The organism is Hoyosella levis (genome assembly GCF_026008515.1).
Classification (GTDB): domain Bacteria; phylum Actinomycetota; class Actinomycetes; order Mycobacteriales; family Mycobacteriaceae; genus Lolliginicoccus; species Lolliginicoccus levis.
In genome coordinates this window covers 56513-171855 of the sequence record NZ_BQYM01000010.1, presented here as the reverse complement: position 1 = coordinate 171855, position 115343 = coordinate 56513, and the positions used below count along the sequence as shown (strand labels likewise).

Genomic DNA, 115343 nt, shown 5'->3' with positions numbered 1-115343 from the left:
GCATGGCGAATACAATTGACCGATGGGAGTTGCACACGATCTTGTCCTGCTTACCACCGATCCGCAGTCGGGCAAGTCGTACATATCGAGCACCGTCTCGGATGCTGTGCTCGGTGGTGCCCTTCTGCTGGAACTGGTCACCGCCGAGCGGCTGGCAGTGAAAGGGGAGGGGCGCCGCGCACGCGTCCAGGTGCTCGACAAGCATCCTCTTGGCGACCCCTTGCTCGATGAAGCGCTCGGTCGATTGGTCGATCGCAAGCCGCAGAAGCCAGCCAATGCGGTCACCCGCCTCGGCAAGCGCGCCCAGAAGCAGGTCTGTGCCGAGCTGGCCGAGCAGCGTGTCGTGGCACCGCGCGTGGTCAAGATCCTTGGACTGTTCCCCACCACCCGCCACGACGTGCTCGACACCCGCAGGCGAAGTGAGCTGGCCTCGGGCGTCAAGGCATGCGTGCTGCGCGGAGCGCGGCCCGACGATGTGACTGGCCCGTTGATCGCCTTGCTCTCCGCGGCAGACATCCTCAAGCCGCTCGTGGGCAAGCGGGATGCCAAAGCCGCCAAGGCGCGGGCGAAGAAGATCGCGGCTGGCGATGGATCCACGGAATGGGCGAGCAAGGGAGTCCGCGAAGCGGTGCAGGCAGCCAACGCCGCTGTCGCGGCCGGGGTGGCTGCTTCCGTCGCCGCCACCAGCGCATCCGGAGGGGGCTAGAGCCTCCACCCAGATCTGCTAGCCAATGTCACGCCCGGCCGGGGTGTGTCGCGGCGTGTCGGGTGACAATAGCCAGCAGATCTCGCAGAGCTATCCGAGCCCGTTCCACCAGGCCACCCAAGCCCATCGCCGGGTTGTACGCTTCGCGAATGACGACCTCGAACGCGCTCGAACCGGCCCAGCTCGCGAAACTGAGCGAACTCGTGGACTCCGGTGTGCTGCGCGAGGACCAGCGCGAAGCCGTGATAGCGGCCCTGGAAGCAGGCCACCGGGAGGAGCGCGGGCAATCCGTGCGCCGTGTGCTCGCCGAGGTGGCGGGCTATATCGGTGGCGCTCTGGTCGTCGCGGGCGCGGTGCTGTTGCTCGGACTGGCGTGGGAGGACCTATCGAGAGACGCGCGGGCGCTTATCCTCGGTGTGACCTCACTGGTGCTGATCATCGCGGCGGTGGGTTTCGCCGGTGGGGTTCGGGCGTTGCCGACTGATGGCAATTCAGCACGTGAACGCCTCGGCGCAGCGCTGTTCGCGGGGGCCTCAGTGACGATCGCGTTCGCTCCGGGCACGTTCGTAACCAGCCAGGCGGGAATGTGGTCGGGGGTCGCGGGTCTCATCGTGGCGGTGTGCGCCTATATTGCGATGCCCGCGCTGGTGACGCTGGCAGCATGCGCGGTGATGAGCGTCGTCGCGGTCGTCGGGACGCTCGGGGACCTACATGTCGCCGAAGAGTTCATGGCGGTCGGGCTAGTGATGCTGGGGATCGGATGGCTGGTGGTCGCCGCCCGCTCGGTGGTGGCTCCCGCGTGGGCTGGCTTCCTGGTGGGCGTGGTGATCGCGGTCGCTGGGTCGCAGTTTGCACTAGGTGCGGACTACGAGGCGTGGGCGTACTCGCTGGCGGCGGTGGTGGCGGTGGCGTGCTTCGTTCTGTTCTCCGCGACGCGCTCGCCGCTCCTGGTGATCGGTGGGGTTGTCGCGACGGCGCTCGCGGTGTCCGAGGCGGTGTGGCATTGGACCGGCGGCGCGATCGGGGGAGCAGCGGCCGTGCTCATCGCGGGCGCGGTGCTGCTGGTGGGCAGCGCGATCGGGTTGTATAAGTCGCGCCTCGATGGTTCTGCGAGCCGGAGCTCCGCCTAGGCCAAGCGCGACGGTCCACGTCTCGGGACCGCTATCACGCTTCGGTCCGACGAATCGTCCCTTGGCGCATTGCACGCTCTGCAAGGACATTCTGGCGCCTGGCGGCCGCGCGCGCCCGCGCCTGGTCTACCGCGGACCTGCACCTGGGCCATGCACGCATCTCGAGAATGCCGGAAGGCTTGAGCCGCATGCAGCGGCTCACCGGACGGCGAATGGCTGGCCCCGGATCCCCGGCGCCGGGGTGCCTGTTCTCGCGGCCTACTCGTGGGCGCGGGGTGCGCGTGCAGGGGAAGGCGTGGCGCAGCTCATCCATCAGGATGGCGTGTCGACCCTGATTAACGAGGGATGGCTGGAGAACCCCTCGGTCAGCTCCATCACTGCGCGGCGCTACCTCCGCTACAACAGCTTGATCGTCCACTGGGCGCGCGAGATCAATGTGGCCCCCGAGCTCGTGGAGATGTGGCTCGTGCACCGCTGGAGGCACCGCTGCGACGAGATCGAACCGGCGGCCATCCTCTAGACCTCGCGCGCTTGTGATCCGCGCCACTCTGCGTACGGTGGAGGGGGACTGATGATCAACGGAAGGCGTGCGTCATGGGCAGGTTCTGGACACGTTCCCTCGCGGCAGGGGCCGCATCTCTCGCCATGCTCGCCGGTGGTGCGCCGGTGGCGACGGCGCAGCCCAGCACCGGGCCATCCTGCTCGGTCAACCCGGGTGATCCCGCCGCGACCGTGAACGACCTGCGATTCGGTTGCTCCGCCGCCGAGTATGACGCGCTGTACCGCGCGCTCGGTCCTGGCACGGTTCCGCAGAACGTCACAGCCCAAGGATTCGTGAAGGGCAATCCCGTAGCCGAGCTGGTGTGGCAGGGCAAGGCATTCGGAACGGGCACCGTCACCAATCGCATGGTCGGCCTGGAAGTGTTCCCTGCCTCGGTGCGGGTGGGTCCGTCCTACGCCGATGGGGCGCCCGCCATCCTCATCGACTACTCCGGCGGTCCACTGGGGTTCATCCGCGATGAGATCCGCCAGGTCCAGCCAGGGGTCTATATGGGATTCGCCTACGACCAGAGCGGAGCCCCGCGCGTGGCGGAGCGCTTCATCCTGGTGCTCTAGCTCAGCTCCGCGCTTCGCGGAAATTCGCCTATAGGACTCAACTGGCCGGAGCCGTTCACACGGCTGCTTGTTGCGTTTCATAGGCGAATCGCGCGCGGCCTGCGGTGACCGCGGCCCGCGATCACTCTCGGCGCTAGCTATCAAGGTATGCGCGCCACCCGCCGTGGGCGGAGATGTCCTCGCCGGTGGGGTCGCTGCACCCGAAGCCCGTCACCCAGGTGCCGTCGGCGAGCTCGATCTTGCCGAGCGTCATCGGCTGCGGCAGCGCGTCGAGGAAAGCGCCGAGCCCGGCAGGGGGTAGTTGCCACAGCTCGCCGACGAGGCTGGTGCTGCCGGTGCGGGTGACGGCGGGCTTGGGGATCTCGGTCGGCAGCGCCTGCATGGTGTAGCGAGGGCTGGTAGCGATCTCGCGGATGAATCGTCCACCGTGGGTGATCATCTGGTGGTTGAGTGCGAGCCCGCGCATGTGCGCGCCGAACAACGCCACGTCGAGCCCGGTGCTGGGGTACAGCGGCGCCTCGGTGCCGGTGAGCAGCGCGGCGATATCGATACCGACCTGGTCCTCGAAGGCCCGCGTGACGATGGTGACGCCGAAGCGGGCGCCGTCCGCCTCGCCGGCAGGCACGGCGATCCCTGCCATGTCGAGCAGGTTCATGAAGTTCGTGAATGTGCCCATGCGCGAGTTCACACCGATCGGGTCGGCCTGCGCGTCCTCGATCGTGGGGTGCTCGGGGGCGGTGGGCACGAGCATCGCGTCGAACCCTTCGAGCAAGGAGCGGGTGTGTACCCGGAGCGCGCGCAGGTGCTGCTGGTCGCGGACTAGGTCGCGGGCCGGGATGTCCCTCGCCTTCATCGTGATCGCGCGAACGGTCGGATCAACGCCGTTGGCCGGATCCCTGGAGAGCTCCTCGAGGGATTCACCGAACGAGGCGTAGCGCTCGGCGACGAGCGCTCCGTCGTACAGCAGCCGGGCCGCTTCGAGGAACGGGGTGATATCGAGCTCCTTGAGGCGCGCGCCCAGCTCCTCGAGCTGTCGCGCCGCCTTGTCGAACAGCTCCCGGGTGGAAGGGGAGAGGACCGTGAGGTTGCTTGCGGTGGGAACGGCGACAACCGGCTCTGGCGGCGCAGCGAGGGGGGCGGTGGCTGGCCACCCGCGGGATGCTGGGTCGCCATCGCTCGGGCCGGTGATCACGCGCATGACGCGCACCGCGTCGGGAAGGGTCGGGGCGAGGATTGTGGCGCAGTCATAGGAAGGGCAGGCGGGGACAACACCGTCCACAGGCACGAGTCCGAGGGTGCCTTTGATCCCGACGATCCCGTTGAGCGCGGCGGGCACCCGCCCGGAGCCAGCCGTGTCGGTGCCGAGCGCGAAGTCGGCTATGCCGAGAGCGACTACGACCGCGGAGCCGGAGCTCGAGCCGCCTGAGATCCGTTCGGCGTCATGCGCGTTTCGGCACGCGCCATAGGGACTGCGAGTGCCGACGAGGCCGGTGGCGAACTGGTCGAGATTTGTCTTGCCGAGGACAAGGGATCCCGCGTCGATGAGCCGCTGCGCCGCGGTCGCGGTGCGTTTGGCCTCGTAGGCGAATCCCGGGCAGGCAGCCGTGGTGGGGAGCCCGGCGATATCGACGTTGTCCTTAACCGCGAAGGCCGTCCCGGCGAGCGGCAGGTGCTCGCCTCCCGTGACGCGGGCATCGATGCGCCGCGCGTCGGCGAGGACGTCGTCGAGGGGGCGCAGGTGTATCCAGGCCTCGGGACGGTCGGTCTCGGTGATGCGCGCGTATGCCTGGCGCGCGCGTTCCTGCGCGGTGTTCATGTCGCCCTCGAATCCACTGTTTTCTGTCAGTTGACAGATAGTAGTATGCGAGGAGCGTGTGTCACCCGTGTGAACCCGGCATTACTGCTCATTGCGGTGCGCCGAGCTCCCGAGGACCGCCTAGCGCTTCCGGCCTCGCGTGAAATACGCGATCGGCCCGATGAAGTTGATCGCGATGATCGCGGCCCACCTGCCCTTGGATCCGTTGACCTCCTCGGCTGGCCTGCAGGCGAGGTCCGCCCACGCCGAGACTGCCAGGCTGAGCTGGACCGAGGCGGCGCCGAGCAGGACGCCGCGCTGGGTGGAGGTCAGTTCATTCCATGATGCCATCGGTGCATCCTCGTTCCCGGTCGGAGTGCTGTCAGATCAAACCTACCGAGCCATGGATCCCGCGGTAGGGCCGAATGACCCTCGCGCTGGGGCACCGGGCACCGATCACAGCATCGCGAGCAAGCGAGCCGACTCGCCGCGCAGTTCGTTCCAGTCACCGGTCCAGCCGAGCGCCCGGATGACGGCGTCGGCGGTGCGTCGTGGCTCGTCGACGACCCCGACGTTGTCCCAGCGGAGGTTGACCAGAGTCTCGACGAGCCGCAGCGGGATGTCCTCGCTCGCGTCGGGCAGCTCGCGGACACCGCGGCTCGCGAGGTCATCGAGCACAAGGGCGGCGAGCTGCCGGTACGTGGCGCGCAACGCCTCGCGGGCTTGCACGAACTGCTCGAACCGCTCGGTGCGCAGCTCGGGCAGCAGGTAGAGGGCGCCGATGTTCCAGCGGCTCTGCCAGAGCTGGGTGCCGTCAAGCAGCGCGGTGGCATGCAGCCGGGCGGCAGCGGAGGCAGTGTGGCCCGCGATCGTGGTCGCAGCCTCGAGCATGGGCGCGACGGTCGTGCTGAGCAGCGCTTCGAGGATGTCGTCCTTGGTGCGGAAGTAGTGGTAGAGGGTGGCCTGGCGCACGCCCACGGCCTCGGCGATGCGGCGGGTGGAGGTCGAGGCGTAGCCACGGTTGGTGAACAGTTCCGCTGCCGCGTCGAGGATCTCCTCGCGCGCGGTCTCGCCGGGGCGCTTGCGGTCGCTGAGGCGCGGGCGGCCAGCGCCTTGGGCAGGCGCAGGGGACTCGTCGCTGGAGGATGTCACGGCGTCCATCTTGGCAGGTAGCTAGACGGGTGTCGCCACTGGCTTCGCCCCCGAATCGTGAATGTCCAGCCACCTCCCACGTGGCTGGACTTTCACGATCGGAGCGCTGGCGAGGCCTAGGCCCGCGCACCCACCGGCTCGGGCTGGGCCACCACCACCGAGTCCGCTGGCAGGGCGCTGACCGGAGCCACAGGCTTGGTGAGCAGTGCCACCACGAGGTAGGCGGCCAGTGATGCCCCGGCGGCGAGGAAGGTGGACCAGCCGTCCATCGCGGCGGTGAGCAGCCCGTTGTCGAGATAGAGCAGGGTGTTGTCCACGCCGTAGATGGTGGGGGTGAGGACGAACAGCCCCACGCGGACGGTTACTCCGGCGATGATCGCGGCCATGGCGGCGGAGACGGTGCCGCGGGAGGTCCAGTACAGGCCGAGGATGAACGGCACGACGAGCCCGGCGAGCAGCAGGTCGAAGGTCAGCGTGAGCAGGATGCCGGTCTGGGGGATGCGCAGCGCGACGAACGCGCCGACCAGGGCCATGGGGATCATCGCGATGCGGGTGGCGGTCATGGCGTGCGCGGTGTCGAGGGAGGCGGTGCGCCCGAGCTGGAGGATGTTGCGGGTGATCACCGCGGAGCAGGAGAGCAGCACTCCGCTGGCGGTGGTCAGCGAAGCGGTGACGATGCCGGAGAGCACGATGATGGCGAGCACGGGCGGGGCGTAGTCGCTGAGCAGGGTGTAGAGGATGGGGCCGTTGGCGATCTCGTCGCCGAGGACGGTGACGGCGGTCAGCGCGACGAGGGAGAAGGGGATGCAGATAGCGAGGATCAGGGCGGCGCCGCCGAAGCAGGCCTTCTGGGCGGTGCGGGGGCACTTGGAGGCGAAGATGCGCTGCATGAGGTCGATGGCGACGAGGTTGCCGAGCGCGAGGGCGACGATGGTGGCCCAGTTGATGACGGCGCCCTCGTCCGCGCTGGTCAGTTGCGAGAGGTCCAGCGGGCCGAGGCCGGCAGGGGCGGAGAGCCCATAGGTGGCGACCATCCAGCCGAAGAGCGCGAGCATGCCGACGATGTTGACGATGATCATCCCGATGCCGATGTAGCTGGACGAGAACATGCCTCCGGCGATGGTGTAGCAGATGACGATGGGGATAGCGATGAGGATCGCGGCGGTGTAGGGGATCCCGGCGAAGCGGTCGAGGAGGAAGCCGAGGGCGACGAGGTTGCCAGCGACGAGGATGCCGAAGGCGAGGACGGTCAGTATTGCCGCGGGAACCTCGATGCTGCGTCCGAAGCGTCGCTCGAAGAAGTCCGGGAGGGTGACGATGCGGTACTCGCGCATGGGCTTGGCGAAGAACAGCCCGGCGATGATGAGGCAGAGCGCGAGGCCGATGGGCAGCGCTGCGCCGGCCCAGAAGCCGAACGCGGCGGAGAGGTCGGTGTTGCCGAGGATGCCGTTGGAGTCGATGGCCTGGGAGGCGAGCAGGATGGCAACGACGGGGACGGCGAGGGTGCGCCCGGCGAGGAGGTAGTTGTGGCTGCTGCCCTGGACCCTCCGGGCGGCGTAGACACCAGCCATCAGGAGCGCGAGGACGAAGAGTGCTACGCCGGCAATGATCATCGGATTCCTCATCGGTCGGGTCGGCCAAGGGTCTGGCAGCAAGGGGGCACCCGGAGGTACCTGTCGAATGACAGAAACCTACGACCGGGGGCGATTCGGGTGGTTTCGCGGCGGTAAACCTTCCGTTAATGCGGGTCCGTGATTGCTTTACAAAAGCACTGGCCCGCATCGGTTTTGCCGGTCCACCACGGCCGAAACATGGTGGAAACCAACGGTTACCCGGACGTCACCCAGCGGGTCCATGGATGAGAAAAACTGTCAACTGACAGATATTCGTCGTTGAAGGACGCGCCATGACCACGACCACCACCGCAGGCACCACCACCGCCACCACGCGCGGCGCTCGCGAGCACGCACGTGCCCAGGCCGGCACCACGAGCGACTCCATGCCCACCATCCCCGCCACTGCCTGGCCCACCCCGCCGCCAGGCATCGACGCGAACCGGCTCACCTGGGCCGAGCAGCTCGCCGGCGGCCGCTACACCACCAAGGTGCTCGCCCGCGGCACCCGGCTGCGCCTCACCGACACCACCGGCAACGCCTGCGCCCACCTGCTGCTGTTCCACGCCGACCAGCCCTGGGAGCGGCTCAACGTCGCCGATACCGTCAAGATCCCCTGGCAGGCCTACCTCGGCACCGGCCACCCGCTGCTCACCGACCAGGGCCGCATCATCGCCAGCGTCGTCGCCGACACCTCCGGCAAGCACGACCTGCTGTGCGGCACCACCACCCTCGCCGCCAACACCGCAAAGTACGGCGACGGCACCGTGCACTCCGCTTCCCCGGCCGGGCTCGAGCTCTTCACCCTCGCCGCGGCCAAGCACGGCCTCGACCGCCGTGGCCTGCCACCGTCGATGTCCCTGTTCCACGGCATCCGCGTCGCCGAGGACGGAACGCTCGTCAGCGAGGGCACCGCCGGTCCCGGCGCGCACGTCGAGATCCTGCTGCACCTGCCCGCGATCGTGCTGATCGCCAACACCGCCCACCGCCTCGACCCCGACCCGGAGTTCGCCACCACCGGGCTCGAGATCCTCGCCTGGAACGCTCCCGGCGATCTCGACGACCTGCCCAGTGCCGACCCCGAATACCTCCGCGCGGTGGCCAACACCGACGACTACCTCGCCGCGCGCGGCACCCTGTGAAGGAGACCAGCATGACCACCGTCCTTGACCAGACCGTTCCCGCGCGCGCCCCCTGGTCCGCGATCATCACCGCCGGCGACACGCTGACCATCATCGATCTCGAGGGCAACCAGGCTGTTGACTGCATCCTCTACGACGCCGCCGACACCGCCATCAGGTACAGCGCGCCCGAGACCATATCCGCGCAGGGCAATGCCTACCTTGGCAAGGGCAGCATCCTGCGGTCGAGCACCGGCGCCCCGCTGATGACCGTCACCCACGACGACTGCGGCCGCCACGACACCCTCGGCGGCGCCTGCTCCCAGGAATCGAACACCCTGCGCTACGGCCACCACACCAAGCACCAGCACGCCTGCGTGGAGAACTTCCTCATCGAGGGCAGCAAGTGGGGCCTCGGCAAGCGCGACCTCGTCTCCAACATCAACTGGTTCATGAATGTCCCCGTGGATCCCGATGGCACGCTCGGCATCGTCGATGGCATCTCCGCCCCCGGCAAGAAGGTGTCGCTGCGCGCGGAGACCGACACCCTCGTGCTCGTGTCGAACTGCCCGCAGATCAACAATCCCTGCAACGGGTTCAACCCCACCCCGGTCCGCATGGTGGTGACCCGCGCATGAGCACCTTCGACACCCTGCTGATCGCTAACCGCGGCGAGATCGCCTGCCGCATCATCCGCACCGCCCGCGAGATGGGGCTGCGCACCGTCGCGGTGTTCTCCGACGCTGACCGCGGTGCCGCCCACGTCCGCATGGCGGATGAGGCCGTGCACATCGGGCCGACCCCGCCGCGCGAGTCCTACCTCAATGCCGAGGCGATCCTCGCCGCCGCGCGCAAGACCGGGGCGGGAGCCATCCATCCCGGCTACGGGTTCCTCTCCGAGGACGCCGCGTTCGCCGAGCAGGTCGAGGCCGAGGGCATCGCATTCGTCGGCCCCACGCCCGAGCAGCTCCGCGTCTTCGGCACGAAACACACCGCCCGCGCCGCCGCGGCCGAGGCCGGGGTCCCCATGATTGCCGGCACCGACTTGCTCGCGAGCGCCGATGAGGCCGTGGTCGCTGCGGAGTTGATCGGCTACCCGATCATGCTCAAGGCCACTGGCGGCGGTGGCGGCATCGGCATGCAGGTGTGCCGGGACGACGACGAGCTGATCGCCGCCTATAGCAACGTCGCCCGCCTCGCCTCGCATAGCTTCTCCACCACCGGGGTCTTCGCCGAGCGCTACATCCAGGACGCCCGCCACATCGAGGTGCAGATCCTCGGTGACGGCACCGGCAACGTCCTCACCCTCGGCGACCGCGACTGCTCGCTGCAGCGCCGCAACCAGAAGGTCATCGAGGAAGCACCCGCGCCCGGCCTGCCCGAGCACCTGCGCCAGCAGCTGCACGACACCTCGCGCGCGCTCGCGGAATCCGTGCGCTATCGCAGCGCTGGCACTGTCGAGTTTGTCTACGACCCCCACCGCGGCGAGGCGTCGTTCCTTGAGGTCAATGCCCGCCTGCAGGTCGAGCATCCCGTCACCGAGGCCGTGACCGGGGTCGATCTCGTCCGCATGATGCTCGAGCTCGCCCAGGGCCAGCGCCTCGATGCGATCACCGGCCACGTGGCCCGCGTGCCAGTGCGCGGCCACGCCGTGGAGGCGCGGGTCTACGCCGAGGACCCCACCCGCGACTACCTGCCGTCGGCGGGCACGCTCACCAACGTCGAGCTGCCCACCGGTTCGCAGGTTCGCGTGGACGGGTGGGTGGAGACCGGCACCGTCGTCTCCACCGCCTACGACCCAATGCTCGCCAAGATCATCACCGCCGCCGATGACCGTGCCACCGCGTTCACCGGGCTCGGGGAGGCGCTGCGCCACACCCGCATCGACGGCATCGAGACCAACCTTGGGCTGCTGCGCGCCATCACCACCGTCCCCGACGTCCTCGCCGCCGAGCATCACACCGGAACTCTCGCGCACGTCACCGACACCGAGCCGCGCATCGTCATCGAGCGCCCCGGCATGCAGACCACCGTCCAGGACTACCCCGGCCGCACTGGGTTGTGGCAGATCGGCGTCCCGCCGAGCGGGCCCATGGATGACCTGTCGTTTCGCCTCGGCAACCGGGCGCTGGGCAACGACGAGGGCGTGCCCGGCCTCGAATGCACCGCGACCGGACCCGCGCTGCGATTCACCGACCCCACCACCGTGTGCATCACCGGCGCGGACGTCCCCGTGACGATCGACGGCAAGCCCGCGCCGATGTGGGAGCCGATCACCGTCCCCGCGGGGGCGACTCTCGACATCGGTGCCAGCGAGGCGGGCCTGCGCACGTACGTGCTCGTCGCCGGAGGGCTCGATGTGCCCGAGTACCTCGGCAGCGCGTCGACGTTCACCCTCGGGCAGTTCGGTGGCCACGGCGGACGCGCGCTCGCCAAGGGGGACGTGCTGCGCGCCCGCGGCACCACCGCCACCGGCACGCCGATCACCGAGCGCCCCGCGTTCGCCCACCACTGGGAGCTCGCCGTCACCGAGGGCCCCCACGCCGCGCCGGAGTTCTTCACCCGCGACGACATCGCTACCCTGCATGCCACCGACTACGAGGTGCATTTCAACTCCGCCCGCACCGGCGTCCGGCTGATCGGCCCCAAGCCGCGCTGGGCCCGCACCGACGGCGGCGAGGCAGGGCTCCACCCATCCAACATCCACGACAACGCCTATTCGGTCGGTGCGCTCGACTTCACCGGCGACACCCCCATCCTGCTCGGGCCTGACGGGCCCAGCCTCGGCGGATTCGTCTGCCCCGTCACCGTGGTGGCCTCCCAGCGATGGAAGCTGGGACAGCTGCGTCCCGGCGACACCGTCCGCTTCGTGCCCATCAAATCCACCGACGCGGCCTCCTCGCGTGCGCTCGACGCCACCCGCTGGACCACCAGCTCCACAGGCGGCGATGGCGATGACGGCGTGCTCCACCGCGAGGCCGACCGTGGCGACCTCCCATCGCTGGCCTACCGCCGCTCCGGCGACGACAACGTGCTCGTCGAGTACGGCGACATCACCCTCGACCTCGAGCTCCGCGCCCGCGTCCACGCCCTGCACACCCGGCTGGAGCAAGCCGCGCATCCCGGAATCCTCGACCTCACCCCCGGCATCCGGTCCCTCCAGGTGCACGTCGATCCGGACGTGCTGCCCGTGCCGACACTCGTCGGGCTGCTCCGCGAGCTCGAGAACGACATCCCCGCCGCCAGCGAGCTCGTCGTGCCCAGCCGCACCGTGCGGCTGCCGCTGTCGTGGGACGATCCCGCCACCCGCGAAGCGATCGAGCGCTACATGTCCGGGGTGCGCTCCGATGCACCCTGGTGCCCGTGGAACATCGAGTTCATCCGACGCGTCAACGGCCTCGCCACTGTCGAGGAGGTATTCGACACCGTCTTCGACGCTGAGTACCTCGTCCTCGGCCTCGGTGACGTCTACCTCGGCGCGCCCGTCGCCACCCCGCTCGACCCCCGCCACCGGCTCGTCACCACCAAGTACAACCCGGCCCGCACCTGGACGCCGGAGAACGCCGTCGGCATCGGCGGCGCCTACCTGTGCATCTATGGCATGGAGGGGCCCGGCGGCTACCAGTTCGTCGGCCGCACCACCCAGATCTGGCAGCGGCACGCAGAAACCCCGTGGCTGTTGCGCTTCTTCGATCGCATCCAGTGGTACCCCGTCTCGCCCGAGGACCTGCTCGACATGCGCGCCGACATGGCGGCGGGCAGGTTCGAGCCCGATATCACCGAGGGGGAGTTCTCCCTCGCCGAGCATCGCCGGTTCCTCGCCGACAACGCCGACGCGATCGCGAGCTTCCGCGCCAAGCAGGCCGCCGCGTTCTCCGCCGAGCGGGATGCATGGGAAGCCTCCGGCGAGTTCGACCGCCAGGACGCCGCCGTGGATGTGCCCGCGCCCACCGAGGATGTGGTGGTGCCCGAGGGCGGCGTGCTCATCGACTCCCCGTTCATCGCCAACGTGTGGAAGATCAACGTCGCTCCCGGTGACGAGGTGGCGGAGGGCCAGCCCTTGCTCGCGCTCGAGGCCATGAAGATGGAGACCGTCCTCATTGCTCCGCGCGCGGGGACCGTCGATCAGGTCCTGGTGGGCGCGGGCACCCAGGTCGCGGCGGGGGAGGGCGTCATCGTCCTGCGGTAGGGGGCTTGGGCGCCCTGCTACCGCTAGGCTCGCTCCATGGATTGCGAGCCCCTGCTCCAGCATCTGCTCACCGCGCCCGCGACGGCCCCCTCCCGGGAGACCACCGCCGAGTTCTGGGACCGGCACTGCCAGATCGCCCGCCTGTTCCCGGATTCAGTCGATGCCGCGGCCGCCGCGGGTTTCGGCGCGAGCTGCGTCGGGCTCGCGTTCGGCTCGGGCTACCAGGTCGCGCTGCGCGTCCTCGATCCGGGGCTCGGCGAGGGCATCGCGGCCATGTGCGTCACCGAGGCGGGTGGCGGCCATCCGCGTGCGATCAACACTTCCATTAGGCCCATTGGAAACGGTTGGGTCCTCAACGGAACAAAGACGTTCGTCACCTTCGGGCCCGAGGCGTCCGAGCTGCTCGTCGCCGCCAGCGCCGGAACCTCGGCCGAGGGACGCAACAGCCTCCGCGTGGTCCGGGTGCGCGCGGACCAACCAGGCGTGACTGTCACGGTGCGGCCACCGCTGCCGATGGTTCCCGAGCTGCCCCACGGCGAGGTCCAGCTCGATGAGGTCCAGCTGGGTGAAGGCCTCGGCGCCGATGTTCTTGATGGGGACGGCTACACCCGTTACATCAAGCCGTTCCGCACCATCGAGGACATCCACGTGACCGCGGCGGTGCTGGGGTGGCTGGTTCGCATCGCGCGGCAATCGGGGTGGCCGCGCGATGTCCAGCAGCAGATCATCAGCGCGATCCTGGCGCTGCGCCCGCTCGGGTGCGCCGATCCCGCCTCGCCGGCAGTGCACATCGCCCTCGCTGGGGCGCTCGCGTCCGCCGCTCATGCCGTCGAGCAGCTCGAGCCCCTGTGGGCGGATGCGGATCCAGCTGTCGCGGAGATGTGGCAGAGGGACAAGGCGCTGCTGGGCATTGCTGGCCGCGCGCGAGCGGCACGGCTGGATTCCGCGTGGGCGACGGTCAACCAGGCGGGATGCTAGCCCACCGTATGCTGGCGACGTGGACGAGGATGCGATGACCAGGTTCTTCACCGACCCCGAGGATGTCAGCGGGCAACTCGAGGCCGAGGGCTACCTGCCCGACGAGGACACATCACTGACAGTGTTCCTCGCGGACGCTCTCGGCAAGCCATTGCTGATCGAGGGCCCGGCGGGGGTGGGCAAGACCGAGCTCGCCAAGGCTGTCGCCAGCGCCGCCGGGGTGCCGCTGATCCGCTTGCAGTGCTACGAGGGCCTCGACGAATCCCGCGCGCTGTACGAGTGGAACTACTCGAAGCAACTGTTGAGCATCCAGGCCACCAAGGATGCCGATGGTCTTTCCGATGACGTGTTCAGCGAGCGATTTCTGCTGACCAGGCCACTGCTGACCGCGATCCGCAGCGAGACTCGCACCGTCCTGCTGATCGACGAGATCGACAAGACGGACCTCGAGTTCGAGGGCCTGCTGCTCGAGATCCTGTCGGACTTCCAGGTGACGATCCCCGAGCTCGGCACGATGCGGGCCACCGCCAAGCCTTTTGTCGTGCTGACCTCGAACGCCACCCGGGAGCTCTCCGAGGCCCTCAAGCGCCGGTGCCTCTACCTCAATTTGGAGTACCCGTCGATCGAGCGGGAGCGCGATATCGTGCTACGCCGCATCCCGGGCATCGACGAGACCCTCGCGCGGCAGCTTGCCGAGACGGTCGAGGCGTTGAGCGGCCTCGAGCTGAAGAAGGCACCCTCGATCGCGGAGACGCTCGACTGGGGACGCACGCTGCGGGCGCTGGGCACGACCCGGCTCGATGGGCGCACCATCACGCGGACGCTGGGCGTGGTGCTCAAGCATGCCTCTGATCATGCGAGGGCGATCACCGGCCTGAAGCTCGCGGAGTAGCCGCATGCTCGACCGTCACCTCGGTTTCCTGCAGGCGCTCCGGGATGCTGGCGTGCCCGCCTCGACGTCCGAGGGCCTCGACGCGCTCGATGGCATCGCGGCATTGCCCGCGCTCGACCGGCGCAAGCTCCACGCGCTGTATGGGGCCACGCTGGTGAAGCGGCAATCCCACCGGCAGCTCTTCGACACCCTGTTCGACCTGTGGTTCCCCGATAACGCGACAGCGCGGGAGACACGCTCGGAACCGCCCGCGGACCCCGCCGCCAAGGTACAGGCCCTGCGCGGCGAGCTCACCGAAGCCGTCCTCGACGGAGACGAGGGCGAGCTCTACGAGATCGCGCGCGAAGCGGTCGAGCAGCTCGGGCAGATCCCTAGCGCGCGTGGCACGGGGACATCATGGTCGCCCGCTACCGTGCTCACCACGATGTCGCCCCGAACCCTCATGGCAGGGCTGATGCGTGCCGCCGCTGAGGAATCCGCCATGCCCACTGCGATCGCCCGGGCCCGGTTCGATGCCCGGCTCAAGCGCTTCGAGGAGCTTGTCGAGGCCGAGGCACGGCGACGCATCCTCGAGGAGCAGGGCGCTGGCGCGGAAGCGGTGCGGGTGCAGCCGCTGGAGATGGTGAGCTTCGCCGCCGCGTCGCAGGCCGAGATCGCCGAGATGCGACGGCAGTTGCATCCGCTCGCCCGGCGGCTCGCGGCGCGAATGAGCATGAAGCGGCACCACGGACGCCGGGGCGCGCTCGACTTCCGGCGGACTATCCGCGCCTCGCTCGCCACCGGGGGCGTCCCGGTCAACCTGAAGCATCGCCCGAAGCGCCCGCACCGCCCCGAGCTGGTCGTGCTGTGCGACATCAGCGCATCGGGGGCAACGTTCGCGCGCTTCGCGCTGCTCCTGCTCGCGGCATTGCAGCAGGAGTTCGCCCGCGTGCGGTCGTTCGTGTTCATCAGCACGCCCGAGGAGGTCACGAAGCACTTCGTCCGCCACAGCGATGCGCTTGATGCGCTTACGGCCATGGAGGGCGCGACTACGCAGCAGGTAATGGGCAGCGGAACCGACTACGGGAAGGTCTTGCGCGGCTTCACCGACACCTACGCTGATGCCCTCACGCCAAGAACGACCCTCCTCATCATCGGTGACGCCCGCGCGAACAACCTCCCGCCCCGGGCGGACGCTGTCGCGGGCCTGGTGGAGCGCGCGCGCCGGGCCTACTGGCTCAACCCCGAGCCGCGCGCGAGCTGGGGGACCGGCGATTCCGCGGCGCTCGAGTACGCCGAGGTGATCGACATGCTCGAGTGCCGCAATCTCGGGCAACTGACCGAGGTGATCGAGGAGCTGGGCTAGCTGCCCGCTGCACCGGACGCCGATCAGCGCCGACGGCTTCGAGCGCGACTCCGGCTCGGAGCCACGCCAGTCCACCGGGTGAACGCGTGCGTGAAGCTCGCCGTTTCCGCATAGCCAAGACGGAGCGCAATCTCTTCGATCGGCATGTCTTGAGCGAGAAGTCTTTCGGCGAGGGTCCATCGAACGTCTTCGGCGAGCGCCCGGAACGACGTTCCTTCATCGGTCAGTCTGCGGCGGAGCGTCCGTGGGTCGAGATGGAGCTCGTCGGCGACGGTCTGCATCGATGGGAAATGCGCTGGATCGTTGAGCAGCCGGCTGCGGATCTGACCGGCCAGCCCAACACGCGCGAGCCGACGATCGAGGACCTCAGCGCACTGCCGCTCGAAGAGCCTGGCGGTGTTCGGATCAGCCTGCGGGAGCGGAGCATCGAGCATTCCCGGCGGCCCTGCAATGCGGTTGCGTGCCCGGTTGGGCCGGATCTCAGCCGTTGCCGACCACGTGCGCACGAGACGTTCAGCCCGCTCCTCGTCGAGAGTGGTCTCGATCCACTCCGGCGCGAGCTCGACGCCGGCTCCCCTGAGCACGGCGGCGAAGCCCGCGAGATCCCGCTCGACAATGAATGGCCGCACGTCGGCAGGAATCTCGGTGTCGTCAGCGACGATGTACAAGTGAGTGGAGTCGGAGTCGACCGACAGGCGAACGTGCGACGGCGCGAGCGCGAGGTAGGGAGCAATGCGTTCGAGGCCTTCTCGCACCGTGGCGCTGGCCAGGAACGTGAAACCGACGATCCCGGCCCGGCCAAAGGTGCTGAAGCCGCCGACCTCGATCCCCTGGCCGGTGTGGTCACCGAGCTTGCCGACGATGTTGCGGACAACGGCGAATTCCTGGTGCGCCCAGATCTCGGTCGTCTCGTCAACCAGATCTGCCTCGGTCAGTCCGGTTCCCGCCAGCACCTCGGCGATGGTCATGTGACCGGTGACGCCTTGTGCCATGATTCGCACGCCTTCAGTGCCGCGCGGCACTGACCATGCGGGCGCTGCAGCCATAGCCATTGTCCGAAGTTATCAAATAACCGCCCGAAGCGAACATTCTTCTGGAACCGTGATCGCCCTACCGTTGTTCTCATGACCACCCTAGATGTCGTCCGGCAAGCAGCCCTCTCCGAGGAGATCCAGGATCTCTACGCCCGCACGAAGGCGAAGGTCGGCGAGGAGGACCTCGCCCACATCCGGGCCGTCAGCGCCTACTCGAAGGCCATCGATGCCCGGCGCCGCGAACTGCTCCGCTCGGGCGGCCCGAGGGCGGTGAGCCGGGCGGTGGTTCTGGAGATGCTGTATCGGCTTCTGCAGTTCTCCGAGCTGGGCCACAACATCATTCACGGGTCCTATGACCACCTGTCGAACGCGGGTGAGTTTCATTCCGACCGTTACCAGTGGGACTTCAACGTCGACATCGCCGAGTGGAAGGTGATGCATCACGAGGGACATCACCCGAACACGAACATTCTCGGTCGCGACCACGATCTCGGGTACAGCGTCGTGCGCGCCCAGGCCGGACAGGACTGGTTCGGCCACCACGCGCTGCAACTCCTCCTGGTCGGCGCGGCAACGCCGTTCTTCGCCCAGGTGGCGCCGTTCGTCGTGACGAACGCGTCCCGGCAGATGAAGAGCGCGCCCTTCTTCAGTGTCGACACCTTGCGCGTCCCCGCCCGCGTCGCCTACCGCGACACGGTGCGCCGGCTCATCACCGAACCGCGCGCAGCAGGTACGCGGTTTCTTCCGACGCTGCTTGGCAACCACGTCGGTGGGGTCGCCGGCTACCTCGCCGTGCTGTTCCTGGTGATCATCGAGCACCATGCTGGTGACGTCGAAGTGTTTCCGGAGCCCGGTCCCGACGAGACGCGCGACGAGTACTACATCAGGCAGATCCGTGCGACGCGGAACTTCCTGCGCAACGACAAGCTTGATTCGATGCTCGCGCGCATCCTCGAGGAGGAGGTGCCGTTCGAGAACCGGCCGGACTTCCGTATTTTCTACGGCGGCTTGGACACTCACATCGAGCACCACCTGTTTCCCGACCTGCCGCCCAACCGGCAGCGCGAGATCGCGCCGCAGGTCAAGGAGATCGCGCGCCGCCATGGCCTGCCCTATCACGAGACACCGATCGGCGACACCGCGGCGTTGTTGGTGCAGGCTCTCGCCGGGCTGTCGGTTCCGGTAGGGGAGCGCGAGAGCTCGAGCCCGCGGCGATTGCTGAAGCAGCCGCTGTCCCTGGCTCGGCGCGTTGTCGCCGGCGCGAAGTACCGCTTGCTCCCGGATGCTCCCTACCTCGACAAGCCGCGCTGGTACAACGTTCCGGCACGCGTCGTCGCGACGCAGGAACTGGCCGGCGGTCGCGCCCGGCTGGTTCGGCTCGAGAAGCCGCACGGATGGGACGACGTGCGATGGGAAGCCGGCGCCTTCATCTCGGTGCGGGTCGAGCACCGTGGAGAATCGCTCGTGCGCCAGTACAGCCTGGTGCACGACAGCGACGGCTCCGACACGATGGATATCTGCATCAAGCGGGTCGACGGCGGACGAGTCTCGAACGCGTTGAACGACACGCTGGACTCAGGCGCCTACGTGACCGTTGTCGGTGCCCCCACCACGACCGGCGGCCTCATCATGACCGAGGTTCCCGCGAAATCACTGTTCGTGGCCGGTGGTGTCGGGATCACGCCGATCATCAGCCAGCTGCGCCGGATCGCCCGCGAACGCAACGCCAGCGACGCGGGAGCGGAGCCTGCGGAGCGACCATCGGACGCGGTGCTCCTGTACTTCAACCGCGACAAGCAGTCGACACTCTTCGAGCGCGAGATTCGCGAGCTCGGGCGCAAGTCCGGCATCCGCGTGCACCTGTTCACCGGCGAGCAACCGGCGGCGACCCTGATCGAGCAACTCGTTACCGACGCGCACGAGCGCGAGACGTTCGTCTGCGCCCCGGGCGGACTTGTCGAAGCGGTTCGGGGATGCCTTACTGGCCTCGGGCAACCGCCACAGTTGTTCCACACCGAATCGTTCACGCCACCAGAGCTGGTACGACCCGTCGACGACGGTCGCCGCTATACCGTGAACTTCCGGCGCAGCGATCGCAAGGTCGAGATCGACGGCGCAACGACCTTGCTCGAAGCGGCTTCCCGTGCCGGGATCTCGGTGCCGACCGGGTGCCGTCGCGGATTGTGCCGAGCGTGCGTGACCCCGAAGCTCAGTGGCACGACACAGAACGAGGACTCCGGCACCGGCGTCCAGCGGATCACAGTGTGCGACAGCCTGGCTTGCTCGGACATCGACCTGGATCTGTGAGGGAACACATCGATCGCGGGCAGTGGCTGCCCGGAAACACATCCGACAACAGGAGAGATTCAATGATTCCGTACTCGATCCAGGTACTTGCCTACAAGCAGCTTCAGTCCGCGCTGAAGGTCGGCGCGAAGATCATGAAATTCCGGCAGCCGGAACTGTTCAGCGGACCGGGGTCGTCGCTCGACCTGTGCGACCACATCGCGAAGTCCGGCGTCCGCAAGGTGCTGCTTGTCAGCGATGAGTTCCTGCTGCAGATCGGGTTGCTCCAACCCATGATCGACCGCCTCGAGTCGCACGGCGTAGACGTCGTCGCGTATACCGGCGTCCAGCCTGATCCCACGATCGAGCAGGTCGAGGCCGGTCTTGCGATGCTTCGCCAGCACGGCAGCGAAGCAGTACTGGCGGTCGGCGGCGGCTCATCGATCGACGCCGCCAAGATGGTCGCTGCGCGCGCCCGGAACCCGCTCAAGATCGTCCACATGGGCGGGCTCTTCCGGGTGATCGTTCCACCGTTGCCGCTCTACGCGATTCCGACGACTGCGGGTACCGGGTCGGAAGCGACGATCGGGGCGGTGATCTCGGACCCGGAAACAACCCGGAAATTCGTCGTCATGGACCCGAAGCTCGTGCCGCTCGCCGCCGCGCTGGACGCCACCCTAATGACAGGACTGCCAGCAGCGGGAACCACGGCGACCGGCATGGATGCGTTGACCCACGCGGTCGAGGCATACCTCTCCAGCAACGCGACTCCGGCCACCGACGCCGAGGCGCTCGAGGCGACGCGGCTGGTCACGGAGAACCTTCCCCAGGTGTTGCGGGACGGCACCGATCTCGAGGCGCGCCAGCGCATGGCGATCGCGTCCTACAAGGCCGGCGTCGCGATCACGACCGCGGGCATCGGCTGGGTGCACGCGATCTCGCACAATCTCGGCGCCCTGTATCACCTGCCGCACGGGTACCTGAACGCCATTATCCTGCCGCGTGTTCTCGATCTCTATCGACCGGTATGCCAGGCACGCCTAGCGGACCTGGCGCGGGCGAGCGGGCTCGAGGGCGCGGACGAGGCTGCTCTGGCGGATGCGTTCATCGCGCACATCCGCGCACTGAATGTCCAGTTCGGCATCCCCACACAGGTCGACAAGCTCCAGGACGCTGACATCGCGCAGATCGTCGAGCGCGCCATGAGCGAAACCCACTGGAACTACGCGGTTCCGGTCTACATGGACAAGACGCGGACCGAGCGGATGGTCCGCGACATGCTCCCGGCACCGGCCTGACGGAGCCTGGCGCGCTGGCTCGATACTGCACCGCACGACCCAGGGATTCAGTCCCAACAAGTACATCCAGTCATCAATGAGAAGGAATCAGACCACAATGAAATTTGATGGAAAACTCGCGCTCGTTACCGGAGCATCGTCGGGCATCGGGGAGGCGACAGCACTCGCCCTCGCGGAAAAGGGTGCGCACGTCATCCTCGTCGCCCGGACCCCAGAGCCACTGGACGCAGTCGCGGCGAGCATCAGGCGTGCCGGAGGCCGTGCCGATGCGATACCGGCAGATGTCGGCTCGATTCAGGGCGTTCGAGCCATGGCCACCGAGGTTCTCGAGCGCTGGGGCGTGCCTGATGTGATCGTCAACAACGCAGGTGCCGGAAGGTTCCTGTTCATCGATGAAACGGACCCCGAAGAGGCCGTCGCGATGATGACCGTGCCCTACTTCGCCGCGTTCTACGTCACCCGGGCCTTCGTCGAAGGGATGGTGGAACGCGGGTCTGGCGCCATCCTGCAGATCAACACCCCGGCTGCCACGATCCCCTGGCCGGGCGCGGTTGGCTACGCGTCCAGCCGCTACGCATTGCGCGGCTTCACTGACGCGTTGCGCCAGGACCTCCGCGGCACTGGAGTGAGCGTCAGCTCTGTCACTCCAGCCAAGGTGTCAAGCCCGTATTTCGATCGCCACCCCGGTGCCGAAGATCGTATTCCCGGGATCGAGAAGCTCATCGGCACGATGACTCCGGACCAGGTCGCCCACGTCATCATCCGGACTCTCGAAAAGGGCAGGCGTGACGTTCACACGCCGTGGCGCTGGGCCGCGATCGAGCCGTTCGCTAGGGCATTCCCGGTCCCGATGAGCTGGCTCATGTGGAGAACCGGCACCCGGCACCCGGCCGCGATGGCCTCGTCAACATCGCGCAACTGACCGAGCTCACCGAGGAGCTGGGCTAGCTGCCCGCGGATCCGGTAGACAGGCAGATCGAGCCGGTGCAGGGCTCCGGGCCGATGGTGATCACCGACACGGTGTCGTCGCCGGCGTTGGTGACGTAGACGCGGGTGCCATCGGGTGTGACCGCCACCCCTCCCGGGTTGGTGCCGACGGGGATGGTCTCGACAACCGTGTTGGTGGCCGTGGCGATGATCGACACGATGTCGCCGCCGTTGTTGGTGACGTAGACGCGGGTGCCATCGGGGGTGACCGCCAACCGTCGTGGCTCGGCGCCCACCGGGATCGTCTCGACAACGGTGTTGGTGGCGGTATCGAGCACCGACACAGTGCCGTTGCTGTTGCTGTTGACGATGTAGGCGCGGGTGCCGTCGGGGCTGATCGCCACCCCGCCGGGCGCGGTGCCCACTGCGACGGTGGCGGTGACAGTGTTTGTCGCGGTGTCGATCACCGACGCTGTGCCGTCACTGGCGTTGGTGACGTAGACGCGGGTGCCGTCAGGGGTGATGGCCATCCCGTCTGGGCTATTGCCGACAGGGATCGTCCCGGTGACAGTGTTTGTTTCGGTGTCGATCACCGACACTGTGTTGTCGACGGTATTGACGACGTAGGCGGTCGAGCCGTCGGGAGTGATCGCCACCACGCGAGGGGCCTGCCCCACCGGGATGGGTGCGCCGACAACCGTGTTGGTGCCGGTGTCGATGACCGACACTGTGTTGTCGAGTTGGTTGATGATGTAGGCGCGAGTGCCGTCGGGGGTGATGGCCACCCCGGCCAGCCCGAAGCTGACGGGGATGGTGGCAGTGACGGTGTTGGTGGCGGTCTCGATCACCGATACGGTGCCGCCGGCGAAGTTGATGACGTAGGCGCGGGCGCCGTCAGGGGTGATGGCCACCCGCCCCGGGATGCTACCGACGGGGACGATGTCGGTGACGGTGTCGGCGGTGGCTGTCGTGGTGGTCAGCACCGGGGCGAGCAGGCCAATGAGCGCGATGAGCACGGCGGCGAGCTGGGCGCGGCGACGCCTCGGGCGAGGGCTGGTGTGGGAGGGCGCTGTGGCGGGGAGTGCCGTGGTCATGGTGCTGGTTTCCTTGTCTGCCCGCGGGGCCGGGCTTGGGGTGTGCGGCGGCGAGGGCCAGGGCCTCGCCGCCGCGGCATGGCTCAGCTGCCCGACGATCCGGCGGACAGGCAGAGCGAGCCGGTGCATTCGGCCGGTGCGATCGCCAGCGTCACGTTGGCCGTGGCGTCGGGGGCGACGCCGTTGGAGGTGGTGACGGTGATCGGGAACGAACCGGATTCAGTGGGGGTGCCAGTGAGCGTGCCGTCGGGGGCCAAGGTGATTCCGGCGGGGAGCGGGTCGACGGTGGTGACGGTGGGCGCGGGCTGGCCGGTGACAGTGAAGCTGAAGACAAACGGCTCGCCGACGGCACCAGCCGGAGGAGTGCCGGTGATCGTGGGCGCGACCTCGACCGCGATCACCGAAACAGTGTCGTCGAACGCGTTGGTGACGTAGACGGTGCTGCCGTCGGGGGTGAGCGCCACACCGCGCGGACCGGCGCCAACGGTGATCGAGTCGATCACCATGTTCGTGGCGGTGTCAATCACCGAGACGTTGGCCGAGTCCTTGTTGGCGATGTAGGCGCGCGAGCCGTCGGGGGTGATGGCGACGCCTAGAGGTGCGCCGCCAACCGGGACCGGGGCGCCCGTGACGGTGTTGGTGGCGGTGTCGATCACCGATACGGTGTCGTCGTCCGCGTTGGTGACGTAGACAGCTGCCCCGTCCGGGGTGACCGCCACCTCAATGGGGGCGGTTACCGACGCCGATGGTAGTGGTGACCGTGTTGGAAGTGGTGTCGATCACCGACACCGAATCACCTACCCTGTTGGCGACGTAGACGGTGCTGCCGTCGGGGCTGACCGCGACTCCCTCTGGGGCGTCTCCGACGCCGATCGTGGCGATCACCGTACTGGTGGCGGTGTCGATCACCTGTACCTGGTCAGTGGTGGTGACAGTGACGTAGGCAGTGCTGCCGTCCGGGCTGAACGCCACCGCGAGTGGAATGCTCCCGACGTTGATGGTGCCGGTGACGATGTTGGTAGTGGTGTCGATCACCGAGACCACATCGGTGAAGGCGTTGGCCACATAGACGGTGCTGCCGTCGGGGCTCACTGCCAGCCCCTGCGGAACAGTCCCGACGGTGATGGGTGCGCCGACGACCGTATTGGTCGAGGTGTCGATGACCGACACTGATGCATCACCGCCGTTGGTGACGTAGGCACGGGTGCCGTCCGGGGTGACCGCGACTCCATGCGGGGTGGCGACCACTGGGATCGTGTCGGCAACAGTGTCCGCGGCCGCAGGAAGCGCAGCGGCGAGGGTGGCGCACAGCGCGAGGAGCATGATCCGCGGCAGCGAGTGTCTTGTGGTTTCGGGCTTGGCGGTGATCGTGCTCATCGGCGTTCCTCGTGTCGTGGCATGGCCCCCGCCGGAGGCATGTCGCGGCTTTGGGCAGCCAGCGGGAAGGGTGTGCTCGAACTCTGGCACAGTGGAACCACAGGCCCCGCGCGAACCAATAGATTCATTGAGTAACGATTCGGGAACCGCCCGGCTATCTGAGCGCCGCGGCGACCTCGGCTCCTAGGCCTGTCAGGTCCGCGTCATCGCTGATCAACAGCACCCCGATCTCGCCCACGATTACCGGCCCCCAGTTGACCAGCACCACTCCCGCCCGGTGGCGCGGGTCGTACCGCAGCTCGCCGAGGGAGCGGGCGAGCTGCCGGACTGTCCGGAACCGGGTGCGCATCTGCAGGGCAGTCCATTGTTGTGCACCGAGGACGCGAGCGATCCCGGCAGGGTAGCTGGCGCTGTTGTATCGCGCGTTCACCTCGAGCAGCCGCAGACCGTGCTCGGTCACGGCAACGTCGATGCCAAGCATCTCCTCGAGGCCTTCGCGGGCAAGCACGTCGGCGACCGGATCAGTGACTGGCCGCGGGTCGGTCCGGGCGGGGTACTGGTTTCCCGCGTGCTGGAACCCGCGCATGATCTGCGTCGTCGTTGCCACGTGCTCGGCGCCGCCCGGCCCCGCGCGGTACAGCACGTTCAGGAACGCCGACGCGGTGAGCGACTCCTGGATCTGGTACTCCGCGGGCGCCATGGCCGCGGCCTCCCGGACGTCGGCGAGGCTGGTGCACGCGCGGATGCTGGCGCCTCCGGCATCGGTGGCCTGCTTCACGAGCACCGGGAACGGCAGCCCGTCGAGCCGCGGAGGTTCCCCCGCGCCGAAGAACCGGGTCTCGGGCACCGGGAATCCGTGATAGCGGCAAAGCTCGAGGAACCGGTTCTTGTTCTCAAAGCGGTTCGTTGCCGCGAGCCGGCGCTCGTTCGGGCGCAGCCGGTGGTGAGCGGAGCGGAACCGGTACACGGAATAGCGCGCGCCGGGGAGCTCCGCCACCGCTGCGGGGTCCAGCGTCCACACGATGTTCCGGGCGCAGTCGAGTCCCACGGCGTTGTAGTGCTCCATGACGTGGGGGTAGTCGTCGGCAAGCTCTGCGGGGAGCTGGACGGTATCGCCTGGCGAGCTGAGCGCCAGCACGCGGGATGCGTAGTAGCCGAAGCCCGGCACCGTGTCCATGCCGCTGTAGCAGTGCTGCGCGTCATGGTTGAACAGGGTGTGGCCGTCGGGGTCAGTCATCGGCCGGCACGAACGACCGGAACTTGCCTCCTGGGCTCATTTGAGGTGGTTCGTCGGCTCGCGTGACCGTGAACCGGGCCAGGTCGTGCTCGGCGAGCAGGCTGTCGAACTCGTCGCGCACCCGCGGCCACAGCTCCTCGAGGCTCGTCCCCTCGGCCGGGAGCATCCGGAGCCGCAGCGTGCTCTCATCCACCTGCACTAGCTGGAGCTTCCGGATTCCCTCGACCCGTTTCGTGAGGGCGAGGAGCAGGGACTGCGCGATCGCGACCTGGCTCCCGTCGCCGTTGCGCAATACATCGGTCTTGCGCCCGCGCACCCTGAACGCCGGGTACGGGCTGCCGCAGGGGCACGGATCCGGTCGTTGCATCACCGAATCGCCGAGCTCGTACCGCAGCAGCGGCTGCGTCCTGCGATACAGCACGCTGATCAGCACCGAATGCGACTGGCTGCCGACGGCGGTGGGGGAGTAATCCTCCTCGACCGGCTCGAAGATCACCCAGTCGGTGAAGACGTGATGCCAGCCGTGCGCGCAGCTCGTGCTCAGTCTCAGCGCCTCGTTCGCCGCATACATGTCGATGAGGCGCGCGCCGAACTCCCTCGTGATTAGCGCGCGTTCCTCCTCGGACAGCGCTTCGCCGGAGATCGTCACGATCGCTGGCGAGATGCGCAGCCGACCCGCTGCCTTCTCCCCAGCGAGCAGCGCCACGATCCCTGATGTCCCCGTCAGTGTCGCCGGATCGAACGCATTGAGCTGCGCGACGAGCTCGGGCAGCGGCTGCAGCGAGGAATACCGCTGGTGCCTCTTGCTGCCCGTGCCGTGCGCTAGTGACCACATGGAGTTCATCGCGTAATGGCCGATCGACACCATGATCGTCGCGGAGCGGAGGCCCTTGGCGAGCAGCCGGGCCGTGCGGACCGGTGACATCAGCAGGCCCGCCGTGCTGATGCGATAGGCCGGCCCGGACACCGCGCGGAGCTCGTCCGGCGAGATGACGAACAACCCGCGCCTGCCGGTTGTCCCAGAGGTTGTCGTCACGAGGTACTTGTCGCGGAAACGGGTGCCGGCGAGATCGGGACGGGCCAGGAACTCCTCGAGCTGCTCGCGGGTGAGCTCGCGGTCGGTCGTCCACCGGTCGAAATCGGCCATCAGGCCCGGCTTGCCGGTCACTGGCAGCGATCCCGGCTCGGTGACGGCATCGGGCAGGTCCCGGTACAGCTCGGCGAACAGCGGCGAATGGGCGCGCGCGTGCGAGACCGCCTCGGCTAGCCGTGCGCGCTGCAAGGCCTGGATCTCGTCGGGGGAGGGTTTCTTGCTCGCCAGCAGGTTGCTGAGCACATGCACTCCGATCGCGCGTTGGGAGGATTACGGCCGCGCAGCGTTCGGCGGCAACCTCTTTCCAGGGTCCTGGGAATGATGCCATGGCTTGCTGGGCTCGCCCGGTAGTTTCGCCGACGACCGCTACCGCGAGAGCGGCCTGCCGTGCTCTCGCTCTCCGGCATGAGGGAACGTGCGTTCACTGCGACTGCCAGCGATTCCCTGGTCATTCGCTCGCGGTGACTGGGAACACACCGCTCAAAGCATCGACTTTTGAGTGCACACATGTACTCTGAGTGCATCGGGTCGACCGGCCCAGTACACGTCACGAGCCCTAGGAGTGTAGATGCGTACAGCAATGAGTGTGGTGACGTCATCACGACCAGGACGACGTGTTCTGGGATCGTCGATCGCCCGAGCCATGGCAAGCCCCCACAGCGTGGACCGCTATGTCAGCATGATCGACCCCGCGTGGTCGCTCACCGACATCCGGGCCGAGGTCATCGCGGTCGACCGCAAGACCAAGGACAGCGTGACGCTGACCCTGCGGCCCAACGCGAACTGGAAGGGCTTCCGAGCAGGGCAGTTCGTGCGCCTCTCGGTCGATATCGATGGCATTCGCCGCACCCGCTGCTACTCGCCCGCCGACTCGCAGTTCCGCCGCGACGGTCGCATCGAGCTCACCATCAAGGTGGACCCCAACGGACTCGTTTCCCGGCACCTGCGTGACAACGCCAAGCCCGGGATGATCGTGACCCTCTCGCCGGCTCAGGGCGAGTTCTTCGTTCCGCTGCCGCACCCGCGCCGTATCCTGCTGATCAGCGGTGGCTCCGGCATCACCCCGGTGATGTCGATGCTGCGGACGCTCTGCGACAAGGCCTACAACGGCAAGATCACATTCCTGCACTACGCGTTCACCGAGGACGACATCATCTACCGCCGCGAGCTCGACGAGCTCAAGGAGCAGTACCCATCGGTGAAGATCGTCCGGGCCTACACCGAGCAAGAGACCGGTGGCGACCTGCACGGGTACTTCAACCGCGAGCACCTCGTCGCCGCGGAGCCGTACTTCCACGAGGCAGAGACGTTCCTCTGCGGACCGCTGCCCCTGATGGACGCGGTGCGCAAGATCTACGCCGAGGATGGTCTCGACGACCAGCTCCACCTCGAGCAGTTCGCGGCGCCGGTCCGCACCGTTCCCTCCGACGACGTCGAGGGCGATCTCGCCTTCACCTTCGCGGACAAGAAGGTGACCAACAACGGCCGCAGCATCCTCGAGCAGGCCGAGGAGGCGGGGCTCACGCCGGAGTACGGCTGCCGGATGGGCATCTGCTTCTCGTGCACCAAGCGCAAGGACTTCGGAACGACTCGCAACGTCATGACTGGCGAGATCGACTCCGAAGAGGACAAGGACATCCAGATCTGTGTCACCGCGCCCTGCGGCGACGTAAGCGTCAACCTCTAATCACTTCAAGATTCAACAGCTAAAGGAGATAATCATGATTACCACCCATCCAGATCTCACCACGGACCAGATCGAAGCACTCGGCAAGGATCTCGACGCGATCCGCCAGGAGGTCGTCTCTGACCTCGGCCAGCGCGACGCCGACTACATCCGCAACATCATCGATGTCCAGCGCAAGCTCGAGGTCGCGGGCCGTGGCTTCCTGTGGGCCGGCATCATCCCGCCGTTCTGGCTCGCGGGCGTCGCCTCGCTGAGCGCGGCCAAGATCCTCGACAACATGGAGATCGGCCACAACGTCATGCACGGCCAGTACGACTGGATGCAGGACCCCGAGCTGACCTCGAAGAACTTCGAGTGGGACAACACCATCTCGGCGGACAGCTGGCGCTACACGCACAACTACGTCCACCACACGTACACCAACATCGTGGGCAAGGACCATGACGCCAGCGGCTACGGCGTCATGCGCATGACCGAAGAGACCCCGTGGCACCCGATCTGGCTGCTCAACCCGGTCTTCGCGATCCTGCTGCAGTCCTTCTTCCAGTGGGGCACCGCCCTCCAGGAAGCGGAGTCCGAGAAGGTCATCCGTGGCGAGAAGTCCTTTGCCGAGGCCCGCGAGAGCTTCGGCCGCGCGCTCGACAAGGGACGCAAGCAGGCGCTGAAGGACTACCTGATCTTCCCGGCGCTCTCCGGCCCGTTCTTCCCCGTCACCTTCGCCGGCAACGTCACGGCGAACTTCATCCGCAACATCTGGTCCTCCGCTGTGATCTTCAACGGTCACTTCCCCGCCAACGTGCAGGAGTTCTCGATCGAGGAGACCGAGAACGAGTCGAAGGGCGCCTGGTACTACCGCCAGATCCTCGGCTCCGCCAACTTCCACGGCGGCCGGCTCATGCACATCATGTCCGGCAACCTGAGCTTCCAGATCGAGCACCACCTGTTCCCCGACGTCCCGGCGCACCGCTACGCCGAGATGTCGCCCAAGGTCCAGGAAGTCTGCGCCAAGTACGGCCTGCCGTACAACACGGGCTCGTTCCTCGGCCAGTTCGGATCGGTCTACAAGAAGATCTTCCGCCTGGCGCTGCCCGACAGCCGCAAGACGAAGGCCGCGCAGGCCCAGCTCGCCAGCACCACGGATCGCGAGCTCGTCGCCGCCTGATCCAGGTAGGCACAGCTGCTTGATCCCAGCTGGATGATGCCAGTCGCATGAGCCCCGGTTCCCTTCGCGGAACCGGGGCTCACTGGTGTGTCCGGGGCTGATTGGTGTGTCCGGGGCGCGGCGAGCGGCTAAGGCCCGGTGCACGGCCGCGCGGCCGCGGCGAGGCCTCCACACGGGGCTGTCGCCTCGAATACCGTGGAACCATGCTGATTGCTTTCTCTGTCGCCCCTTCCGGCGGTGCGCCCGATGATTCGATGTCCGACGCCGTCGCTGCCGCGGTCAAGGTGGTGCGCGCATCCGGTCTGCCCAACCACACCGACGCGATGTTCACCACCATCGAGGGGGAGTGGGACGAGTGCATGGCCGTGATCAAGCGCGCCTGCGAGGCCGTGGGCGACTATGGCTCGCGCGTCTCACTGGTCCTCAAGGCCGATATCAGGCCCGGCCATGACGGCGAGATCGAGGGCAAGGTCGCGCGGGTCGAGGCGAGGCTCGAGCAGTCCTAGCTGCCGGGGCATGCCGCCGATCGTGAAAGTTCAGTCACGCGTGACGTGGCCAGAGCTTCACGATCGGCGTGGGCAATGGCTCGTGCCGCGAATTGGCCTATGGGACTCAACGGAATCAGGGTCTTCGACCGCCGAATGGTTTCGTTTCGTAGGCGGATCGAGCGAGGCCTCCGGTGCGAAGCCGGCACGGCCGCGAACGCCCGAGCGCTATTTCCTGCCGAGCTTGTCGTTGATGCGCGCGATGAGCTCGCCGCCTCGGGTGCTGACCAGGTAGATGATGCCGCCGAGGATGGCGAAGCACAGGATCACCAGCAGCGGAACGGCCCGGTATAGGTTGAACAACGACATCATGGGCACGAGCACCATCGCGGCGATGGCGATCCAGGCGACGATGGTGGTCCAGCGGGGACCGGTGCGACGGGGAGCATCATCGCCGAGCTCGTCGTTGTCCCAGGGGTCCTGCCAGGAGGTGTCGGAGTGTGGGCCCATGCCTCAACCGTACCGGTCCTTCCCCCGGGCCCACTACCGGTGCGCACGTGCCCTATTGGCAGAGCTCGAGGAATCGTCGCAGGATGCGATAGGTCAGCCCCCAGATGATCAGTGGGTCGCCGGTCTCGCCGAACGGCACCGTCCAGGCTTTCCACGGGCCGAGGCGGGGGTAGGGGTGACGGGTGCGGGCGGCACGGTCGGCCAGCACCTCGAGGGGTATCCAGTCTGCGTCAGCGACCTCGCTCGCCTCGAGGATGAGCGGCGGCGGCTCGGGGATGGTGAACACGACGGGCGTGACGACCCCGGTGCGGAACCAGCCCTTGATGTCATCGAGCGCGCCGATCGTGGAGAGTCCGGTGATGCCGGTTTCCTCGTGGGCCTCGCGCCGCGCGGTGGCGACCCGGTCCACGTCGGCGGGGGAGACCTTGCCACCAGGCAGCGCGGCATGCCCGGACCAGCGGTCCCCGTCGCGCTGCGCCCGGCGGATGAACAGGGCGCGCGGATCCTGCTCGCGGGTGATGATCAGCGCGGTCGCGGCCTGCATGCCGGGCGCATCGACAGCCACGGGCCGATTATTGGCGATGGCCTCGAGCGCGCGGTCGACGGAAAGCGTCACACCGTCACGCTACCGTGAGGACCATGGCGACGTTCCTGCTGATCCACGGCGCGGCCTCGGACTCGTGGTACTGGCACCAGGTGACCCCATTGCTCGAGGCCGCGGGCCATGCGGTGCATGCGCCGGACCTGCCGTGCGCGGATGATGCCGCGGGCTTCGACGACTACGCGCGGGTCGCGGTGGCATGCGTGCCCGAGCGGCATGCGGAGCCGGTGGTCGTGGTGGGGCACTCGATGGGCGCGTTCACCGCGGTGCTGGCGTGCGAGCGGATTCCCGGCGCGACGCTGGTGCTCGTGTCTCCGATGATTCCCGCGCCGGGCGAGACGGGCGGGCAATGGTGGTCCGCGACGGGGCAGGCGGAAGCCGAGAAGGCGTACGCGGTGGAGCAGGGGCGCGACCCCGATGCGCCTTTTGATCCGGTGGAGATTTTCCTCCACGATGTGGACCCGCGCCTCATCGAGGAAAGCATCGCGCACCTCTATGACCAGTCGGCAACGCCGTTCACCACCGCGTGGACGGGTCCGGAGTGGCCTGCCGCGCGCACCGTGGTGATCGTGGGCCGGGATGATCGCTTGTTCCCGCTCCCGTTCCAGCAGCGTGTATGCCGGGAACGGCTAGGGATCGAGCCCCTCGTGGTGCCCGCGGGGCACATTCCTGCGCTGGCCTGCCCCGACAAGCTCGCGGCGCACCTGCTCGCGGCAGCGGGAGACGAGCGTCAGGGCGCGGATTCCGCCTGATCGTCGCCGTGGGAATCGCGGGTGCGAGGATGCTGCTGCGCGAACAGCTCGAGCAGGCTGGGGAAGTCGCGCGGTCGCACCTCCACGCTCGCGTCGCGCCCGGCCGCAGTGATCCGGATGGTGCGGCGGACCTGGTCTATGTAGACGTGGCAGGCCTCGCAAAGGCTGGTGTGCTCCTCGAAGGCGTGGAGGTCAGCGTCGTCGAGGGAGTTGTCCAGGTAGTCGGTGACGAGCTCGATGGCATCGGCGCAGCTGATCCGCAGCGCATTGTCGACGAACGGATCAGGCTCGTCGGCCGTGGCGTCGCCGGGATGGTGGTTCACGAGAGATACACCTCCAGTGCCGTGCGGATCGCGGCACGTCCTCGATGCAGGAGAACGCGCTGGTTGGCGCCGGATATTCCGAGCGACGCGCAGGTCTCGGCGCTGGTCCATCCCTCGATGTCACGCATGACGACGACTTCCCGCTGGCTGGCGGGCAGTGTGGCGAGCGCTTTGGCGACGACGTCGTGGACCTCGCGGGACATCAGGTGCTGCTCGGGCAGGAGGTCCCAGCGTGGTGGGGCATCGGGCCAGTAATGGGCGCCGTGCTCGGGGTGGTCGAGATGGTCAGGGTCAACGGAGGGCCGGGTGTCGACCTCGGGACCTGCTGTGGCAAAGGGGATCAGGCGTCCCTCGCGGGTGGCGAGGGTGCGAACGCGGTTGAGCATGATCCGGTAGATCCAGGTCTTCAGCGAGGACCGCCCTTCGAACCGGTGCAGGCCGCGGATCACGTTGACCCAGGTGTCCTGCACGGCATCCTCGGCGAGCGCGGGCGTGACGTAGACGCGGGCGAGGCGCACGAGCGGCGCGTGGAGAGCATCGACGAGCGCGGTGAAGGCGTCGGTATCCCCGGCGCGCAGGGCCGCGAGCAGGTCGGTGTCGGTGGGCCAGCGGTCGTCCTCCACGGTGCTCATCGCGATGCCTGCGATCCGCGCGCGCGGGCTGTGTAACGCCGGGGCATGCCCGTATGTCTACACCATGGCGCGTGATGGCGCGCCGGGATCAGCTAAGCGGCCCCGGCATAGCTGGGAGCCGATCGAGCAAGCGCGAGGAGCGTGCGAGATGAGTGTTCTGCCGTTGATCAACGATGCGGATGCGACCGAGGAACAGGCCGAGGCCTTGCGGGTGGCGAAGCAAACGTTCGGGGCGATCCCGAACCTGGCGCGGGTGATGGTGAATAGCCCAGCCTTGCTGCATGGCTATGCGGGCCTCGCGGGCGCGCTGGACAAGGGCGTGCTGCCTCGGGCCACGCGGGAGCGGCTGGCCATCACGATCGCGCAGTCCAATGGCTGCGGGTACTGCCTGTCGGCGCACACCTATCTCGGGGAGAAGGCCGCCGGATTGTCCGGGGAGCAGCTCGCGGCGGCGCGCAAGGCCGAGGCGGATGATCCGCGCACGGCAGCGCTGCTCTCCTTCGCCCGGGCGGCGAACGAGAAGCGCGGCATGGTCGATGCGGACGAGATCGAGGCAGCCCGCGCAACAGGTGCCTCGGACGCGGAGCTCGCGGAGGTGCTCGGCCACGTGGGGCTCAACCTGCTGACGAACATCGTCAACAACACCCTCGGCACGGAGATCGACTTCCCTGTCGTGGAGCCCTGAGCAGGAGGGCCGGGAACGAGCCCCGGGGCACCAATCGGGTTTCGATCACAGCACCCCGGCGTGGCGGTGGATCCCACTGTCGCGCCGGAGTGCTGTGATCGAGCACTCATGTGACCTGGCTTGCACATATCTATCGCCCAGGTTGCCGTTACTTTACCGTTATTTATCAAGGTAAAGGCGTCGCAATGCCGCGAACAACGTGGCCGGTGGCGCAGTATCCACGCATTCCGCACCCTGGGAGATTGATGTGCTGACCACCGCGCCAACGCAGAGCTCGATACCTGATTCGGCCATCGCTGCCGCGGACCGCCAGCACCTGCTCGACATGCCCATGGCACCGGAGGCTCCGGCCGCAGCGCAGCTCACACCGACCCCCGCCAAGCCTGCCAAGCAGCGCGTAGAGTGGGTCGATCTCGCCAAGGGCCTCACCATCACCCTCGTTGTGCTCCTGCACGCGGTCGGCATGCTGACCCGCAATGATCTCGCCCCTGAATTCTGGAGCTCGATCAACGCCTTCCTCCAGCCCATCCGCATGCCGCTGTTCTTTGTCGCGTCGGGCCTGTTCGCCCAGGGGATGCTGCGGATGACGTGGTCGACGATGCTGCGCAGCCGGGTGGCGCACCTCTTCTACCTCTACACGGTGTGGCTGCTGATGTTCTTCGTGGTGCACAACCTGCTCCCGGACGACGTATCGCACAAGGGCTACGCCAAGCTCACCTCGGTCATCACCGGCTTCACCTCGCCGTCGAACGCCCTGTGGTTCATCTACGGTCTCGCCCTCTTCGCGATCGTCGCGAAGGCTATCTACCGCCTGCCGCTGGTGGTGCAGTTCGGGTTCGCGATCGCGCTGTCGGTCTCCGCCTATGGCTCGCACTTCTTCTTCGATGAGCTTGGCTTCGGCTGGCGCAACCTGGGCTCCTACTTCGTGTACTTCCTCCTGGCGATCCACGCCAAGCCGATCATCGTCCGGTTCAGCCACCTCTCCAACGGGCCGCGCCTGGTGGCCGCGCTGGCTGCCTACACCGCGGTGTTCGTGCCGATCATGACGCTCGATGTCCTCGCGATGCCCGAGCTCAAGCTGATCGTCACCACGGTCGGGCTGCTGCTCGGAGTGCTGGTCGCCTCGGCCCTGGTGGGTACCCGGGCGGGCAACCTCTTCCAGAGCATCGGCACCCGCACCCTGCCGGTGTACGTGATGATGGACATGCTCATCGCGGCCGTGGTGTACGCCTTCATCAAGGCCTCCGCAGTGACCTCGCTGACCGCAGTGACGCTGGTGGCGCCGCTGATCGTGACCGCGATGGTCGTGGCGCTCGCGCTTACCCTGCACGGGCTGATGGTCCGCCTGGGCATGAACTTCATGTTCGAGCTTCACCCCGCGATCCGTGGGACAGCGAAGAAGGCCTGACCCTGGCTCCGCGCGGACCCAGCGATCAGCGCCCCGCATCCCCAGCCGGGATGCGGGGCGTTCTGCTGTCCATGCCCCCCAATAGGGCTACAGTGGCCGGTGTGACTGTTGTCAACCAGTGAGGAGATTGTTATGTCTCGTATCTCGTGTCGCACCACCGCCGCAGCTGCCGGGATGCTCGGCATCGCCGCGCTCGCGGCCCCCACCGCGTCCGCCGCCGTCACCGGTGATGTCACCATCACAGCCAGCGGCGACACGATCGTCGCATCGATCGAGGGGGCAAGCAGCACAGAAGGCGATTTCACCTGCGAGCTCGCCGTCGACGATGACAACGGGCAGATCGTCTCCCAGGGCATCAGCCTCACCATCGACGGCGACGGGGTCTCGCGCACCGCCGCGCTCCCGCCTGGCACCTACACCGCCACTGTCGCCTGCGAGGACGGCACCACGCCGGCCGAGGTCGTCGAGACGATCACCATTAGCGAATCCGCTGACGAGACCGGAGACAACGAGGACAGCTTCGAAGGGGCATTCGGCAGCCTCTCCGAGCCACTCGGGCTCCTCGACACGCTGCTCGCCGAGCTCGCCCTCGCCAACCAGTAGGCAATCGGGACGGCATGAAGCGGGGCCCGGCCACGGGGAAGGTAGCCGGGCCCCGCGACACGCAGCCTGGAGCTAGTAGTCGCGCGCCTCGTCCGCGGCCCGATAGATCCGTGCCTTGAAGCCCTCCGGGTCGGGAACGTGCGCGAGCGTCATCGTGCCCTGCTCGGACGCCGACTGGATGGTCAGCGTCCCGTACCGCATGATCCGCTCCCACACCGTCGCGCGGAACGAGATTTGACTTCCTCCCGGCTCTGAAGGGCCGGGATTCCTGCTGAACCTTGCGGTTCTCCGGTGGGTTCCTGTTTCAACGGGACTTGCCTTCCGCTAGGCGGCAGGACTTACGGTCCCTCCGCAGGCGTTTAGCCACTCCGCAAGCCCTGCGGCGTAGATGTTCCTCGCGGCGTTGAGGTCGCGGTCGTGGACCGTGCCGCACGCCTTGCACTGCCACTGCCGGACCGAGAGCGGCTTCGGCCCGTCGATCGCACCGCATTCGGAGCAGATCTAGGACGACGGGTAGAACCGGTCCGCCTTGGCGAGCACCCGCCCATACCGGGCGGCCTTGTACTCCAGCAAGCGGAGGAACTGGCCCCAACCGGCGTCGTGCACCGACTTCGCCAGCCGCGTCCGCGCCAGGCCGCGAACACACAAGTCCTCCACGAACACCGCTTGGTTCTCGCGGATGATCTGGGTGGTGTGCTTGTGCGCCCAATCGCGTCGAGTGTCGGACACTCTGGCATGGGCCTTCGCCACGCGGATACGCGCTTTGGCCCGGTTCTTGCTGCCTTTCGCCTTGCGGCTCAAGTTCTGTTGCGCCTTGCGGAGCTTGCGCTCGGCTTGCCGAAGAAACCTCGGGGAGTCGATGACCTTGCCGTTCGACATCACCGCGAACGTTGTTAGACCGAGATCGATCCCGATCTCCGACTCGACCGGCTACAAGGCTTGGTCGTCGGTCTCGACAACGAACGACGCGAAGTACCGGCCAGCAGCGTCCTTGACGATCGTTACCGACGACGGTTCGGACGGCAGTTCCCGCGACCACGCGACGTCCAGCTCGCCGATCTTCGCCGCGTACAGCTTGCGGTTCGGGCGGATACTGAACCCGTTGCGGGTGAGCCGGATCGCCTGCCGGTTGTCCTTGCGGGACCGGAACCGCGGCGTGCCCAGCTTGCGGCCCTTGCGCGTGCCCGACAGCGAGTCGAACCAGTTGCGGTAGGCGCGGCGCGCGTCCTGGCATGCCTGCACCAGCGCCACCGACGCGACGTCGGCCAGCCACCGGCGTTCCTCGGTGCGCTTGGCATAGGTGACGACCCGGTGCTGCACCTCGGTGTCGCTGATCCTCTCCCCAGCCGCGTAGGCGTCCTGGCGAGCGCGCAGCGCATCGTTGAACACCACCCGAGCGCACCCGAACGACCGCGCCAGCCTGATCCGCTGGCCCGGCGTCGGGTAGACGCGGTAGTTGTACCGGAGCTGCACACCCACACGCTAGCGGTTGGCTACGACAGTTCCGGCGGACCACGGGCGTGGTGGCGGCGTCGTGAGCGCGATGTACGTGCATTTGGTCTTCGTGACCAAGCATCGGCGCAACGTGCTCACCGGCGACATGCTCACCCTATGGGCTGATGCGGTGCGGGAGGTGTGCACAGGCTTCAATGCGACGCTGGTCGAGTTCAACGGGGAGGACGACCACGTGCATGTCCTGATCGAGTATCCGCCCACGGTCCAGATCAGCAAGCTCGTGAACAGCCGCAAAGGCGTGTCGGCACGCAAGCTCCGTGACGAGCACCGCGAGTGGGTGGACCAGCATTCGATGAACGGGCATCTATGGTCGCCGTCCTACTTCGCCGCATCGTGTGGTGGCGCGCCGATCAGCATTGTTCGGCAGTACATCGAGCAGCAACAACGACCGCCCCGTGCCCCAGGTAGGCCGAAGTTGATGCGCTAGCCCGGACGTGAACGACCGGGCTTGCGCGCTACGAATTCTGGTCAACCGTTCTGCTCGTGCCTCCGTGCACGGACCGCGCCGAGCAGCAGCGCGACGATCCAGATCGCCCCGACCGCGACGGCGAGGCCAGTGGTGTAGTCGCGGTCGAGCACTGTCGGATTGTCCGGCCGGGCACCCTCGCGACCGATGACGGGCACCGCGACTGCCAGCAGTGTCGCGGTGCACAGCCCGGCCGTGGCGATCGGCGCCCACCAGGTACGTGGCAGCACAGTCCGCCCCGAGTAACCGATCGCGAGGGAGAGGGGCGCGATGATCGCATCATGGATCAGGATCCCCGCGCCGAACCAGATCGCGGCGGACAGGATCTCCGGCGTGGAACGAGAGAGCGCCAGCAGTGCACCGTAGCCGATCGCGGCGACACCGGTCGCGATCAGTGCGACGCGCAGGACGGTCGTCCGGGTGATCGGGGAGCTCATGGCAGGACCTCCATGCTCGCGAGCCACTTGGTCTGCAGCACGCCGGGCCGGTTCGGCGCTATCAGTCGGCACGGATAGCCGTGATCGATGTTGAGAGTCTCCCCGTTGATCTCGAGCGCTACGAGCGAATCCGGGTGCTCGGCGAAGCGCTGGGGCAGGACGGTCCCGGAATAGAGGCCACCCTGCTCGAGCGAGAGGAACTGCACGTCCCCGCCTCGCCCGCCAACCACATCGATCAAGTCTCGGACGCGCACGCCCCGCCAGCGGGCGGTGGCGCTCCAGCCCTCGACGCACGCGATCGGCAGGATCACCTCGGTCTGGGGGAGCGCGCGCAGCTCGTCGAGGCCGAGATTCCGCGTAGTGGTGCCGCTGCGAACCTCGAGCGTCCACGCGGGGTCGACGGCGGTCGTGGTGACGCCAGCAGCTCGCGCGGTGCGGTTGATGGGAACGCCCTGGGGTCCCTCGCCGCTTCGTGGGGCGAGGATGGCGAGGGACCTCAGCCAGGGCACGGTCTGCCCGGCCACGGACAGGACCGCGAGAACGGTAGCGGCGCCGGTAGCCGCGAGGACGCCCCGCCGGGTGATGCCGCCGTTGACGTCCATGGTGTCGCCGGCCGGGCCAGGCGGATCGATACTGGGCGGATCGATCGGGGCACGGAGCACCTTGGTGATGACCGGCAGCTTGACCGCGATGTGAATGACCAGCGCGCCCACCGCGACCCAGGCGAACGCGTAGTGCATCGCGGGGAAGAAGAACGTCCACGGATACCACTGGGCGGCGTTGAACAGGCCCGTCACGAGCATGAAGATCATGGATCCGACGAGCACCGCGATCGAGCCTCGTTCAGCGGCGTGCAGGGCCGAGCGGACCATTGGCCGCTCGAACAACCTCGGGTACACGGACCAGAGCTTGACCAGGAGCAACGGAATCGTGGCCACCCCGGAGATCACATGCAATCCCTGGGTGAAGCGATAGAGCCCGGACGGGAAAGGCGGCCACGGCAGCCACGCCACCGGGTACTGGACGAAATGGCTGATCAATCCTGTGATGAAGCAGATCGTCACGGTGATCGCGAGGGCAATGCCCAGGCGAGCCGCGAGCTCGGGCGATCTCAGGCGGGTGGGCATGCCGCTACCCCTTCGAGTGGTGGTTTCCACAGCACGGCGAGGTTCCTCGACCTGCTGCGCAAAGTGGTCGCGAGGATCATCCCCGCGCGCAGCGCGACGGGCGCGGTCTCGTCGATGCCAACGGTCGACCACGGGATCCAGGGGCTTAGCTCGGTGCGGGTCTCGAGGCGGATCTGCCCGTCGTGCCCGCGGGAACCTGGCCGTTCCACTTCGACCAGGCACGTGCCACCGGGCGCGAGGAGCTCGGCGGCACGGGCGAGCAGGCGAGCGGGGTGGCCACCAATGCCGATGTTGCCGTCGGCGAGAAGGATGTGACGCCAGCGGCCGGTGCTGGGGAGGGGGTCGAAGATGTCGCGCCGCAGCGCTAGGCCGCCCCGCTGGCGCGTGAGCTGGACCGCGAGCGGCGAGACATCGATGCCCAGCGCCGGTATCGAGCGGAGCGCGAGGTGCTCGACGAGCCGCCCGGGCCCGCAACCAAGATCGAGGGTGGGTCCGCTGCAGGCGCTGGCGATGAGCTGGTCGAACTCCTCGTCGGCGGTCAGCGCGAGCGGGCCACCGAGCCACTGCTGAACGGGCGCGGGGCGACGGTGGCCGCGCGAGTCGCGGATCCAGCACGGCTCGCCAGAGAGGGCCTGCTCATACAGGCCGACGGTGCATCCGGCGGTGGCGATCATCGGCGAGCTCCCGCCGCAAGCGCCCGGGCCGCGCGGGCGAACTCGCTGCCCGGTGCGCAGTAGCGCGCCACGAGGGCGATGTCGGCCGGGTAGTCGACATCGCGCAGTGGTGTGCCGGAGCGCACCCGCAACCGGTGATGCAGGAGCGCGGCGATAGTGGCGGCGCCGGTATGGGGCTCGGACATCGGCACCTCGGCGAGAACATCGGCATGGCGGGGGTCGTGCAATCCCAGTGCCCACCAGCCACCGTCGAGCGCGGGAGCGACGAGCGCGGTGCCCGGCCGGGCCACCTCCCGCGCGATGGCAACCAAGTGCTCCGGGGTGGCCTGCGGCGTGTCCATGCCGATCTGCACGATCGGCAGTATTCCGCCACCAAGCTGGCCGCCATCGTGGTGGGCAGCGTCGAGGTGGGCGGCGTCGAGGTGGGCGGCGACGAGACGGTCCGCGAACGTCCGTCCGCGCTGCTCGATCACGGTGAATCCATCCTCGAGCGCGCGGGCGATCTCGATGCCACGCTCGGCATCAGCGAGGTCTCCTGTCATGGCGACCACGCGTTGCCGGGCCGGTACTGCCCGTGCTGCGGTGAGTGTGTCGAGCAGGGCCGCGGCCGCGAGTTCCGCCGCCTCCACGGGCGTGCATTCGGGCTGCAAGCGTGTCTTCGCTTGCCCCGCCACGGGCGCCTTGGCGACGATGAGCAGCGTGAACGGAGGCATCATGCGAGGGCCTTCAGGAAGTCCCGTGCTGCCCGCGTGGTCCCGATCACCGAGCCCGAGACCTTCGACTCGCCGCCGGTGCGCGGCCGATAGCTGATGTCGAGCTCGCGGATTTTCCATCCGGCGCGGGCAGCACGGACGAGCAGCTCGAGAGGGTAGCCGAAACGCTGATCCGTGATCCCAAGGTCGCGCAGGGCCTGTGTGCGGGCCACCCGCATGGCGCCGATGTCATGGACGTCAATGCCGAGGCGGCGCCGGATGAGCGCAGCGATCAGCAGGTTTCCGCCCCGGGCGTGCCAGGGCCAGGCCCCGCCGCTTGTCGGTCGGCGCCGCCCCACGGCGAGGTCCGCGCCCGCGCGCACGGCCTCGACCAGCGCGGGCAGCTCACCGGGGTCCATGGAGCCATCGCCGTCGAGCACCGCGGTGTAGCGGGTGCGCGACGCCTCGATCCCGCGGTGCACGGCAGCGCCGTAGCCAGGCCGCGGCTCGTGGACCACCGTGGCACCAAGGTCTGCGGCGGCGCGCGCGGTGTCATCGCGGGACCCGTTGTCGACAACGATGACGTGATAGCCCGCTGGCATGGCGCTCAGCACGCCGGGCAGGGACGCGGCCTCGTCGCGGCACGGGATCACGACGGTCACGCCTGGGCCGGGAAGCGGCGAGTTGCTCATGTCTTCGACCCTAGGCATCCGTGGGCCCCTCGAACCGGTGAAAACGGTGACGAAACCGTGACGTCGCCGCCGGGCGGCCCGTCGGCACCAATGCGGGGCATATCGTCGAGGCATGCCGACTGCTCCTGCTTCCATCGCGCCGCGCGCCCGCGAACGCTCTGCCCGTAGCGACATCGTCGCTGCGCTGGCCGGGGCCGCGCTTGTCGCCGCAGCGGTCGCCGTGCCGTTCCTCGCTTCCGATGAGTACGAGCGCAGCCTTTTTGCCGGGGTGGCACCGCTGTTCGGGGACTGGTTGCCGCACTACGGCCCGGGCACGGTTCTGTCGATCGTGGTTGCCGCAATGGTGATCTGGCGGGGGCCCGATGCGGCTGCGCGGGCCCGGTTCCGGGTGGTGCTCGCCGCATCGTGGGCCGCGGCCGCGGCGTGGATGATCTCGCTGGCGCTCATCGACGGCTGGGAGCGCGGCGTGGTCAACCGCCTCACCGACTCCCACGAGTACCTGCACGAGGTCCCCGGCATCGAAACCATTGGCGGGCTGGTCTCCGGGTTCACCACCCGCATCCTCGACGGGCAGCCCGACTCCTGGACCACGCATGTCTCGGGCCACCCGGTCGGTGCGATCCTCACGTACGTGGTGCTCGACCGCGTCGGACTCGGTGGTGGCACGTGGGCGGCGATGCTGAGCCTCGTGGCGGGAAGCAGCGCGATCGTGGCGATCCTCGTGACCTTGCGCGCGCTCGGCTCCGAGGCAGGTGCCCGCGCGGCCGCGCCGTTCCTGGTGCTCGCGCCCGCGGCGATCTGGGTGGTGGCCTCCGCGGATGGATACTTCATGGGCGTCGCCGCGTGGGGCATCGCGCTGCTCGCGCTCGCCGCGACACGTAGCGGGCGCGGGGGCTGGGTGCTGGCCTTCCTGGCGGGTGTCCTGCTGGGCTTCGGCGTCTACCTCAACTATGGCCTCGTGCTGATGGGCGTGCTCGCGGTGGCGGTGCTCCTCGCGGCCCGCACCGCGCGGCCGCTGCTCCCGGCACTTGCTGGCGCGCTGCTGGTGGCGGGCCTCTTCACCTGGGCTGGTTTCTGGTGGTTCGAGGGCATGGATCTCGTGGTGGACCGCTACTACCAGGGAATCGCGAGTTTCCGCCCGATCAGCTATTGGGGGTGGGCGAACTATGCGGCCACTGTGTGCGTGATCGGGCTCGCCTCGGTCGCGGCATTGCCCCGCGCGCTGCGATTGTCGCGGCTGCGGGCGCGCGAAGCGGTGAGCGTGATCGTCGCGGCCGGGATCGTCGCGATCCTGCTCGCTGGCATCAGCGCGCTCAGCAAGGCCGAGACCGAGCGGATCTGGTTGCCGTTCACGATCTGGATCTGCACGGCCCCGGCGCTGCTGCCAATGCGGCACCATCGACGGTGGCTTGTCGTTCAGGCCGTGATCGCTTTGACGATCAATCATCTGGTGCTGACGAGGTGGTGATGGCGTGAATATCCTCATTGCCGATGATGACGCGGTAGTGCGTGATGTCGCGAGCCGCTATGTGCGCCGCGACGGGCATGACGTGCTAGAAGCAGCGTCCGGCGTGGAGGCGCTGGCCGTGCTCGACGCCGAGGACATCGACCTCGCCATCCTCGACATCATGATGCCCGGCCCTGATGGGCTGGAGATCTGCCGCGCCGTGCGGGAGGGAACCACGCCCCGGCTACCGATCATCCTGCTCACCGCGCTCGGCGACGAGGAGGACCGGGTGCTGGGCCTCGAGGTCGGCGCCGACGACTACGTGGTCAAGCCCTTCAGCCCGCGCGAGCTAGCGCTGCGGGTCGCGTCGCTGCTGCGCCGGTCCGCGATCGATTCGTCCGCGGCGGCCGCTACCGGCCAGGGTGCCGATATGGTCCAGTCCGGGGGCGTGGTCGCGCGGATCCCTGCCCGGGAGGTGCTCGTCGACGGCAGCCGCATCGGCCTGACCAGCCGCGAGTTCGACCTGCTGGTGTTCCTGCTCCAGCATCCCGGCGTGGTGCACAGCCGGGAGGACCTGCTGCGGCAGGTGTGGGACTGGGACTTCGGCGACCTGTCGACCGTCACCGTGCACATCAAGCGGGTCCGGGCCAAGCTGGGCCACGCGCATCGCATCCGCACCGTGTGGGGGCAGGGATATACTTGGGATGATCATGCCGACTGAGCTGCACGGCATCGTGCTCTACGCGCTGGCCTGCACCATCCCCGTCGTGGTGCTCGGCGCTCTCGTCGTGCGGCGCGCGCATTCCTGGTCGCTGACCGCAAGCATGGCCCTGCTCGTGCTCATCCCGACGCTTGCCACGTTTGCTGGAGTGCTCGGCGTCAGCGGTCTGATGTTCACCCAGGATTTCGTCCGCACGATCGTGGTGCTGCTGCTTGTGGCGGTGGTGACGGTGCCGGCCGCGGTGGTGCTCGGTCGGTTCCAGGCCCGCCGCACCGTCTGGGAGCAGGAGGCGCGCGAGCAGGAGCGCGCCGCGGAACGGTCCCGGCGCGAGCTTGTTGCCTGGATCAGCCACGACCTGCGTACCCCGCTCGCCGGGATCCGCGCGGTGTCCGAGGCCCTGCTCGACGGTGTGATCACCGAGCCTCATGAGGTCACCCGCTATGCCCGGCAGATCGAGCAGGACGCGGTGCGCCTCGGCGCGATGATCGATGACCTGTTCGAGATGTCCCGCATCAGCTCGGGCGCCCTGCGGCTGGACCGGGATCGCGTGGAGCTCGCCGAGGTCGCCGACCAAGTGGTCACCGCCCACCACTTGACGGCGCAGCGCGCGGGCGTAGAACTGCGCTGCATCGCGCTCGATCCGGGCGCGGTGGTGGAGGGTGATGATCGTGCCCTCGCGCGCGTCATGAGCAATCTGGTGTGCAACGCCATCGAGCACACCCCGCCCGGTGGGATGGTCGATGTGACCGTCGGCTCAACCGACGGATTGGCCTGGGCCCGGGTAGATGACACGGGGCCGGGGATCGCCGAGCATGACCTGCCCCGCATCTTCGACATCTCGTACCGGGGGACGCACGCGCGCACCCGGGCAGCGGATCGCGATGCCCCGCCGGGCGCGGGGCTGGGCCTGGCGATCGCGGCCGGGCTCGTCACCGCGCTCCACGGCACGCTGACCGCCGCGAACCAGGAGGTCGGCTGCCGCATGGAGGTGGCGATGCCACTGGCCCGTGCGGGGAGCAACCCGGCACGCTAGTGCTGGGCCGGGCTAGATGCTGGGCCGGGCGAGGCCATCGACCGCGCGCAGCGGCGCGGCCGCGAACTCGCGCAGCCCTGCATCCGGGGCGATCGCCGCGCGAAAACCGAGGAGCTCCTCGGCACGGCGCGGGCTAGCGACGATATGGCGCACATCCCCCGGCCGGAACTGCCCCGTAGTGACCGGTTCGGGCCCGTCGGTCGCGGCCGCGAGGGCGGTGGCCACCGCGCCGATAGAGATCGGCTGGCCCGAGCACACGTTCAGGGCCGTGAACGCGCCGAGCGGCTCGGCCACAGCGCGGGCATTAAGCTCCGCGACATCCCGGACCTCGATGAAGTCGCGCATTTGCTGGCCATCCTCGTACACGCGAGGCGCCTGGCCGAGCTCGAGCGCTGACCGGAACATCGCGGCCACCCCCGAGTAGGGGGTGTCGCGGGGCATCCCGGAGCCGTACACATTGTGGTAGCGCAGCGCGGTGACCTGGCCGCCGGTCGCCCGCGCCCACGCGAGGGAATAGTGCTCCTGCGCGGTCTTGCTCGCGGCATACAAGCTGCGCGGGCGCAGCGGCGCATCCTCGTCCACGGGCGCCCAGTCCAGCGGTGCCCCGCAGCGGGGGCAGGCGAGGTCAAAATTGCCCGCGCGGAGGGCCGCGGGATCGCGGGCGGGGGGATCCTGGTCGCCATGCTCGGCGCAGTGGTACCGGCCCTCGCCGTAGACGACCATCGACGACGCGAGGACCAGTCGCTCGCATCCGGCGGCTGCCATGGCAGCTAGCACTGTGGCGGTGCCCAGGTCGTTGTGGCTAGCGAACGCGGGGCCGTCGGCGGCGTCGACCCCGGCGCCCACGATGGCTGCCTGGTGGCACACCACGTCCACCCCTCGCAGCGCAGCGTCGAGGGCGGAGCGGTGACGCACATCGAGCAACGTGATCGAGCCACCCTCGTTCGCAAGCGCATTCCCTTCCAGGGATCGGCCGTGCGCGGAGGGCAGCATGGCGTCCACTGCCATCACGTCATGCCCGTCAGCGACGAGCTGGGCGCGCACCGCCGAGCCGATGAATCCGGCCGCGCCGGTGAGCAGAACTCGCATGACGCCATCGTATGCGGTGGGCGGCCCGCGCGTCCCTGGGCGTCACGGCCAGCCACGACTGTGGCACCGGCATCGGCATCGCGCCGAGCCCGAACTGGCCAAGGACGCGCTCGATGTCGGCGCGCAATGGCTCGAGCGGCCCCAGCGCGGGTGGCAAGCCGGGGGCGGGCACCGTGCTCCCGGCGCCGAATGCTCCGGTCACATCGGCGTTGTGGCTGTCCGTCCCGCCATAGGTGTGGGCTGCGATGGCGAAGTCGAGGCCGTAGGAGGCAGACGCTACGTTCCCAGTGCCGCAGGCGCAGGTGGTGGAAGAAGGTGGCAACATCGCGGGTACTGGTGGTCGAGTTGCCCCAGTAGCCGGGCGTGCTGGTGGCACTGAGCCCGTACTCGGCGGCGATGGCGGGGATCGCGCGGGGATACTTGCGATCAATGCGATCCGCTGCGGCATCGTCGGAGACCCGGATCATTGCCTCGGCATCGCTGCGGTCGGCTGCGGAGTGGTCCCCGTGGCGGAGCGCGTAGTGCGCGAGGTACAGCTTGATGATCGACAGCGCCGGGCGGGACTGGGGGCGGCATGCGCGATCGCTGCCGGGATGAGCATGCCGACGAGGGCGACGATGCTGGCCCGGAGGAACGTCTGGCTCAAAGCCACGATGATCCTGGCGCACAGCTGCGGTGCTCGCGCAAGGAGTTTGTGCAACTTCCCAGCTAGCTGGATCCAGTGGGCGAGCGCGCTAGAACCTGCGGGCGAGCCTCATGCGGTTGGGCCGGCCATCAGGATCAACGACGGTCCGGTAGACCGGAGCGACGAGGACACGCTGCCAGCGCGGTGCGCCCTCGAGGGCATGCGCGCGCAGGCGGCCCGGCGGCCGCTCGCCGATCCTGCCGGAGGCATGCCAGGCGTCGAGCGCCTCGGCGTGGCCCTTCATCGTGTCGAAGAAGCTGCCTGGATCGAGCAGGTCGTCGACATCGCTGGGGGAGCGGTCGAGGTGCTCCGAGGCGAGCTGCAGCCGCAGGTCGCGGGCTAGCACCCGGGCCTTGTCGCCGAGCCCGCCCGGGTCGGCAGGCTCCCGCCCGTCGAGCTGCTCGTCGATGATGGCCGCAGTCAGCTCGGAATCATGCGTCCAGGAGCGCCGGTTGAAATTATCGCTGCCCACGGTGGCCCACACATCATCGATGACACACACCTTGGCATGCACGTACACCGGCGTGCCCGCGTGGTTCTCGAGGTCATAGATCGCTACACGGCTGGCAGCGGCATCGTGGAGCTCCTGCAGGGCCTGGGCGTGGCCGAGCATCGCCGACGGAATCGTGATCGCACCGTCCTCGTCGAGGAAGCGGGGCACCACGACGATCATGCGCAGCCCGGGATTCTCGCGCAGCGCGTGCGCGAACACACGTGCCACATCCAGCGACCACATGTACTGGTCCTCGATGTAGATCAGCGAGCGGGCCCGGTGCAGGGCCTTGGCGTATCCCCGGGCGATGGATCGCTCGCCCCGTGGCGCGAAGGGGTAGGCGGGGCGCCGACGCGGATAGGTACGCAGCAGCTGGACCTGGCAGGTACCCGCGGGTGCCGGGGGCGGCGCCTGGTCGGGCAGCGGTGACGCCTCGAAGGAGAGCCGGGGATGAAGCAGGTCTGGCAGCGAGTGCCAGGGCAGCCGGGACGGCATCGCGGGATCGTTCCAGCGCTCCCGGAACACTTTCTCCACGTCGGCGACGCCGGGCCCCTGGATCTCGACCTGCACGTCATGCCAGGGCGGGGTGGGCCCGTACTCGGGAGGGAAGTCACGCGCGACCGGATCGCCGGCGTGCGCGCCAGTATCCCGGCGCGAGCGGGCAAGGTCGATGCCGCCGACGAACGCCACATCGGGTTGCTCGTCGCGGGCATAGCGAATGACGATGAACTTCTGGTGATGGCTGCCGGTGGTCAGGACGCGATGATCGAGGACCACCTCGCCGCCGGCCTTGGTGATCGACTCAGCGAGCTCGACATGCTTCTCGCCGGTGAAGCCCATGATCTCGGGGTGGGAGCGCCACATGAGTCCGCGAACCATCGCGCCGCGGCGAGCGGCACCGGAGAGCGCCTCGGAGATCGTGGTGCCCTCGTCGTCGAGCACCTGCTCGGGGTCGCCGCGCCAATCGGTGAACAGCACCAGATCGCCGTCGCCGGCCGCGGCGAGCGTCGATGCGAGGCGCGCGAAGTAGGAATGGCCGTCGATCAGCGGGCGCACGAGGTTGCCGGACGTCCACGCCGATACGGCTGCCTGCGGATTGTCACGCTCCCTCGTGGTCAGCAGCCACGGCCGTTCCGGGTCGAAGCCGTAGGACGGCTCGGCGAGCGGCTCGAGCGACCGGCCCGTGTACTGGCGGGCAAACCGGGCGATGCGTGCGATCACGAGTGAAGGATCCTTCCCGAGCGTGGGGATCTACCGAACAAGGATCCCACACGGCCTCGATCCCGGAGGGCTAGTCACGATGGTGACGGTCCAATCACCGTCGGCGGGAACCGGTAGCCTCGCGCTGGCCAGTCACCGACGTGCGCGGGATATCGCAGTTGTAATGTGGGTCGCGAGAATCGTGCGAGCCCCATGCTCGGGCCAGCAAGCCCCCTGAACCCGTGAGGACGCCATGATCCGACCCGGCAAGCCCGCGCTGCCCCTCGCTCGCATGATCCGTGCGGTGGAGGGCGTGCGCAATGCGCTCAGCGCGACGGCGCGGCGCATGGTCCCGGCCTCTGCCTCGGTCCTCGAAGTGATGATCGGCAGCTGGGTCGCCCAGTCCACCTATGTAGCGACGCGGCTCGGGGTGGCGGACGTGCTCGCCGATGGTGCCCGGCCCGTGGCAGAGATCGCCCAGCATGTCGACGCCGACCCCGATGCGCTGCACCGGCTGCTGCGCGCGCTGGCCACCCAGGGGATCTTCACCGAGACACGGCCAGGCGTATTCGGCCTCACTCCGCTCGCGGACACGCTGCGCGAGGATGCCCCCGGCTCGATCCGGTCCCTCGTCCTCATGTTCGGCGACCCCACCCATTGGGAGCACTGGTCGCACCTGCTGTACTCGGTGCAGACCGGCAGGCCGAGCCTCGAGATGCTGCGTGGCATGCCCGCCTTCGAGTTCCTCGGCGCCAATCCCGAGTTCGCCAAGGTGTTCAACCAGGCGATGACCGACGTCTCCCGCATGTCCGTGCCGCCAACGGTCGCGGCATACGACTTCAGCCGCTTCACCACAATCGTCGATGTCGGCGGCGGGCATGGCGCGCTGCTGGCCGGAATCCTGCGCTCCGCGCCCGCGGCCAAAGGCATCCTCTTCGATCTCGAGAGCGTCGTCGCCGGAGCCTCGGAGATCCTCGCCGAGGAAGGCGTGGGCGACCGCGTCGCGATCACCGAGGGCTCGTTCTTCGAATCCGTGCCCGGCGGGGCGGATGCCTATGTGCTCAAGAGCATCGTCCACGACTGGGATGACGATTCAGCGACCCGCATCCTGCGCACGGTGCGCGACGCCATGAGCAACGACGCGACCCTCCTTCTCGTCGAGACCGTGCTGCCGGAAGGCAATACGCCGCATTTCGGCAAGTGGCTCGACCTCGAGATGCTTGTGCAGGCGACCGGCAAGGAGCGCACCGAGAAGCAGTTCCGTGACCTGCTGGGCGCGGCAGGGTTCGAGCTGTCGCGGGTAGTGCCGACAGTTGCTCCGACCTCGATCATCGAGGCGACCCCGGCATAGCGGTTGCGCTGCGGGTTCATAGGACCTCGACGAGGGCGAAACCGACCCGCCGGGTCGCGGCGTCGGCCTCGACAAGCCGCGCGCGCACGTCGGCGCCCACCGGCAGCGGCTGCTCGGCGGTGATGCGCGCCTCGATCGCTGGCTCTCGGATCATGATGGTGCCCGTCCGGGGGTCCTTGTCGCTCGACTCGAGGATGACCCCCGCGAACTCGCGCCCCACCGCGGGGGCTAGCAGCGCCGCTTCGACGAGGTTGACCAGGGCGTTGCTGAATGTCGCGGCGCGCTGCGAGGAGCCACGCATGATGCCAGGCAGGTCGGGCAATGCCTCCAGTACCCATTCGGGCACCTCGCGGCCCTCGACGTGCGCGAGGCAGCACTCGGTGCCGTATCGGTCGACGAGCCGGCGCAGTGGAGCCGTCACATGCGCGTAGGTGCTCGCTACCGCCGAGTGCACCATGCTCGTGGTGTCGTCGGGGGACTCGGTGAACGGCTCGTACCCGGCGCCGCGCAGCAGTCGCGTGCAAGAGATCAGCATCGCGGCATGCTCGGGCCGGGCTGCATCGAGCCCGCGCACGAACTCGGGATAGGACACGTCCGGAGGCCAGGAGATGCCCAGCGCATGCGCGGCACGGCGCACCCGTCGGGAGGCGTGCTCATCGGCCGCGGGCAGGGTGCGCAGGATGCCGGTGCCGCCGTCGACCATGATGTCCGCCGCGGCCATGCCAGTGAGCAGCGAGACCTGTGCGTTCCATTGCTCGGCGGGACGGGAGGTGCCATACCGCAGGGTCCAGGAATCGCCGTCGACGTGGATGGTCTGGTCCGGGAGCGGCAGAGACACGCCCCCGCGCGCCCGTTCCTGCGCCAGGCGCAAGCGTCCCACCTCGGCGAGGAGGGCGAGCGAATCCTCAGCGGGACTGTCGTCGATGTGACGCTGCGCCTGCTGGTAGTCAAGCTGTGCCCGGCTGCGGACCCGGGCTCGCTCGAGGCGCGTCGCGATGCGGCCGCCATCGGCGTCAAGGTCGATGGTCCATAGCACCGCAGGACGCTGCATGCCCGGCAAGAGCGACGCCGCGCCCTCCGACAGCAACGCCGGATGCAGCGGGATCCGCATGTCGGGCCCGTACCACGTCTCTCCGCGCCGCCGGGATTCCTTGTCGAGCGCCCCGCCAGGCTCGATGAACGCAGCAACATCGGCGATGGCGTAGTGCACGCGGTACCCCCTGCGGAGCCGCTGGATGTGCAGGGCCTGGTCGAGATCGAGGGAACCGGGCGGGTCGATCGTCACCAGAGGGATATCGGTGGCATCGCGGCGGTCTGCTTCGTAGCGATCTACTGCCGCGGCCGCCTCGGCGCTTGGCTCGGGCGGGTAGCCATCCGGTACATCAAGCTCATCGTGGACCGCGTTGGTGGCATCGCGGAGGGTGGCGCTGTCCACGCTCGCGAGGTGCATCACTGGCCTGGGCACGCTGCTCACCCTCCCTTTCTAGCCGTGAGATCGGTGATGGTGCCAGCGTAGGCGGCGGCGCGCCGGTCGACGGACGGTCTTCCGCATTCCAGGCGCCGCGAGCGCGCAAACGCGATAGAAGGTGCTGAACGCGATAGAAAATTCGAAGGAATTCGAGCAGCTTCTATCGCGTTTGGCGTGCGATGCCATCGCAACCGGGGCCAGAGCGATGCAGTGGTTCGCCTGGCGACGCTCGCGAGAATGCCCGATCGCAGGCCGGAAGCGCCGCGGCCCCAGGGAATCCCACGACCCTGGGGCCTGCGCGCGAGCCGCTTGGCGGACGCCTACTTGCTGTTGTTCTGCTTCTGGTCCTCGCTCGCGGGCTCCTGCTCCTGGGCCTCCCGGTCCTCCTGCTCCTGGGCCGCTTCCTCGGCCTCCTGCTCGGAGATGCCGAGCCTGCCCTCGACGGCATCCCCGCCCTTGCGGATGTGATCGCCGTACTTGCTGCCGGTCTTCTCGTCGATGGTGTCCTCGACCTTGTCGATGGCAGCACGAGCCTTGTCGGGGCTCTTCTGCGCCAGGTTCTTGGCCTTGTTCACCATATCGCCGAATCCCATGTACATCTCCTCCATAGTGATGGCCGCGCAACAACGTTCGCGCGGATTCCACGGCCTACCGTAGTGCTCCTGGCGTTGTCCCGCATGGGGACATGCCACGATGGCGACATGGCTCCGCGAAGCACGCACGCCGATCCCACGACAGCGCCCAGCCGGGCAAAACAGGCGCGGACGCTCGATGAGCTCGACGCCCTCATCGCGAGCTGCCGCGCGTGCCCGCGTCTCGTCGCGTGGCGCGAGGAGTCCGCCCGCGAGAAGCCGCTGCGCTACCGAGACTGGGACTACTGGGCGCGCGCCGTGCCAGGATTCGGTGATCCCGCTGCGTCGATCGCCGTCGTGGGGCTCGCCCCGGCCGCGCACGGCGCCAACCGCACCGGGCGCATGTTCACCGGCGACCAGAGCGGCGATTTTCTCTTCGCCTCGATGCACCGGGCAGGCATCGCCAGCCAGGGCTGGGCGCGCGACGCCAATGATGGCCTGGAGCTTCATGGCGCGCGCCTCGTCGCACCGGTGCATTGCGCGCCGCCAGCGAACAAGCCGGCCCCGGCCGAGCGGGATCGGTGCGGGGCGTACCTCTCCCGCGAGCTCGAACTGCTGGCGCCGACCCTGCGGGTGGCGGTGGTGCTCGGAGGATTCGGGTGGCAGGCCCTGCTCGCGCGCCTGGTCGCTGACGGATGGAGCGTGCCGCGGCCGCGTCCCCGTTTCGGTCACGGCATGGAGGTCGCCGTCGAGCACCCGGATGGCCGCTCCCTGATGCTGCTCGGGTGCTTCCATCCCAGCCAGCACAACACGTTCACCGGCCGCCTGACCCCTGCGATGCTCGACACCATCTTCTTGCGCGCCCGTGACCTGTGCGCCGCCTAGTCTGCCGTCAGACCCGCTCGGCCTGTGCCGCGCGCAGCAACTCGTTCAGCGAGTTCTCCGGATCTGCCAGTTTCCCCGGATCAACTGCCAATTGATCACCGATGACGCGCCGCGCGAAAACGAACTCTTTCGGGTGGTTCACGCAGTCGGCGGCAACCATCTGCCCCTGCTTGAAGTAGAAGCAAGCGAAACTGCGTCCAGCCGCTGGGTCTCCGCGCAGCACGATGCTGTCGTAGCCGTCGTTGAGGCCGGCGATCTGCAGCTTGAGCTCGTACTGGTCGGACCAGAACCACGGCAGAGCCTTGATCTCCTTCTCCTTGTCGCAGATCCTGGCTCCGACTGCTTTGGCTTGCTCGCCGGCGCTGGGCACCGACTCGAGGCGGATCTGGCGCGCGTACCGGGCCAGGTAGTGGCTCGCGCAGTCCCCGGCTGCGAAGATGTCCGGGTCGCTCGTTTGCCCGTGGTCGTCGATGACAACCCCGTTGTCCACGGCTAGGCCGGCGGCTTCGGCGAGCTCCACGTTCGGCACGATACCAATGCCAATGATCACGAGGTCGGCGGGAACGAGTTCACCGTCCGCGAGGCGCACCCCGCGGACGTGCTCGTCGCCCTCGATGCCCGAGATGGCGACGCCGGTACGCACGTCCACACCTTCCTCTCGGTGGACGCGTGTGTAGAACTCTGACAGTTCCGGGGCCGTGACCCGCTGCAGCACTCGCTCGGCGCTCTCCAGCACCGTGACCTCAACGCCGAGCTGGCGCAGCGATGCGGCCGCCTCCAATCCGATGTAACCAGCGCCGATGATCGTGACGCGTCCGCTGGCGTGCAGACCCTTGGCGTGCAGTTCATCACGGATCGCCTCGGTGTCGGCGGCGTCGCGCAGATAATGCACGCCAGCTAGCTCGGCGCCCGCGAGGGGAAGGCGGCGTGGCCGGGCCCCGAGGCACAGCACAAGCTTGTCGTAGCTGACTTGTTCGCCATCGGACAGCGTGACGGTGCGAGCATTTCGGTCGATGCTATCGACATGGGCGACACGGAACGTGATGTCGTGCTTCTCGTAGTACGCCGCCGGGCGGATGAGCTGCTCGTCAAGCGTCGTCTTGCCTGCGAGGTACGCCTTGGAGAGCGGAGGCCGGTGGTAGGGCAGGACCGGCTCGTCACCGATGACGAGGATTTCCCCGGTCCAGCCGTCCTGGCGCAGGTTGGCGCACACCTGCGCCCCAGCGTGGCTTGCTCCGATGATCAGCACACGCATGGGTCAGGCCTGCTTCTTGGTGAGCTCGACCATCAGCTTCGAGTAGCCGCGCACGAAGGTTGACTGCACGATCTCGGGCTCCTCGAGTACCTTGATGTCGTCGAACCGTTCGAGCAGTTCCTCCCAGAGGATGCGCAGCTGCAGCTCGGCGAGCCGGTTGCCCATGCAGCGGTGCACACCGAAGCCGAACGCGATGTGGTTGCGCGCGTTCTTGCGATCGATGATCAGCTTCTCCGGGCTATCGAAGTGGCGCTCGTCGCGGTTGCCGGAGGCATACCACATGAGGAGCTTCTCGCCCTTCTTGATCTGCTGGCCGCCGACGACGGTGTCCTCCTTGGCCCGGCGCGCCATGTAGGCCAAAGGCGTCTGCCAGCGGATGATCTCGGACACCATGTTCGGGATCAGTTTCGGGTTGGCCTTGAGCTTGGCGAACTCTTCCGGGAACTTGTTCAGCGCGTACACGCCACCGCTCATCGAGTTGCGCGTCGTGTCGTTGCCGCCGATGACGAGCAGCAAAAAGTTACCGAGGAACTCCATCGGACGACGGTCCATCATGTCCTTGGTGCTCTCGTCGGACAGCAACAGGCTGATCAAGTCGTAGCCTGGTTCCTCGCCGGCGGCGAGGCGGGCTTTCTTGTCACCCCACAGGTGCATGACCCTGCGGAGGATCGGGATGCACGAGGTGAACACCTCGTCGAGGTCGGACGTGCCGCCCGTCGCTGCGGGCACGCCCGAAGCCAAGTCGGAGATCACCGTGAGCTCCCGCCGGAGCTCGTACGGGTAGTCCAGCAGGGTCGCGAGCATGCGGCCGGTCAGCTCGATAGAGACCTTGTCCACCCAGTTGAACGGTTCGCCGACGGGCAGCCCGTCGAGCACCTCCTGGACGCGGGAGCGGATCAGCCCTTCCAGCTCTTTGAGGTTCTTCGGCGCGACCACGCCTTGCACCGCGGCACGCTGAGCGTCGTGCTTCGGAGGGTCCATGGCGATGAACATCTTGATGTCGAAGCCCGCGGGAAACTTGCCGATGATGATGGAAGGCTCGGCCGAGAACACCTGGTGGTTCTTGTCCATCGCGAGGATGTCCTCGTAACGGGTGACCGACCAGAACGGGCCGAACGGACCCTTGTTCTGGAAGTGCACCGGAGACTCGTCCCGCAGTCGCTTGAAATGCGACTCCCACTGCCCCTGGCGATACAAGAACGGATTGCTCATGTCGATGTCGGCCAGCGCGATATCCGTGCCGTCCGGGATCGGGCGCTCGACGAAGATCGGCGACCGTTCACTCTTGTCCACGAGCCGACGAGTGCGGTTGTATGCGTGCGCTGCCTTGACCAGCACGTCGATTGGGACAACTTGCTCGACCCTGCTCCTCACCGGGTCGACGACGCTTGTCTTGACCTGACCGAGTACGTTCATCATTCTGCCTACCTCGCTGTAGCCTTGGAAATGTCGCTGGGAAGTGCCGGGACTACATCTGGAACTCGGGGAGCCGAACGGTCATGCCGTCCATCGCTTCGGTGGCCTTGATCTGGCACGAAAGTCGCGACGTGGCCTCGCGCTCCGGCGTCAGGTCGAGCATCTGGGCCTCATCATCGCTCTGCTCGCCAGCTTTGTTGAACCACTCGGCTTCGAGAATGATGTGACATGTGCCGCACGCCGCCTCGCCTCCGCAGTCGCCATCAATGCCCGCGAGGCCGTTGTTGGTCGCGAGCTGCATCAGCGACTGTCCCTCGACGATGTCGACCTCGGTCTCTTCGCCATCGTACGAAATGAATGTGATCTTTCCCATATTCCTCATCCTATGATTGGTTGTGCGGGCGGTGACCAGGACCGCCAAGATTAACGGGTTTTGCACCAAGGATGGCGCGCAGTTGGTCGGGGCGCTAGACCGTCCTCCACCGCTGCCTAGGGCCAGTGAGGGGAGTTCGCCCCCCGGCGGGCGTGAGGTGCTGGAGCAGGTTGAGCCGTTGCTCAGGTGACGGAGGGTGGCTCGGTTTGTGATCGGCCGCCTGACCCCTGCGATGCTCGACACCATCTTCTTGCGCGCCCGTGACCTGTGCGCCGCCTAGTTGTCACCCTCCGGCGCTATCGTATGCACATGGAGTCAAGCATCGACATCACCCGCCATATCAATGCGCCGGTCGAGCGGGTGTGGCGGATCATCACTGATCTCGACAATGCCGCTGATGTCCTCGACGGCATCACGCGCATCGAGCGGCTCTCGGGAGACGGCTACGAGGTCGGTACCCGTTGGCGGGAGACCCGCAAGATGATGGGCAAGGAAGCCTCCGAGGAGATGTGGGTCACCGAGGTCGAGGCACCACGGCGCACCGTGATCGCCGCAGAGCATGGGAAGGTGCGCTACACGACCGAGTTCCACCTCGCCGATAGCGACGGTGGCACCGCGGTGACCATGCGCTTCTCCGCGCGGATGCCCGAGCGGCGTGGTCTGCGCAAGCTTGCCGACAAGGCTTTGGTCCGTTTCGGTACCTCCATCACCCGCAAGGCCATGGAGAAGGATCTCGACAGCATCGCGCGCGTGGCCGAAAAAACGACATAGCGGTCGCAGCGAACCAATTGCGCGATATTCTCATTGTGCGGGGAGCGGTAGCTCCTGGTGAACCCTCTGACTCGACCAGGAGGTCGGCATGGCCGCGTTCCCAGCTCTTCCAGGCCATCTCGCCCGCGGCTCGGCCGTGGCTGGCATGCTCGCGGTCGGGCTCGCGATGTCAGCGTGCTCGTTCTCCCTCGGATCCGGCTCCGACGAGGAGACCTCGGCCGCACCAAGCGCAGCGGTCACCGAGCCCCCGGATCCAAGTGCCAATGACGATTCCAAGTCGACGTTCGGTCGGCAGTCCGAACCGGACGCTCTCGAAGAGAACCAGGTCAGCGCTTTCAAGCTCCGCGTGGGTGACTGCCTCTCGGAAAGCTCCACCGAGAGCCAGGTCGAATCAGTGGGAGTCGTTCCTTGCTCCGCCGCGCACGGTCGCGAGGTCTATGCCCTCGTCGAGCTCGAGGACGGACCTTTTCCCGCCGAGGACGAGCTGATCGAGATCGTCGAGAGTGCCTGCTACGGCGAGTTCGAGCCATTCGTAGGCATTGACTACGCGGACTCGCGCTACTACATGAGCTATCTGTATCCCACCGAGTCCTCGTGGGCCGACAACGACCGTGAGGTCGTCTGCATGCTGTTCGATCCCGAGGGAGACATGACCGGCTCTGCCCGCGGAACCGCCGAATAGGGCGAAGGCCGACGCACCGCGGGATCGCGCGCCGTCACTTCGCTACAGCGCGGCGGCGACTGCAGCCGGGGCGGCGTCGGCATACTGAGGGGCATGGCGGAAAACAATGTTCTCGGCAGCGCGCTGGAGGAATGCGGCACCGATCCGGTGACCGGCTACTTCCGCGATGGTTGCTGCAACACCAGCGACGACGATATCGGCAGCCACACGATCTGCGCGGTGATGACCCGTGAGTTCCTTGATCATCAACGGTCGATCGGGAACGACCTGACCCGCCCGATGCCGCAGTATGGCTTTCCTGGCCTGCAGCCAGGGGATCGGTGGTGCGTGACGGCCCGGAACTGGCTGCGCGCCCAGGAGGACGGCGTGGCGGCGCCGGTCGTGCTGGCCGCCTCGCACGAGCGGGTCCTCGAGCTTGTGCCGCTCGAGGCGCTGCGCGAGCACGCCGTGGATGTGCCGGGGGATATCAGCGGCCTCGGCGATCCTTCCTAGGCGTGTGCGCCGCGGCAGAAGCTGACGAAAGCACCGGATGCGTCCAAGCGCGAGAGAAGCCGCCCCGGACTGAGGGCGGCTTCTCTCGCGCCTAAGGCTGCTGTGTTGGAGGCGCAGGCCTACCAAGGCCTTGCGGCTATTCCAGATCGGCGTGTTTTCGCTGGCGCACTGGAGCGCCCGTGGACACATGGTCCTCGCTGAGGGCCTTGACGAGGCTGTAGATCATCACGAAGCCGATCAGGAAGAACGGCAATCCGATCACCGTGATCACCTGCTGCAAGGCGTCGAGCCCATTCGTTCCGGCCGCCGCAGCGAGCAAGGTGGCGCCGACCACGCCTTCGAGCGCTGCCCAGAACACGCGCTGGCGGACGGGCCCGGACTCCGACTCGCCGGTGCACAGCATGTCCACCACCAGTGACGCCGAGTCCGATGACGTGGTGAAGAAGATGACCACGATCAGCACCGAGATCGACGCGATGAACGTGGTGAGCGGGAAGTTCTGGAGGAAGGCGAACAGGGCGCCGGGTATGTCATTCTCCTCGACGACCTCCCGCACGAGCGTGCCCTCCTGGTTGCGCTCGATATCGAACGAGGAGAGGCCGAAGATCGAGAACCAGACAATGGAGAAGGCGGTCGGGAGGCCGAGGACGCCACCGACGAATTCACGGATGGTGCGGCCCTTGGAGATGCGGGCGATAAAGATGCCGACGAAGGGAGCCCAGGTGATCGTCCACGCCCAGTAGAAGACCGTCCAGTTGCCCTGCCAGCCAGGGTTGACGTTCGAGGCGTCCGTCCAGAAAGCGAGCGGCACCAGCCATTCCAGGTATGTGCCGGTGGTCTCGATGATGCCCTTGGCAAGGTACAGCGTGGAGCCGGTGATGAAGATGAAGATGAGCAGCCCCACCGCCATGGTGATATTCAGGTTGGAGAGCCGCTTGATGCCCTTGTCGAGGCCCATCACCACCGAACCGATCGCGATCAACGTGATGATCGCGATGAGGATGACCTGCGTGAGCTTGCCCATGGGCACGCCGAACAGGCTATTGAGGCCCGCGTTGATCTGCAGGGTGCCCAGGCCGATCGAGGTGGCGACACCGAAGAGCGTGCCGATGACGGCGAGGATGTCGATGGACTTGCCTTGCCAGCTATGGATCCGCTCGCCGAGGAGGGGGTAGAAGATCGACGACACGCGCATCGGTAGTCCGCGCTTGTAGACGAAGTAGGAGAACGCGAGCGCGGGCAGGCAGAAGATCGTCCAGGTGTGCAGGCCAAAGTGATAGAGCGTGAAGCCCATCGCCTCTTCCATGGCTGCCAGGGACTCCGGTTCCACATCGGCGCGCGGCGGGTTGGCGAAGTGGCTGATCGGCTCGGCCACGCCCCAGAACATCAGGATCGTACCGATGCCCGCAGCGAACAGCATCGCGAACCACGTAGCGGTGCTGTACTCCGGTTTCTCGTCGGCGCCACCGAGCCGGACATGGCCGTACCGGCTCAGCGCGATCCAGATGAGGAAGATCAGGAACGAGGTGACGCCCAGGATGTAGAACCAGCCCAGGGACGTCAGCAGCCAGTCCCGGGCCGCGGTGAATATGGAATCAATGAAATCCGTGAACGCGATCGCGAGCACGACGAATCCCAGGACCAGTCCGCCAGAGACGAAGAAAATCGTGGGATCGGTCTGCAAGCCGAGTCGATCATGCATTTTCCTGAGCATGGCGGCACTTCCTCACCGAAGTAGCGTGGTCAGATCGCTCTGTCTCTCTAGGCTCTCGGGTCCATACTGCTCAAGATCAATCATGACACTCTGTGACCCGGAACACACGGTTTTCGTCGTGAACGATTTTCAATCGTGACTCGCTGGCACAGCGGCCAAGTCCTCCCTGCCGTGGTCCAACCGGAGTACCGTTGCGGCAAACCGATGCAGCGATACCCGGCCTTGCCACAGGCCGGGGCGAGATGAGGTAGACGATGTCCATTCCCTCACACCTGGACGCCCTGATCGACGAGCTCGCGGCGGGGGAGAAGCTCTGGTCCGCGACACCCCTGCGCAGGCGTCGCGAACTGCTGGAGCAAGTTCATGCGAGCGTGGCCGCCGCAGCGAACGAATGGGTGGCCGCCGCGTCCCATATCAAGGGCCTCCCGGCGGACTCACCGCTCGTCGGCGAGGAATGGATGTCCGGGCCCTACCCGGTGCTCACAGCCACCGCCGCCCTCGGGGAGTCCCTGCAGGCGCTGGAGCAGGGCCGTAGCCCGCTCGGCGCCAAGCATGTCCATGACGGCCCCGGCGGGCGGGTAGCCGTCGATGTGCTTCCGTACGACCTCGCGAACGCGTTGCTGCTCAACGGCTTCCGCGCCGAGGTGTGGCTGCGTCCCGGGGTCGACCAGGACACCGCGATGCGCACCGCTGGACTAGCCCAGCGCACTCCCACCGAGACAGCAGGAATCGGCCTGGTCCTCGGCGCGGGGAACATCACCTCCATCGCGCCGCTCGATGTGCTCTATGACCTGTTCGCCAATAACCGCGTGGTGATCCTCAAGCTCAACCCGATCACCGACCCGATGCTTCCCGTGCTCGAGAAGGCACTGCGCCCGCTCATCGATCTCGGCGTGGTCCGCATCGTGCTCGGTGGTGCTGACGTGGGCGGCTACCTCGCCCACCACGAGCAGATCGGCCACATCCACATGACGGGCAGCGCCGCCACCCACGACGCCATCGTGTTCGGCACAGGCGAGGAAGGCGCCCGTCGCAAGGCCAGCAATGAACCGGTGCTCACCAAGCCGATCAGCAGCGAGCTCGGTGGAGTCTCCCCGGTGATCGTCGTGCCCGGCGAATGGAGCGACGCCGATCTGCGCTACCAGGCCGAGCATGTGGTCACCCAGCGGCTCCACAACAATGGCTACAACTGCATTGCCGCGCAGGTTCTCGTCGTCCCGGCCGACTGGAAGCAGAAGGAAGCGTTCCTCGCCGAGGTGCGCTCCGTCCTCGGCGAGGCACCCGCCCGCACGGACTACTACCCCGGAAGCGGTGACCGCGTCACTTCCGCGCTCGACACGCTCACCGGGTCCACTCGCATCGGGGACCGCGTGCTGGCGCCGGGGGTCAAGGCTGACTCGCCCGCGCTGACCACCGAGTACTTCGCGCCCGTCCTCGCCGTGACCGAGCTGCCCGGCAATGCCGCGGACTATCTCGACGCGGCAGTCGAGTTCGCCAACGAGAAGCTCGCGGGAACGCTGGGCGCGAACATCATCATCCACCCCGCTACTCGCAAGGATCTCGGCGAGCGATTCGACACGGCGATCGAGGAGCTGCGCTACGGCACCATTGCCATCAACGCCTGGACGGGCGTCGGCTACCTCACCGCCCGCGCCACCTGGGGCGCCTTCCCCGGCCACACGCTCAACGATGTGCAGTCCGGCATGGGGGTCGTGCACAACGCGCTGCTGCTCGCCGAGCCCGAGCGCACCGTCGTCACCGGTCCGTTCCGGCCCGCGCCCCGCTCACTGCTGCGGGGCGAGCTTGCTCTCAGCCCCCGGCCGCCGTGGTTCGTCACCAACCGCACCGCCGCCACCACCGGGCGCCGGCTCACCGCCTTCGCCGCCAACCGATCCTGGGCCAAGCTGCCTGGAATCTTCGCCTCCGCCCTGCGCGGATAGCCCCGACCGCGCACTAGAGGAGCAGCAGAATGAGCACGCGCAACACAGTCGATTACGTCATCGTTGGTGCCGGCTCAGCCGGAGCCGCCCTCGCCGCGAGGCTCAGCGAGAAGCCCGGGACAACCGTCGCGCTGCTCGAGGCCGGACCGCCCGACGACAACCAGTTCATCCACATCCCCGCCGCGTTCTCCAAGCTCTTCCGCAGCGAGTACGACTGGGACTACAGCACCACCGCTCAGCCCGGGCTCGCCGGGCGCAAGATCTACTGGCCACGGGGCAAGACCCTCGGCGGTAGCTCGTCGATGAACGCCATGATGTGGGTGCGTGGCTACGCTGCCGACTACGACCAGTGGGCAACCAGCGCTGGCCCGGATTGGTCCTTCCAGAAAGTGCTGCCGTACTTCCAGCGCATCGAGAACGTCGAGGGCGCCACCCCGCCCGGCGACGGCACCAGCGGCCCGCTCCACGTCTCTCGGCAGCGCAGCCCGCGTCCCCTGACCAACGACTACCTGCAGGCCGTCTCGAGCCTGGGCCACCGCCTCGAGCGCGCCAACCAGTACCAGCCCGACGGCTTCACCCAGACGATGGTCACCCAGAAGCGCGGAGGACGGCACAGCACCGCTGACGCCTACCTGCGGTCCGCCATCAAGCGCCGCAACCTCACCGTCATCACTGGCGCGCAAGCCACCCGCATCCGCTTCACCGGCTCCCGCGCGACCGGCGTCGACTACCTCCACCAGGGCCAGCACTGCGAGATCCATGCCGGGCGGGAGATCATCCTCAGTGGCGGAGCCATCAACACGCCCCAGCTGCTCATGCTCTCCGGCATCGGTGACGCCGACCAGCTCACCCACCACGGCATCGCTGTGCAGCACCACAGCCCCGAGGTCGGGCGAAACCTCCAGGACCACCTTGTGGCCATCCTCTCCTACGAGGCCGACGGCAACACCCTTGCCGACGCCGAGACGCCGCGTCAGCTCATCTCCTACCTCGCCGCACGGCGTGGCATGCTCACCTCCAATGTCGCCGAGGCCTACGGCTTCGTCCGTAGCAACGACAGCCTCGAGCTGCCCGATCTCGAGCTGCTCTTCGGGCCCGCGCCGTTCCTCCGCGAAGGTCTTTTCGAGCACGACGGCCACTGCGCCTCGCTCGGCACCGTGCTGCTCACCCCGCGCAGCCGCGGCGACATCACCCTCAGCTCATCGGACCCGCTCGCCAAGCCGCTGATCGACCCGCGCTACCTCAGCGACGAGGAAGGATACGACCGCGCCGCGATCATGGCGGGCATCCGGCGGTGTGCCACCATCGCCGGCACGGCTCCGCTCGCCCAGCACCTCGGCGGCCACCTGCAGCCCCTCGTCGCGCCCGGCACGCCACTCGACGAGATCCTCGAGATGTGCCTCGAGCACTACGCGCACACCCTCTACCATCCCGTTGGCACCTGCCGCATGGGCCGCGACGACCACAGCGTCGTCGATCCCGAGCTGCGCGTGCGCGGAGTGGACAATCTCCGCATCGCCGATGCTTCCATCATGCCGACCATCATCCGCGGACACACCCACGCGCCCAGCGTCATGATCGGCGAGAAGGCCGCCGACCTGATCGCGGGGTAGAGGGAGGCGCGCTACCCGAACTCGATGCCGAGCGCCCAGCCGCCCAGCGCGTACACCAGCACGGTGATGAGCACGACGCCGATGATGTTCAGCCAGATCCCGGCCCGCATCATCTGCCCGATCGTGACATGACCTGATCCGAACACGATGGCGTTCGGCGGTGTCGCCACGGGCAGCATGAACGCGCAGGAAGCAGCGAGCACGGCCGGGGCGAGCAGCAGCATCGGATCGAGCCCGATCCCCAGCGCCACGCCACCCAATACCGGCAGGAACGTCGCCGCGGTAGCAGTGTTCGAGGTCAGCTCCGTCAGCAGCAGCACGATCGCGCACACGCCCGCCACGATCAGCACGATGGGAAGCGCGCCGAGGCCGCTCACCTGGGAACCGATGTACTCATCGAGGCCCGTGCCCGAGACGGCCCCGGCCAGGCTGAGCCCGCCGCCGAACAGCAGCAGCACGCCCCACGGGATGCCCGTCTGCGCGGTCTTCCAATCCAGCGTGGACACCCATTCCGCCGCGCCGTTCTCATCGTCGGGCTGGCGGTGCTCCGCGGGCAGCAGGAACAGCAGCAGCGCGGCCCCGATCGCGATCGCCGGATCGGACAGGTTCGCCAGGAAAGGCAACGCGGAGACCAGCACATCCACCTCGGCGAGCGGCTCGCGGAACACCCACAGGAGCGCCGCCACCACGAACACAACGAGCACGTTCCACTCGCCCCGCGACATCGAGCCCAATCCCGACAACTGCGAGCGGATCATCGACCGCCCGCCCGCGATCTCCGTCAGCCCGCTCCGGAAGATCACCCGCGTCAGCAGCACCCACACGATCACCAGGAACACGACCGTCAGCGGCAGGCCCATCTTCATCCAATCAGCGAAACTGATCGAGATCCCGTACTCCTCCTCCACGAACGCCACCATGATCGCGTTCGGTGGGCTACCAATGATCGTCGCCAGCCCGCCCACCGACGCCGCGTACGCGATCGACAGCATCAGTCCCACCGCGAAGTTCCGCGTGTCACGATCCGCCATCGCCGCGGCCGGGCCGGCCTCCGCGTCATCGCTAGCAACCAGGGCAAGCACGGACACTGCGATCGGCAGCATCATCAATGTCGTCGCCGTGTTCGACACCCACATGCTCAGGAACGCTGTCGCCACCATCATGCCCAGCACGATCTGGCGGGGCCGCGTGCCCACCACCCGCACCGTGTGCAGCGCGATGCGCCGATGAAGGCCCCACCGCTGCATCGCCAGAGCGATCATGAACCCACCCATGAACAGGAAGATCGTCGGCGACGCATAGGGTGCCGTTGCCTCGCCGATCGGCAATACATCGAGCAGCGGGAACGCCACGATCGGCACTAGCGCTGTCGCTGGAAGCGGCAGGGACTCCGTCATCCACCACACCGCCATCAGGACCGCGACCGCCGCGACCGTGCGCCCGGCCACCGAGAGATCAGGGTGGTCCGGTATCGCGAAGTAGGTGATGAGGGCGAGCGCCGGGCCACCAAACCTGCCCGCCCACAAGCGACCAGGCGACGGCGTGACCTGCGTGACGGAAGGCGTGGACTGCGTGCTCGTCATGACACCATCGTGAAACGGCAGCGGGCCGGGCGTGACCGGAATCGTGAACAAAGCGCGCGGTGGTGTTGAACTGCAGCCAGATCCACCGCTCGGCCGCGGGTCAAGGTGCAAACGCGATAGAAGCCGCCCAGGAAGGCAGGTGGCATCTATCGCGTTTGGCGGCATCCGGTGCTTTTGCCTCTGCCTGGCTAAACCCGCCCGCCGACACCCATCGCGGGCGACGGCCCATCGGCCGCGGACCTGGTAGGAATGTCGCATGCTCCGGGTTGCGCGTGGGGCCGCTGCGGCGGCGGGTTTGATGGGTGTGCTGGCTATGGCGTCGTGCGGCCAGGGCCCGATCGATGTGCCTGCCACGTCGGCACCCGCCACCGCGACAACGGCGCCGTCCACGGTGGCGCCCGCTCCGCAGTCGCCGGTCGTGGTGGTCAAGATCGATAATGTCGCGGCCGCGCGGCCCCAGTCCGGCGTGCAGGATGCATCGCTGGTGATCGTGGAGCCCGTGGAAGGGGGATTGACGCGCCTGATGGCTGTGCTCGAGGCCCCGTTCCCGGAGGTGGTGGGGCCGGTGCGCAGCGCGCGCATCACCGACCTCGACCTGCTGCGGCAGTTCGGGGAACCGACCTTCGCGTACTCCGGCGCGGCCCGGGAAGTGCTCGAGCGCTTCAACGATGCGCCGTTGATCAACGCCACCGAGGCCAGCGCGGCGGGCGCCTACTTCCGCGATCCCTCCCGGGCCGCACCGCACAACCTGTACGTGCGACCAAGCGATCTGCCCCAGCCTGGGGCGGCCCCCGAACGGCCGCTGGTGGAGACGGGTCCGCTGCCCGGCGGAGGGGAGCCCGCTGCTGCCGAGGATGTTGTGTATGAGCGCGCGGCCTACCAGCTCACCTGGGACGATCGGGCCACGGCGTGGGCGATCACGATCGATGGGCAGCCGTTCACGACCATGGATGCTGGCGAGCTCGCGGTCGAGAACATCGTCGTTGCGCGGGTACCTGTCCGCGATGGCCTGCTCGGCTCACCGGAGGCGCGCAGCACGGGATCAGGCGACGCGACGATCCTTCGCGGCGGTCAGAGATTCGAGGGACGGTGGGTGCGCCCGTCGGCGACCGATCCTTTCCGGTTCGCTAGCTCGACAGGCCGGGATCTTCCGCTTGCGGACGGCAAGACCTGGATCTTTCTCGTCCCGGACGCGTAGCAACAAGAGATGGATGTGTCGCCCGTCACAGTGCGCGGCGAGTGGAACCGCGCGGCATGACCGGTACGTCGTATTGAGCGTGTCCATGATCAATGCAGACGAGCCACGTCCGCCCATTCGCGCGCAGCGGTACTGCGCGAGCCCGCGCGGCCCGCGATCAGTGCAGCTTTTGCACGGCAGGCGCTCCCGCACCGCGATGCGGACAACTCTTTTCGGAGGATGCACGAGCCCGCCCCAAGAATGACGGGGAGCGGAACCGGTCAGTGGTGCGCCGCGCTGTGCTCCACGAGTGCGGAGTAGTCGACGGCGGCGCCGCGCAGCAGGGTCTCGATGACCGCGGACGCCTCGCCTTCGGAGAGGTGGCGGGACTGGAAGACGGCGCGGTAGTGGACGATCGAGGCCAGGAGATCGAGGAGGCTGTCGCGGTCCGCGTCCGGGCGGATGTCGCCGCGCTCTATCGCTTGGTCGATGGTCTGCGCGACTGCCCGCCGCGGTGGTTCGACGATGGCTTCGATGTAGCGTTCTCGCAGGCCTGGGTCGGCGGAGCAGTCGGCGAAGACCGAGCTCAGGACGTCGGGGCGGATCGTGCGGTACGCGGCGAGGAACACCTCGATGCCTTCGCCGAGATCGCACAGTGTGCAGCCGGTGTCCGGGGGTGGCGGCGTGTCGAGCCGGTCCGCGATGGCGGCGAGCGCGAGAGGCGCGCGCCCTGGCCACCGCCGATAGATGGCCGGCCGCGAGGTCCCCGCGCGTTGGGCAACGTCTTCGAGCGACAGGTCCAGGTATCCGCGCTCAGCAAGCAGTCCCAGGGTTGCGGTCAGGATCGCGGCATCGATATGGCGGTCGCGCGGACGCCCAGTGGGGGTGGTCATGACTGCCAGTATAGCGTTACAATACGTAATGTAACGGAATGGAGGCCGCGATGAAGCAAATCCAGCCAGATCTCTGGGAGACCGAGACCGAGCAACCGTTCCCAGGGCTGACCACCCACGCCTACCTTTGGACGTCGGCGATGGGCAATGTGTTGTTCTACAACACGACTCATGAGGACGAGCTCGACCATATGGCCACGCTCGGCGGGGTGGCGCACCACTATCTCAGTCATCAGGACGAGATCGCGCCATCGCTCAGGACCATCAAGGAGCGCTTCGGATCCACTCTGCACCTGCACGCCTCGGAGGCTCACCTCGCCGGGGTGACCGTGGACGATCCATTCACCGATGCGCACGCTGCTGGGAACCTCCTCGAGGTGATTCCCTCACCCGGGCACACGCCGGGCAGCACCTGCTACCTCGCGCACGGCGACGGCGGGAAGTACCTTTTCACCGGAGACACGGTGTATCTGCGGAACGGGTCGTGGACGGCGGGCTACATCCCTGGCCACAGCGACCGGGCCGCGCTGGACGAGACGCTCGCCGCGCTCGCCCGGCTCGAGCCCGACATCGTCATCTCGAGCGCCTTCGGCGGCGACAGCGGCGTGATGACGCTGGATCGGCCCTGGTCGGAGCATATCGAGCAAGCGCGCCGCGGATTGGCCCAGCCACCTAGCTCCTAGCCACCGCGCTCCTAGCCCACTAGCTCGTGGTCGCGATGGCCAGGGGCAGCACGGCAGGGACGCCAGCGTTCCGGAGCGCGCGCGCCGCGAGAGTGAGCGTCCATCCCGTATCGGAGACCGCATCGACAAGCAGGACCGGGCCGTCGACCTCGGGCACCCCGGACACGTCCCAGGCGTCATGCAGCGCGGCCACGCGGAACGCCGAGTTCTGTGCCACTGGCAAAGAGGCTCCGGGGCGCAGCGGGAGGGCGCCGAGATCCCGGAGCCGTCCGATGCTCGCCAGGCGCGATGCGAACGTTGCAGCCAGGCGAGGATGGCTGCCCGCGCCCAGTGCGATGACCGCAGTTGGCCGCTCCAGCCACTCCCAGGCCTTGAGCACCTCGATCGCCGCGGCCACGAGCGCTTCGGGTGCCTCGCCATCTCCCGCATCGAGAACGGAGCGCAAGCGTGGCCCCCACCCGAGATCAGTGAGGCGGCCTATCGCCCGGCCAGGCTCGGGACCGTCCTTGATCCTGCCCGAGAGGTCGATCCCAAGCGTGGTCATGCCTGTGGGCCATTGCCGTCGCGGCGCGAGCACGACCCCGGGCCTATCGAGTGTCTCGCGGGTGGCGCGGCGCAGCGTGTCGTCGATCGTCGCGGCGAACCGGGCGCCGGCGCAGTTGTCGCATCGTCCGCAGCCTTCCGGCGCGGCCCCCAGGTCGGGATCATCGAGCTGCCGGCGCAGGAACACCATGCGGCATTGCGAGGTGGTGAGGTAATCAAGCATTGCTTGTTGCTCGCGCTGCCGTGCCTCCGCGAGGCGCCCATATCGCTCGGTGTCATAGCTCCACGGTTGCCCCGTGCCGACCCAGCCGCCCTTCACCCGCCGGGCCGCGCCATCCACGTCCAGGACCTTCAGCACCATCTCCAGCCGCGACCGCGACAAGTCCACCCGCGGCTCCAGCGCTGCCGTCGACAGCGGACGCTCGCCATCGAGGGCAGCCAGGACACCGCGCACCGTGTCCTCGGGCGGGAACGACACCGACGCGAAGTATTCCCAGATCCGCCTGTCCTCGGCCCCCGGCAGCAGCAGCACCTCCGCGCGCTGCGCCGCGCGGCCCGCGCGCCCCACCTGCTGGTAGTAGGAGATCGGCGAGGACGGCGAGCCGACATGCACCACGAATCCAAGATCAGGCTTGTCGAAGCCCATGCCCAGCGCGGACGTCGCCACCAGCGCCTTCACCCGGTTCGCTAGCAGATCGGCTTCCAGGGCCTCGCGCTCCGCTGGATCAGTGCGGCCGGTGTAGGCCGCGACCTCATGGCCATGCTCGCCCAGCACCGTCGCGAGGTCCTCCGCCGCGGAAACCGTCAACGAATAGATGATCCCGCTGCCCGGCAGCTCACCGAGATGCTGCGCGAGCCAGGCCGCCCGGTCCGCGCCAGCACCCACGTCGACCACCGACAGGTGCAGCGATTCGCGATCGAGGCTGCCCCGCAGCACGAGCGCGCCATCCTCGTTGCTGCCTGCGCTGGAACTGCCTGCTACGCCGAGCTGTGCCGCGATATCGGCGACCACGCGGTCATTGGCGGTGGCGGTGGTGGCCAGGACCGGCACATCGCCCCGCAGGCCAGCCACCAGGGTGCGGATGCGGCGATAGTCCGGCCGGAAATCATGCCCCCAGTCCGACACGCAATGCGCCTCATCGACGACGACCATCCCCGCGTCCTCGGCCAGGTGGGGGAGCACCTGATCGCGGAAGTCAGGATTGTTCAGCCGCTCCGGGCTGACGAGCAGCACGTCGATCTCGCCGGCGGCGATGCTGCCATGAATAGCCGACCACTCCGTCATGTTGCCGGAGTTGATCGTCGCTGCCCGCACGCCCGCGCGCCCCGCCGCCTCGACCTGGTTGCGCATGAGCGCGAGAAGGGGGGAAACGATGACGGAAGGGCCTAGCCCCTGGGCGCGCAGAAGCTTTGCCGCCAGGAAGTACACCGCCGACTTTCCCCACCCGGTGCGCTGCACCACGAGCACCCGTCGCCGCTGCACGACCAGCGCCTCGATGGCTGTCCACTGGTCGTCGCGCAACCGGGCCGCGGGGCCAGCGAGGTCAGTCAGGAGCCGCTCGGCATGCTCGCGGAGATCGGGGGTCGCAGCGGTCGAGGTGGCGGCATTGCTGGGGGCGGGCATGGTCACCATGGTGCCGTCGCGGCGGCGGGGAAGCCAGCGGGCCGGGTCGGCGGGTAATGGTGGCGCGCTTCACAGAACAGTGGCAAGGTGGGATTCGCGGGAGGCTTGTTCCTTCCCGTCTGGCCCGTGGCGCGGGCGGGATAGGCCTCGCTAGCGGTGGCCCTGTGGCCACGGCTGGATCCGACACGCGAGCCACGGAGCTAGGAGTTATTTCATGGAGAAGGACCCGAACAAGGGTTATGTAGCGATTCTGGGGTGGACGCTGAATGCGATCGACGCCCTGGATCGATTCGATCGTCGTTACGTTGTAGTCGCCCCGGAGTGGGCCGAGGACTATGCGAAGCAGAACGACATCCCGTTCGTGCCGTGGAACTTCGAGCGCTTGAACGACCGGTCGATGGAGATCGCGCAGACCCTCAAGGACATGGGCGTGGACGTGGCGATCCCGCTCTTCGAGGAGACCGTCGAGTGGGCGGGCGCGATCAATGCCGTCCTGCAGCACAACCCGCGGCTGCACGGGCAGGCGATGCTCTTCCGCGACAAGGCGCTGATGAAGCGGCGCGCTCAGCTCGGTGGCATCCGGGTGGGCATCTTCGAAGAGGCGCATGACCGCGACGATGTGGTGCGCTTCCTCAAGCGTGTCAACCAGACCCTGCTCAAGCTCGATGGCGACCCGAACGACCCCATCCACCTCAAGGCCTTCGACAAGGCTGGATGCCTGGGGCATCGCGTGGTCCGGACCGTCGAGGACGTCGCGGGCATCAACGACGACGAGTTCCCCGCCCTGCTCGAGAGCCACCTCGATGGCTGGGAGTTCGCGGTGGAGGCGTGGGTCCAGGACCGCAAGATCCGCTTCCTCAACATCTCGGAGTACGTGAAGCTGGGCTACTCGGTCTTCGTTCCCGCTAGCCCCGAGCTCGAGAAGTGGCGGCCCCGCATCATCGAGGAGATCGAGAAGCTCATCGAGACCTTCGACATCGATTTCGGCTTCATCCACCCCGAGTACTTCGTCACCAGCGACGGCAAGATGTACTTCGGCGAGGTCGCCTACCGGCCACCGGGCTTCAAGGTCTTCGAGCTGCTCGAGCGCAGCTACGGCTTCAACGCCTACCAGGCGCTCGTGCTGATGTTCGACCCCAAGACCACCGAGGAAGAGATCGAAGCGTTCTTCCCGCAGCCTGTGGTGGACGCCAAGGGCCATGCCGGCTGCTTCGGCGTGTATCCGCGGCGTCGCGTCGTCAGCGACCTGGAAATCCCCGAGGAGACCGAGAACCACGAGTACTTTGATTACCACGAGCTCGTGGCACCGCGGGAGAACAAGGTGACCAAGCGGTCGGCGTTCGGCACGCACTGGGGCCTGGTGTACTTCTTCGGCGAGGACCCGGAAGAGATGCGCGAGCTGCTCACCAAGCAGGAGGAACTCGATTTCTATGTGTGACAGCCAAAGCCGGTGGGGGTGCCGCTGGTGAGCGCCGCCACCGCTACCGATCCTGCCCTTCCAGGCCTCTGCGGCAAGCTTGACGATGCGGCGGCGCGCCTGGAGCGGGCAGGACGGTTCGGCAAGGAATCATCGCAGTCCGCCGTGCTCGACGTCGCAAAGCGCATCCTCGTTCGGGCTGGAGGCATCGAGGCCTTGTACGAGCGGGCCACGCGGCTGGACGAGGCCGGACTGTTCGCCGGGACTGACTGGAACAACCCCAGCGCCCTGCTGCCCGGCCTGGTCAATTCGACCTTCCGGGATGGGTATGCGCGCACGGTGACGCTCGAATGCCTCAGCGAGCTGCGGCTGCTCGCCGTCGCCACCGGCAATGCGCATCATTCCGACCTGCCGCCTGATCAGGCACGGCACTTCCTCACCCAAGTGCTCGCGATGAATCTCGAGCGGCTTTTCGGCGACATGACCGAGGCGGCGCGCGTGCAGGCGCGCCCGCTCGACGGGGCTGTCACCGATCTGTTCCAGTTCCTCGTCGCGCACATCGGGTTCGATGACATCCTCACGAGCCTCATCGACGAGATCTGGCGCATCCTCGCGCAGAGGCCCGTGCAGGTCGGTCATGTGAAGTCGATGATCACTCAGATCGCCATCACCCTCGCCAGCAGCAGTAGCGGAGTGGGCGAGGCCAGGCTCGGAGCTGATCGGCTGATCAGTGCCCTGTTCGGCCCCACCCAGGCCTGCCGCGACGATCCCGGCCTCGACACCTACCGGGAACGCCTCGAATCCATCGACCAGGCCGGGCTGCAGCAGGAAGCCACCGGCATGGCGCGAGCCATGCTCGACACTGGCCTCGTCTCCGATTACCACGTGGCCCTCGTGCGGTGGCTGCTCGACAACGGCTACGGCACGCTCCTGTCCGCCGCCCTCGGCCTGAGCATCACCGGCCAGGACGTGCTGCAGTGCTACACCGATCTCGTGCACGCGCTGATCCGGGAAGCGATCCATCCGGGGACCGCGCAAGCCCTCTACGGGCTCGTCAACCTGCTCGAGCGCGGCATCCTCTACTCGCCACCCATCGCGCCCGGGCTATGGCGCCAGATCGCGCTGCAACCATGCGGGCGCGCTGCGGCTGCCATTACGGCCACCTTTGGTGACGCCCATCCACCACGGGTGTTCCTGCTCGCCGGGACCATCCTCGTGCTCGGCCAGCCGCTCGGCATCGGCCAGGGAAACAACCCCACGTGCCAGTCGGCCCGGGCCCTGTCCATGTGGTCCTACAGTGACCCCGCCTACCTGCTGAACGTGCTGTATCAAGCCACCCGGCTCGACTCCGTGCTCATGCACTTCGAGGGAACACCGATCCAGTCCGACGAGCTGCCTCGCGGCCTCGCCACGGCTGCGATCCTCGATACTGACCCCGTATCCACCGTGCTCGTGCCTCACCTCGATCGCATCTACAACGAGATGGGGCGCATGTGCAACGAGCGGGGCGAGGATCCGCATCGCTGGATCAACCCCGAGTTCCACGGCTGGTGGGTCGGCCGCGAGTTCCGCATCGCCGTGGACATCGAGAGCGGGAAGCTGAGCGATTTCGACGACTACATCCGCGCCTTCTACGCTTCCTGCCACCCGGTGTACAACGGCAACCAGCCGCTCATCCACCCCCAGCCGGCAGGCCTCGCCGTCACCGATTCCACCGCCAAGTTCGTGGGCTGGCACGCCATCACCATCATCCGTGTCGCCCTCGACCAGGACGGCGAGATGCGCGTCTACTTCTACAACCCCAACAACGACAGCGGCCAGAACTGGGGCAACGGCGTCGTGGTCTCCACCAGTGGCCACGGCGAGCGATACGGCGAGGCGTCGCTGCCGTTCCGCGAGATGATCTCCCGGCTCTACATCTTCCACGACGATCCCGCCGGAACCCTGGGCACGCTTCCCGTGCCCGAGGAGGAGATCGTCGCGGTGCGTGAGATGGCCATCGGCAGCTGGGCCGGCGACCGCGTCTGATAGCTAGAGGCACAAGGAGCAGGGGGCACGGCGAGCGTCGTGCCTCCTGCTCCTTTTCATGCCTGTACCAGGGCGCGGGTGCTGGCGCTCGGGCACAGGCGCTCGGGCACAGGCGCTCGGGCAGTGGAAACAATTTCCGCCTCAGAGGGGAAAAGTATCCACTGCCGGAGCAGGGCGGGTCCTGACCCCGCCGAGAACGTAGGCGACTAGCCGCGGGCATCCCGCAGAGATTGGGCGCGCCCGTTTCCGGGCGCGTGCATTGAAGATTCCAGCCACCCGTGGCCGACGTTGGCCACCCTTGCGCGGATCAGCCACGGACACAGCCGTGGTCGCTCGGTGCCAACCGTGGTCTCATAGCGCGAAGGGTGGCAGCTCGGTGCAACTGGATCGCCGGAGAAGCGCCACGCACTGGGGCCGCCCCGAGCTGCCTGCGCTACACGATCGGACTCGGCCGACCGGGCGAGCACGAGGCACGACGACTCCGGTAGTGGAAGCTTTTCCGCCTCAGAGGGGGAAAAGCTTCCACTACCGCGCCCAGCCAGCCACCGGCCACCGCCCGCGAGCCCCGAGCCGCCGCGCGCGAGCCGCCAGCCACCCCGCGCGCGGCGGCTCGGGAGGCCCGGCCGGATGGCGCCATTGACGCCCCAGGCAACTGTCGATACTATTCATTACTGAGTAATCAGTATTATCGAAATGGGGTGACAGCGTCATGGATGGTTTCGATCTGGTGATCCGGGGCGGATGCTTCTTCGACGGAACCGGTGCTCGACCGGCGATCCGCGACGTGGGAGTACGCGCGGGACGGGTGGCGGCGATCAGCGCTGAGCCCTTGGTGACGGAGGGAGCGGTGGTCGTCGACGCTGAGGGACTGTGGGTGATGCCGGGCCTGATCGACGTCCACACCCACTACGACGCCGAGGTGCTGGTTGCCCCCGGGCTCTCCGAATCGGTGCGGCACGGCGTCACGACCGTGGTCTTCGGGAACTGCTCCCTCTCCACTGTGTATGCCTCCCCCGACGACTGCGCGGACCTGTTCTCGCGCGTCGAGGCCCTGCCGTGGGACGCTGTCCACTCAGCGGTCAAGGAGAACCAGACCTGGACCAATCCACATCGCTACGTGGAGGCACTGGAGTCTCGGCCGCTAGGCCCCAACGTCGCGGCGTTCATCGGCCACTCCGACATCCGCGCGGCGGTCATGGGCCTGGACCGGGCCACCGATCCAGGCGAGCGCCCGACTCCCGCGGAACTGGACCGGATGCGCGCGATGCTGGCCGATGCGCTCGACGCCGGGTTCGTGGGACTGTCGACCATCAGAAGTTCGTTCTCGAAGCTGGAGGGCGTGCGCTACCCCGCGCGCCAACTACCCTCCACCTACGCGACCTGGCGAGAGTACCGCGCGCTCAACCGCGTTCTCCGAGACCGCGGGGGTGTGCACCAGTGCACGCCCAACGCTGCCCGCAAGGCCGAGGTCGGCAAGTTCTTCGCCCAGAGCGCTGGTCGAGGTAGGGCGCCGTTGAAGACCACGATGCTCACCGCAGCTGATCTCAAGGCAGACCCGAAGCTGATCTGGTTGGTGACCAAGGCGACGGCATTGCTGAACCGGGTTCTCGCCTCGGACTTGCGCTGGCAGCACCTGCCGGTGCCGTTCGAGGTGTACGCCGATGGGATCGACCTGGTCGTCTTCGAGGAGTTCGGCTCCGGCGCCGCGGCTCTCAATGTGCGCGACGTGGTCGAGCGCGGCAAGCTCGTGGACTCCGAGGCCTACCGCCGCCAGTTCCGCAAGGACATCGAGCGCAGGTTCGGTCCGAAGCTCTGGCACCGCGACCTGTTCGACGCCGACATCGTCAGCTGCCCGGATGCCGAGGTGATCGGCAAGTCGTTCGGCCGCGTCGCCCAGGATCGGGGCATTCATCCCGCTGACGCCTTCATTGACCTAGTGGTCGCCCATGGCGCTGCCTTGCGCTGGCGCACGACGATCGCCAACCACCGTCCCGACGTGCTCGACAAGATCGCGAGCAACCCCCAGATCCAGATGGGTTTCGCGGACTCCGGCGCCCACCTGCGCAATATGGCGTTCTACAACGCCGGCCTTCGGCTGCTGAAGCGGGTCAAGGAGTCTGCCGAGAAAGGCCACGAGTTCCTCAGCCTCGAACGCGCCGTGCACCGGCTCACCGGCGAGCTCGGCGACTGGTACGGCCTGGACGCCGGCACTCTCCGCCTGGGGGACCGAGCCGACATCGCCGTCATCGACCCCGCAGGGCTCTCGCAAGCCTCGGCCGACTACGCCGAAGCCGTCCTCGACGGGCTCGGGGGCGTCGCTCGAATGGTCAACCGCAACGATGGCGCCGTGGCCGCGACCATCGTGGGCGGTCAACTCGCCTACCAGTACGGAACCTTTGCCGATGGGTTCGGCACGACGCGACGCTCCGGCTCCTTCCTGCGGGCAGGACTGGCACAGGCGGCCGCAGGAGGACCATCATGAAGCCAGCCCCAGCCCCCATCAACCGCCGGACGCCCCGCTCCGAGGTGCGCGACCGGCTCCTGCGAGCGGCCTCCACGGTGTTCGCCGAGCGCGGCTTCGCCGGAGCCAGCATGCAACACGTCGCGGCCACCGCCGGGTTCACCACCGGCGCGCTCTACTCCAACTTCGCGAGCAAGGACGACCTGTTCTTCGAGCTCTTCGACCAGCAGGTGACCGGCCGCATCGCCGCAGTACGCGAAATCCTCGGCCAGGCCGACCTCACCGTCGTCAACGAGGCGACCGCGCTCGAAGCCGGTCAGCGCCTTACCGCCGCGATGCAGCAGAGCCGCGAATGGCAGCTGCTGTTCACCGAGTTCTGGCTTCGTGCCGCCCGCGACGCCGAGCTACGCGAGCGATGGGTCAAGAAGCGCCGCGACTACCACCAGCAACTGACCGAGCTGGCCGAGGAAGCGCTCAGCAGCTGGGGCTCGAACTCAGCCGTCTCCGCGCGCACTCTCATGCTCACCATGCTGGCCCTGAACAACGGCCTCGCCATCGAAGAGCTCGCCGATCCGGGCAGCGTTCCAGGCGACACGATCGGGACCGTCCTGGGCCGCCTGCTGGGTCTCCAGCCCAAGACCTCAGGGTGACTAGCCCGCAAGGCTGGGTCGCCACCGCCGACCAGGGCCACCCCGCATCACGAACACGGCCGCACGAGGAGAAGTGCATGACCACCACCAAGAGCTCATCGTCGCCCGGGCGGTGGCGTCCCGGCAGGCTGACGGGTCGCACACGCGCCGAGCCGGCAACAGGCGGCGCAGGAAAGATCCTGTCCGTCGATGGCATCGACCTGCACGTCCGAGCGGACGGCCCGGTCGACGGACCCGCGCTCCTGATGCTGCACGGATTCGGTGCCTCCGCGGCGTGGTTCGACCACGTTGTTGCCCGCCTGCCGGAATGCCGGATCATCCGGGTCGACCTCCTCGGGCACGGTGGTTCTGCACGACCTACGTCCGGCTACGACCCCGACAGCCAAGGCCGCCTCTATGCGCGCCTGCTCTCCGAGCTGGACCTGAACGACGTCACGATTGTCGGCCACTCGATGGGCAGCCTCTTTGGCGTGGCCACCGCCGAGCACAGCACCCGCGTCACCCGGCTCGTGCTGATGGGCGAAGGGCCCGACACGAGCACTGGAACGCTGCCATCAGGCGAATGGGTCATCCACCTCCCATGGATCGGGCCGATGGTGCAGGAACATGGCCCCGCGTTCGTCACCAACCGCGTGGTGCGGCGAGCATTCGCGCCGGGCTTCGACATGGCCACAGCATTCGCCAACCCCGGCCAAGGCTTCCACGACGCACGCAGCCTCAACCACCCCGCCTTCACCCAATCCATGAGGCAGCGGCAGGCGTGGACCAGACGACTGGGCCTGGACGGAAGGCTGGTCCACCTCGCATTGCCAACGCTCGTCATCTTCGGCCGGGAGGACCGCTTCTACAACGTCGAAGCCTCGCTGGCGCGCTACCGGGAAGTGCGAACGATCACGACCACCGTTCTCGAGCACGTGGGGCACTCACCGATGATCGAGGCGCCCGACCGCGTCGCCGATCTGATCCGCGAGTTCGTCTCTACCGGCGCTACATGATCGGAGTCGGACGCCCGGGCGAGCACGAGGCAAGACGACTCCGGCAGTGGAAACTTAACCGCCTCCCAGAGGGAAAAGTTTCCACTGCCGAAGAGCAGCCGGCGGCCTCGCCTCCCATGCCGACCGCCGGAGTGAGTGCACCGGCCTCCTGCTATCCGACTGCGTCGGCGAGGCGGCTGGGGGTGCCGTAGCGGTGCGCGGTGATGGAGATGGCTTGCTCGCGGAGGAACGGCAGCAGCTCGATGCGCCCGGCGGAGACCACGGGATTGTGGTAGATCGCGACGTCGGGCTTGCCCCCGGTGGCGTCGTAGGTGGGGGAGGAGCTGCTGGCGATGAGCCGGATGCGCACGGCGGCGTCGGGACCGGTGCGCTCGGCGAGGCTGGCCGCGTGGCGGGCCCAGGCGTGCTCGTCCTCGGTGTGGACGGGGATGCCAAGGGAACCGAGGATGTCGAGCATCTCGAGGGGCAGCGGCGCGGCGGTGCTGATCACGATGGGGGCGCTGGCGCGCAGGGCCGCGGCGGTGACGCGGGCGAGCTCGGCGATGCCGTGGCCGGAGGTCGGTTCCTCGTAGCGGATGGTGACCTCGGTGGGCCGGTAGCGCAGCAGGTTGCGCTCGGCGATCAGGCCGGTGCGGTCGAGGGCGTGGCCGAACTCGGTGTCCCAGGCGCGCGCATCACTGCCTGCCGCGTCATTGAGCCACTGGTGGTCGGTCTCGTTGAGGGTGCCGCGGAGAGCGTCGAGGAGCTGCGCCACGGGTCGCGCGAGGACTGCCTCGTGGTGCTGATCGGCAGGTGCGTCGGTGAAGTTGCTCAGCCCGATGAGGTAGTTGGGGCCGCCAGCCTTGGTGCCGGGGCCGATGGCGGATCTCTTCCAGCCGCCGAAGGGCTGGCGCTGCACGATGGCTCCGGTGATGCCGCGGTTGACGTAGAGGTTCCCGGCGTGGATGTGATTGGTCCAGTGGGTGATCTCGTCCGGGTCGAGTGAGTGGAGCCCGGACGTCAGGCCGTAGTCCACAGCGTTGGCGATGCGAATAGCGTCGTTGAGCGTCTCGGCGGTGATGATGCCGAGGATGGGGCCGAAGTACTCGGTGAGGTGGTACTCGGAGCCGGGCCTGACGCCTTCGCGTACCCCGGGGCTCCATAGCTGGCCGGTGTCGTCGAGGGGGGTGGGCTCGAGCAGCCAGGTCTCGCCGGGGCCGAGGGTGGTGAGCCCCTCGCGGAGCTTGCCGGTGGCGGGCTCGATGATGGGACCCATCTGGGTGCGCAGGTCGGAGGGATAGCCGACAGTGAGGGAGCGGACGGCGTCGAGGAGCTGGTTGCGGAAGCGCGGGGAGCTGGCCACGCTGCCAACGAGGATGAGCAGCGATGCCGCGGAGCATTTCTGCCCGGCGTGCCCGAACGCGGACTGGGCGACGTCGCGGGCAGCGAGATCGTAGTCAGCCGACGGGGTGACGATCATGGCGTTCTTGCCGGATGTCTCGGCGAGCAGCGGCAGGTTGTTGCGGAACGACCGGAACAGCGCGGCGGTGTCGTAGGCGCCGGTGAGGATGAGCCGGTCCACGGCGGGGTGGGCGATCAGCTCGGCGCCGAGCTGCTGCTCGTCGAGCTGGACGTAGTGCAGCACGTCGCGGGGGACTCCGGCCTCCCAGAGCGCTTCGACCATGACCGCGGCGCAGCGGGCAGCCTGCGGGGCCGGCTTGATGATGACGCTCGACCCGGCGGCGAGCGCGCTGATGGTGGAGCCGGTGGGGATGGCGACGGGGAAGTTCCAGGGCGGGGTGACGACGGTGAGGTTGCACGGCTGGTGGGTGGCGCCGTCAATGTTCTCGAGCTCGCGTCCACGCTCCGCGTAGTAGTGGGCGAAGTCGATGGCCTCGGATACCTCGGGATCGCCCTGGTCGAGGGTCTTGCCGCATTCGGATCCCATGACCTCGAGCAGATCGGCCCGATGCGCGGCAAGAGCGTCACCGGCGCGGTGGAGGATGTCGGCGCGCCCGGCCGCACCGAGGCGCTGCCAGTCGGGGGCGGCGTGCACGGCAGTGGTGACTAGCCTGTCGAGGCTCGCGGCGTCGGTGATCCAGTTGTTCTCGGCGGTGCGGGTGCCGAGGCTGGAGGTGCGCATGCGCTCGGCGATGGCACGGCCCCAGGCGCGGTTGCCGGGCAGGTCGGGGTCGGTATCGGGGGTGTTGGTGAAGTGGTCGCGGGGGCCGTGCGCGGGTGGCTGGCGCCGGTCCTGGTCGCGGTTGGGCGCGGGCACGCCATGGTGGCGGGCGTCGTCGAGCGCATGGAGGGAGGCGAGGAAGCGGTTCTTCTCCCGCTCGAAGAGCTCCTCGTTGTGATCGAGCTCGAAGACGGCGGACATGAAGTTCTCCCGCGATGCGCCTTCCTCGAGGCGGCGGATCAGGTAGGAGATAGCGACGTCGAACTCCTTGGGGTGCACGACGGGGGTGTAGAGGAGCAGGGATCCGACATCGTTGCGCACGGCGGCGGCCTGGCCGGTGGCCATGCCGAGCAGCATCTCGAAATCGACGGCCTCGGTGACTCCGCGTGCCTTGGCCAGCAGCCAGGCCAGCGCGATGTCGAAGAGGTTGTGCCCGGCGATGCCGATGCGGATTCTCCGGGCGTGCTCGGGGCGCAGGGCGTAGTCGAGGACGGCCTTGTAGGAGGTGTCGGTGTCCTGCTTGGTGGGCCAGGTGGCGAGCGGCCAGCCGTGGAGGTCGGCGTCCATGGTCTCCATGGGCAGGTTGGCGCCCTTGACCACGCGCACCTTGATACGGGCGCCACCGCGGTCCACGCGGGCAGCGGACCATTCCTGCAGGCGCATCATCGCGTCGAGCGCGTCGGGAAGGTAGGCCTGCAGCACGATTCCTGCTTCGAGGTCGGCGAGGCCCGGCCGGTCGAGCAGGGTGGTGAACACCGCCATGGTGAGGTCGAGGTCCTTGTATTCCTCCATGTCGAGGTTGAGGAACTTTCCGTCCGCGCGGGCCTGGAGGTAGAGCGGCTCGAGGGTGTCGACGACGTGGGCGACGGTCTCGTCGAACGCCCAGTGGTTGTGGGGGGCGACGGTGGAGGAGACCTTGATGGAGAGGTAGTCGATGTCGTCGCGCGCGAGGAGCCGATGGAGCCCCTCGAGGCGGCGGGCGGCCTCCTTCTCGCCGAGGATTGCCTCGCCGAGCAGGTTGACGTTGAGGCGGGTGTTGTCCTGCTTGATGCGGGAGAGGGTGCTGCCGAGGCGGGCGTCACGAGCGTCGACGATGAGGTGGCCGACCATGTGGCGCAGGACGCGGCGGGCGATGGGGATCACGAGCTGGGGGGCGATCATCGAGAGGACCGCGCCGAGGCGGACGGCGAGGCGCATGGGCCACGGCAGGAACCGTGGCACGCGCGGCGCGACCGCCCGCAGGTTGCGGGCGGCGACGCGCACGTCCTCGGGGCGGATGACGCCGTCGACGAAACCGACGGTGAACTCGAGGCCGTTGGGATCATCGAGCACCCCAGCGAGCTTGCGTGCCGCGGGATCGACCGGGTAGCGGGACCCCTCGACAAGCCAGTGGCGCACCAGCGCGACAGCATCGTCGGCGAGGTCAGCGGGCTCGACGGTGGGGGTGATGTGGTCCGTGGGGGTGCTCATGGTGGCGGGCTCCTCATGGCCTTGCCTGCCCGGGGGCTGCGGCGATCCGGCGGGTGTGTTCCCTGAGTATGGTCCTGTTCAAGGTGAGGAAAAAGCGATGGTTTCCGAACGATATAATTCAGGAAAACCGAATGATTGGAGGGCGTCATGCTCGACGTGCATCGCCTCGGGCTGCTGCGCGAGCTCAGCATCCGCGGCACCATCGCCGCCGTCGCCGAGGCGCTGAGCTACAGCCCCTCCTCGGTGTCGCAGCAACTGTCCATCCTCGAGCGGGAGGCCGGGGTGCCGCTCCTGCGCAAGACCGGTCGATTGCTACAGCTCACCCCCGAGGCCCACCTGCTCGTGGACCACGCCGGGCGCATCCTCGAAGCCATCGAGCATGCCGAGTCCGAGCTCGCCACCGCGAGCACCAGTGTCACCGGAACGATCCGTCTCGCGGTGTTCCAGACCGCCCTGCTCGCGCTCATGCCCGACGCGCTGCGCCTGCTCGCCGAGCGCCATCGCGCATTGCGCGTCGAGATGATCCAGCACGAGCCGGAGGAGGCCCTGCATGATACCTGGGCCCGCGAGTTCGACCTGGTGATCGCCGAGCAATACCCGGGCCACGCGGCCGCTCACCATCCAGGGCTCGATCGAGAGGCCCTGCTCAGCGATGCCATCGAGCTGGCCGTGCCCACCGTCAGCGCCATCCCCGGCGCCACGGAGGCGACAACGATCGCCGAGGCCCGCGAGCTTCCCTGGGTCATGGAGCCGCACGGCGCGGCCTCGCGGCACTGGGCGGAGCAGGCATGCAGGCAGGCCGGGTTCGAGCCGGATGTGCGCTACGAGACCGCCGACCTGCAGGCCCACGTGCGGCTCGTCGAGTCCGGAAACGCGGTGGCGTTGCTGCCCGAGCTGGTGTGGGTCCATCGCGCGGCCGACGTGCGGCTCGTCCCGCTCGCGGGGGCTCCACGGCGCACCATCTTCACCGCGACGCGCGTCTCGGCGGGGCAGCATCCGGCAGTCGCTGCGGTGCGGGAAGCACTGGGCGAAACGGCCCGGGGTATCGATGCGGCGTGGTAGCTTGACGCTCTCGCGCCTTCCGGCATCACATCCCGGCCTGCCGCGGCGCGACAGGCGCCCACACTTCGCCGATCCCAGGATCCGAGGCCCTCATGTCCATGCAGGCATACCAGCTCACCGCCATCGGCTTGTACTTCGCCGCGATGATCGCGATCGGCATCTACGCCTACCGCCAGACCAGCGATCTCGATGACTACATGCTTGCCGGGCGCAAGCTCAGACCAGGCGTCGCCGCCCTGTCCGCGGGCGCGTCCGACATGTCGGGCTGGTTGTTGCTCGGTGTCCCCGGCGCGATCTATGCGTCCGGTCTCGGCGAATCCTGGATCGTCATCGGGCTGGTCATCGGCGCCTACCTGAACTGGCGGTTCGTTGCCCCGCGATTGCGGGCCTATACGGCGATCTCGAATAACTCGATCACCGTGCCGAGCTACCTGGAGAATCGCTTCAAGGACACGAGCCGCGTCCTGCGCATCACCGCGGGACTCATCATTCTCGGATTCTTCACCTTCTATGTCTCCTCGGGAATGGTGGCAGGTGGAGTGTTCTTCGAATCCACCTTCGATACCTCGTATTTGTTCGGAATGCTGCTCGTCGCAGGCATAACGCTCAGCTACACATTGTTCGGCGGGTTCCTCGGCGCCTCGCTGACCGATGTGGCGCAAGGCCTGCTCATGCTCGCCGCGCTCATCGCCGTACCGGTGGCCGCTTTCCTCGCTCTCGGTTCGCTCGATGCGGTGACCTCAGGGATCGATGCCGCCGACGCCTTGCACAACGCCGCGAGCCCCGACGATGAGCTGCAACGGACGTCCCTGTTCTTCGGTGGCAGCGTCGTGGCGGTCATCTCCGCCGCCGCATGGGGGCTCGGCTACTTCGGCCAGCCGCACATCATCGTGCGCTTCATGGCGCTGCGGTCCCCGGCCGATGCTCGCGCGGGCCGCCGCATCGGTGTCAGCTGGATGGTGGTCTCCTCGCTCGGTGCCATCAGCACGGGCCTGGTCGGTATCGCCTACTTCTTCGAGAACCCCGAGACGCTGGCCAACCCAGAGACGGTCTTCCTGCGGCTCTCGCAGATCCTGTTCCACCCCTTCATCGCTGGCCTCGTCCTCGCGGCGGTGCTGGCCGCCATCATGTCGACGCTCTCGTCCCAGCTGATCGTGTGCTCCTCGGCGCTCGTCGAGGACATCTACAAGGTCTTCGGCAAGGAGGCCACCCCGCAGAAGTACGTGATGTACGGGCGGGCGGCGGTCCTCGCGGTGGCGATCGTGGCTATCTTGATCGCGGTGAACCCGAGCGGGACGATCCTTGAGCTCGTCGGCTTCGCCTGGGCGGGCTTCGGGGCGGCCTTCGGCCCGATCATCCTGCTCTCGCTGCACTGGCGGGGCCTGACAGCGCATGGCGCGCTCGCCGGCATGATCACCGGCGCGGTGACCGTCGGCATCTGGGGATCAGTGGATGCGCTGTCCTCGGCGATGTACGAGATCGTGCCCGGCTTCCTCGCGTGCGCGCTCGTGGCCGTAGCGGTGTCGGTGCTCGCTCCGCGGCCGCAGGAGAGCATCGGCGTCGAGTTCGCCGAGATGGAGGAAGCGTGCCGGTAGGAAACGGCAGCCACGATTAGCAAGCAATTGTCAGGTTTTCAGAATGTCGGCAATGTCCTTTTGACGCGGTGTCAATATGCCGGAGCCTGCCCGATATGCTTTGACTGACGCGCTTCGTATGATTGTCTGTGTGGGTTCGGCACCGGCACTTCTGGTGCACAACGACCATGAAAGGCAAACGCATGAAGAAGACGGCGATTCGCGCGACTGGACTGGCGGCAGCCCTTGCGGCAGCGGTGACGCTCTCGGCTTGCGGTGATGACGGCGACTCCGTGACCGATCAGCTCAGCGACGGCGCGGGGCAGCTTACCGAGTCCGCCGGCGACGCCGCCGACAGTGCTGGCGATGCCCTCTCCGATGCTGGCGATTCCGCGGGCGACGCCATTGGCAATGCCACCGACTCCGCGGGCGATGCGATGGACTCCGGCATGGACAAGGCCGGCGAGGCCACCGATAGCGCGATGGGCATGGTGGACGGCGGCACCACGACAGCCACCACTGCTGACGGGACCGAAGTGACCCTCGAGGGTGGCATCGCCGAGAAGTTCAGCGAGCTCGATGGCGAGCTTGGCGATCTCGTGTCCGAGCCGACCGAAGTGGGCGATGGCATGGCAGCCGAGCTCGAGGACGGCACCATCTACTGGAGCGAGAGCGCTGGCACCCACGTCGTGCAGGGCGAGATCCTGCGCGTCTACACCGAGAACGATGGGCCCACCGGTGAGCTGGGCTTCCCGACCAGCGATGAGCAGACCATCGATGGCGGCTGGGAGAGCGAGTTCGAGAACGGCACCATCACCTGGACCGACCAGGGCGATGGATCCTTCGCCGAGGAGATCACGATGAACTGATCCTCTGGATCTGTGCAGGGGCCCCGCTGATCCGGGTGGGGCCCCTTTCCCGCGCCCGCTCCCGGCTTGCGAGTGTGCGATAAGCGACAGCTGCCGTGAGATTTGCTGACGTTTTTCGCACAGTCGCCACGACGGCGCCCAAAAGTGAACGCGCGGACGGCACCTACGGCCCGGCCGCGCGCGGCGAACCGTGATGCAAACCTGGCTCCGGGTGTAGGTTCGACAACTGTGACCGAGGCTGGACGACGCGTGTACGCCAACAGGACCCTCAACCTCCGATCCGTCGGCGCGATCGGCTACGACATGGACTACACGCTGCTCAACTACCGCACCGAGGTGTGGGAGGGCGCAGCGTTCGAGCATGCGCGCCGCTCGCTCGCCGAGCGCGGGTTCCCTGTCGCCGACCTGGTGTTCGAGGCCGACAAGTACCTGCAGGGCCTCGCCCTCGACCTCGACCTCGGCAACCTGGTCAAGGCCACCCGCTTTGGCTACGTCATCCAGGCGCAGCATGGCACCCGCAAGCTCAACTTCGACGAGCTGCGCCGCGCCTACGACGGCGTGTTCGTCGACCTCGCCGAGCCGCGCTTCCGGTTCCTCAACACCTTGTTCTCCATCTCCGAGGCAGCGCTCTACGCGCAGCTCGTGGACCTGCTCGACGCAGGCGAGATAAAGCAGCCACTCGGCTACGACGAATTGTTCAAGGTCGTCTCGTCCGCGCTCGATCTGTCGCACACCATGGGCACGCTCAAGGCGGAGATCATCGCCGACCCAGACCGCTTCTGCGACCTCGACGCCGACACCGCCGAGACCCTCATGGACCAGCGCCTCGCGGGCAAGAAGCTCCTGCTGATCACCAACAGCGAATGGTTCTACACCCGCGCGATGATGAGCTACGCGTTCGACCGCCACGTGCCGAGCGGCAACTGGCGCGACCTGTTCGACATCGTGGTCGTGGCCGCCGCCAAGCCACGCTTCTTCGCCGAGGAGCCGCCGGTGTTCCGGGTGGTTGATGAGCAGCGCAGCCTGCTCGAGCCGCACCAGGGCCTGCTCGAGCAGGGCGGGGTCTATCACGGTGGGTGCGCCCGCCTCGTGGAGCGCAGCCTCGATCTCGATGGAGCGCACATCCTCTACGTCGGCGACCATCTCTTTGGCGACGTGCACGTCTCGAAATCGGTGCTGCGCTGGCGGACCGCGCTGATCATGCGGGAGCTCGAGGCCGAGATCGCCGACGCTGCCGCGTTCGTCGATGATGAGCGGAAGCTGCGCGCGCTGATGGCCCGGAAGGTCGATCTCGAGGACCAGCTCTCCCACGCCCGCCTCGATCGCGTCCGCGCGCAGGCCAACGGCGAACCCACGCAGTCGGCGGATTCGGCGATGAGCAACCTGTACGGCGACTTGCGCGCGCTCGACCAGGAGATCGCCCCGCTCGCGCAGGCCGCGGGCGCCATCGGCAACACGGCATGGGGTCCATTGATGCGAGCGGGCAATGACAAGAGCCTCTTCGCCCGGCAGGTGGAGAAATTTGCCGACGTCTACACCTCGCGCGTGGTGAACTTCGGCCGCCACACGCCGTACGCCTTCCTGCGGGCCGCGCGCACTAGCCTGCCGCACGACTTCGTGGGCACCGATCCAGCCTCGGCCGTCCCCGAGTAGTGGACCTCGGGCAACTGCGCAGGCAACGCTCGCGCACCACCACGCACACCGCGGTCTTCTGGCTGGTGGCTCTTGCTTTTGGTTATCGGCTCGCGTGGTCCGTCACCTGGGTGGAGTGGCTGGCATTCGTCGCATTCCTCGCGGGGCTCACCTGGAAGTGGTGGCATCGGCGTCGGCGCACCCGGTTGTCGCTGGTGTCCGGCATCGCCTGCGTGCTCCTGGCCTCTCCAGCCCTGTGGCTCAGCGTGGCGGTGGTGCGCGACCCGATCACTCTTCCCGTCGATAGCGGGGAGGCGCGCATCCTGGAGTGTGGCTCGGTCATATCGCCGGTGGAGTCCAGCGAGCTGACCGTCACCGTGGTGCGGGGCCCGCCGAACGAGTTCTACCGCCCCGTTCCGCATAGCTGGCTGGAGAGCAGATGCTCCGAGAAGCTCCGCTCCAAGGCGATGCTCGCAGCCGGCCTCGCTTCAGTGAGCGTGCTCATCGCCGTTCGCGCGGTCGGGCACTTCCGGCGCCCACCGCAGCCTGAGCATTGAGCGACAGTCCACAACGCGAGCGCGCGGTGCCCCGACCGTCCCGAAGGACTGGCCAGGGCACCGCGCTAGATCGCTACTGCGAGATCAGCACTCCTGGAAGTACTTCTGCAAGCGGTCGGGAACTCCGTTACCGCGCGCCTCGGCCCAGCACTGCTGGTGCGGGAACGCGATGTAGGTGGTCCATGCGCCATCCACGAGATGCACGAGGCGCTGGTTGTCGCCGGGGGACTCGGGCCAGCGGATCGCGGCCCAGCCCTCGGCGCAATCAACCGACACCGGGGTGGTGCCGTACTCGTAGGGCAGGTCGAGGTCGGCCTCGATCGAGGTCGCCTCGCACGTGGGCCCGGTGCCCGCGCGATCAAGAACGACATCCAGCGCGAAATTGCTGGTGCCTGTATCGATAACGGGTCGGCCGGTCAGGGTCCACTCGGAGGTGCCGGAAGTGCCCACGACTGTGTAGCACTCGGCGCGCGGGACCTCGAGGATGATCCGTCCTTCGCGGTCACTGTTGACCGTGGTCATGCGGTTGCTGGTGCCGCACTGCTCCAGCTCGAGAGCCGCGCGGGAGATCGGATTCCCCGCGCTGTCGCGCACAAAGACCTGGCCAAGGCGCAGGTTGCCCTCGCCGATGGGCTCATCGGTGAAGCGGAACCACAGCGACTGGTGGGGGATCTCCTCGGTGAGGATGACGGTGTGCATTCCCTCGGGCACGGGGTTGGTGTTCTCGGGGACATCCATGTTGGCGCGGTAGCAGCCGAGCGGCATGTCGGCGAACAGGGCCTCGCCCGCGGCGTTGGTGATGCCGTCGTAGGTCGTCGTGAAGTCCACGCCGAGGGGGATGTCGCGGTTCGCGACGTCGCATTCCGCGGCGAGCATGAGGGAAACGGGCACGCTAGGGATCGCGGCGCCGGTGAACGTCTTTGTCTCGACGAGGACGGACCCGGGACCGGTGGATGCCGGGCTCGCGGGATCGGTGGTTGCGGATCCCGCCGTTCCAGCACCGCTTGATCCGGGGCTGGCCGGGCCCGCGCTGGGCTCCGCCGTTCCGGTGTCATTGCTCGTCGGCTCGTCCGAACCGTTGTCGATCACGTTCTCGGTCGGGCTGGAGCTCGACGAGCCCGAGACCGGTGTGATGTCGGTGCCGGATCCACATGCGGGACCAGCAAGCAGCGCGACCCCTAGCAGGGCCGTCAATGCCGACTTTCGGGCAGAAATCATTCTTCAGTTCCCCCTCCGTGCGCCGCGCTGGGCGGCAACGAACCAAGCGTGCTGTTACGAGGTGTACATCCCGGTGAGGTGACCCGGTGTTACCGCAATCCTGTGACTGTTATCACCGTGTGATCTTGGTGTGGGCCGTTTGGGGGTCATCGCCGGTGGCAAGCGGCAGCCTGGGCTAGCCTCGGGAAACGGCGCCGAGCAGAAGGCAGGTTGCGATGGGTTCAGGCACGCAAGGGTCCGGAATCGACCTCGATCGCGCACGCGGCGCACTGATCGGGTGTGCCTTCGGTGATGCCCTCGGCGCGGGCTATGAGTTCACCCATCCCGGCCCGCACCAGGACATCGGCATGATCGGCGGCGGAATCGGCCCGTTCGCCCCCGGTGAGTGGACCGACGACACGAGCATGGCCATCGCTGTAGCCCGCGCCGCGCACTCCGGCCTGGACCTGCGCACGCCAGCAGGACTCGATGCCGTCGCGGCCGGGTTCGTCGACTGGCTGCGCTCGATCCCGAAGGACATCGGTAACCAGACCGCGCAAGTGCTGGGAAGCGCAGGGCCGGACGCCGCATCGATGGCACGCGTGGCCCGGGAGATCAGCGGCCTCAAGGGTGGCAACGGATCACTCATGCGCACCGCCGCGGTGGGCATTTCCTATCTCCACGATGCCGACGGCTGTGCCGAGGCCGCCGCATTGGTCAGCGACCTCACCCACGACGACGAGCGCGCACGAGAAGCCTGCCAGATCTGGTCGGCAGCCATCCGTCACGCCGTACTGACCGGAACCCTCGAGGGCGTGCGCCTGCACCTCGACGCTGCGCCGGAATCGACCCGCTCCTTCTGGTCGCCACTGCTTGACCAAGCCGAGGCGGGCACTCCCGCGGACTTTCCCAAGAATGGCTGGGTGGTGCACGCGCTGCAGACCGCGTGGTGGGCGATCACCACCACCGACGCGAGCACGCCCGCCCACGCGCTGGCAGCCATGGAGCAAGCGGTGCGGGCAGGGCACGATACTGACACGACCGCAGCGATCACGGGCATGCTTGTCGGGGCCCGCTGGGGCGCGAGCAGCCTGCCCGGGGAACTCGTCGCGATGCTGCACGGGTGGCCCGGCCTCACTGCTGCGGATCTCGCGGATCTCGCCGAGGGGATCGTGGGGCACAGTCGCTAAGTGGTTGAGCGGCTGCTCACCACTCCGTCGTGGAGGTCCCGAGCGTTGTTCTCTCCGCGGAGAAGCGTCGCTCCACCATGCGGCCGCGACAATCGCGCATCGTCAGCACAGTGCTGCTGCGCGTGCCATAGCCGGGAAGGTCGACGAAGATGCTCGACAAACCGCGCTCCATCTCCTCGGAGAAGCCGGTATCCGGAAGCTCCGCAGAAGCTAGATCGGCATTGCGCAGCAGCCTCAGGTACCGGGCAGCGCCGCCCTCGCCCAACGGATCAGGGTCAGCGCCCACTGCCTCCGCGAACGCGGCCCGCCCCGCTTCCACCTTGGGCCAGGGCGTATCAAGGTTCGCGTTGGACAATCCATGGAAACCCGGCTCCACAGCGCGCGGGGCACCATCCCCGCGATTGGAGACATACCAGAGCTGCTCGCCGTCCGAGGCCAGCAGCGAGAAGCCCGCGTACTGGTCGCCGGCCGCGGCCACCCCGGTCGCATAGTCCTCGGCGGAGTCCGTACCAAGCAGGAACCGCACTGGTAGCTCGCCCCGCGAGATGCTCCCCGCCGCCTCGTCGGGACCTCGATAGTTCGTGACCGCCGCGAACCGTCCCGTCCGCGTCACGCCCAGCCAGGTGCCGCCCGATCGCGCATCCCGGCCCGCGAGCAGTTCCGGCTCGGAAGCCCACCAGTGCACGGATTCAGTGGGGCGCTCGTGGAACTCGTCCCGGTTGGCGGCCACGATCAACGGGCACCCCGGATGAACCTGCCACGCCACAAAGATCACGCACATGAGACCGACCCTAGCGCGGGATCACACCGGCAGGAGCTCAGCGGCCCCGAACGACACCCGGAAGCGCGCGCACCACACCGAGATGCTCGTTAGCTCCGCGAGGTCCGCGGCCGGGGGTATCTCGTAGTTCTGGCTGCCGATATTGCCCTTGAGCGCGCCCAGATCGATGTACTGGCCATCGTCGAACACGCCCCAGCCGTCGAACCCCTCGATGACGGGCGCATCGGTGAGCCACACCTTCAGGTCTGGCCCGTTGGAGGTGCGGAGATCCTCGATGCGCAGCACCCGAGACCCATCCGCCGACTCGTAGACCACGACGCTGCCCGAGGTGGCGTGCTCGTGGGAGATGAACGAGCCGCGGGCGATCATTCGCGGACCGGCATCAGCAGGTGCTGGCGGGTCGGGCGCTGTCGATCGTGCAATAGCTGGGGAATCCGGTGCCGCGGGGGCGGTAGCCGTGGGTGTGCTGAACGGTGCCGCCTCGTCCACGGTTTCGTCGACGAAGAGCTTCCAAGGCTGGAACAGATAGAGCAGCACCAGGAGCACCACTAGCAGGATGGCCGCGATCGCGAGCACGATCGAGCGACGAGTCGATCGGCGATGCTTCGCCAAGGTGCACCTCACGGTATTCCAGCGGCCGGGGCGTCCAGTATGACGGATTCGCATGCGCCCTGCTCACCGGTAGGGTCTGTGACCATGGCACACAATCACAGCGACGCGTCACCGCTGGACGCACCCGTCCCCGCGGTGCCCATGGAGCATCTGATCGGCGTGCTCCGCGCGGAGGGCGACCGGATCGCGGCCACCAGCTCCGGAGCCCTGTCGCTTCCCGTGCCCACTGTTTCCGGGTGGACGGTCGAGAACGTGGTGCGGCACACCGCCAAGGTGCACCTGTGGGTGCTCGCGGCGCTCCGGTTGCCCGCGAGCGCGCCAATGCCAGACCGTGCCGCCCTGCCTGTCGTTCCGCGCGGCGAGGCGTGCATCGATGCCTACCGCGATGCGGTCAACCAGCTCGCCGACGACCTCGCCCGTCGCGATCCGGACCAGCCCGCGACCACCTTCCTCGGTCCACGAGCAGTGGAGTGGTGGGCGCGACGCCAGGCCCATGAGGCGACCATTCACCGCTTCGATATTGCTTTCGCGCTGAACGCCGCCGGGGGAGGCGGCCCCACCGACGCTGATCCGGCTGGCGCGGCCGACGGGATCGACGAATGGTGCCAGGTGATGATCCCCCGCGCGGTCGAGAAGGGAAGCACTGTCTGCGCCGACCTCGACGGTCGCAGCGTGCACATCCACGGCACTGACACCGACAATGCCGAATGGATGATCCGCTTCGCCGACGGGCAGGCAACCATCACCTACGAGCATGGCAAGGGGGATGTCGCGCTTCGCGGCCGAGCCCAGGACCTCTTGCTCGCTCTCTGGCGCCGCGAATCCCTCGACAAGCTCACCGTGCACGGCGACCGTGCGATCGCCGAGACACTCACCGCGGGCGTGCGCGTGTAGTTGGGGGCGGGTCTGGTGCTGGCGGTTTCAGGTGCTGGCGGCGGGCCGCTCAGTGCTGGGGCGGACCGTGGGGCGGCAAAAGCACGGGAAACCGTCAAACGCGATAGAAACTTCGCCGGGTTCTCGACAGCTTCTATCGCTTTTGCGGCCGGGGTCCGCCCATCAGGGCCGCCCGCGAGCGAATACCACTTCACAGCGGCATCGCATCGCGGACGTCATCTTTATCGATCAAAGGGAATGGGAAACCTACGAAATGCGAAAGTTCTCACATAACCTTGCCCTTGGCAGCCGGATCAGAACCGCCATCGTCGGCATCACGCTCGTTACCGGATTGTCCATCGCCGCCTTTTTCGTGGCGAAGAGGCTTCCGCGCGACACCGCAGACAGTCTCCATGGGCTAACTGCAACGTTGATACTACTTGCGATCCTGGCATTCCTAGTGACGTTTATAAGTGTCTTTTTCCGGCAACAATCGATGACGTTTCATTGGATACTGGCATTCTTGGCTGCGGCTATTGCAGTGGCTGCCTACCCAATTAGCAAAGCGGACCAAGACGTGCCTGTCATTTTTTCGCTGGGTATCCTCAACCCTGTGGGTGTGGGCGTGTGCATCGCAACAGTTGTCTTGATTCTGTTTCGGGTCTTCTTCGTTGATCGCTCTTCAAGTCCAAACTGATCGTGGTCGGCCTGCTGAGCGCGACGAGGCATTGGGGGATTGACGCAGGCTTCCGCGCCTAGCTCGTCGCAGTCGGCGGCGTGAGCCCGTCGCGCCGCTCGCCCACTCCGCGGCAAAAGCACGGGAAACGGTCAAACGCGATAGAAATCAGGCCGGTTCCCGGCAGCTTCTATCGCGTTTGCGGCCGGTGTCCGACCAGCCGGGCCGACCGGCGCAGGCCAAGCCAGGCCGACACCCCGCGGCTCAATGGTGCACGGGGCGCTCCCACAGCTCCTTGGTCAGTGATCCGGTGGCGAGGAGGATGCCAAGGGCCGCGAGCGCTACCACCAGGTAGGGGGCGCCGATGAGGAGGGCCATCGCGCCGACGACGACGAATGCCGCTAGCGCGGCTACCCGCGACATGGGGAGCTGCTGGTTGCGCGACTCGTTGAAGATGATGTTGCCGATGAGGTAGATGGCGGGCCCGCCGAGGATGGTAAGCACCGCGGCCCACGATGCCGGATCGCCCGGGTGCGTCGTCACTAGCTCGATGCCAACGGCCACGACGATGGCTCCACCCACCATGAACGCGTGCCCGTAGGTGTAGGCGGCGCGGCCGACGGCTGCGGAGGAGAGGTGCGACGGGAGCTCCTTCTCCACGTTTCCATGGCGCGGGCTGAAGTACAGCCACCACATCAATACGATCGACGCGAAACCGACCACTCCTGCGGTGATCGTTGCCGGGTCGAGCTCGGTATCGGCGAGGACGCCGCCGAGGATGAGGATTGATTCGCCGAGCGCGATGATGAACACCAGCCGGCAACGCTCCGCGAGGTGCTCCTCGGTGAGCGGCCAGTCCAGCATGGACGTGGCGCCGAGGCGCGGGAGGTAGAAGCCGGCGATCGGCGCGAGGTAGTCGACAGCGAGGGCGGCGATCCACAAGTAGATCCGGGCGTTGTCGTCCGCGAGGGCCCCCGCTACCCACAGCACGCCTGATCCCACGCTCCAGGCGAGGAGCTGGGCATAGTTGCGGGCCATCAATTGACCACGGAAGGCGACCACCATGAATGCCGAGCGCACGAGCTGCAGGAACAAGTAGCCCGCCACGAACAGCAGGGCCCGGTCGCCGAACGCGTCCGGTATGGCGATCGCCATGGTCAGGGCCGCGAGCATCAGCGACACCACGAGCAGGCGCACCTTGGGATGATCCGGATCGAGCCAGTTCATCGCCCACGCCGAGTAGTTCCAGCCCCACCACACGGCGGCGAAGAGGATCAGGGCCTCGAGCCCTCCGCGGGGCGAGAGGTCGTAGAGCAGGAAGTGGGAGAGCTGGATGATCGCGAGGACATACACGAGGTCGAAGAACAGCTCGACGGTCCCGACATGCCCGCTGTTGGTGCGGCGCAGGACAGCACTGGGCGACTGAGCGGATCGCATGGGGCGAAGCTATCACAGGCTTTGCGCGTGGTTAGATGCCGAGCATGGAAAGAAAGCTTGGCCTGCTGCTGGCGTTCGTCGTGCTTCTGCAGTTCGGGTATCCGCTCACCCACTACGGCGAATGGTGGACGGCCGCGTACCTGCTGTTCTACGGCGGCATGATCTTCTTCGGCGTGCAGGTGGTGCGCGGCCGGGGCCGAGCGTGCACACCGACCATGGTCGTGGGGCTGCTCTTCGCCGCTTTCGCGCTGTGGTTCGCGCTCGCCCAGCACAGCACGGTGGCGTACGCCGGAATGCTCCTCAGCGTGGGGACTTTCATGCTGCTGCTGATCGTCGAGCTGATGGCCTTCGTCTTCCGTCGGTCGAATTCCGGCGGGCTCGCGCTGATCCTCGCGGCGGTGTGCGTGTACCTCATCCTGGGTGGCTTCTTCGCCACGGTGTTCTCGCTGATCGAGCTCGCGGCGCCGGGCAGCTTCAGCGACCCGCAGAACACCGAGATGAGGTTCCAGCAGTTCATCTACTACAGCTACGTCACCATGGCGACGCTGGGCTATGGCGAGATACTGCCGGTGGCGCCGTGGGCGCGCGCCCTCGCGTCGCTCGAGACAGTGGTGGGCACCATGTTCCTCACGATCGTCGTTGCCCGGCTGGTCGGGGTATGGGCGTCGCAGGCACCGCTTGCTGAGCGCGACGACGCATCGCGGGATTGACGCAATCGCTCGCGCCTAGCCCGTCGGCGGCGGGGGCCGGTGTGCCGTGCGCCCGATCGGCGGCAAAAGCACGGGTAACCGCCAAACGCGATAGAAATCTGGCCGGGTTCCCGGCAGCTTCTATCGCGTTTGCGACCGGGGCCCAGCGCCAGAGCGCCTAGCCCGTCGTCGGCGACTGCCCTGCCACCTGCCCTTCGAGCAGCTAGCATCGGGGAGATGAGCATGGCCGATCTTGTTGCCTCCGAACTCCGTGCCCGAGGGATCGGGGAGGTGCTCGCTGATTCCACCACGATCGCCGCCTACTCCTCCGATGCGGGCCTCTACCGGGTGCCACCGATGGTGGTGGTCCGGCCACGGCATCACGATGAGGTCGCCGCCACTCTTGATGCGTGTCGCGCCAACGGCATTCCCGTGACAAGTCGCGGCGGCGGTACTTCCTTGTGCGGCAACGCTGTCGGTACTGGCGTGGTCATCGACTTCTCGCGGCACATGAATCGCATTCTCGACATCGATCCGGATGCGCGGACCGCCACTGTCGAGGCCGGGGTGATCCAAGTCGACCTGCAGCAGGCGGCGAAGCCGCACGGATTGCTCTTCGGCCCCGACCCGTCGTCCTACACGCGCTGCACCATCGGCGGCATGATCGGGAACAACGCCTGCGGCACTCGCACCCTCGGCTATGGCAAGACCGTCGACAACATGGTCTCCGCCCGGATGCTCACCGCCACCTCCGAGGACTTGCGCATCGACTCGACCACTGCTGGGCGTGACCTGCGACGGGGCCCGGCGTTGCTCGATGACCTCGAGCGCGTCGCCCACAGTGATCTCGCGACGATCCGTACCGAGTTCGGGCGGTTCGGGCGGCAAGTATCCGGCTATGCCCTCGAGCATCTGCTGCCCGAGCGGGGCTTCGATGTGGCGCGCATGCTTGTGGGCAGCGAGGGCACCCTCGCCGTGGTCACCGAGGCCACCGTCTCGCTGGCCACCGAGCCCCGCGCCAAGATGCTCGTGGTGCTCGGCTATCCCGATATCGGCACGGCGGGCGATGCCACTCCCACGGTCCTGCGATTTGGGCTCACGGCCTGCGAGGGCATCGACAAGCGGATCACCGATGTGGTGCGGGAGCGCCGGGGCGCGCATGCCGTGCCGAGCCTGCCAGCGGGGGAGGCGTGGCTCTTTGCCGAGGTCACCGGCGACTCCCGTGACGAGGCCCGCGCGAAGGCCGAGCAGCTCGCGGCTGGAGCCGGGGCGGTCGGCACGCTCATCGAGGAGGACCCCGCCACCGCGGCCGCCCTGTGGCGCATCCGTGCCGACGGCGCTGGCCTGTCCGCCCGCAGCCCCGCGGGCAAGCCCGCCCACGCGGGCTGGGAGGACGCCGCCGTGCCGCCGGAGATGCTTGGCTCGTACCTGCGCGATCTCGACGCGCTGATGGCGGAGTTTGGCTGCACGGGCATTCCGTACGGCCACTTCGGCGATGGCTGCATGCACATCCGCATTGATCTTCCGCTCGATATGCCCGATGGGCGCAAGGTCTACCGCGAGTTCGTCACTGCTGGTGCCGAGCTGATCGCCACCTACGGCGGCTCGCTGTCCGGCGAGCATGGTGATGGCCGGGCCCGCAGCGAACTGCTGCCCTACATGTACTCCGACCGGGCCATCGCGCTTTTCCAGCAGGTCAAGCGCGTCTTCGATCCCGAGAACCTGCTCAATCCCGGGATCATGGTCGAACCTGCCGCGATCGATGCTGATCTGCGCATCCCCGCGGCGCCGCCGCTGCGCCGGGATCTCGCGTTCGGCTACCACGGCGACGGCGGCAACTTCACCCAGGCCGTGCACCGCTGCACCGGCGTCGGCAAGTGCCGGGCCGACAACACGGGCACCGGCGGGGTGATGTGCCCGTCCTACCTCGCCACCCGCGAGGAGAAGGACTCCACCCGAGGCCGCGCCCGCGTGCTGCAGGAAATGCTCAATGGCACCAGCGTCAAGGGGGGATGGGCGTCACCTGAGGTCCATGAGGCGCTCGACCTGTGCTTGTCCTGCAAGGGCTGCCTATCGGACTGCCCCACCGGGGTGGACATGGCCATGTACAAGGCGGAGGTCCTGCACCAGACCTACAAGAACCGGGTGCGGCCTCCCTCGCATTACTCGCTGGGCTGGTTGCCGCGCTGGTCGCGCCTCGCCGAGATCGCACCGGGCCTGGTCAATACCGTCACCCGCGCTGGGGGACAGGTCGCGCTGAAGGCTGCCGGTGCCGACCCGCGCCGCAACATTCCCGCCTTCGCCCCGGTCACCTTCCGCGAGTGGTTCCGCCGCACCGCCGATCAGCGCGCGACCACCGGGGACCCGGTGCTGCTGTTCGTCGATTCGTTCACCAACCACTTCACCCCGCATGTAGGCATCGCGACGGTCAAGCTGCTCGAGGCCGCAGGGATGCGCCCGGAGATCACCGAGCGGCAGCAATGCTGCGGGCTGACCTGGATCTCCACCGGCCAGCTCGACGCCGCGCGCCGCATCCTCGGCCGCAGCGTCCGTGCGCTGCGCGACCATGCCGCTGGCGGGATTCCCATCGTCGGGATGGAGCCGTCCTGCACCGGGGTGTTCCGCTCCGACGCCGGCGAGCTGCTTGGCGAGAAGACCGCAGCGCCCGTCGCCGAGAACATCCGCACCCTCGCCGAGCTGCTCACCGAGCGGGGGTGGCAGCCGCCCCGCCTCGATGGCACCACGGTTGTTGCCCAGCCGCACTGCCACCATCATGCCGTGATGGGCTGGAACGCCGACGCCCGGCTGCTTGCCCAGGCCGGAGCCACCGTGCAGCGCCTCGGCGGCTGCTGCGGCCTCGCGGGCAACTTCGGGGTGGAGCAGGGCCACTACGAGGTATCGGTCAAGGTCGCCGAGCACCAGCTCCTTCCTGCGGTCCGCGAGGCGGAGAACGGGACGATCGTGCTCGCCGACGGGTTCTCCTGCCGCACGCAGCTCGCGGACCTCGCGCCCAAACCCGGCCACCACCTCGCCGAGTTGTTTGCCGCGATGCTCCCTGAGGACTAGCTACCGCGGCTCGAGCAGCACGAGGGGAATCTCACGGGACGTGTTCTTCTGGTAGCCGCCGTAGTTGCGGGCACGGCGCACCACCTCGGGCCATAGCTCTGCCCGCTCCTCCTGCGTAGCGGTCCGGGCGCGCACGGGAATGCGCGTGCCGTCGCGGATGATCTCCACCTCAGGCTGGGCCCGCAGGTTGTGGTACCAGGCAGGGTGATGATCGTCCCCGCCACGGGAGGCCACCACGATGAGGGTCTCGCCGCGCTGCAAGGGAGAAGTCAGGTAGCAGATGCGCTCCTCGCCGGACTTGCGGCCCACGGTCACGAGCTCGATCACCGGCATCCCCGCGATCGAGTTGCCGAGGCGGCCGCCGGATACCTTGACGATGCCCCGGTGCACGACATTCATGGTCTTGAGCATGAGATCACTTGGCATGCATACAGCCTATGGCGGCCCACGACCGCCACGCGGCATCCAGGCAAACAGGATCGCATGGACCCTATGCGGAGCCGGTGCGGAGTGGGACAATAAAGAGTCGGGAAAGGCCCTGGACCGGGCGAGCACGGCGACAGTTGCGGGACGTGCCACATATGGTCACATCGCAGGCGAGCATACGGAACCGCAAGCGCGAGTGGATGCGCGAGAGCGTCCCACCCGCAGCGATGATGCTGATCGCGATCGCCTGCTGGTGGTGGCTGGCGACCCGCACCGCGATGACCGGCAGCGAGATGCCTGCCAGCGACATGACTGGTGCCGGGATGGACATGCCAGCGCAAGGCATGACCATGACCTTCCTGGGCTTCATCGTCGCATGGGTCGTGATGATGACCGCGATGATGTTCCCCGCTACCGCGCCGGTGGTGCGGATCTATGCGCGGGCCGCCGCGATGGGCCGCGTGGCCCCGGTGCCGTTCTTCGTCATCGGCTACCTCGCGGTGTGGTCGGCGGTGGGCCTTCCCGGATATGTGGCCTGGCAGCACTGGGACGGGCCCATCCAGGCGGCGACCCCCTCAGCGGCACGGGTCGCCGGGATCGTCGCGCTGCTCGCCGCGGCCTATCAGCTGACCCCGCTCAAGCAGGCGTGCCTGGCGCATTGCCGCAGCCCGCTTGGCTTCTTCCTCCACCACGGCAAGCATCTCGATCGGCCCACCGGCGCCATGGTGGCAGGACTGCGGCACGGGGTCGTGTGCCTGGGCTGCTGCTGGATGCTGATGGTGCTGATGATCGCGCTCGGTGCCATGAACCTGCTGTGGATGGTGGTCGTCGCTGTCATCATCCTGATCGAGAAGACCGCCCCGCACGGCCGCGCACTGGGCATGGCCGCGGGATTGGTGTTCGCCGCGCTCGGTGTGGCCTTGCTGGTATCACCGGGCCTCGCGGCGATCCTGATGTGAGAAAGGGGACCTTATGTCCGCGACCATGCAACAAACACGGTGGCACCTCCGAGGCACCGGCTATGAGTTCTGCAGCTGCCAGCCCGGCTGCACCTGCAATTTCTCGGGATTCCCGAGCTCCTCGGATGGTGCCTGCAAGGCGATGGTCGGAAACCACATCGTCGACGGCCGTTGCGGGGATGTCGACCTCGCGGGGGTCAAGGCGATCGCAGTGGTCGACTGGCCCCACGCGATTCATGACGGCGGCGGGCGCGCGGTGTTCATCGTCGACCCTGCCGTCAGCGAGGAGCAGGTCGAGTGCCTGAGCCAGATCTATACCGGTTCCCTCGGCGGTGACCCGTGGGCGATCCTCGGCACCACGTTCGAGGTGGTGGGCCTCGAGCGGGCCCCGATTTCCTTCGAGGGCGAGGGCATCGATCAGGTCATGACCGCGGAAGGCCATGGAAAAGCCGCGGGCCGGAGCCTGCGCAATCCCGTCACCGACGAGACGCACGAGGCGCGCATCGTCCTTCCCGATGGCTTCATCTGGACGGAGGGCAACTGCGGCATCGGCAGCTTCGAGGTGAGCGCGGGCGGCCTGTCGCTGGCGTTCACCGACACGAACTGGATCGGCTACGACTTCGATTGGAGCAACGACTAGCCGCACCGGCCATCGCGCGCCGTGATTGTCGGTGCGCGAGGCCATAATGTGCAGCGTGGATGGTTCGACGCGCTGGGTGCTGCACCTGGACATGGATGCGTTCTTCGCGTCCGTGGAGCAGCTAGCGCGGCCCACGCTGCGGGGGCGCCCGGTGCTCGTTGGTGGGGCAGGTGGGCGTGGCGTGGTGGCGGGAGCGAGCTACGAGGCCCGGGTGTTCGGCGCGGGGTCGGCGATGCCGATGCATCAGGCGCGCGCGCTGGTGGGGGTGACAGCGGTGGTGCTGCCGCCGCGTGGAGCGGTGTACTCCGAGGCGAGCAGGCGGGTGTTCGCCGAGGTGCGGGAGATGATCCCCGTGATCGAGCAGTTGTCGCTCGATGAGGCATTCGGCGAGCCCGCGGAGCTGCGCGGCGCTACGGTGCGCGAGGTCGAGGAGTATTGCTCGTTGCTGCGGGCGCGGGTGCGGGAGCGGACGGGGCTCGAGGCATCGGTGGGCGCGGGGCCGGGCAAGCAGGTCGCCAAGATCGCCTCGGGCATGGCCAAGCCCCAGGGGCATCGAGTGATCGCGCCGACCGAGCAGCTTGACGTCCTCGCGCCGATGCCGGTGCGCAAGCTGTGGGGCATCGGCCCGGTCGCCGAGCAGCGTCTGCGAACGATGGGCATCACCACGATCGGCGAGCTCGCAGCGATCAGCACGGAGGAAGCGAGCAGGCTGCTCGGATCGGCAGTGGGGGGCGCGCTGCATGAGCTCGCTCGCGGGATCGACAATCGTCCCGTGACGGAACGGGCCGTGGCCAAACAGGTCAGCGCGGAGTCAACCTTCGCCCGGGATCTCATCACCAGGAGCGAGGTGCGGTCCGCGATCACGTCTACCGGCGTCGCCGCGCACCGCAGGCTCGAGCGCGATGGTCGCGGCGCCCGCACTGTCACTGTGAAGCTCCGCAAGGCCGACATGTCCATCCAGTCCCGCTCCACCACGCTCACGCACGCCACCGGCGACAAGGACATCCTGCTCGGCGCGGCCCACAAGCTCGCCGTCGACCCCGCCACCTTCGGCGCCATCCGCCTCGTCGGCGTCAGCTACTCCGGGCTCAGCGACACCCGGCAGGAGATCCTCTTCCCCGAGCTCGACGTCACGCCGGAACCGGAGGAGACCCAGGACGTGGCGCTGCCCGCACGATACGAGTCCGACTACTGGCCCGGTCTCGATGTCCATCACCCCGAGCACGGCCACGGATGGGTGCAAGGCAGCGGGCACGGGGTGATCACCGTCCGCTTCGAGACCCGCACGACCGGGCCCGGTCCCGCACGCACCTTCCCGCTCGATGCGCACGCGCTCGCCCCTGCGGACCCGCTCGCCAGCCTCGACTGGGCGGGGGCCGCGGACGGCTAGATTGCAGCCGCATTGCGATCGCACCAATCCGGCAGGGCCAGCGCGGCGAATCCTTGATGGAAGATCAAAATTCAACCATTGAGGAGCAGCCATGCTCAAGATCTCCAAGACCCAGCTAGCCGCGCTCGCTACAGCAGGCGTGCTCGCCGGCGGCGTCGTGACCGTCGGCACCACTTCCAACTTCCTCGACCGCTCCTACACCCCGGGCGAGATCGTGCTCGTCCAGGACAGCAGCGTGACCGCCGAGGAGCTCCGCATCATCCTCGAGCGCCAGCTCGGCCAGCACGCCATGCTCGCGATCGAAGCCATGCGCGCCGGAGTTTCCGGGCAGCCGCAGTTCGATGCCGCGGCGGCGTCCCTCGGCCAGAACACCGAGGATCTCACCGAGTCCATCCGCCTCGTCTACGGCGACGAGGCAGCCGGGCAGTTCAACGAGCTGTGGAGCAACCACATCGGCTTCTTCGTTGACTTCACCGTCGGGCTCGCGGAGGACGACCAGCAGGCCCAGGACGAGGCCCTCCAGCGGCTCGATCAGTACCGCGCCGACTTTGGCGGCTTCATCGACGGCGCCACCAATGGCGAACTGCAGGGCGAAGCAGTCGCTGGCCTCCTGCAGGAGCACGTCAACCAGCTCGTCGAGCAGGTTCGTGCCTATGCCAACGAGGATTACGCCACCGCAGCGGCCCAGACCCGCGAGGCATACGCGCACATGTTCGGCACCGCCCAGGGCCTTGCCGGTGCCATCAGCGCCACGCAGGATGGGATCAGCGGACCGGTGGAGAGCCAGGCAATCGACCTGCGCTCCGGCCTCGGCCAGCTGCTCGGCGAGCACGCTCAGCTCGCGGTCCAGACGATGCGTGCTGGCGTTTCCGGCGGCGAGGACTTCGAAGCCCTCGCAGGTGCTCTCAACGAGAACACCCAGGACCTGACCGCATCGATCAGCAGCGTGTTCGGTGAGGAAGGCGGCCAGGCGTTCATGGAGATGTGGTCCGACCACATCGACTTCTTCGTCCAGTACACCGTTGGTGTCGCTGAGGAGGACGAGCAGGCCCAGGAGGACGCGCTCGCGCGACTGTCGCAGTACCGCCAGGACTTCTCGCAGTTCCTCGACACCGCCTCCAACGGCAACATCCCCGCCGATGTCGTCGCCGACGGCCTGCAGACACACGTCAACCAGCTTGTCGCGCAGGTCGACGCCTACCACGCCGGTGACTACGAGACCGCCTTCAGCGAGGCATACGACGCCTACAACCACATGTATGGCACCGCCGAGGCTCTCGCCGCAGGCATCGTCGCCTTCATGGGTGACTCGGCCGGCGACTCCATGCCTGCCGGCGGCGTGGAGACCGGTGCTGGCGGAGCGGTGAAGTAAGCACCCTCCACCTCGCCCGACAGACCCTGCTGGTGGCACGAGTAGACCTTGTGCCACCAGCAGACTCATTCAGGGGGACCAATCATCATGCTTCGAAGACTCGCTGCCGTTCTCGCCACCTCGGCGGTACTGGCCACCGGCTGTGGCGCTACCACTGATGACATGGCGCCCCCGCCGGGAGCCGCCGCGTCCCAGACCGTTGGGAACCTCGACAGTGTCCGGGACTTCCAGTCGGTGCGCGAGCAGCGCGACACCGCGCCACCCGCCCGGATCAGCATCCCCGCGATCGGCATCGACATGCCCCTCGCCCGCACCGGGCTGAACCCGGACAACACCCTCACCGTCCCGGAGTTCGGCGATATCAGTTGGTACGACAAGGGCGCGACCCCCGGCGAGCCAGGGCCCGCGGGAATCCTCGGCCACGTCGACAGCCGCTCCGGCCCGGACGTGTTCTACCGGCTCAATGAATTGCGCCCCGGCGACACCGTCACCATCACCACCACTGATGGCGAGGCCCTGGTCTTCACCATCACCGGCATCGAGCAGCATGCGAAGGCACTGTTCCCCACCGAGGAAGTGTGGCTGCCGACCCCCGAATCGGAGCTACGGCTGATCACCTGCGGCGGCGAGTTCGACGAGGGCGCGGAGAGCTACCGCGACAACATCATCGTCTTCGCAGAACTGACCAACTAGGAGTACGCCATGCGCACCACTATTCCCGCGACAGCAATCGCAGCCGCCCTGCTTCTCACCGGATGCGGCGCCGGCAACGACGCCGCGGATACCGCAGCGGGCACCTCCACCGCCTCGGCAAGCACTAGCGCGGCCGAGGGGACCACCGAATCGACCGCGGTCGTTCCGTTGCCTGGCACTGCTGAGCCCGTTACGCCGCCAGCGACCACGCAGGCTCCGGCACCGCAGGCACCTGCCCCGTCGGCTGATGCGGTGCAGCGAACCGTCGACATCATCGACTTCGAGTTCGAGCCCGGGACCCTCACCGTGCCCGTCGGATCGACCATCACCTGGGTGCAGAAGGACGACTCCCTGCACACCGTGGACTTCACCGACGGCACCGAGTCCGGTGACCTCACCCAGGGCCAGACCTACAGCCGCACGTTCACCGAGCCCGGCACCTACGACTACGTGTGCTTCTACCACCCGCGGATGACCGCCACCGTCGTCGTCGAGTAGCGGCGCGGTGCCTGGATCGCCCACACCAACCAGAGCGCCCAAACGCGATAGAGGCTGGGCGAAATACCAGGTCCGCTTCTATCGCGTTTGACAGGTTCTATCGCGTTTGCGGACGATCGAGCGCAGCGGGCCGCGTTGCCGAGGGGTTCACGCGGCCCGCTTAGCTTCTACGCCTTTGACAGGTGCCGGTAGAGGGTCGTGCGCGAGACATCCACAACCGCAGCGATCTCGGCGAGAGTGGCTCCGGACTCGCGCATCCGCTTCGCCTGGCGCAGCTTCGCCGGGGTGAGCTTGGGCGGCCTGCCACCCGTGCGGCCGCGGGACCGGGCCGCGGCGAGCCCTGCGTTGGTGCGCTCCCGGATGAGATTGCGCTCGAACTCGGCGAGAGCACCAAAGATATGGAAGATCAGCTTGCCGCCGGGGGTGGTGGTGTCGATGGACTCGGTGAGCGACTTGAAACCGACGCCCCGGGCATTGAGATCCTCGACGGTCTGGATGAGGTGCGGCAAGGAACGGCCGAGCCGGTCGAGCCGCCACACCACGAGCGTGTCACCGGGGCGCAAGGCATCAAGGATCGCAGCGAGCTGGGGGCGCGTAGTGCTCGCGCCGCTGCCGGTCTCGGTCCAGATGCGGTAGCAGCCAATCGCATTCAGCGCGTCCTGCTGGAGGCTGGTCGTCTGGTCGGTGGTGCTCACGCGCGCGTAGCCGAGGAGTTCGCCCATGATCGGCAAGTGTTGCACAACTAGGCCGCTAGGGGTTTTGGCAACACGGCACCAAGCGCTCCACCGTCACATCCGCGACAGCCGCTGAGCAGGGGCATCGCGTAGCCCTACTGGGCCCGAACCCGGGAAAAATGCCAGTCGATGACCGTGCGAGCGTAATCGGCGGGTGCCTCGAGAGGCGGTGCGTGACCCACACCGTTCAGGACAACCGCGTGCCAGTCGGGCCGCTGCGCCGTCCACTCATCGATCGACGCGCGGGGAGCGAGGCGATCCTCGTTGCCCACGATCAGGAGAGCCGGCGCCGTGACGCGGCGCATCGCATCGAGCGCGGATCGCCGCCGGACGAGAATCAGCGACATCAGCGAGGCGTATACCGTGACCAAGCTTCCCATTCGCTTCGGCTCGACCGCCGACATCTCGTCCCGCATGAGACTAATGATTTCCGGCGACATTCTCGTCATGTCACCGCCCGCACTCCATTTCCCGTCCGCGATCGACGCGGGATCGGCTAGCTGCCGCTGCGAAGCTGCGAGGATGCGCCGTCCCGATAGGCGTAGCAGCACACGGACGACTGGCGGCACAACTGCCAGTCCCACCCTGCCGAGGGTTCTCCACATGCGCGCCTCGCGGTGGCCCAGCGGGGGAGGAAGTGCCGGCGCCACGAGCACGAGCGCATCAACCCGTTCGGGTGATTGGTCGGCGAGCAGCAACGCGATCATCCCGCCCGCCGACCAGCCGTGGACCACGACCCGATGGAGCTCGAGCACGTCGATGAAACCGCGCAGGAACGCCGCGTTGGTCTCGATGCGCGCCGCGCGCCGGTTCGGTAGCGCAGTGTGGCCGGCCAGCGTGCCGGGCAGGTCTATCGCGATCGCGTGCGCGTGTGGCCGCAGTTCCGCGAGCACATCGAGCCACTGCGAGGCGCCGCCAGCTGCGCCGGGAACGAGCAGGTGGACCGGCCCAGCTGGCGTCCGCGTGCGGTCGGTTACCAGGTAATGAACCGTCGTGCCGAGCACATTGACTGTCTCGCTGCGAATTCCGGACCAGCGGCCGACCCGCTCACCCCAGTCGGCGTACCGCATCGGCCCAGGCTACGCCGTGGCCTAGGCAATTGGCTAGGGCCGGGGGTGCTCGCGCGTGCCTTGCCGACAATTCCCGCGAGAATCCTTGACCAAAGCTATGAACTGGTGTTCACTTCTTCTATGGCATACCGCCAGACACCTGCCGTCAAGGCGCGTCTCGACCAGACAAAGCGCTCCATCGTCACTGCCGCGACCGAGCTGATCCATGACGACGGCTACGCGGGCTGCTCGATGGCACGGGTCGCCGAGCGCGCTGGTGTCGCGACCGGCACGATCTACCGGTTCTTCCCCAGCAAGGGGGAGCTGTTCGCCGAGGTGTTCCGCATCGCGGTCGCGCGCGAGGTGGCAGCGGTGACGGAGGCAGGCAACCGCGCGCTCGCCGGGTGCTCGCCGCATGAAGCAGCGCTCGCCGCCGTCCGCACGTTCTGCCACCGTGCGCTCAAATCTCCCAGGCTCGCCTACGCGCTGCTCGCCGAGCCCGTCGATCCGCTGGTCGACGCCGAGCGCCTCGTTTTCCGCGCCGCCTTCACCGACCTGTTCGCGACCGTCGTCGATGCAGGAATCGGCCGCGGAGAGTTCCCGCCGCAGGACTCACGAATCTCCGGCGCCGCCATCGTCGGAGCGATCAACGACGTACTGCTCGCTCCACTGGTCCAGCATGCCGACCCCGCGGCCACGATCGCCGAGCTGGAGGCATTCGTCTCCCGCGCCCTCGGCGCCACCATCAAGCCAGGCAAGATCAACTCAGGCAAGTCAACCCAGGCGAGGTAGCCAACCATGCCCACCCATGAAGTCCTCAACCAGGCAGTGCAGGCCACCGGCTACAACCCGGCGAGCTATGCCCCCATCCGTGAAGCCCTGGAGCGCTGCGGCGCGCTCGACCGCTGGGAGGAGGTGGAGCACGCGGGCGCGCTCGCGAGCACCCAGCACGCGCTCGACCTCGGTGACCTCGCGGAGGCGCACCCCCCGGTGCTCAGGACCCACGACCGGTACGGCTTCCGCATCGATGAGGTCTCCTACGACCCCGCCTACCACGAGCTGATGACGCACGCGACGAGCCTCGGGCTGCACGGCACCCCCTGGGTCGACCCGGCACCGAACCCGCACCTCGTCCGCGCGGCGAAGATGATCACGTGGGGCCAGGCAGACGCCGGCCATCAGTGCCCCATCTCGATGACCTACGCCGTGGTTCCAGCGCTGCGGCACAACCCGGAGCTCTCCGCGCAGTACGAGAACCTGCTCGCGGCCCGCTCCTATGACCCCGTCCTCGCGTCCCCGGACACCAAGACGTCACTGCTCGCGGGCATGTCGATGACCGAGAAGCAGGGTGGCTCGGACGTGCGGGCCAACACCACCCGTGCTGTGCTCCAGCCCGACGGCAGCTACCGCATCACCGGGCACAAGTGGTTCACTTCCGCGCCGATGTCCGACTTCTTCCTCACCCTCGCGCAAACAGACGCTGGGGTGACCTGCTTCTTCGTGCCGCGCGTGCTTCCCGACGGCACCCGCAACGCCATCTCGCTGCAGCGGCTCAAGGACAAGCTCGGCAACCACTCGAACGCCTCGAGCGAGATCGAGTACGACAACGCGACTGCCTGGCTCGTCGGCGAGGAGGGCCGCGGCGTCCCGACCATCATCGAGATGGTCAACATGACCCGCCTCGACTGCACCCTCGGCTCAAGCGTCCTCATGCGCCTCGGCGTCCAGCAGGCAACGTTCCATGCCGCGCACCGGCAGGCGTTCGGGGCGTTTCTCATCGACCAGCCCGCCATGCGCAACGTGCTCGCGGACCTCGCTATCGAGGCCGAGGCAGCAACCACGGTCGGCCTGTGGCTGGCCGCGCTCACCGACAAGGCAGCGGCGGGGGACGAGCACGCGACGGCACTGCGCCGGATCAGCCTGGCCGTCTCCAAGTACTACGTGTGCAAGCGCGGCCCGGTGCACGCCGGGGAGGCGCTCGAATGCCTCGGTGGCAACGGATACGTCGAGGAGTCGAGGATGCCACGGATCTATCGCGAGGCTCCGTTGATGTCGGTCTGGGAGGGCTCCGGCAACGTCGCCGCGCTGGACACGCTGCGCGCGATGGCGAAGCAGCCCGAGACGCTGGAAGTGTTCTTCGACGAGGTCAAACGCGCGGCCGGGGCCGACAAGCGCCTCGACCAGGCGATCTCCGAGCTCCAGGCCCAGTTCACGGACTTCGAAACCATCCAGTACCGCGCCCGCCGGATCGTCGGCGGTATGGCGAAGGTACTGCAGGGGTCGCTGCTCGTGCGCTACGGGCATTCCGCGGTCGCCGATGCTTTCACCGCGAGCCGGCTGGGCGAGCACTGGGGCGACGTGTTCGGCATCCTGCCCACCGGTATCGACACCGGAACGATCATCGATCGCGCGAACCCCAAGGTGGCCTCATGACAGTCACTGTCGAGCGGCGCGGGCCGATCTCCGTCATCACCCTCGATCGCCCGGAAGTCCGCAACGCCGTCGACCACCACCATGCGCGCGCGCTGACCGACGCGTTCCAGGAGTTCGATCGCGACGAGAGCGCTTCTGTCGCAGTGTTCCACGGCGCGGGCGGCAACTTCTGCGCCGGAGCCGACCTCAAGGCCGTCGCCAAGGGCGACATCGATATCGCGGAGCCGGGAGAGGAGGGACCAGCTGGAATGGGACCCACCCGCTTGCTGCTCAGCAAGCCGGTGATCGCCGCCGTCGACGGCTATGCGGTGGCCGGTGGACTGGAACTGGCTATCTGGGCCGATCTCCGCGTGGCCGATCCGGATGCGACGTTCGGGGTGTTCTGCCGCCGCTGGGGCGTGCCCCTCATCGACGGAGGAACCATCCGGTTGCCGCGGCTCATCGGGCATTCGCACGCTCTCGACATGATCCTCACGGGTCGTCCGGTCGGCGCGGAGGAAGCCCGACGAATGGGTCTCGCGAACCGGATCAGCGCACCGGGCAAGGCCCTGGACGAGGCCATCGAGCTCGCCGAGCAGCTCGCGCAGTTCCCCCAGACCTGCATGCGGCAGGACCGGCTATCGAGCTACGAGCAGGAGAGCATGCCGCTCGACGAGGCGATCGCCAACGAGTGGCAGCGCGGGATGACCTCGCTGGTCGACGCATTCTCCGGGGCTGGGAAGTTCGCCTCCGGCCACGGTCGCCACGGCAGCTTCGCCGATTCCAGTACGACCGAGAAGTAGAGGGGACACTCGTGGACCACAACGAGCATTCGGGCACGAGGGCAGCCGCATGGCAGGAGAACTGGGCCGAGACGCCTGGATCGCCCTGGGCGGGGCGCCCCGATCCCGACGAGGGGCGCACCTATCGCACGCTCACCTATGACCGCGATGGGCGTATCGCCCGCATCACGTTCAACCGCCCCGAGCGTGGCAACGCCATCACCTCCGATACCCCGGTCGAGCTGGCCGACGCGGTCGAGCGAGCCGACCTGGACCCTCGCGTGCACGTGATCCTGCTTTCCGGGCGCGGCAAAGGGTTCTGCGGCGGATACGACCTGGAGATGTTCGCAGAGAGCGGCTTCGACACAGCTGACGGCCCCGCTGGCGCGGCCGGGACCGTCGTCGATCCCGCCGTCCAGGCGAGCAACCACAATCCCTGGGGCACCTGGGATCCGATGGCCGACTACGCCATGATGAGCCGCTTCAACCGGGGATTCTCCTCGCTGCTGCACGCGAACAAGCCCACCGTCGCCAAGCTGCACGGCTTCGCTGTCGCCGGCGGCACGGACATCGCGCTGTACTGCGACCAGATCATCTGCGCCGACGACACCAAGATCGGCTACCCGCCCACGCGCGTCTGGGGCATTCCCGCCGCGGGGATGTGGGCCCACCGGATCGGTGATCAACGGGCCAAGCGGATGCTGTTCACCGGCGACTGCATCGATGGCAAGCGGGCGCAGGAGTGGGGCCTCGCCGTCGAGTCCTGGCCCGCCGAGGAGCTCGATGAGCGGACCGAGGAACTGGTCGGCCGCATCGCGCTGATGCCGGTGAACCAGTTGATGATGGCCAAGCTTGCGCTCAACTCAGCCTTGCTCGCGCAGGGGGTCGCCAACTCCGGGATGATCAGCACCGTCTTCGATGGCGTCTCCCGCCACACCCGCGAGGGCTATGCCTTCCAGCTGCGCTCGGCCACGGTCGGATTCCGCGAGGCGGTGCGCGAGCGCGATGAACCATTCGGTGACTACAAGCGAGCCCGCCCCGGCGCGGATTAAGGCGGGAACCCGTGACGGCGAGCAGGCGCGTCCTGGTGACCGGTGGCGCCTCGGGCCTCGGCAAGGAGGTCGCGGAGGCCTTCCTGCGGACGGGGGCACGCGTGCTCATCACCGACATCGACAGCGCGGCGGGCGAATCCACGTGCGCGGAGCTCGCTGGTGCCGGTGGTGTGGTCGAGTTCCGCGCGCTCGATGTGACCGACGGATCCGCCTGGGCTGATGCCGTGCAGTGGTGCACCGCGCAATGGGGCGGTCTCGACATCCTGGTGAACAATGCCGGCGTGGCGGCGGCGGGCCGGTTCGAACGGATCCCGGCCAGCGATTGGGACTGGATCCTGCGGATCAACCTCATGGGTGTTGTTGCCGGATGCCGCGCGGTGACACCGATGTTCAAGCAGGCCGGTAGCGGCCATATCGTCAATATCGCCTCGATGGCCGGGGTGCTCAATGTGCCGGGGATGGCCTCGTACAACGTGTCGAAGGCCGGGGTGATCTCGCTGTCGGACACGCTCCGGCACGAGCTCGCGCCCTACGGGATCAGGACCACCGTCGTCTGCCCGTCCTTCTTCGCCACCAACCTCGGCGACCGGATGCGCAGCCCCGATCCAGCAATGGTGGGGCTGATGGGCAAGCTCATGAAGTCATCGAAGGTCACCGCCGCCGACGTCGCGAAGCAGATCGTGCACGCGGTCGATCACGGAAAGTACCGCGTGATCACCCATCCCGATGCGCGCCGGGCCGTGCTCGTGCAGCGCTTCGCACCAGCACTCGCTGCCCGGCAGCTGGTCGCGTACTGGGCCAAGCTGCGCCCTCGGCTCGAAGGCGCCGACTAGCGGGCGGCAAGAGCGCCAAACGCGATAGAAACTGCTAAACGCGATAGAAGCAGGCCTGGGGTTTCGGACGGCTTCTATCGCGTTTGCACAGAGCGTCGGTCGTGTCAGTTGCCGAACTTCTCGAGGAGCGCGGCGACGGATTCCTTGCCGAGATTGTTGGCCGCGAGCGGGCTGTCGCCGGTCAGGACATTGCGGTCGCGCGTGGTGGCGCCCGACATGTCGTCGTTGACGATCTCGATGCCCTCGCCCTCCAGGGTGGCGCCGAGCTTCCACGGCATCTTTCCGGGCAGGTAGCCCATCTCGAGTGCCACTCCGAAGTCAATCGAATCGGGGAACGCCACCATCTTGTAGCCGGCGAACGGGTTCGTCTCGCGATCGATCCCGCTCGCGAGGAAACCGGCGGGCCCGTGGCACAGCGTGATGATCAGGCGATCATTCTCGAGGAAGAAGTCCAAAGCCTTCTGGACGTCCCTGCTGAACGGGATGCCGTTCATCGCCCCGTGGCCACCGGGGACAAAAACGGCCGCGTAGTCGTCGAGCCCCTCGTCAAGGACGTCGGCGAGCTTCCTGGGAGCCTTGAACGCCTCGCTCGTGGCCTCCCAGGCCGACTTGATGGCCTCGTCCTCCTTCGGGAAGGCCCACCACTCGAACTTGCCGGGCGCGCCACCGACCGTGGCGACATCGATGCCGTAGCCCGCCTCGGCCATGTGGTGCAGGGGCAGCAGTGTCTCGACCGGGTGATTGCCAGTGGAGAAGAACGTTCCGTTCTCCATCAGCATGTACCGCTCCTCGGTGGCGATCACGAGGATCTTCCACTTTCCGCCGGTGTACTTCTTGTCGGTGGAGAGGCCGTCGAAGTCGGTCTTGCTCGCCGTGAACTGGCTCAGAGAGTAGGGGGAAGGGAAGAAGGCGTTGTCCTCCGCGGGGTCCGCTGCGGGATTGCGATCTGCATTGGTGTCAGCCATGTTCGACGTTCCTTACGTTGTCGTTCCGTTGGCCGCTTGGCCTCCAAAGTGCTCAAGCGATGCCGTTGGCTGCTCCCGTGACGATCCCGGCGTCGCTGGCGCCGAGGACATCGCTTGCGTTTGCAACCATATGTCCAACATACCGTAGTGCCCAATCATGCACCACGGAGTCGTACGATCAAGTAATGAGCGAAGAGACCGCGGCCACGGAAGCGTGCGACCTGGGATGGTCCATCGCCATGGTCGGGCGCCGGTACGCAGCCATCGTCGACCCCATCTTCGAGGGCTTCCCCCGAGGGGCCCGCGGCTACCAGCTCCTGCACACCGTCGTCCACAAGCGCATCCCGACGCAGAACGCGCTGGCCGACTACCTCGGGATCGACCGGACTGTCATGCCGTACTTCGTGGATGACCTCCAGAGCGCGGGCTTCGTGGGGCGCCAGGACGACCCCAGTGACCGCAGGGTCCGCACCGTGATCGCCACCCCAGAGGGGGTCGCCGAGTACGAGAAGCTCTCCCGCCAGGTCCAGCGCGCGGAACAGGCATTTTTCGAGGGCATCACGGAGGGGGACAGGGCACTCCTCGTCCGCTCCCTCTCGCTCCTAGCGCGCCGCTCCCGGAGCTACGAGCAGTCGAAAGAACTCTGACCTGCTTGGCGCGAGGCGCTAGCCCGCCCCCGGTGCCCCTTGCAATCGGGCCTGATCGACCGTCGTGGTCCACGTTTGCCGCTCATTTCGCTTCTGAGGCCTCGAAGTCGTGATTGCGGCACCTGACCCGCCCCCGCCCTCTCTCGCGCCCCCTGCGCGACCCATGTTTCATAACCCGTCAGATCATTGAGTTTCGCATCGTTAGTTTTGAAACAGGGTTTTGCATCATCGTTGTTCCTGGTCGCCAGCCCCGCTCCAAGGGTCCGTTTGGCCTGTGCCAAAAACGGACGTTTATGAAACAGGCCATAGTAGACCGTTGGATCGCCGCAGCTCAGGGCTGATTCCTTGAAACCACGTTTGGAGCGTAGCGTACGCACGAACGAACGTTCGCGACGAACGGAGAATGCCAAACCGAGAACGGGCGCGAAATAGCCGTCGCTACGCTTGCTCGTCCGCGCTGCGCCCCCGCACATCTGCCAGGCTCGTGCCATCACCGCGAGCCTCGGCCGCAATGACGCTCAACGAACCGTTCGTCTCGAGCACTACCGCAGCGACGCGGGAGAGATCACCGAGACCGGTCGCGCGCACTGCCTGCATCACCTCGGCACGCGACACCCGTTGCGCCCGCATCGCGGATTCCAGGACTGTCCCGTCCTCGAGGAGCAGCGTCGGGGCCGCGGTCAGCGCGTCCCGGGCGCCGTGGATGCGGCTGCTGACGAACGCGGCCACGAATTGCAGACCGGCGAGCAGCGCCAGTGCCGTCGCGCCCTCGGCCAGCGAGACGTCCGCGCTGAGAAGGATCGTCGCGAGGGTCGAACCGAGAGCGACGGTGACCACGAAATCAAAAGCATTGAGCTTGGCGAGCGTGCGCTTGCCCGAGATGCGCAGCACAAGAACGAGAACGACGTAAGCCGCGCTGCCGACCACGAGGATCCGGAAAAGTTCATCAAGAGTGTGAAACCACATGGTCGACGCCTACCCCCGGGAAGGGCGGGCAAACCGGACGCCTGTGGGGGCGGCAACAAGGGCTCGCGTTTGCCCGCCGGGGTCCCGGGTAGCCAGCAGACGGCCCGCTGCGGGCCAGTCCGAACAGACAACCCCGACCGCTAGGGAGCTCACCATGGGCACACCATCGATCATGCTCGCCAATCACCCCGGCACCGCTCGCATCACAGGGGACCGCGACGCCCTCGTCTCCTGCATCGAGGCGTGCCTCGAGTGCGCGCAGGCCTGCACCGCCTGCGCGGACTCCTGTCTCGCGGAGGATGCAGTAGCCGATCTCGTGCACTGCATCGCGACCGATCTCGACTGCGCGACCATATGCCAGGCCACGGGCGAGGTCATCTCGCGGCAGGAAGGCGCTAGCGCCCAGGTCGTCAAGGCCATGCTCAACGCGTGCCTTGCCGCGTGCGCCGAGTGCGCGAAGCACTGCGAGGGGCACGGCGAGGCGTACGAGCACTGCCGCGCCTGCGCGACGGCCTGCCGCCGTTGCGAGGACTCCTGCCGGGATCTCATCGCTGCGATCGGATGACCAGCAGGGGACCCCACCGCCACGGCTTCGGCGAGGCCGTGGCGATGCGGTGCTGGGGTACTCTGTGCCGGTGGCCGCAACGAATACCGACAACGCTGCAGCGCCCACTCCGGTCGGCGAGGCGCCCCCCACCGGCGGGCGGGTCCGCAAGTACGCCACTGCCGCCGAGCGAGCGCGCGCGTGGCGCGCCAGGCAGGCCGAGAAGCAGCTCGCTGGGGTAGAGCCCGCGGACCCGGAGACGCCGGTGCAAGCAGTCGATTCGCTCGCCGCGACGGTGCCCGCCCTGCGCGCCGCCACCGGCCAGCACATTCGCGAGCTCACTGCCGTCGCCGAGCGCATCGACAAGGCGCTCGCGCGAATCGCTGACCCCGCCGCGGTCGATGAGCAGCTTGAGACCATCCGTGCCGAGAGCGCGGAGCAGGTCGCCCGCGCGCAGCAGGAGGCAGCCACTACCAAGGCCGCGCTCGCGCGGTCCCGCGCGGCCGAGGAGACAGCCCGCGAGGAGCGCGACGAGGCCGTCGAGTCCGCCGCCCAGGCATGGGAGCGCGGCGAGCAGCTCGAGCAGCAGCTCCACGAGGAGCAGGCCGCCACTCTGTCCGCCCGCGCCCAGCTCGAGGAGGCGCGGCGCGAGTTCCACGAGCACATCGAGACGGTGGGGCAGGAGCACGCGCGCGCCCGCCAGGAGTGGGACCAGCAGCAGCACGATCGCGACGCCCGGAATGCCGCCGCCATCGGGAGGCTCGAGCAGGCCCTCGAAGCGGCCCGCGACGCGACCGCCCGATCAGAGTCCGGCCGCAAGGAAGCACTCGGTGAAGCGCGGGACCTGCGCGCGCAGCTTGCCGAGCTCGCCCGGGAGCTCCGCGCCGAGCAGGCCGCTCGCCTCGCCGACGCTCGCGATCACACTGAAGCACTCGAGAAGGCCCGCCGTGACGCGCTCGAGGAAGCCACGGCCAGCCACCGCGACGCCATGGAGAACCAGCGACAGCAGCTCGCGGATGCCCGCGAGCGCATCGGCGACCTGCGTGCCGACCTCACCGCGCTGCGGGACGAGCGTGACGCGCTGCGCAAGCACAGCGGCGAGGCAGGAAAAGCTGGGTAGTCCGGTAAATGTCAGCTCGTCCCGCGGTCTGCCACGAACTCGAAGAACGCGATCTGGGGCGCAGCGTTAATGCGCATTGGCACCACGCTGAACCCGATACCGCATGTCACGAACAGTTGGTTGCCGGCTGCTCCGTAGTCGTGTGGCGCGAAGCCATCAGCGACGATCTTCTCCTCTGCGGTCAGGTCGAGGTACGACCACTGCGTCAACCCAGGGATAGCGATTTGTCCGCAGTGAGTGTGCCCGGCCACCGCCAAGGGAGCGCTGCCAGCGGGCAGCGAGCGGAACGTGGTGGGATTGTGCATCAGCACCATGCGGGGCGCGTTCTCGGGGACGCCCTCCAGCGCTAGCTCGGCATCGGCTTGCCCGGGGACCTTCGGGCCGACGCCCACCACGTAGAACTGCTGGGCGGGGCCGAGGTCCTCCTTGCCGGGCAGGGGCGCGGCCTCGTTGAGCAGCACGTCTACGCCGCGCTCCTCGAGGGCTGTGGTCATTCGCTCTGCGCCGCCCACCTTGTAGTCATGGTTGCCCATTACTGCAAATGTTGGAATTCCGGAGTCAAGCAGCGGTGAGAGCAGATCCAGCACCGCATCTGCTTGCACGGCGATGCTGGGATCGCTGCTATAGAGAAAATCGCCGCCGAGCAACACCGCATCCGGATCCTCGTCTACGAGCTCGCGCACCGCTCGTTCCACCATGCCGGTGTTTGCCCACCACATGCCGACCTGCAGGTCGGCGATCACCGCGATGGTTGTGCCCTCGTGCTCGGGGCCGAGCCCCGGCATCGTCATGGTGTGATGCCGCTCGTCCAGGATGAACCGGGGCTCGATGAGTACGCCATACCCGGTAATCAGTACGATGGCCGTGGTCAGCGCTATCGCTGCTATCTTGAGCGGTCGTTTCATGGGATTCCTTTGCTCGAGTGCTCTCTGCGCCAGGAGCCCGCGTTCGTAGCCGCCTCAGCTACCTTCTTCCCGGTCAATCGGGGCGCCCAAGCGGACGCCTCCAGTGCAGTTCCCCATCCAGTGCGCGATACTCGGCCCTGGAGTTGCATTTCGGTCACGAGTGCATGAATACCCGACAACGAAGATCAGGGGGGTGTTTGGGACGCGAATGAGCCGGAGAGCCCTTTGATGACAAACGGGGCCTAGCGGCCAGGAATGTGGGACCAGCAGCCAGGCGCCGCGCGCCGCTTTGCTGCACCTGCTAGTCCGAAGCGAAGGGCGGGGACAGCAAGAATGAACGAGGAACTTGTCGCTGATCGACAATCGCAGAATGTCCACCCAGGGATGCGGCTAGGCTCGGCTAGAGCTACCGGCTCCAATGGGCAGGTGACGGCGTGCGTCGTGGGCGGACTGTTCGCGCTGCTGGCGACCTTGGTCGTCCTCGGCTGGAAGCCACTGCAATCCGTTGATGAATCCGTAGTGGCTGCACTGAACCCCACCGTGTCATCCACACCGTGGCTGGCTCATGCGCTGGGACTCTTCACGGATCTTGGCGGCTCCCTGGTGACCTGGGCCTTGCTCCTGCTCGCATTGGGGTGGCTGCTGATTCGCCGTGAGCCAGCCCTCGCCGCGTACGTTGGCGTGGCCGGGCTCGGAGCGCTATCGCTGACGACCGGCGTGAAGGCGTGGGTGGAGCGTGGTCGTCCGGTCGTGGATACAACGGTCGCCGCCGCGCCTGGGCTGAGCTTCCCGAGCGGACATGCACTGAGCTCGACGGTCACCTACGGTGTCTTGCTCCTTGTATTCCTGCCGGCCGTCGCCGCGCGGCTACGCAAGCCAGCGATATTCGCGGTCGCGGCGCTGGTGATTGCCATCGGTCTCACTCGCATCGCCCTGGGCGTGCACTATCCCTCGGACGTCCTTGGTGGCTGGCTTCTCGGTGTGCTGTGGCTGCTGGTCAGTGCGATGGCTTTTCGCCGCTGGCACGAGAAGGCGGGATTGGGTCGTCCGCCACTGACCGAGGGACTGGAACCAGAGGAGCACGATCGCCTTGTCCCCGCCCCGGCACACGATGCACCTCTGCCCGCGGGCTGGCACAGTGTCAGTCGGCTCATGGTCGCAGCTGTGCTGATCTGGGGAGCGCTCGCCGGAGCCGGGCTGCTCATCACCGAGCAGATTGCGACCGTGCGCCAGTGGGACACCGCGGTAGCTAAATGGTTCGCCAGCATCAGGAGCGAATCCATCACCCCCGTCATGCTGAACGCCAGCCGTTTTGGCGACACGATCACCATCGTCGCCGTTGTGGCCATCGCCGTTGTTGCCGCGCTCGCGCTGACCCGGCGGTGGCGCCCCGCGCTGTTCCTCGTGGTGGCGGTCGTGGGC

General features: G+C 67.6%; 106 protein-coding genes and 1 pseudogene (1 of these 107 cut by a window edge). 63 read left to right on the top strand and 44 right to left on the bottom strand.

Annotated elements, in window-relative coordinates; genetic code table 11:
• Positions 1-22 precede the first annotated feature (22 nt).
• From QC765_RS12535 to QC765_RS12520, 4 genes are all read left to right on the top strand, one after another.
• A complete protein-coding gene (locus QC765_RS12535) occupies positions 23-706 on the top strand; it encodes a GOLPH3/VPS74 family protein (protein ID WP_278314777.1) in 684 nt (227 codons plus the stop codon).
• Between the two features lie 149 nt (positions 707-855).
• A complete protein-coding gene (locus QC765_RS12530) occupies positions 856-1836 on the top strand; it encodes a hypothetical protein (RefSeq protein WP_278314776.1) in 981 nt (326 codons plus the stop codon).
• 322 nt (positions 1837-2158) lie between these two features.
• On the top strand, positions 2159-2356 hold the full coding sequence (locus tag QC765_RS12525; protein WP_278314775.1) for a hypothetical protein: 198 nt from the start codon (positions 2159-2161) through the stop codon (positions 2354-2356).
• Positions 2357-2430: 74 nt separating this feature from the next.
• Entirely contained in the window at positions 2431-2952 is a 522-nt protein-coding gene (locus QC765_RS12520; RefSeq protein ID WP_278314774.1) for a hypothetical protein, read from the top strand.
• Positions 2953-3085: 133 nt separating this feature from the next.
• On the opposite strand, the gene atzF is transcribed toward QC765_RS12520, so the two are convergent.
• From atzF to QC765_RS12500, 4 genes are all read right to left on the bottom strand, one after another.
• Entirely contained in the window at positions 3086-4768 is a 1683-nt protein-coding gene (gene atzF, locus QC765_RS12515) for an allophanate hydrolase (protein WP_278314772.1), read from the bottom strand.
• Positions 4769-4888: 120 nt separating this feature from the next.
• Entirely contained in the window at positions 4889-5098 is a 210-nt protein-coding gene (locus QC765_RS12510; RefSeq protein ID WP_278314771.1) for a PLDc N-terminal domain-containing protein, read from the bottom strand.
• A gap of 105 nt (positions 5099-5203) precedes the next feature.
• Positions 5204-5899, bottom strand: coding sequence for a TetR/AcrR family transcriptional regulator (locus QC765_RS12505; protein WP_278314770.1), 696 nt, complete (start codon positions 5897-5899; stop codon positions 5204-5206).
• 116 nt (positions 5900-6015) lie between these two features.
• Complete coding sequence (locus QC765_RS12500) at positions 6016-7512, bottom strand: high affinity choline transporter 1 (protein ID WP_278314769.1); 1497 nt, start codon at positions 7510-7512, stop codon at positions 6016-6018.
• Positions 7513-7805: 293 nt separating this feature from the next.
• Here QC765_RS12500 and QC765_RS12495 point away from each other — a divergent pair, with 293 nt between their 5' ends.
• Genes QC765_RS12495 through QC765_RS12470 form a run of 6 tightly spaced genes read left to right on the top strand, consistent with a single transcriptional unit; the run spans position 7806 to position 16037 of the window.
• Positions 7806-8654, top strand: a complete 849-nt coding sequence (locus QC765_RS12495; RefSeq protein WP_278314768.1) for an urea amidolyase associated protein UAAP1 — start codon at positions 7806-7808, stop codon at positions 8652-8654.
• 11 nt (positions 8655-8665) lie between these two features.
• Positions 8666-9271 (top strand): urea amidolyase associated protein UAAP2, encoded by a 606-nt coding sequence (locus tag QC765_RS12490; RefSeq protein WP_278314767.1) that lies wholly within the window; start codon positions 8666-8668, stop codon positions 9269-9271.
• Positions 9268-12822: an urea carboxylase gene (uca, locus tag QC765_RS12485; protein WP_278314766.1), complete on the top strand. Its 3555-nt coding sequence runs from the start codon at positions 9268-9270 to the stop codon at positions 12820-12822. Before QC765_RS12490 ends, uca begins: the two co-directional genes overlap by 4 nt.
• 36 nt (positions 12823-12858) lie before the next feature.
• The gene (locus QC765_RS12480; protein ID WP_278314765.1) at positions 12859-13800 is read left to right on the top strand and encodes an acyl-CoA dehydrogenase family protein; all 942 of its coding nucleotides are present in this window, start codon (positions 12859-12861) and stop codon (positions 13798-13800) included.
• 34 nt (positions 13801-13834) lie between these two features.
• Positions 13835-14692, top strand: coding sequence for an AAA family ATPase (locus QC765_RS12475; RefSeq protein WP_278314803.1), 858 nt, complete (start codon positions 13835-13837; stop codon positions 14690-14692).
• A 4-nt stretch (positions 14693-14696) separates the two neighbouring features.
• Positions 14697-16037, top strand: a complete 1341-nt coding sequence (locus tag QC765_RS12470) for a vWA domain-containing protein (RefSeq protein ID WP_278314764.1) — start codon at positions 14697-14699, stop codon at positions 16035-16037.
• A gap of 23 nt (positions 16038-16060) precedes the next feature.
• Here QC765_RS12470 and QC765_RS12465 read toward each other — a convergent pair whose 3' ends face one another.
• Entirely contained in the window at positions 16061-17029 is a 969-nt protein-coding gene (locus tag QC765_RS12465) for a helix-turn-helix transcriptional regulator (RefSeq protein WP_278314763.1), read from the bottom strand.
• 132 nt (positions 17030-17161) lie between these two features.
• On the opposite strand from QC765_RS12465, the gene QC765_RS12460 reads away from it, so the two are divergent.
• From QC765_RS12460 to QC765_RS12450, 3 genes are all read left to right on the top strand, one after another.
• Positions 17162-19378 carry a fatty acid desaturase gene (locus tag QC765_RS12460; RefSeq protein WP_278314762.1) on the top strand — a complete coding sequence of 739 codons (2217 nt, stop codon included), beginning with the start codon at positions 17162-17164 and terminating at the stop codon, positions 19376-19378.
• 62 nt (positions 19379-19440) lie between these two features.
• On the top strand, positions 19441-20655 hold the full coding sequence (locus tag QC765_RS12455) for an iron-containing alcohol dehydrogenase (RefSeq protein ID WP_278314761.1): 1215 nt from the start codon (positions 19441-19443) through the stop codon (positions 20653-20655).
• 97 nt (positions 20656-20752) lie between these two features.
• Positions 20753-21577: an SDR family NAD(P)-dependent oxidoreductase gene (locus QC765_RS12450; protein WP_278314760.1), complete on the top strand. Its 825-nt coding sequence runs from the start codon at positions 20753-20755 to the stop codon at positions 21575-21577.
• Between the two features lie 22 nt (positions 21578-21599).
• Here the strand turns inward: QC765_RS12450 and QC765_RS12445 are convergent, their stop codons facing one another.
• The 5 genes from QC765_RS12445 to QC765_RS12425 form a co-directional block, all read right to left on the bottom strand.
• On the bottom strand, positions 21600-22676 hold the full coding sequence (locus tag QC765_RS12445) for a beta-propeller fold lactonase family protein (RefSeq protein ID WP_278314759.1): 1077 nt from the start codon (positions 22674-22676) through the stop codon (positions 21600-21602).
• 83 nt (positions 22677-22759) lie between these two features.
• A complete protein-coding gene (locus QC765_RS12440; protein ID WP_278314758.1) occupies positions 22760-23395 on the bottom strand; it encodes a YncE family protein in 636 nt (211 codons plus the stop codon).
• A 1-nt stretch (position 23396) separates the two neighbouring features.
• Positions 23397-24053: a YncE family protein gene (locus tag QC765_RS12435; protein WP_278314757.1), complete on the bottom strand. Its 657-nt coding sequence runs from the start codon at positions 24051-24053 to the stop codon at positions 23397-23399.
• Between the two features lie 154 nt (positions 24054-24207).
• The gene (locus QC765_RS12430; protein WP_278314756.1) at positions 24208-25290 is read right to left on the bottom strand and encodes an ATP-grasp domain-containing protein; all 1083 of its coding nucleotides are present in this window, start codon (positions 25288-25290) and stop codon (positions 24208-24210) included.
• Positions 25283-26626 (bottom strand): hypothetical protein, encoded by a 1344-nt coding sequence (locus QC765_RS12425; protein ID WP_278314755.1) that lies wholly within the window; start codon positions 26624-26626, stop codon positions 25283-25285. Before QC765_RS12425 ends, QC765_RS12430 begins: the two co-directional genes overlap by 8 nt.
• Before the next feature lie 400 nt (positions 26627-27026).
• Between QC765_RS12425 and QC765_RS12420 the strand changes: the two genes are divergently transcribed.
• The 3 genes from QC765_RS12420 (at position 27027) to QC765_RS12410 (ending at position 29738) form a co-directional block, all read left to right on the top strand.
• Complete coding sequence (locus tag QC765_RS12420; RefSeq protein ID WP_278314754.1) at positions 27027-28070, top strand: ferredoxin reductase; 1044 nt, start codon at positions 27027-27029, stop codon at positions 28068-28070.
• A gap of 34 nt (positions 28071-28104) precedes the next feature.
• Positions 28105-29232: a fatty acid desaturase family protein gene (locus tag QC765_RS12415; RefSeq protein WP_278314753.1), complete on the top strand. Its 1128-nt coding sequence runs from the start codon at positions 28105-28107 to the stop codon at positions 29230-29232.
• Positions 29233-29435: 203 nt separating this feature from the next.
• Positions 29436-29738: a thiamine-binding protein gene (locus QC765_RS12410; RefSeq protein ID WP_278314752.1), complete on the top strand. Its 303-nt coding sequence runs from the start codon at positions 29436-29438 to the stop codon at positions 29736-29738.
• Positions 29739-29945: 207 nt separating this feature from the next.
• Here the strand turns inward: QC765_RS12410 and QC765_RS12405 are convergent, their stop codons facing one another.
• Entirely contained in the window at positions 29946-30227 is a 282-nt protein-coding gene (locus QC765_RS12405; protein WP_278314751.1) for a hypothetical protein, read from the bottom strand.
• A 52-nt stretch (positions 30228-30279) separates the two neighbouring features.
• Positions 30280-30843, bottom strand: a complete 564-nt coding sequence (locus tag QC765_RS12400) for an NUDIX hydrolase (RefSeq protein ID WP_278314750.1) — start codon at positions 30841-30843, stop codon at positions 30280-30282.
• 23 nt (positions 30844-30866) lie between these two features.
• Here QC765_RS12400 and QC765_RS12395 point away from each other — a divergent pair, with 23 nt between their 5' ends.
• Positions 30867-31580, top strand: a complete 714-nt coding sequence (locus QC765_RS12395; protein ID WP_278314749.1) for an alpha/beta fold hydrolase — start codon at positions 30867-30869, stop codon at positions 31578-31580.
• On the opposite strand, the gene QC765_RS12390 is transcribed toward QC765_RS12395, so the two are convergent.
• Together QC765_RS12390 and QC765_RS12385 are read right to left on the bottom strand one after the other, a co-directional pair.
• Positions 31559-31903, bottom strand: coding sequence for a zf-HC2 domain-containing protein (locus QC765_RS12390; RefSeq protein WP_278314748.1), 345 nt, complete (start codon positions 31901-31903; stop codon positions 31559-31561). The two genes, QC765_RS12395 and QC765_RS12390, sit on opposite strands and share 22 nt — an antisense overlap.
• On the bottom strand, positions 31900-32535 hold the full coding sequence (locus QC765_RS12385; RefSeq protein ID WP_278314747.1) for an RNA polymerase sigma factor: 636 nt from the start codon (positions 32533-32535) through the stop codon (positions 31900-31902). Before QC765_RS12385 ends, QC765_RS12390 begins: the two co-directional genes overlap by 4 nt.
• A 148-nt stretch (positions 32536-32683) precedes the next feature.
• Here QC765_RS12385 and QC765_RS12380 point away from each other — a divergent pair, with 148 nt between their 5' ends.
• The 3 genes from QC765_RS12380 (at position 32684) to QC765_RS12370 (ending at position 35231) form a co-directional block, all read left to right on the top strand.
• Positions 32684-33220, top strand: a complete 537-nt coding sequence (locus tag QC765_RS12380) for a carboxymuconolactone decarboxylase family protein (protein WP_278314746.1) — start codon at positions 32684-32686, stop codon at positions 33218-33220.
• 247 nt (positions 33221-33467) lie between these two features.
• Complete coding sequence (locus tag QC765_RS12375; protein ID WP_278314745.1) at positions 33468-34628, top strand: acyltransferase family protein; 1161 nt, start codon at positions 33468-33470, stop codon at positions 34626-34628.
• Between the two features lie 132 nt (positions 34629-34760).
• A complete protein-coding gene (locus tag QC765_RS12370; RefSeq protein WP_278314744.1) occupies positions 34761-35231 on the top strand; it encodes a hypothetical protein in 471 nt (156 codons plus the stop codon).
• Positions 35232-35303: 72 nt separating this feature from the next.
• On the opposite strand, the gene QC765_RS12365 is transcribed toward QC765_RS12370, so the two are convergent.
• The 3 genes and pseudogenes from QC765_RS12365 to QC765_RS12355 all read right to left on the bottom strand — a co-directional run bounded on the left by QC765_RS12365 (position 35304) and on the right by QC765_RS12355 (position 36704).
• The gene (locus tag QC765_RS12365; RefSeq protein ID WP_278314802.1) at positions 35304-35465 is read right to left on the bottom strand and encodes a PH domain-containing protein; all 162 of its coding nucleotides are present in this window, start codon (positions 35463-35465) and stop codon (positions 35304-35306) included.
• 90 nt (positions 35466-35555) lie between these two features.
• Positions 35556-35711 carry a zinc ribbon domain-containing protein gene (locus QC765_RS12360; protein WP_373876746.1) on the bottom strand — a complete coding sequence of 52 codons (156 nt, stop codon included), beginning with the start codon at positions 35709-35711 and terminating at the stop codon, positions 35556-35558.
• A 21-nt stretch (positions 35712-35732) separates the two neighbouring features.
• Positions 35733-36704: pseudogene (locus tag QC765_RS12355) on the bottom strand (RNA-guided endonuclease InsQ/TnpB family protein).
• A 70-nt stretch (positions 36705-36774) separates the two neighbouring features.
• Between QC765_RS12355 and tnpA the strand changes: the two are divergent.
• A complete protein-coding gene (tnpA, locus tag QC765_RS12350; protein WP_278314800.1) occupies positions 36775-37173 on the top strand; it encodes an IS200/IS605 family transposase in 399 nt (132 codons plus the stop codon).
• 41 nt (positions 37174-37214) lie between these two features.
• On the opposite strand, the gene QC765_RS12345 is transcribed toward tnpA, so the two are convergent.
• From QC765_RS12345 to QC765_RS12325, 5 genes are read right to left on the bottom strand one after another with little or no spacing between them, the layout of a single operon-like run.
• Positions 37215-37649: a hypothetical protein gene (locus tag QC765_RS12345; RefSeq protein WP_278314743.1), complete on the bottom strand. Its 435-nt coding sequence runs from the start codon at positions 37647-37649 to the stop codon at positions 37215-37217.
• Positions 37646-38776 (bottom strand): molybdopterin-dependent oxidoreductase, encoded by a 1131-nt coding sequence (locus tag QC765_RS12340; protein ID WP_278314742.1) that lies wholly within the window; start codon positions 38774-38776, stop codon positions 37646-37648. Before QC765_RS12340 ends, QC765_RS12345 begins: the two co-directional genes overlap by 4 nt.
• Positions 38761-39450, bottom strand: a complete 690-nt coding sequence (locus QC765_RS12335; protein ID WP_278314741.1) for a methyltransferase domain-containing protein — start codon at positions 39448-39450, stop codon at positions 38761-38763. Before QC765_RS12335 ends, QC765_RS12340 begins: the two co-directional genes overlap by 16 nt.
• On the bottom strand, positions 39447-40163 hold the full coding sequence (locus tag QC765_RS12330) for a TIGR04282 family arsenosugar biosynthesis glycosyltransferase (protein WP_278314799.1): 717 nt from the start codon (positions 40161-40163) through the stop codon (positions 39447-39449). The genes QC765_RS12335 and QC765_RS12330 overlap by 4 nt, the downstream gene beginning before the upstream one ends.
• Positions 40163-40834 carry a glycosyltransferase family 2 protein gene (locus QC765_RS12325; protein WP_278314740.1) on the bottom strand — a complete coding sequence of 224 codons (672 nt, stop codon included), beginning with the start codon at positions 40832-40834 and terminating at the stop codon, positions 40163-40165. Before QC765_RS12325 ends, QC765_RS12330 begins: the two co-directional genes overlap by 1 nt.
• A gap of 112 nt (positions 40835-40946) precedes the next feature.
• Between QC765_RS12325 and QC765_RS12320 the strand changes: the two genes are divergently transcribed.
• The 3 genes from QC765_RS12320 to QC765_RS12310 are packed head-to-tail and all read left to right on the top strand — an operon-like array spanning position 40947 to position 44035.
• Complete coding sequence (locus QC765_RS12320) at positions 40947-42302, top strand: hypothetical protein (RefSeq protein ID WP_278314739.1); 1356 nt, start codon at positions 40947-40949, stop codon at positions 42300-42302.
• Between the two features lie 4 nt (positions 42303-42306).
• Positions 42307-43002 (top strand): response regulator transcription factor, encoded by a 696-nt coding sequence (locus tag QC765_RS12315; protein ID WP_278314738.1) that lies wholly within the window; start codon positions 42307-42309, stop codon positions 43000-43002.
• Entirely contained in the window at positions 42992-44035 is a 1044-nt protein-coding gene (locus QC765_RS12310) for a sensor histidine kinase (RefSeq protein ID WP_278314737.1), read from the top strand. Before QC765_RS12315 ends, QC765_RS12310 begins: the two co-directional genes overlap by 11 nt.
• A 12-nt stretch (positions 44036-44047) precedes the next feature.
• Here QC765_RS12310 and QC765_RS12305 read toward each other — a convergent pair whose 3' ends face one another.
• Together QC765_RS12305 and QC765_RS12300 are read right to left on the bottom strand one after the other, a co-directional pair.
• Positions 44048-45124, bottom strand: a complete 1077-nt coding sequence (locus tag QC765_RS12305; protein WP_278314736.1) for an NAD-dependent epimerase/dehydratase family protein — start codon at positions 45122-45124, stop codon at positions 44048-44050.
• A 734-nt stretch (positions 45125-45858) separates the two neighbouring features.
• Positions 45859-47523 carry a phospholipase D family protein gene (locus QC765_RS12300; RefSeq protein WP_278314735.1) on the bottom strand — a complete coding sequence of 555 codons (1665 nt, stop codon included), beginning with the start codon at positions 47521-47523 and terminating at the stop codon, positions 45859-45861.
• Between the two features lie 232 nt (positions 47524-47755).
• Between QC765_RS12300 and QC765_RS12295 the strand changes: the two genes are divergently transcribed.
• Positions 47756-48853: a methyltransferase gene (locus QC765_RS12295; RefSeq protein WP_278314734.1), complete on the top strand. Its 1098-nt coding sequence runs from the start codon at positions 47756-47758 to the stop codon at positions 48851-48853.
• A 16-nt stretch (positions 48854-48869) separates the two neighbouring features.
• Here the strand turns inward: QC765_RS12295 and QC765_RS12290 are convergent, their stop codons facing one another.
• Together QC765_RS12290 and QC765_RS12285 are read right to left on the bottom strand one after the other, a co-directional pair.
• On the bottom strand, positions 48870-50327 hold the full coding sequence (locus tag QC765_RS12290) for an RNB domain-containing ribonuclease (RefSeq protein ID WP_278314733.1): 1458 nt from the start codon (positions 50325-50327) through the stop codon (positions 48870-48872).
• A gap of 314 nt (positions 50328-50641) precedes the next feature.
• The gene (locus QC765_RS12285) at positions 50642-50914 is read right to left on the bottom strand and encodes an antitoxin (RefSeq protein ID WP_278314732.1); all 273 of its coding nucleotides are present in this window, start codon (positions 50912-50914) and stop codon (positions 50642-50644) included.
• 108 nt (positions 50915-51022) lie between these two features.
• Between QC765_RS12285 and QC765_RS12280 the strand changes: the two genes are divergently transcribed.
• The gene (locus QC765_RS12280; protein ID WP_278314731.1) at positions 51023-51778 is read left to right on the top strand and encodes a uracil-DNA glycosylase; all 756 of its coding nucleotides are present in this window, start codon (positions 51023-51025) and stop codon (positions 51776-51778) included.
• A gap of 7 nt (positions 51779-51785) precedes the next feature.
• Here the strand turns inward: QC765_RS12280 and QC765_RS12275 are convergent, their stop codons facing one another.
• From QC765_RS12275 to QC765_RS12265, 3 genes are read right to left on the bottom strand one after another with little or no spacing between them, the layout of a single operon-like run.
• A complete protein-coding gene (locus QC765_RS12275; protein WP_278314730.1) occupies positions 51786-53033 on the bottom strand; it encodes an NAD(P)/FAD-dependent oxidoreductase in 1248 nt (415 codons plus the stop codon).
• Between the two features lie 3 nt (positions 53034-53036).
• The gene (locus QC765_RS12270; protein ID WP_444979977.1) at positions 53037-54452 is read right to left on the bottom strand and encodes a cytochrome P450; all 1416 of its coding nucleotides are present in this window, start codon (positions 54450-54452) and stop codon (positions 53037-53039) included.
• 49 nt (positions 54453-54501) lie between these two features.
• Complete coding sequence (locus QC765_RS12265; protein WP_278314729.1) at positions 54502-54822, bottom strand: 2Fe-2S iron-sulfur cluster-binding protein; 321 nt, start codon at positions 54820-54822, stop codon at positions 54502-54504.
• A gap of 309 nt (positions 54823-55131) precedes the next feature.
• Here QC765_RS12265 and QC765_RS12260 point away from each other — a divergent pair, with 309 nt between their 5' ends.
• The 3 genes from QC765_RS12260 to QC765_RS12250 all read left to right on the top strand — a co-directional run bounded on the left by QC765_RS12260 (position 55132) and on the right by QC765_RS12250 (position 56767).
• A complete protein-coding gene (locus QC765_RS12260) occupies positions 55132-55593 on the top strand; it encodes an SRPBCC family protein (RefSeq protein WP_278314728.1) in 462 nt (153 codons plus the stop codon).
• An 88-nt stretch (positions 55594-55681) separates the two neighbouring features.
• Positions 55682-56275, top strand: coding sequence for a septum formation family protein (locus QC765_RS12255; protein WP_278314727.1), 594 nt, complete (start codon positions 55682-55684; stop codon positions 56273-56275).
• Between the two features lie 93 nt (positions 56276-56368).
• The gene (locus QC765_RS12250; RefSeq protein WP_278314726.1) at positions 56369-56767 is read left to right on the top strand and encodes a DUF2237 family protein; all 399 of its coding nucleotides are present in this window, start codon (positions 56369-56371) and stop codon (positions 56765-56767) included.
• Positions 56768-56903: 136 nt separating this feature from the next.
• On the opposite strand, the gene QC765_RS12245 is transcribed toward QC765_RS12250, so the two are convergent.
• Entirely contained in the window at positions 56904-58481 is a 1578-nt protein-coding gene (locus QC765_RS12245; RefSeq protein WP_278314725.1) for a BCCT family transporter, read from the bottom strand.
• A 254-nt stretch (positions 58482-58735) separates the two neighbouring features.
• Here QC765_RS12245 and QC765_RS12240 point away from each other — a divergent pair, with 254 nt between their 5' ends.
• The gene (locus tag QC765_RS12240; protein WP_278314724.1) at positions 58736-60421 is read left to right on the top strand and encodes an aldehyde dehydrogenase family protein; all 1686 of its coding nucleotides are present in this window, start codon (positions 58736-58738) and stop codon (positions 60419-60421) included.
• A gap of 29 nt (positions 60422-60450) precedes the next feature.
• Positions 60451-62034 (top strand): GMC family oxidoreductase, encoded by a 1584-nt coding sequence (locus QC765_RS12235; RefSeq protein WP_278314723.1) that lies wholly within the window; start codon positions 60451-60453, stop codon positions 62032-62034.
• Positions 62035-62045: 11 nt separating this feature from the next.
• On the opposite strand, the gene QC765_RS12230 is transcribed toward QC765_RS12235, so the two are convergent.
• A complete protein-coding gene (locus tag QC765_RS12230; protein ID WP_278314722.1) occupies positions 62046-63617 on the bottom strand; it encodes an SLC13 family permease in 1572 nt (523 codons plus the stop codon).
• 256 nt (positions 63618-63873) lie between these two features.
• On the opposite strand from QC765_RS12230, the gene QC765_RS12225 reads away from it, so the two are divergent.
• The gene (locus tag QC765_RS12225; RefSeq protein WP_278314721.1) at positions 63874-64815 is read left to right on the top strand and encodes a DUF3048 domain-containing protein; all 942 of its coding nucleotides are present in this window, start codon (positions 63874-63876) and stop codon (positions 64813-64815) included.
• A gap of 260 nt (positions 64816-65075) precedes the next feature.
• Here the strand turns inward: QC765_RS12225 and QC765_RS12220 are convergent, their stop codons facing one another.
• The gene (locus QC765_RS12220) at positions 65076-65687 is read right to left on the bottom strand and encodes a TetR/AcrR family transcriptional regulator (protein ID WP_278314720.1); all 612 of its coding nucleotides are present in this window, start codon (positions 65685-65687) and stop codon (positions 65076-65078) included.
• A 50-nt stretch (positions 65688-65737) separates the two neighbouring features.
• Between QC765_RS12220 and QC765_RS12215 the strand changes: the two genes are divergently transcribed.
• Positions 65738-66370, top strand: a complete 633-nt coding sequence (locus QC765_RS12215; protein WP_278314719.1) for an MBL fold metallo-hydrolase — start codon at positions 65738-65740, stop codon at positions 66368-66370.
• Positions 66371-66389: 19 nt separating this feature from the next.
• Here the strand turns inward: QC765_RS12215 and QC765_RS12210 are convergent, their stop codons facing one another.
• Positions 66390-68537: a RecQ family ATP-dependent DNA helicase gene (locus QC765_RS12210; protein WP_278314718.1), complete on the bottom strand. Its 2148-nt coding sequence runs from the start codon at positions 68535-68537 to the stop codon at positions 66390-66392.
• Positions 68538-68751: 214 nt separating this feature from the next.
• Between QC765_RS12210 and QC765_RS12205 the strand changes: the two genes are divergently transcribed.
• The 5 genes from QC765_RS12205 (at position 68752) to QC765_RS12185 (ending at position 76088) form a co-directional block, all read left to right on the top strand.
• Entirely contained in the window at positions 68752-69975 is a 1224-nt protein-coding gene (locus QC765_RS12205; protein WP_278314717.1) for an ATP-grasp domain-containing protein, read from the top strand.
• Between the two features lie 27 nt (positions 69976-70002).
• The gene (locus QC765_RS12200; RefSeq protein WP_278314716.1) at positions 70003-71982 is read left to right on the top strand and encodes a hypothetical protein; all 1980 of its coding nucleotides are present in this window, start codon (positions 70003-70005) and stop codon (positions 71980-71982) included.
• A 709-nt stretch (positions 71983-72691) separates the two neighbouring features.
• Positions 72692-74464 carry an N-acyl-D-amino-acid deacylase family protein gene (locus QC765_RS12195; protein ID WP_278314715.1) on the top strand — a complete coding sequence of 591 codons (1773 nt, stop codon included), beginning with the start codon at positions 72692-72694 and terminating at the stop codon, positions 74462-74464.
• Positions 74461-75093 carry a TetR/AcrR family transcriptional regulator gene (locus QC765_RS12190; protein WP_278314714.1) on the top strand — a complete coding sequence of 211 codons (633 nt, stop codon included), beginning with the start codon at positions 74461-74463 and terminating at the stop codon, positions 75091-75093. Before QC765_RS12195 ends, QC765_RS12190 begins: the two co-directional genes overlap by 4 nt.
• 77 nt (positions 75094-75170) lie before the next feature.
• Positions 75171-76088, top strand: coding sequence for an alpha/beta fold hydrolase (locus QC765_RS12185; RefSeq protein WP_278314713.1), 918 nt, complete (start codon positions 75171-75173; stop codon positions 76086-76088).
• A 151-nt stretch (positions 76089-76239) separates the two neighbouring features.
• On the opposite strand, the gene QC765_RS12180 is transcribed toward QC765_RS12185, so the two are convergent.
• Complete coding sequence (locus tag QC765_RS12180) at positions 76240-79719, bottom strand: bifunctional proline dehydrogenase/L-glutamate gamma-semialdehyde dehydrogenase (protein ID WP_278314712.1); 3480 nt, start codon at positions 79717-79719, stop codon at positions 76240-76242.
• A gap of 147 nt (positions 79720-79866) precedes the next feature.
• On the opposite strand from QC765_RS12180, the gene QC765_RS12175 reads away from it, so the two are divergent.
• From QC765_RS12175 to QC765_RS12155, 5 genes are all read left to right on the top strand, one after another.
• Entirely contained in the window at positions 79867-80781 is a 915-nt protein-coding gene (locus QC765_RS12175; protein WP_278314711.1) for a LysR substrate-binding domain-containing protein, read from the top strand.
• 92 nt (positions 80782-80873) lie between these two features.
• Complete coding sequence (gene putP, locus QC765_RS12170; RefSeq protein WP_278314710.1) at positions 80874-82376, top strand: sodium/proline symporter PutP; 1503 nt, start codon at positions 80874-80876, stop codon at positions 82374-82376.
• Between the two features lie 182 nt (positions 82377-82558).
• Complete coding sequence (locus QC765_RS12165) at positions 82559-83224, top strand: LGFP repeat-containing protein (RefSeq protein WP_278314709.1); 666 nt, start codon at positions 82559-82561, stop codon at positions 83222-83224.
• Positions 83225-83452: 228 nt separating this feature from the next.
• A complete protein-coding gene (locus tag QC765_RS12160; RefSeq protein WP_278314708.1) occupies positions 83453-84877 on the top strand; it encodes an HAD-IG family 5'-nucleotidase in 1425 nt (474 codons plus the stop codon).
• Positions 84877-85413: a hypothetical protein gene (locus tag QC765_RS12155; RefSeq protein ID WP_278314707.1), complete on the top strand. Its 537-nt coding sequence runs from the start codon at positions 84877-84879 to the stop codon at positions 85411-85413. Before QC765_RS12160 ends, QC765_RS12155 begins: the two co-directional genes overlap by 1 nt.
• An 84-nt stretch (positions 85414-85497) precedes the next feature.
• Here the strand turns inward: QC765_RS12155 and QC765_RS12150 are convergent, their stop codons facing one another.
• Complete coding sequence (locus QC765_RS12150; protein ID WP_278314706.1) at positions 85498-86631, bottom strand: hypothetical protein; 1134 nt, start codon at positions 86629-86631, stop codon at positions 85498-85500.
• A 215-nt stretch (positions 86632-86846) separates the two neighbouring features.
• Here QC765_RS12150 and QC765_RS12145 point away from each other — a divergent pair, with 215 nt between their 5' ends.
• On the top strand, positions 86847-87800 hold the full coding sequence (locus tag QC765_RS12145; protein WP_278314705.1) for an ADP-ribosylglycohydrolase family protein: 954 nt from the start codon (positions 86847-86849) through the stop codon (positions 87798-87800).
• A 16-nt stretch (positions 87801-87816) separates the two neighbouring features.
• Here QC765_RS12145 and QC765_RS12140 read toward each other — a convergent pair whose 3' ends face one another.
• Both QC765_RS12140 and QC765_RS12135 read right to left on the bottom strand, forming a co-directional pair.
• Positions 87817-88581, bottom strand: a complete 765-nt coding sequence (locus tag QC765_RS12140; protein WP_278314704.1) for an NRDE family protein — start codon at positions 88579-88581, stop codon at positions 87817-87819.
• A gap of 21 nt (positions 88582-88602) precedes the next feature.
• A complete protein-coding gene (locus QC765_RS12135) occupies positions 88603-89193 on the bottom strand; it encodes a DM13 domain-containing protein (protein ID WP_278314703.1) in 591 nt (196 codons plus the stop codon).
• An 84-nt stretch (positions 89194-89277) separates the two neighbouring features.
• Between QC765_RS12135 and QC765_RS12130 the strand changes: the two genes are divergently transcribed.
• Positions 89278-90087, top strand: coding sequence for a maleylpyruvate isomerase N-terminal domain-containing protein (locus QC765_RS12130; protein ID WP_278314702.1), 810 nt, complete (start codon positions 89278-89280; stop codon positions 90085-90087).
• 253 nt (positions 90088-90340) lie between these two features.
• Positions 90341-90763 (top strand): hypothetical protein, encoded by a 423-nt coding sequence (locus QC765_RS12125; RefSeq protein WP_278314701.1) that lies wholly within the window; start codon positions 90341-90343, stop codon positions 90761-90763.
• 243 nt (positions 90764-91006) lie between these two features.
• Here QC765_RS12125 and QC765_RS12120 read toward each other — a convergent pair whose 3' ends face one another.
• Entirely contained in the window at positions 91007-92179 is a 1173-nt protein-coding gene (locus QC765_RS12120; RefSeq protein WP_278314700.1) for a low temperature requirement protein A, read from the bottom strand.
• A 44-nt stretch (positions 92180-92223) separates the two neighbouring features.
• On the opposite strand from QC765_RS12120, the gene QC765_RS12115 reads away from it, so the two are divergent.
• Positions 92224-92889, top strand: a complete 666-nt coding sequence (locus QC765_RS12115; RefSeq protein WP_278314699.1) for a potassium channel family protein — start codon at positions 92224-92226, stop codon at positions 92887-92889.
• Positions 92890-93105: 216 nt separating this feature from the next.
• On the top strand, positions 93106-95934 hold the full coding sequence (locus QC765_RS12110; RefSeq protein WP_278314698.1) for an FAD-binding and (Fe-S)-binding domain-containing protein: 2829 nt from the start codon (positions 93106-93108) through the stop codon (positions 95932-95934).
• On the opposite strand, the gene QC765_RS12105 is transcribed toward QC765_RS12110, so the two are convergent.
• Positions 95935-96360 carry a nitroreductase/quinone reductase family protein gene (locus QC765_RS12105; protein ID WP_278314697.1) on the bottom strand — a complete coding sequence of 142 codons (426 nt, stop codon included), beginning with the start codon at positions 96358-96360 and terminating at the stop codon, positions 95935-95937. It lies immediately after the preceding gene.
• Between the two features lie 200 nt (positions 96361-96560).
• Here QC765_RS12105 and QC765_RS12100 point away from each other — a divergent pair, with 200 nt between their 5' ends.
• The 6 genes from QC765_RS12100 to QC765_RS12075 all read left to right on the top strand — a co-directional run bounded on the left by QC765_RS12100 (position 96561) and on the right by QC765_RS12075 (position 101912).
• On the top strand, positions 96561-97319 hold the full coding sequence (locus QC765_RS12100) for a DUF2182 domain-containing protein (RefSeq protein ID WP_278314696.1): 759 nt from the start codon (positions 96561-96563) through the stop codon (positions 97317-97319).
• A gap of 13 nt (positions 97320-97332) precedes the next feature.
• Complete coding sequence (locus QC765_RS12095) at positions 97333-97959, top strand: DUF1326 domain-containing protein (protein ID WP_309297302.1); 627 nt, start codon at positions 97333-97335, stop codon at positions 97957-97959.
• A gap of 55 nt (positions 97960-98014) precedes the next feature.
• Positions 98015-99349, top strand: coding sequence for a DNA polymerase IV (locus QC765_RS12090; protein WP_373876745.1), 1335 nt, complete (start codon positions 98015-98017; stop codon positions 99347-99349).
• A 91-nt stretch (positions 99350-99440) separates the two neighbouring features.
• A complete protein-coding gene (locus QC765_RS12085) occupies positions 99441-100721 on the top strand; it encodes a hypothetical protein (protein ID WP_278314694.1) in 1281 nt (426 codons plus the stop codon).
• 87 nt (positions 100722-100808) lie between these two features.
• Complete coding sequence (locus tag QC765_RS12080) at positions 100809-101414, top strand: class F sortase (protein WP_278314693.1); 606 nt, start codon at positions 100809-100811, stop codon at positions 101412-101414.
• 9 nt (positions 101415-101423) lie between these two features.
• Positions 101424-101912: a cupredoxin domain-containing protein gene (locus QC765_RS12075; RefSeq protein ID WP_278314692.1), complete on the top strand. Its 489-nt coding sequence runs from the start codon at positions 101424-101426 to the stop codon at positions 101910-101912.
• A gap of 167 nt (positions 101913-102079) precedes the next feature.
• On the opposite strand, the gene QC765_RS12070 is transcribed toward QC765_RS12075, so the two are convergent.
• Both QC765_RS12070 and QC765_RS12065 read right to left on the bottom strand, forming a co-directional pair.
• Entirely contained in the window at positions 102080-102634 is a 555-nt protein-coding gene (locus QC765_RS12070) for a recombinase family protein (protein ID WP_192037469.1), read from the bottom strand.
• 107 nt (positions 102635-102741) lie between these two features.
• Positions 102742-103716 carry an alpha/beta fold hydrolase gene (locus QC765_RS12065; RefSeq protein ID WP_278314691.1) on the bottom strand — a complete coding sequence of 325 codons (975 nt, stop codon included), beginning with the start codon at positions 103714-103716 and terminating at the stop codon, positions 102742-102744.
• 120 nt (positions 103717-103836) lie between these two features.
• Here QC765_RS12065 and QC765_RS12060 point away from each other — a divergent pair, with 120 nt between their 5' ends.
• From QC765_RS12060 to QC765_RS12040, 5 genes are read left to right on the top strand one after another with little or no spacing between them, the layout of a single operon-like run.
• Positions 103837-104487 carry a TetR/AcrR family transcriptional regulator gene (locus QC765_RS12060; protein ID WP_278314690.1) on the top strand — a complete coding sequence of 217 codons (651 nt, stop codon included), beginning with the start codon at positions 103837-103839 and terminating at the stop codon, positions 104485-104487.
• Positions 104488-104493: 6 nt separating this feature from the next.
• Complete coding sequence (locus QC765_RS12055; RefSeq protein ID WP_278314689.1) at positions 104494-106128, top strand: acyl-CoA dehydrogenase family protein; 1635 nt, start codon at positions 104494-104496, stop codon at positions 106126-106128.
• Complete coding sequence (locus tag QC765_RS12050; RefSeq protein ID WP_278314688.1) at positions 106125-106910, top strand: crotonase/enoyl-CoA hydratase family protein; 786 nt, start codon at positions 106125-106127, stop codon at positions 106908-106910. The genes QC765_RS12055 and QC765_RS12050 overlap by 4 nt, the downstream gene beginning before the upstream one ends.
• Positions 106911-106921: 11 nt before the next feature.
• A complete protein-coding gene (locus QC765_RS12045) occupies positions 106922-107941 on the top strand; it encodes a crotonase/enoyl-CoA hydratase family protein (RefSeq protein ID WP_278314687.1) in 1020 nt (339 codons plus the stop codon).
• An 11-nt stretch (positions 107942-107952) separates the two neighbouring features.
• Positions 107953-108774 carry an SDR family oxidoreductase gene (locus QC765_RS12040; protein ID WP_278314686.1) on the top strand — a complete coding sequence of 274 codons (822 nt, stop codon included), beginning with the start codon at positions 107953-107955 and terminating at the stop codon, positions 108772-108774.
• A gap of 104 nt (positions 108775-108878) precedes the next feature.
• Here QC765_RS12040 and hchA read toward each other — a convergent pair whose 3' ends face one another.
• On the bottom strand, positions 108879-109739 hold the full coding sequence (hchA, locus tag QC765_RS12035) for a glyoxalase III HchA (RefSeq protein ID WP_278314685.1): 861 nt from the start codon (positions 109737-109739) through the stop codon (positions 108879-108881).
• A 185-nt stretch (positions 109740-109924) separates the two neighbouring features.
• Between hchA and QC765_RS12030 the strand changes: the two genes are divergently transcribed.
• Positions 109925-110386, top strand: a complete 462-nt coding sequence (locus QC765_RS12030; RefSeq protein WP_278314684.1) for a MarR family winged helix-turn-helix transcriptional regulator — start codon at positions 109925-109927, stop codon at positions 110384-110386.
• Between the two features lie 438 nt (positions 110387-110824).
• Here the strand turns inward: QC765_RS12030 and QC765_RS12025 are convergent, their stop codons facing one another.
• Positions 110825-111352 carry a DUF421 domain-containing protein gene (locus tag QC765_RS12025; RefSeq protein WP_278314683.1) on the bottom strand — a complete coding sequence of 176 codons (528 nt, stop codon included), beginning with the start codon at positions 111350-111352 and terminating at the stop codon, positions 110825-110827.
• Between the two features lie 154 nt (positions 111353-111506).
• Between QC765_RS12025 and QC765_RS12020 the strand changes: the two genes are divergently transcribed.
• Positions 111507-111917 (top strand): four-helix bundle copper-binding protein, encoded by a 411-nt coding sequence (locus QC765_RS12020; protein ID WP_278314682.1) that lies wholly within the window; start codon positions 111507-111509, stop codon positions 111915-111917.
• A gap of 70 nt (positions 111918-111987) precedes the next feature.
• Entirely contained in the window at positions 111988-113016 is a 1029-nt protein-coding gene (locus QC765_RS12015; protein WP_278314681.1) for a coiled-coil domain-containing protein, read from the top strand.
• An 11-nt stretch (positions 113017-113027) separates the two neighbouring features.
• Here QC765_RS12015 and QC765_RS12010 read toward each other — a convergent pair whose 3' ends face one another.
• Positions 113028-113921 carry a metallophosphoesterase gene (locus QC765_RS12010; protein ID WP_278314680.1) on the bottom strand — a complete coding sequence of 298 codons (894 nt, stop codon included), beginning with the start codon at positions 113919-113921 and terminating at the stop codon, positions 113028-113030.
• Between the two features lie 426 nt (positions 113922-114347).
• On the opposite strand from QC765_RS12010, the gene QC765_RS12005 reads away from it, so the two are divergent.
• A protein-coding gene (locus QC765_RS12005; RefSeq protein WP_278314679.1) for a phosphatase PAP2 family protein crosses the window boundary here: on the top strand, positions 114348-115343 show its 5' portion. It continues 408 nt past the right edge of the window; 996 of the gene's 1404 nt are visible here — the first part of the coding sequence; its start codon is at positions 114348-114350; the stop codon falls past the right edge of the window.

Coding starts and splice junctions, on each gene's coding strand:
- QC765_RS12060 (WP_278314690.1), top strand. CDS start 103,837: ATGGCATACCGCCAGACACCTGCCGTCAAGGCGCGTCTCGACCAGACA.
- QC765_RS12095 (WP_309297302.1), top strand. CDS start 97,333: ATGTCCGCGACCATGCAACAAACACGGTGGCACCTCCGAGGCACCGGC.
- QC765_RS12085 (WP_278314694.1), top strand. CDS start 99,441: ATGCTCAAGATCTCCAAGACCCAGCTAGCCGCGCTCGCTACAGCAGGC.
- QC765_RS12370 (WP_278314744.1), top strand. CDS start 34,761: ATGTCTCGTATCTCGTGTCGCACCACCGCCGCAGCTGCCGGGATGCTC.
- QC765_RS12075 (WP_278314692.1), top strand. CDS start 101,424: ATGCGCACCACTATTCCCGCGACAGCAATCGCAGCCGCCCTGCTTCTC.
- QC765_RS12495 (WP_278314768.1), top strand. CDS start 7,806: ATGACCACGACCACCACCGCAGGCACCACCACCGCCACCACGCGCGGC.
- QC765_RS12465 (WP_278314763.1), bottom strand. CDS start 17,029: ATGGCACAAGGCGTCACCGGTCACATGACCATCGCCGAGGTGCTGGCG.
- QC765_RS12385 (WP_278314747.1), bottom strand. CDS start 32,535: ATGAGCACCGTGGAGGACGACCGCTGGCCCACCGACACCGACCTGCTC.
- QC765_RS12405 (WP_278314751.1), bottom strand. CDS start 30,227: ATGGGCCCACACTCCGACACCTCCTGGCAGGACCCCTGGGACAACGAC.
- QC765_RS12335 (WP_278314741.1), bottom strand. CDS start 39,450: ATGATCGCCACCGCCGGATGCACCGTCGGCCTGTATGAGCAGGCCCTC.
- QC765_RS12320 (WP_278314739.1), top strand. CDS start 40,947: ATGCCGACTGCTCCTGCTTCCATCGCGCCGCGCGCCCGCGAACGCTCT.
- QC765_RS12145 (WP_278314705.1), top strand. CDS start 86,847: ATGGGTTCAGGCACGCAAGGGTCCGGAATCGACCTCGATCGCGCACGC.
- QC765_RS12180 (WP_278314712.1), bottom strand. CDS start 79,719: ATGAGCACCCCCACGGACCACATCACCCCCACCGTCGAGCCCGCTGAC.
- QC765_RS12295 (WP_278314734.1), top strand. CDS start 47,756: ATGATCCGACCCGGCAAGCCCGCGCTGCCCCTCGCTCGCATGATCCGT.
- QC765_RS12430 (WP_278314756.1), bottom strand. CDS start 25,290: ATGACTGACCCCGACGGCCACACCCTGTTCAACCATGACGCGCAGCAC.
- QC765_RS12245 (WP_278314725.1), bottom strand. CDS start 58,481: ATGCTCAGGAAAATGCATGATCGACTCGGCTTGCAGACCGATCCCACG.
- QC765_RS12435 (WP_278314757.1), bottom strand. CDS start 24,053: ATGAGCACGATCACCGCCAAGCCCGAAACCACAAGACACTCGCTGCCG.
- QC765_RS12025 (WP_278314683.1), bottom strand. CDS start 111,352: ATGTGGTTTCACACTCTTGATGAACTTTTCCGGATCCTCGTGGTCGGC.
- QC765_RS12020 (WP_278314682.1), top strand. CDS start 111,507: ATGGGCACACCATCGATCATGCTCGCCAATCACCCCGGCACCGCTCGC.
- QC765_RS12215 (WP_278314719.1), top strand. CDS start 65,738: ATGAAGCAAATCCAGCCAGATCTCTGGGAGACCGAGACCGAGCAACCG.
- QC765_RS12460 (WP_278314762.1), top strand. CDS start 17,162: ATGACCACCCTAGATGTCGTCCGGCAAGCAGCCCTCTCCGAGGAGATC.
- QC765_RS12115 (WP_278314699.1), top strand. CDS start 92,224: ATGGAAAGAAAGCTTGGCCTGCTGCTGGCGTTCGTCGTGCTTCTGCAG.
- QC765_RS12205 (WP_278314717.1), top strand. CDS start 68,752: ATGGAGAAGGACCCGAACAAGGGTTATGTAGCGATTCTGGGGTGGACG.
- QC765_RS12470 (WP_278314764.1), top strand. CDS start 14,697: ATGCTCGACCGTCACCTCGGTTTCCTGCAGGCGCTCCGGGATGCTGGC.
- putP (WP_278314710.1), top strand. CDS start 80,874: ATGTCCATGCAGGCATACCAGCTCACCGCCATCGGCTTGTACTTCGCC.
- QC765_RS12275 (WP_278314730.1), bottom strand. CDS start 53,033: ATGCGTGTGCTGATCATCGGAGCAAGCCACGCTGGGGCGCAGGTGTGC.
- uca (WP_278314766.1), top strand. CDS start 9,268: ATGAGCACCTTCGACACCCTGCTGATCGCTAACCGCGGCGAGATCGCC.
- QC765_RS12070 (WP_192037469.1), bottom strand. CDS start 102,634: ATGGGCGAACTCCTCGGCTACGCGCGCGTGAGCACCACCGACCAGACG.
- QC765_RS12340 (WP_278314742.1), bottom strand. CDS start 38,776: ATGCCCACCCGCCTGAGATCGCCCGAGCTCGCGGCTCGCCTGGGCATT.
- QC765_RS12280 (WP_278314731.1), top strand. CDS start 51,023: ATGGCTCCGCGAAGCACGCACGCCGATCCCACGACAGCGCCCAGCCGG.
- QC765_RS12510 (WP_278314771.1), bottom strand. CDS start 5,098: ATGGCATCATGGAATGAACTGACCTCCACCCAGCGCGGCGTCCTGCTC.
- QC765_RS12325 (WP_278314740.1), bottom strand. CDS start 40,834: ATGAGCAACTCGCCGCTTCCCGGCCCAGGCGTGACCGTCGTGATCCCG.
- QC765_RS12105 (WP_278314697.1), bottom strand. CDS start 96,360: ATGCCAAGTGATCTCATGCTCAAGACCATGAATGTCGTGCACCGGGGC.
- QC765_RS12185 (WP_278314713.1), top strand. CDS start 75,171: ATGACCACCACCAAGAGCTCATCGTCGCCCGGGCGGTGGCGTCCCGGC.
- QC765_RS12530 (WP_278314776.1), top strand. CDS start 856: ATGACGACCTCGAACGCGCTCGAACCGGCCCAGCTCGCGAAACTGAGC.
- QC765_RS12065 (WP_278314691.1), bottom strand. CDS start 103,716: ATGCGGTACGCCGACTGGGGTGAGCGGGTCGGCCGCTGGTCCGGAATT.
- QC765_RS12080 (WP_278314693.1), top strand. CDS start 100,809: ATGCTTCGAAGACTCGCTGCCGTTCTCGCCACCTCGGCGGTACTGGCC.
- QC765_RS12270 (WP_444979977.1), bottom strand. CDS start 54,452: ATGATGAACGTACTCGGTCAGGTCAAGACAAGCGTCGTCGACCCGGTG.
- QC765_RS12050 (WP_278314688.1), top strand. CDS start 106,125: ATGACAGTCACTGTCGAGCGGCGCGGGCCGATCTCCGTCATCACCCTC.
- QC765_RS12195 (WP_278314715.1), top strand. CDS start 72,692: ATGGATGGTTTCGATCTGGTGATCCGGGGCGGATGCTTCTTCGACGGA.
- QC765_RS12395 (WP_278314749.1), top strand. CDS start 30,867: ATGGCGACGTTCCTGCTGATCCACGGCGCGGCCTCGGACTCGTGGTAC.
- hchA (WP_278314685.1), bottom strand. CDS start 109,739: ATGGCTGACACCAATGCAGATCGCAATCCCGCAGCGGACCCCGCGGAG.
- QC765_RS12255 (WP_278314727.1), top strand. CDS start 55,682: ATGGCCGCGTTCCCAGCTCTTCCAGGCCATCTCGCCCGCGGCTCGGCC.
- QC765_RS12480 (WP_278314765.1), top strand. CDS start 12,859: ATGGATTGCGAGCCCCTGCTCCAGCATCTGCTCACCGCGCCCGCGACG.
- QC765_RS12125 (WP_278314701.1), top strand. CDS start 90,341: ATGCGAAAGTTCTCACATAACCTTGCCCTTGGCAGCCGGATCAGAACC.
- QC765_RS12225 (WP_278314721.1), top strand. CDS start 63,874: ATGCTCCGGGTTGCGCGTGGGGCCGCTGCGGCGGCGGGTTTGATGGGT.
- QC765_RS12535 (WP_278314777.1), top strand. CDS start 23: ATGGGAGTTGCACACGATCTTGTCCTGCTTACCACCGATCCGCAGTCG.
- QC765_RS12305 (WP_278314736.1), bottom strand. CDS start 45,124: ATGCGAGTTCTGCTCACCGGCGCGGCCGGATTCATCGGCTCGGCGGTG.
- QC765_RS12260 (WP_278314728.1), top strand. CDS start 55,132: ATGGAGTCAAGCATCGACATCACCCGCCATATCAATGCGCCGGTCGAG.
- QC765_RS12250 (WP_278314726.1), top strand. CDS start 56,369: ATGGCGGAAAACAATGTTCTCGGCAGCGCGCTGGAGGAATGCGGCACC.
- QC765_RS12100 (WP_278314696.1), top strand. CDS start 96,561: ATGCGCGAGAGCGTCCCACCCGCAGCGATGATGCTGATCGCGATCGCC.
- QC765_RS12030 (WP_278314684.1), top strand. CDS start 109,925: ATGAGCGAAGAGACCGCGGCCACGGAAGCGTGCGACCTGGGATGGTCC.
- QC765_RS12490 (WP_278314767.1), top strand. CDS start 8,666: ATGACCACCGTCCTTGACCAGACCGTTCCCGCGCGCGCCCCCTGGTCC.
- QC765_RS12450 (WP_278314760.1), top strand. CDS start 20,753: ATGAAATTTGATGGAAAACTCGCGCTCGTTACCGGAGCATCGTCGGGC.
- QC765_RS12150 (WP_278314706.1), bottom strand. CDS start 86,631: ATGATTTCTGCCCGAAAGTCGGCATTGACGGCCCTGCTAGGGGTCGCG.
- QC765_RS12120 (WP_278314700.1), bottom strand. CDS start 92,179: ATGCGATCCGCTCAGTCGCCCAGTGCTGTCCTGCGCCGCACCAACAGC.
- QC765_RS12380 (WP_278314746.1), top strand. CDS start 32,684: ATGAGTGTTCTGCCGTTGATCAACGATGCGGATGCGACCGAGGAACAG.
- QC765_RS12420 (WP_278314754.1), top strand. CDS start 27,027: ATGGCAAGCCCCCACAGCGTGGACCGCTATGTCAGCATGATCGACCCC.
- QC765_RS12190 (WP_278314714.1), top strand. CDS start 74,461: ATGAAGCCAGCCCCAGCCCCCATCAACCGCCGGACGCCCCGCTCCGAG.
- QC765_RS12285 (WP_278314732.1), bottom strand. CDS start 50,914: ATGGGATTCGGCGATATGGTGAACAAGGCCAAGAACCTGGCGCAGAAG.
- QC765_RS12415 (WP_278314753.1), top strand. CDS start 28,105: ATGATTACCACCCATCCAGATCTCACCACGGACCAGATCGAAGCACTC.
- QC765_RS12455 (WP_278314761.1), top strand. CDS start 19,441: ATGATTCCGTACTCGATCCAGGTACTTGCCTACAAGCAGCTTCAGTCC.
- QC765_RS12240 (WP_278314724.1), top strand. CDS start 58,736: ATGTCCATTCCCTCACACCTGGACGCCCTGATCGACGAGCTCGCGGCG.
- QC765_RS12265 (WP_278314729.1), bottom strand. CDS start 54,822: ATGGGAAAGATCACATTCATTTCGTACGATGGCGAAGAGACCGAGGTC.
- QC765_RS12520 (WP_278314774.1), top strand. CDS start 2,431: ATGGGCAGGTTCTGGACACGTTCCCTCGCGGCAGGGGCCGCATCTCTC.
- QC765_RS12310 (WP_278314737.1), top strand. CDS start 42,992: ATGCCGACTGAGCTGCACGGCATCGTGCTCTACGCGCTGGCCTGCACC.
- atzF (WP_278314772.1), bottom strand. CDS start 4,768: ATGAACACCGCGCAGGAACGCGCGCGCCAGGCATACGCGCGCATCACC.
- QC765_RS12475 (WP_278314803.1), top strand. CDS start 13,835: ATGACCAGGTTCTTCACCGACCCCGAGGATGTCAGCGGGCAACTCGAG.
- tnpA (WP_278314800.1), top strand. CDS start 36,775: ATGTACGTGCATTTGGTCTTCGTGACCAAGCATCGGCGCAACGTGCTC.
- QC765_RS12235 (WP_278314723.1), top strand. CDS start 60,451: ATGAGCACGCGCAACACAGTCGATTACGTCATCGTTGGTGCCGGCTCA.
- QC765_RS12110 (WP_278314698.1), top strand. CDS start 93,106: ATGAGCATGGCCGATCTTGTTGCCTCCGAACTCCGTGCCCGAGGGATC.
- QC765_RS12210 (WP_278314718.1), bottom strand. CDS start 68,537: ATGCCCGCCCCCAGCAATGCCGCCACCTCGACCGCTGCGACCCCCGAT.
- QC765_RS12500 (WP_278314769.1), bottom strand. CDS start 7,512: ATGATCATTGCCGGCGTAGCACTCTTCGTCCTCGCGCTCCTGATGGCT.
- QC765_RS12130 (WP_278314702.1), top strand. CDS start 89,278: ATGGCACACAATCACAGCGACGCGTCACCGCTGGACGCACCCGTCCCC.
- QC765_RS12410 (WP_278314752.1), top strand. CDS start 29,436: ATGCTGATTGCTTTCTCTGTCGCCCCTTCCGGCGGTGCGCCCGATGAT.
- QC765_RS12330 (WP_278314799.1), bottom strand. CDS start 40,163: ATGCCTCCGTTCACGCTGCTCATCGTCGCCAAGGCGCCCGTGGCGGGG.
- QC765_RS12165 (WP_278314709.1), top strand. CDS start 82,559: ATGAAGAAGACGGCGATTCGCGCGACTGGACTGGCGGCAGCCCTTGCG.
- QC765_RS12010 (WP_278314680.1), bottom strand. CDS start 113,921: ATGAAACGACCGCTCAAGATAGCAGCGATAGCGCTGACCACGGCCATC.
- QC765_RS12445 (WP_278314759.1), bottom strand. CDS start 22,676: ATGACCACGGCACTCCCCGCCACAGCGCCCTCCCACACCAGCCCTCGC.
- QC765_RS12220 (WP_278314720.1), bottom strand. CDS start 65,687: ATGACCACCCCCACTGGGCGTCCGCGCGACCGCCATATCGATGCCGCG.
- QC765_RS12345 (WP_278314743.1), bottom strand. CDS start 37,649: ATGAGCTCCCCGATCACCCGGACGACCGTCCTGCGCGTCGCACTGATC.
- QC765_RS12175 (WP_278314711.1), top strand. CDS start 79,867: ATGCTCGACGTGCATCGCCTCGGGCTGCTGCGCGAGCTCAGCATCCGC.
- QC765_RS12055 (WP_278314689.1), top strand. CDS start 104,494: ATGCCCACCCATGAAGTCCTCAACCAGGCAGTGCAGGCCACCGGCTAC.
- QC765_RS12230 (WP_278314722.1), bottom strand. CDS start 63,617: ATGACGAGCACGCAGTCCACGCCTTCCGTCACGCAGGTCACGCCGTCG.
- QC765_RS12140 (WP_278314704.1), bottom strand. CDS start 88,581: ATGTGCGTGATCTTTGTGGCGTGGCAGGTTCATCCGGGGTGCCCGTTG.